The sequence below is a fragment of the Pseudonocardia sp. NPDC049154 genome (genome assembly GCF_040648315.1).
Classification (GTDB): domain Bacteria; phylum Actinomycetota; class Actinomycetes; order Mycobacteriales; family Pseudonocardiaceae; genus Pseudonocardia.
In genome coordinates this window covers 14,252-125,435 of record NZ_JBEZDN010000008.1, presented here as the reverse complement: position 1 = coordinate 125,435, position 111,184 = coordinate 14,252, and the positions used below count along the sequence as shown (strand labels likewise).

Sequence of the window (111,184 nt, the reverse complement as noted above, 5' to 3'; positions counted from 1 at the left end):
GACGGTGGTGATGTACTGCCCCAGCACGCTCGAGAGCCGCCAGGTGGTGGAGATGTGCCGGTCTAGCGAGTGCGACTTGTACTGGGTGAGCACGCAGATCTGGTGAATCCCGGCGTTGACCAGGTTCGACAGGACGAAGTCGATCAGCCGGTAGTTCCCGCCGAACGGCACCGCGGGCTTGGCCCGGTCCGCCGTCAGCGGCCAGAGCCGCTTGCCCTCACCCCCCGCCAGGACGATGCCCAGGACGTTGGCGGGCATCCCACCCGGACCCAGCATCCGCGAGGAGGTCGTCACCGCTGTCCCCCGTCCCTCGTCGCACCCCGGTCCCGTGTCGGGGACCGGGTCGACGGTCCTGCCGGCCACCCTGTCGGCGCCGGGGCGTCTCGAGCCTGAACCCTAGTGCGCCAGGGGTGTACCCGGCCACACGGGAAGGGACTCCTCCGCGCTGCTCCGTGCTGTGCCGGGACGGATCTACCGATAGCGTGTGCCCGCGTGCGGATCGGTCTGCTCACCCGGGAGTACCCCCCGGACGTCTACGGCGGGGCGGGGGTGCACGTCGCCCATCTCGTGCCGGCGCTCCGCGCGCTGGTCGACGTCGACGTCCACTGCTTCGGCTCCCCCGACGGGCCGCCGCGCGACGGCGTCCGGGCCTATCCGACGCCCGGTGGGCTCGCCGGGGCGAACGCCGCCCTGCAGACGCTGGGCACCGACCTGACGATGGTCGCGGGCGTCGAGGGCGCGGACATCGCGCACTCGCACACCTGGTACGCCAACATGGCCGGCCACCTCTCCAAGACCCTCTACGGCATCCCGCACGTGGTCACGGCGCACTCGCTGGAGCCGCGGCGGCCGTGGAAGGCCGAGCAGCTCGGCGGCGGGTACGCCCTGTCGTCCTGGGTGGAGAAGACCGCCTACGAGGCCGCGGACGCCGTGATCGCGGTCAGCGAGGGCATGCGCAGGGACGTCCTGGAGTGCTACCCCGCGCTCGACCCCACCCGGGTCCACGTGGTGCACAACGGGATCGACACCGACTTCTACCGGCCCGACCCCGGCCGGGACGCGCTCGTCGCGAACGGGGTGGACCCGGATCGGCCGAGCGTGGTGTTCGTCGGCCGGATCACCCGGCAGAAGGGGCTGGCGCACCTCATCGCGGCGGCGCACGACGTCGCGGAGGAGGCGCAGATCGTGCTCTGCGCGGGCGCGCCGGACACCCCGGAGATCGCCGAGGAGACCGAGAAGGCGGTCGGCGAGCTGGCCGCCTCCCGGCCCGGCGTGATCTGGGTGCGGCGGATGCTGGGCACCGCGGAGGTCCGGCAGCTGCTGTCGGCCGCGACGGTGTTCGTGTGCCCCTCGGTCTACGAGCCGCTGGGGATCGTGAACCTCGAGGCGATGGCCTGCGGCACGGCCGTCGTGGCCTCGGACGTCGGCGGCATCCCGGAGGTCGTGGCCGGCGGCGAGACCGGGCTGCTCGTGCGCTACGACGAGAACGCGGTCCCGGCCTTCCGCAGCGGCCTCGCCGCCGCGATCAACGAGCTGGTCCGTGACCCGGAGCGGGCCGCGGCGATGGGCCGGGCCGGGCGGGAGCGGGCGGTGCGGGAGTTCGCCTGGTCCACCGCCGCCGAGCGCACGGTCGCCATCTACCGGGCCCTGTGAGCGCTCAGCGCGCGGAGCGCTGACGTGCCCGGTGTGCGGCGACCGCGGACCGGTTGGCGCAGGACGGGGAGCAGTAGCGGCGGGCGGCGTTGCGCGAGGTGTCCGCGAAGACCCGCTCGCACCCGTCCGCGGCGCACCGGCCGTGCCGGTCGAGGCCGTACTCGGACAGCAGCATCGCGAGCGCGAACGCCGTGGTGGAGCGGACGCGGTCGAGCACGGCGGCGTCCGGCGGCGAGTAGTGCAGGTGCCAGCCCTGCCCGTCGTGCCGGGTCAGGTGCGGACCGATGCGCACGTCCGTGAGCAGCGCGTTCACCGCGGCGGCGGCGGTGTCGAGGTCCTCGGCGTCGAAGACGGTGCGGAGCCGCCCGGCCCACCCGCGCAGGTCGGACTCGACGGACGCGGGCGCCCGCCCGGCGATGTACCCGTGCTCCACCAGGACACGGCGCAGCTGGTCCGGCGGCGCGGCCTCCTCGACGGTGCCGCGCGGCGGCGCGGTCACGGTGTTGACGAGCGCGACGGCCGCACCGAGTGCGTCACTTCGGTAACCGATGAAATCCACTGGCCTCTTACACCTGCTACCCTCGACGAGTAAGCCGTCAACGACGGATGCATATTACCGAATCGAGGGAACCCTCATGCGCTGTGCGCAGTGCGGACGGACCGCAGGCGCCACGACGTTGTCCACGCACCACACCTCGGAGGGCTGGGTGCGCTACGTGCGGTGCGCCTGCGGAGCGGTGTCGATCGAGATGCTGACGATCCCGGCCGAGCCGGAGCGCGTCTTCCCGGGCGAGCGGGGGGCGGTCGCGGGCGCGTCGGGGCTGCGGATCCGCGACCTGCACGCGGTCCGGGCCTGACGAGACCCGGACCGCCGCGGTCGGCCCGTGCGGGGCAGCAGGTCTCAGCCCGTCGCGCCGCGGAGGGCCTCGCCGAGGTTCTCGGCCTCCTCGGGCGTCATCTCGACGACGAGGCGGCCGCCGCCCTCGAGCGGCACCCTCATCACGATGCCCCGGCCCTCCTTGGTCACTTCCAGGGGTCCGTCGCCGGTCCGGGGCTTCATCGCCGCCATGTCCTGCTCCCTCCGTCTGTCGTCTCGTGCAGGGCGCCGATGCGCTGGGGAGCGCGCACAGGCGGGATGGTGGCCCTCATTCTTCCCCATCGCGGATCTCGACACGCAACCGAGGCGATCAATCGGGTGGCGTTCACCCAGCGCAACCGGCCTGTCGCTGATCGCGCAGGGCTAGTCCGGGGTGGACGCGGGGCTCTCCGGAGCGGCCGGTCCGGCGGCCCGGAAGCAGTCCGCGACGTGGTCGTCGACCAGCCCCGCGGCCTGCATCAGCGCGTAGCACGTGGTGGGTCCGACGAACCGGAACCCGCGGCGCTTGAGCTCCTTCGCCATGGCCGTCGACTCCGGCGTGACGGCCGGGACGTCGGCGAGCGTGGCCGGGCGGACGTGCTCCGCGGGGGCGAACGACCAGAGCAGCTCGTCCAGCGGGGTGTCCAGCGCGAGCACCGCGCGGGCGTTGGCCAGAGTCGCGTCGATCTTGGCGCGGTTGCGCACGATCCCCGCGTCGCCCAGCAGGCGCGCGACGTCGCTCTCCCCGTACGCGGCGACGGCGGCGGGGTCGAAGTCGGCGAACGCCTTCCGGAAGTGCGGCCGCTTGCGCAGGATGACCAGCCAGGACAGGCCGGACTGGAACGCCTCGAGCGTGAGCCGCTCGAACATCGCCCGCTCGCCGTGCAGCGGGAAGCCCCACTCCTCGTCGTGGTAGGCGACGTAGTCGGGCGCGGAGGTCGCCCAGCCGCAGCGGGTCATCCCGTCGGTCACGGGCGCGGGAACGGTCACGGGCGGGACGCTACGCGGTGGGTCCGACGGTTTCGGCCAGCCGGGCGAGCCGGCGCAGCGACAGCCGGAACCCGGCGGCGGTCACCGGCCTGACGAGGGGCCAGCCGAGCGCCCCGAGCCGGCCGAAGGGCAGTTCCAGGCCCTCGGTCCAGGTGAAGCGGCAGCGGTCCGTGCCCTGCGCGGCCACGACGAACGAGCTGTCCCCGGTCACGACGAGCCCGGTGTGCCGGACGTCGACCCGGCCGCCGCCCTCCGGGGCGGGCTCGAAGGCCGTGACGGTCATGGTGTCGACGACCCCGACGTCCCCCACCCCGGTCACGGCCACGATGACGGATCCCGGGGACCGGCCGTCGCCGGACACCACCCGCACCCGGGTGGCGAGGATCCACTCCCGCTGCCGCTCCCAGTCGGTGACGAGGTCCCAGACGGTCGCGGCCGGGGCGGCGACGTCGACGGCGACGACCAGGTCGCGGCGGGTCCTCACCGATCCCCCTCCGCGCACGGCCGGGCGGCCTCGAGCTCGTGCACCCGCAGGGCGAGGGCGTCGCGTTCGTCGGTCACCCGGTCCCGCTCGTCGGTGACCCGGTCGAGCTCCTCGGCCAGCCGGTCGAGCACCCAGTCGACCTCACCCATCCGGTAGCCGCGCAGCGCCTGCTGGAAGCGCAGGTCGCGGACGTCGTCCCCGCGGACGGCGTCGGCGGGCAGGCGCGTCGGCGTGGCACCCGGGGCGAGCGGGGCCAGCTCCTCGCCGCGGCCGAACACCAGTCCGGCGAGCACGAAGACCACCGCCGCCACCACCGCGACGACGAGCAGGTAGATGAGCGCGGTCCCCACCCGGGCATCACATCACGGGCGGGGACGGCGCGCGAGCAGACCCGCGGTGGGGCCGGTCGCGCTCAGGCGACCTGGTCCGGGGCCGCGACGAGCGTGCGCATCGGCGGCCGCTCGGTGGGGTCGAGCTCCCGGCTGTTGGGCACCCACTCCCCGCCGACCTGCACGAACTGGGTGAGCGCGGCGCCCGTGTCCGGCAGCCCGGAGCGCCGCAGGGCCGTGGCCGTGATCTGCCGCGACATCACCCCGAGGTCCATGAGGTTGCGGTTGCGGTGCTTGCGCACACCCAGGTTGACCTGCGCGATCGCGTCGAGCCCGAAGGAGGAGACGGTGTCGAGCAGCAGCCCGATCTCCACCCCGTAGCTCGTGGCGAACGGGACCGACTCGAGCAGCTCGCGGGTGCCGGCGTACTCGCCGCCCAGCGGCTGCACGATCCCGGCGAGCTCGGGCCGCAGCGCCGACAGCAGCGGGCGCGCGACGAGCTCGGTGACCCTGCCGCCGCCGTGCTCCAGGGACTCCGCGTCGCTCACCTCCAGCCGCAGCGGGCGCCGGTAGAAGCCCTTGACCAGGTGGACGCCGCCGGCCAGCAGCAGCGGGCCGAGCAACGACGGCACGAAGCCCGGGTCGAAGTCGACCAGGTCCGAGTCGATGAAGCAGATGACGTCGCCGTCCGTGGCGGCCAGCGAGCGCCAGAGCACCTCGCCCTTGCCGGGGACCGGCTCGAGATGGGGGACGACGTCCGTGCGCAGCGCGACGCGCGCGCCGTTCTCGCGGGCGATCGCGATGGTGTCGTCGGTGGACCCGGAGTCCATGACCAGCAGGTCGTCGACCAGGGGCCGGTCGCCCTCGGTGAAGGGCCGGATGCCGGCGACGATCGCCCCGATCGTCGCCTCCTCGTTCAGCGCGGGGAGCACGACGGAGACCTTCCGGCCGCGCTTCGCGGCGATCAGGTCGTCGACGGTCCAGTCGGGCGTCTGCCAGGTGCGACGGGCGAACCAGTCCTCGGTGATGGGCATCATGGTTCTCCTCGGGTGCGTCTCGGGCGTGGTCTACGCGGGGGACGGACGGACAACTCGATGGAGCGGGGCCGGGCACGGCGGAGAGGTGGGCTCCGGCTGTTCCGATTAGTTCTGGCTCCGATTACTGCAGGGGTATCACCAGGTTACGGAGCAGTTAAGAGCATCGATTCGGTTCCGGGAACGGCGTAGGGTGGACGCTCAAACCATTCTTCCGGGTGATTCGGGTCCCTTTCTCCGCCTGTTCCTACGCCAGGGCCCGCACCGTGCGCGCCGGGGGCCGGGTACCCCGTATCGAGGCGACCATGTCGAGCACCCGCCGCGTCTCCGCGACCTCGTGCACCCGGAACACCCGGGCCCCCGCCGCCGCGGCCAGTGCGGTGGCCGCGAGCGTGCCCTCCAGCCGGCCGTCCACGTCCGCGCCGAGGGTCTCGCCCACGAAGTCCTTGTTCGACAGGGCCATCAGCACCGGCCAGCCGGTCGCGACCAGGGTGTCGCAGTGCCGCAGCAGCGCGAGGCCGTGCCAGGTGTTCTTGCCGAAGTCGTGCGTGGGGTCCACGAGGATCCCCTCGCGGGGCACGCCCAGCGCGACCAGCCGCTCGGCCTGGCGGGTCACCTCCGCGACCACGTCGGCGACGACGTCGGCGTAGCGGACCCGGTGCGGCCGGCGGCGGGGCACGGCTCCCCCGGTGTGCGAGCAGACGATCCCGACGCCCGTCTCCGCGGCCACCTCGGCCAGCGTGGGGTCGGCGCCCTGCCAGGTGTCGTTGAGCAGGTCCGCACCCTCCGCGACGGCCAGCCGCCCCACCTCGCCGCGCCAGGTGTCCACGCTGATCACGACGTCCGGGTGCCGGGCGCGCACCGCGGCCACGAACGGCACGACCCGCCGGACCTCCTCGTCGACGTCGACGACGGCACCGGGCCCCGCCTTGACCCCGCCGATGTCGACGATGTCCGCGCCCTCGGCGACGGCGGCGTCGACCCGGGCCAGCGCGGCGTCGTCGGCGAAGGTGGCGCCCCGGTCGTAGAAGGAGTCCGGCGTGCGGTTGACGATCGCCATGACCAGCGCCCGGTCGCCGGCCGGGGTGCGGGTGCCGAAGCGCAGCGGCGGGAGGACGGGCGTGCTCACGCCTGCGATCGTGACACGGATACGCCGTCGACGGCGGCGGCCGCGGGCCCGCAGGCCTCGAGCGCCTCGTCGACCGTGCGTGCCACGACGATCCGTTCCAGCGGCGCCCGGCTCGCGAACCCGCCCTCGACCAGGCCGGACACCCAGTCGAGCAGGCCGGACCAGTGCCCGTCGGGGTCGAGCACGACGACCGGCTTGCCGTGCAGCTGCAGGGACCCCGCGGACCACACCTCGAAGAGCTCCTCGCAGGTCCCGATCCCGCCGGGGAGGGCGAGGAAGGCGTCGGCGTGCGCCTCCATCAGGGCCTTGCGCTCGCGCATGGTCTCGGTGACCAGCAGCTCGTCGGAGTCGTGGTCGGCCCACTCCCGCTCCACCATCGACCGCGGGATGACGCCGACGGTGCGCGCGCCGCCCTCCCGCGCGGCCAGTGCGACGGCGCCCATCATCGAGCGCCGGCCGCCGCCGGACACGAGCGTCCAGCCGCGCGCGGCGATCGCGGCGCCGGTCTCGGCGGCGAGGTCCAGATAGCGCTGCGGCACCCCGTCCGAGGAGCCGCAGTAGACGCAGACCGAGTGCGGGTCGCGCCCGCCCCGCTGGATCGCCGTCCCGTCGACCGCCATCAGTGCGCCTCCTCCCAGGCCCGGTAGGCCTCGTGCACCACCTTCACGGCGTCGTCGACGTCGTCCGTGAGGTGCAGGAGGGACAGGTCCTTCTCGCCGATCTTCCCCGACTCGAGCAACGGCCCGGAGATCCAGTCGTAGAGGCCCTGCCAGTAGTACCGGCCGAGCAGCACCACGGGGAACTTGGTGACCTTCTTCGTCTGCACGAGGGTGAGCGCCTCGAACAGCTCGTCGAGGGTGCCGAAACCGCCGGGGAGGCAGACGAAGGCCTGGGAGTACTTGACGAACATCGTCTTGCGGACGAAGAAGTACCGGAAGTTGATGCCCAGGTCCACCCAGTCGTTGAGGCCCTGCTCGAACGGCAGCTCGATGCCGAGCCCGACCGACAGCCCGCCCGCCTCCTGGGCGCCCTTGTTGACCGCCTCCATCGCGCCCGGCCCGCCGCCGGTGATCACGGCGTAGCCGGCCTCGGCGAGCGCGGTGCCCAGCGCCCGGCCGACGGCGTACTCGTGGTGGTCGCGCGGGGTGCGGGCCGAACCGAAGACCGTGACGGCGCGGGGCAGCTCGGCGAGCATGCCGAAGCCCTCGACGAACTCGGCCTGGATCCGCATGACCCGCCACGGGTCGGTGTGCACCCAGTCGGTGGGGCCGCGCGAGTCGAGCAGGCGCTGGTCGGTCGTCGTGGGCTCGATCTTCTGCTCGCGGCGCAGCACGACCGGACCGCGCAGCCTCTCGTCCGGGCGGGACCCGGACCCGTTGGCGCTCATGAGCGCCAGCGTACGGAGCAGGTGTGAACGGGCGAGGTCAGGTCAGGAAGGTCCGCAGCACGTCCGTGCATCGGGCGATGGCCGTGACGTCGACGTGCTCGTCGCGGGTGTGCGCCAGGTTGGGGTCGCCGGGGCCGTAGTTGACGGCCGGGATCCCGAGCGCGGCGAAGCGCGCGACGTCCGTCCAGCCGAACTTGGCCCGCGCGGTCGCGCCCGTGGCGGCCAGGAACTCCTGCGCCGCAGGCTGCGCCAGGCCCGGCAACGCCCCGGGGGACGAGTCGGTGAGCGTGACGTCGAAGCCGGCGAGGACCTCGCGGACGTGCTGCTCGGCCTGCTCGACGGACCGGTCCGGCGCGAACCGGAAGTTGACGGTGACCACGCACTCGTCCGGCACGACGTTGCCCGCGACCCCGCCCGCGATCCGCACGGCCTGCAGGCCCTCGCGGTACTCGCACCCGTCGATGTCCACCTGCCGCGGGTCGTAGTCGGCGAGCCGCCGCAGGACCTCGCCGGCGTGGTGGATCGCGTTGTCCCCCAACCAGGACCGCGCGGAATGGGCCCGACGGCCGCTCGTCCGGACCTCGACGCGCAGGGTGCCCTGGCAGCCGGCCTCGACCTCGCCGTCCGTGGGCTCGCCGAGGACCGCGAGGTCGGCCGCGAGCCAGTCCCGGTGGTGCCGCTCGAGGCGGCCGAGGCCGTTGCGGACGGCCTCCACCTCCTCGCAGTCGTAGAACACGAGGGTGAGGTCGTGCCGCGGCTCGGCGACCGTGGCGGCGAGGTGGGCGAACACGGCGTCGCCCGCCTTCATGTCGCTCGTCCCGCAGCCGTAGAGGAGGTCGCCCTCCCGGCGGCTCGGCACGTTGTCGGCGATCGGCACGGTGTCGAGGTGCCCCGCGAGCAGTACCCGCCGCTCGCGGCCGAGGTGCGTGCGGGCGAGCACCGCGTCGCCGTCGCGGAGGACCTCGAGGTGCGGCGCCTGGGCGCGCAGGGCGGCCTCGACGGCGTCGGCCAGCGCCCGCTCCTCCCCGGACACGCTGGCCACGTCGACCAGCGCGGCGGTCAGCGCGGCGGGGTCCGCGGTCAGGTCCAGGGCGACGGTCGGAGCGCTCACGCGCCCTACTGTTCCACGGGGGTCAGAGTGCGGTGTCCGCCGTCTCCTCCACGAGCGCGGCGAGCCGCGGCAGCACCTCGTCCCGCCAGCCGGGACCCATGCGGTCGAACGCGAAGCGGCCCTGGCGGTCGTCGAGGTCGAAGCCGGAGTGCTCCAGGACCAGCCGGGTCCCGCGGCCCTCGGGCACCAGCGTCCAGGTGAGCGTCCAGGTGCCGTTGAACGTGAAGACGAACCGCTCCGGCTCGCGGACCTCCAGGACCTCGCACGCCACGTCGCCCCAGCCCGGCATCCGCAAGGTGAAGCGGTGCCCGACCTCGGCCGCGACGTCGCCCGGCGCCCACCACCGCGCCAGCAGCTCGGGCTCGGTCAGCGCCCGCCACACCTTCGCGGGCGGTCCGGCGACGAACTGGTCCACGGTCACGGCCGCGATCAGGCTGCCCTTCATCGGTCCTCACTCTCGTCCGGCATCTCGTTCTCCACGAACCCGGCGAGGTCCTTCAGCCGACCGCGCCAGTAGTGCTCGAAGGGCGCGAGCCACTCGCCGATCTCGGCCAGTGGCTGCGGCTCCAGGTGGTAGTGCCGCCGCCGCCCCTCCGGCTCGTCCCGCACCAGCCCCGCGCGCCGCAGCACGCCCAGGTGCTCGGCGACCGCCGGCCGGCTCAGCGCGAACTCCCCCGCGAGCGCTCCCGCCGTGCGCGGGCCGTCCGCCAGCAGCTCCAGCAGCCGCCGGCGCACCGGGTTCGCCAGCGCGAGGAAGACGTCGTCGGGCACCAGGACATGATGCGTCGGAGATCTCCGACATGTCAACTCTTTCCGACGCTTCCGATTTCCCGGTCCGAGCCGCACCCGGAGGAGGGCGGAGCGGGTCCGGGCGGTTACATTCGACGCCCGTGAGCACCGAGTTCCGCACCGATCCCGCCTCCGGCACCGGCCTGGCCACCGTCACGGCCGACGGGACCGTCCTCGACGTCTGGTACCCGGCCCCCGCACTGGGCACGGACGCCCCCGACACCTCGGCCGACCTGACGCCGCTCGCCGGCGAGGACGCCGACCGCGGGGTCACGCTGCAGGTGGTGCGCACCGAGATCGGCTCGCTCGCCGACAAGCCGGTCGACGCCGCGGACGTCTACCTGCGCCTGCACCTGCTGTCCGGGCGGCACGTCCGGCCGCACGAGGTCAGCCTCGAGGGCCAGTTCGGGCTGCTCGCCAACGTCGCCTGGACCAACTTCGGCGCCTGCGCCGTCCCGGGCTTCGAGCTCGTCCGGGCCAAGCTCCGCAGGCGTGGCCCGGTCACCGTCTACGGCGTCGACAAGTTCCCGCGCATGGTCGACTACGTGCTCCCGTCCGGCGTCCGGATCGCCGACGCCGACCGCGTCCGGCTCGGCGCCCACCTCGCCGAGGGCACCACCGTGATGCACGAGGGCTTCGTCAACTTCAACGCCGGCACGCTGGGCTCGTCGATGATCGAGGGCCGGGTCTCGGCCGGGGTCGTCGTCGGCAACGGCTCGGACGTCGGCGGCGGCGCCTCGATCATGGGCACGCTCTCCGGCGGCGGGACCGCCGTCATCTCCATCGGCGAGCGCTGCCTGCTCGGCGCCAACGCCGGCATCGGCATCTCCCTGGGCGACGACTGCGTGGTCGAGGCCGGGTTGTACGTCACCGCCGGCACGAAGGTCGCCCTGCCCGACGGGACCTCGGTCGCCGCCCGCAGCCTCTCCGGCCAGGACGGGCTGCTGCTGCGCCGCAACAGCGTCTCCGGCGCCGTGGAGGCCCTCCCCCGGACCGGCCGGGGCATCGCCCTCAACGAGGACCTGCACAAGAACTGACGGCCGGCGGGCACCGGGGCCGGCGCGTTCATCTCCGTCGGCTACGGTGCCCGCTCGTGTCCGCTCCCAGCACGGCCCCGGTCGCCCTCACCAACGCCGACCTGCCGGCCCCGCTGACGGCCGCGCCGGCGGACTCGCCGGTGCACCACGTCCGCGCCGCCCTCGACCTGCGGCTGCGGGCCCTGCTCGCGCACGACCCGGGCACCCGGGACGGCAGCGACATCGAGGACCTGCACCAGATGCGGGTCGCGGTGCGGCGGATGCGCGCGGCGCTCAAGGCGGCCCGCCCGCTGCTCGACCGCACCTGGGCGGACGGGCTTCGGGCCGAGCTGGGCTGGCTCGGCCGCGCCCTCGGGCCGGTCCGCGACCTGGACGTCCTGCTGCTGCGCCTGCGCGGCGAGATCGCGACCCTGCCCGAGCGGGAGCGGGCGGCCGGCGCGCAGCTCGTCGCCTCCCTCGACGCGGAGCGCGAGGCCGCCCGTGCGGCGATGCTGGCCGCACTGGAGTCCGGACGCTACCGGGCCCTGCTCGAGCGGCTGGCCGACGCGATCCGGTTGCCGCTGCCCACGCCGTCGGCCACCCAGGTACAGCCCGAGCTGATCGACCTGGTGCGCACGGAGGTGCGGCGGCTGCGCAAGGCCGTGCGCCGCGCCGGCGACGACCCGCCGGACCAGACCCTGCACGACCTGCGGATCCTCGGGAAGCGCGTGCGCTACACCGGCGAGCTGGTCGAGCCGATGCTCGGCGCGCGGGTGAAGCGGCTGCTCAAGGCCACCGCGGGGCTCCAGGAGGTGCTCGGCGACCACCAGGACGCCTGCGTGGCCGAGGAGCGGATCCGCGGCCTGCTCGACGGCCTCGGCGAGTACCCCGACGCGCACGTCGTGTTCGTGGCGGGCCGGCTCGTGGAGCGCGAGCGGGCCCGGGCGACCGAGAAGCGCGGCGAGTGGTGGGCGGCGTGGGAGCACGTCGCGGCCCGCGCCGCCGAGATCTGAGCCGCCGGCCCCGCCGAGATCCGGGACGAGCGGGGCGGCGGGAGGGCGCTCAGCCCTCCAGCCGCCGCACCGCCTCGTCGATCCGCTCGTCCGTGGCCGTGAGGGCGATCCGGACGTGCCGGGCACCCGCGGGCCCGTAGAACTCGCCGGGCGCCACGAGGATCCCCCGCTCGGCGAGCGAGCGGACGGTGTCCCGGCAGGGCCGGTCCTCGGTCGTCCACAGGTAGAGCCCGGCCTCGGAGTGGTCGATCCGGTAGCCGGCGCGCTCCAGGGCACCCCGCAGCCGGGTCCGCCGCTTCTCGTAGACCTTGACCTGCTCGGCGACGTGCACGTCGTCCGCCGCGGCCGCCGCGAGCGCGGCCTGGACCGGGAACGGCACGATCATGCCGGCGTGCTTGCGGATCTCCAGCAGCGTCTTCACCAGCGCCGCGTCGCCCGCGACGAACGCCGCGCGGTACCCCGCCAGGTTCGACGTCTTGGACATCGAGTGCACGGCCAGCAGGCCCTCGTGCCGGCCCTCGCTCACCTCCGGCGAGAGCACCGAGGCGACCGGCGCGCCGAAGGACAGCCCGAGGTAGCACTCGTCCGACGCCACGACCGCGCCGACGGCCCGCGCGGCCTCGACGGCGGCGCGCAGGGCGGCCGCGTCGAGCACCCGGCCCGTGGGGTTCGACGGCGAGTTCAGCCAGACCAGCTTCGTGCCTGCGGGCGGGGCCTCGCCCACGGCCAGCCGGACCACGGAGGCGCCGGCGAGCAGCGCGCCCACCTCGTAGGTCGGGTAGGCCAGCTCCGGCACCGCAACGACGTCGCCCGTGCCCAGGCCGAGCAGCGTCGGCAGCCAGGCGACCAGCTCCTTGGAACCGATCGTGGGCAGCACCGCGGCCGGGTCGGCACCCGCGACGCCGAAGCGGCGGATCAGCGAGTCCGCGATCGCCTCGCGCAGCGAGTCGGGCCCGTACGTGGTCGGGTAGCCGGGCTCGTCCGCGGCCGGGCCGGTCAGCGCGGCACGGACGACGGCCGGGACCGGGTCGACCGGCGTGCCGACCGAGAGGTCGACGATGCCGCCGGGGTGGCCGGAGGCGAGCGCCTTGACCTCGGCGAGGGAGTCCCAGGGGAAGTCGGGGAGCGCGATGCCCCGCCGATGGTTCGCTCGCTGCCGCTCGCTCACTCGTCGTGCTCGACCGGCGCCATGCTCTTGATCGGCTCCGGGTCGGCCTCGGTCAGCCCGACCTTCGAGGCGCCGCCGGGCGAGCCCAGCTCCTCGAAGAAGTCCGCGTTGGCCTTGGTGTACTGCCCCCACTGGTCCGGGACGTCGTCCTCGTAGTAGATGGCCTCGACCGGGCAGACCGGCTCGCAGGCACCGCAGTCGACGCACTCGTCGGGGTGGATGTAGAGCATGCGGGCGCCCTCGTAGATGCAGTCCACGGGACATTCCTCGATGCACGCCTTGTCCTTGAGGTCCACACAGGGCTCGGCGATCACGTACGTCACGGAAGGTCCTCCACAAGCGGGCGCTGTTCTGGCGCGGGCGTTCTCCATGGCAGGTTAACCCGCGGGTACCCACTCACACACGGGAAGGCAAGCCTCACTCGATGGCTCCTCACGACCATACCGGGACGCCTCCGGACGCCCGGCCCGCCGCGCTGATCGACGCGAAGATCGACGCCGCCCTGGGCGAACGGGTCGCGCTCCGGCACCGGATCGGCGAACGCGAGGGCCGCCCGCTCCACACCGACGCCGTCGGCCGGTTGTCCGACGGCGGCGCCGGCACGGTCGTCGTCGACACCCGGAAGGGGCCGGTGCGGGTGGAGCGCGCGGCCGTCGTCGCGGTGCGGGTCGTCCCGCCTGCGCCGGGGCGCCGGGCCTCGTGGAGCGCGGTGTCCCGCCTGGAGAACCTGTGTGCCGACGCGTGGCCGGCCGTGGTCGACGAGCCGCTCGGCGGCTGGCGGCTGCGCGCGGCGGGCGGGTTCACCGGCCGGGCGAACTCGGCGCTCGCCGTCGCGGACCCGGGTCTGCCGATCGCCGCGGCGCTCGACCGGGTCCGGGCGTTCGCGGCCCGGCACGGCATCCCCACGAGGCTGCAGACCCCGATGGGCTCCCCCTGGTCCGAGGCCGCGAAGCGGGAGGGCTGGGTGCTCGACGGCGGGCACCAGGCCGGCCCGGAGGTCGCGGTCCTGGTGGCGGATCTCACGGACCTGGCGGCCCTGCCCTCGACCGCGGCGGTCGAGCTCACCCCGGCGGCGACGGACGCCTGGTGGGCGATCACCGGGGCCCCGGAGAGCGAGGCGGAGCGGCACGTCCTCACGGCGGCGGCCCGCCCGGGCTTCGCCGTGGCGCGCGGAGCGGACGGGACCCCGACGGGGGCGCTGCGGGCCGCCGTCGTGGAGGACCACCTGCACTTGTCCCGCCTGGCCACCCGCTCGGAGGTGCGCCGGCAGGGGCTCGGCACCGCGCTCACGGCGGCCGCGGCCGCGTGGGGCCTCGAGCAGGGCGCCCGCTGGGCGGTGCTGCAGGTCAACCTGCAGAACGAGGGCGCCCGCGCCCTCTACGCGCGGCTGGGCTGCACCGAGCACCACCGCTACCACTACCTGGGCCCGGGCTAGGCTGGACCCGCGCCAGCCCCCGGCCGGCGAGCCAGCGCTGGGCCTCGCGGGCCGCGCGCTTGAGCCCGGACCACTCGCCGAGGTACTTCCCCAGCACCCCGACGACCGGCAGCATGCCGAGCGCCTCGTGGTAGAAGCGGCCGTGCGGACGCTTGTCCAGCTCGTCCTCGACCGAGTACAGCGCCCGGCCGAGCCGCCACACCGCGGACCCGATCTTCGCCGCGGTGGGCCGGCTGCCCGTGGCCAGGTCCAGGTCGCCCTCGATCTCGGCGGCACGGGCGTCGGCGGCGGCGTCCTCGGCGGCCGTCGGCCCGCTCCCCAGCTCGGGCCGGCGCCGGAACAGCACCCAGGCCAGCAGCGAGACCAGGTGGTCCTCGTCCATGACGCCGTGCTCGCCGGCCACCGCGACCAGCAGCATCCCCTGCGCCGCGGCGCCGACGGCCGCGCCCATCGGCAGCCTGCGGGCGAGCGCGCCGCCCAGGCCGGGGATCGCGGCGACGGCGGTGGAGAACCGCCCGACCCGGTAGACCCACCAGCGCTGCCGCGCGGCCACGTCCATCCGCGCCCAGGCCGCGGTGCCGGGCACCGGGGCCGCGGCGAGCGCGTCGAGCAGCTTGTCGCGGGTGGAGCGCTCGCCGGCCGCACCGCCCGCCCGGCCGCGCAGGCCGAAGGGATCGGACTCGCGCAGCGCCGAGAGGATCGGCCGGGTGGCCCGGACGAACGGCCGCAGCAGCCCGACGACCGCCGCGTCGGGGATGGGTCCGTCGCTCACGACCGGATCATCCCCCGCGGGTCGACACCGCGCTCGGCAGCGCGGCGGGCGTCGGCGGAGTCGACGACCCGGCGCAGCGGGAGCAGCCCGGCGAGCAGGCCCGCGACCAGCAGCAGGAAGGACTGCCAGGTCGCCGGCAGCACGACGTCCCCGCCGGGCCCGGCGAACCCCAGCACCCCGATGACCACGACCCAGACCGCGAGCGGCGAGGCCGCCACGGCGGTGGCGGTCGAGACCTCCGCGGCGGCGTGGATCAGCCAGGGCATGGTGAGCAGCACCAGCACCGTGCCGACCGGGACCGGCACCGGCCCGATGTACATCGGCTGGAGCAGCAGCTCGAGCGCCGTGAGCAGGGCCGCGGCGAGCAGCACCGCCGCGAGCGTGAGCCAGCGCATCAGTCGAGGCCCGCGAACAGGTCGTCGGCGGGGGCCGGCCCCGCCCCCGAGGCCAGCGCGTACTCCTCGACGTCGATCAGCGGCTGGGCGACGTCGTTGCTCATCGCGAACGCGACCGCGCCCTCCGGCCCGTCGCTCTCCCACACCGCGATCTGCGTGGCGTGCGCGCGCATCGCCGCGACGAGCGCCGCGCGGTGGCCGGACACGTCCAGCCGGGTCGTGACGACGGCGTCGGGCGCGCTGGGCAGCTCGTCCGGCTCGGGGAACCGGAAGGGCATGCCGGGCAGGCCCTTGATCGACGCCAGCCCGGCGTCGAGCTCGGATCGGGACCGGACGGCATGGAAGACCCGTGCGACGGTCTCCGGGCGGGCCTCCGCGACCGCGGTCGTGAGGGTGTGGGCGCGGACGTGGTCCGGGTGGCCGTAGCCGCCGTCGTCGGCGTAGGAGACCACGACCTGCGGCCGCAGCTCGTCGACGACGGCGAGCAGCTGCGCGAGCTGCTCCTCGAACGTCCCGGGCGCGGCGAGGGCCCGCGGGTGCAGCACGGCGGGGGTGACCGCGCGGGTGCCCTCGCCGTGCTCCATGCCGCTGTCCCGCCAGCGCCCGAGCCCGCCCAGGAACCGGTGCTCCGGGCCGCCGAGCGCGGCGAGCGCGCCGGCCAGCTCGTGCACCCGGTACCCGCCGAGCTGGTCGCCCCGGTCCGGCGCGAGCTCGCGCAGCTCCGGCGGGATGACCTCGCCCTCCTCGCCGAGCGAGCACGTCACGACCACGCAGGCCGTGTCCGGGTCGGCGGCGTACCGGGCGATGGCGCCGCCGGTGGTGAGGGTCTCGTCGTCGGGGTGCGCGTGGACGAACAGGACCCGGCGGGCGGGGAGCGCGGGGGACGCGGGGAACGCGGGCGACACTGCGGGAGCCTACGTCCTCACAGCAGCGCCCTGCGCTCGGCGTAGTGGCAGGACACCGGGTGCCCCTGCCCCCGCTCGACCAGGGCCGGCGGCTCCTCCACGCAGCGCGTCCGCTCGGCGTCGGACAGCTCGTTCGCGAACTTCGGGCACCGGGTGCGGAACCGGCAGCCGGACGGCGGGTTGGCCGGGCTCGGCAGGTCCCCGACGACCGTGATCCGCTCCCGGGCCCGCTCCTTGCGCGGGTCGGGCAGCGGGATCGCCGAGATCAGCGCCTGCGTGTACGGGTGCGCCGGGCCCGCGAACAGCTCCTCGGCCGTCCCGGTCTCGACGATCGAGCCCAGGTACATGACCGCGATCCGGTCCGCGATGTGCCGCACCACCGACAGGTCGTGGCTCACGAACAGGTACGACAGGCCCAGCTCGGTCTGCAGCTCGTCGAGCAGGTTGAGCACGCCCGCCTGGATGGAGACGTCGAGGGCCGAGACCGGCTCGTCGAGCACCAGGAGCTTCGGGCGCAGGGCGAGCGCGCGGGCGATGCCGATGCGCTGCCGCTGCCCGCCGGAGAACTCGTGGGCGTACCGGTTGCCGTGCTCCGGCTTGAGCCCGACGGTCTGCATCAGCCGCCGGACCTGCTCGCGGCCGTCCTCCCGGTAGAGCCCGTGGATCCGCAGCGGCTCGGCGATGATCTCGTTCACCGGCAGCCGCGGGTCCAGCGAGGCGTACGGGTCCTGGAACACGATCTGGAGCTCGCGACGCAGCGCGCGCATGTCCCCGCGGCCGATCTTCGTGAGGTCCCGACCCTTGTAGAGCACCTCGCCGGAGGTCGCGGGCAGCAGGTTGAGCACCACCCGCGCGGTCGTGGACTTGCCGCAGCCGGACTCGCCGACCAGCCCGAGGGTCTCCCCCTCGGCCAGGTCGAACGAGACGTCCGAGACGGCCTGCACCGCGCCGATCTGCCGGCGGACCAGGCCCTTGGAGCGGATCGGGAAGTGCTTGACGATGTTGCGGACGCTGAGCAGCGTCCGCGTGCCCTGCTCGACCGTGGTCATGCCCGGGCCTCCCCGTCCGTGCCGGCACCCTCGGCCGCGGCGGCGAGCCCGGCCAGCGCCTCGTGGTCGGCGACCTCGCTGTCGAACACGTCGGCCGCCTCCTGGCCCTCGAGCGTCTCGGCGTAGTGGCAGGCGGCGAGGTGGCCGGCGCCGGTGGTGGCGCGCAGCTCCGGCTCGCTCTCGTCGCACCGCTCGGTGTGCTTGGGGCAGCGCGGCCCGAACGGGCAGCCGGGCGGCATGTTGACGACCGACGGCGGCGACCCCGGGATCGGGGTGAGCCGCTCGCTGGGCCGGTCGAGCCGGGGCAGGCTGCCGAGCAGGCCGAGCGTGTAGGGCATGCGCGGGGTGTAGAAGACCTCCTCCGCGGTGCCGACCTCGACGGGCTTGCCGGCGTACATGACCATCACCCGGTCCGCCTGGCCGGCGATGACGCCCAGGTCGTGGGTGATGAGCACCATCGCCGCGCCGGTCACGTCCTGCGCGGCGGCCAGGGCCTCGAGGATCTGGGCCTGCACGGTGACGTCGAGCGCGGTCGTCGGCTCGTCGGCGATGATCACGTCCGGGTCGTTGGCCATGGCGATCGCGATGACCACGCGCTGGCGCATGCCGCCCGAGAGCTCGTGCGGGTAGGAGTTCGCGCGGTCCTTCGCGTTGGGGATCCGCACCCGGTCGAGCAGCTCGACCGCCCGGTCCGTGGCCGCCTGCTTCGAGACGTCGTGGTGCGCCCGGACGGCCTCGGCGATCTGCGCCCCGACCGTGTAGACGGGGTTGAGCGAGGTCATCGGGTCCTGGAAGATCATCGCGATCCGGGAGCCCCGGATCCGGGTCATCTCCGCCTCGGACAGCGTGAGCAGGTCCTTGCCGGCGAACCGGACCGAGCCCTTGACCTGGGCGGTGTTCGGCAGCAGCCGCATCACCGCCATCGAGGTCACGGACTTGCCGGAGCCGGACTCGCCGACGATCCCGAGCACCTCGCCGCGGTGCAGCCGGTAGTCCACGCCACGGACCGCCCGCACGGGCCCGTCCGCGCTGGGGAAGGTCACGTCGAGGCCGGACACCTCGAGCACGACGTCCCCCTTGGCACCCCGCGCACCCGGCGCGGGCGACAGGTCGATCTCCTCGGTCACGGCGCCGGAGGTCTCACTCGCACGCTCGCTCACTGGCGCACCTTCGTCTGCTGCGGGTCGAACGCGTCACGCAGGCCGTCGCCGATGAAGTTGATCGTGAGCGCGATGATGATGATGAACAGGCCCGGGAAGTAGAACAGCCACGGGCGGGTGGTGAGCGCGGTCTGCGCCTCGCTGACGAGCAGGCCGAGCGAGGTGTCCGGCGGCGTCACGCCGAAGCCCAGGTAGGACAGCGACGTCTCGAGCAGGATCGCCAGCGCCACCAGGATCGTCAGGTTGACGAGGATGGAGCCCAGGGCGTTGGGCACGAGGTGGCGCAGGATGATCCGCGTGTCGCTGGCGCCGAGGGCCTTCGCGGCCTCGACGAACTCCTTCTCCCGCAGCGACAGCACGACACCGCGCGCGACGCGGGAGACGTAGGCCCAGTACAGCGCGGCGATGACCAGCGCGATCAGGTACCAGGTGCCGCCGAAGTTGTGCGCGAGCATCGCCGCGACGGCGATCAGCGGCAGCGTGAGCACCAGGTCGGAGATGCGCATCATGATCGTGTCGGTCTTGCCGCCGAAGTACCCGGCCACCGAGCCCCACAGGGTGCCGACCAGCGTGGCCAGGATCGCCACGCTGACCGAGACCTGCAGCGAGATGCGCGTGCCGCGCAGCACCTGGGCGAACTGGTCGCGGCCCGCGGAGTCGGTGCCGAACGGGTGGTCGAGCGAGGGCGGGACGGAGTTGTCCGGGGTGTACTGGCCGGCGTCGTACTTCCAGAGCCAGCCGCCGACGTAGGCCAGCAGGATCAGCGCGACGAACACGCAGAGGCTGACGACGGCCGCGCGGTGCTGTAGGAAGCGCCGGAACACCAGCTGCGCCTGGCTGCGCTCCTCGACCGTGAACTCGCGTTCCGCGGTGGGCGCGGGGGCGGGGCCGGTCGTCGTGGTGGTGTCAGGCATAGCGGATCCTGGGGTCGAGGACGCCGTAGAGCAGGTCGGCGATCAGGTTGAAGGCGATGACCACCGTCGCGGCGACCAGCAGCCAGGACGCCGTCGCGTAGACGTCGTTGCTGCGGATCGAGGTGACCAGGTAGTCGCCCATGCCCTTCCACTGGAAGACGGTCTCGGTCACCACGGCACCGCCGATGATCGAGGCGATGTCCAGGGCGGTGACCGTGGTCAGCGGGATGAGCGCGGTGCGCAGTGCGTGCTTGACCATGACGGTGCGCCGGCTGAGCCCCTTCGCGCGGGCGAGCCGCACGTAGTCGGAGTTCATCACCTCGAGCATCGAGGCGCGGGTGAACCGGCTCCACGCGGCGTACGAGATGAGGGCCAGCGAGATGGTGGGCAGGACCATGTGGCCGAGGATGTCGAGCACGTACGGGCCGAAACCCTGTGGCGGCGGGACCGACGCCTGGCCGATCGTGGAGATCGCCTGGCCGCCCACGGCCAGGTTGAAGCTGACCCCGGCCTGCTTGAGCAGGATCGCCAGCCAGAAGGCCGGCATGGCCAGGAACAGGAAGCCCAGGAAGGTGGCCGTGTAGTCGAACTTCGAGTACTGCTTTACGGCGGTCAGGACGCCGATCACCACAGCCAGGATCAGCGCGATCACCATGGCCAGCGCGATCAGCCGGATGGTGACCAGGAAGCGGTCGCCCAGGTCGTGGCCGATGTTGGCCGTGGACACGACGGACGGGCCGAAGTCTCCTCGGAACAGGCCCCCGAGCCACGAGAAGTAGCGCGCGATCAGCGGCTGGTCGAGGTGCAGCCGGAGCCGCTCGGCCTCGATGACGTTGGGGGGCGCCGGGGGGTTCTTCTCCCGCAGCGGCGCGAGCGGGTCGGCCGCCGCCGAGCCCAGCGCGAAGATGATGAACGACGCGACGATCAGGACCGGTATCGAGTACAGGATCCTGCGCACGGCGAAGGCGAGCATGCGGATGTGCTTCTTCCGACTCGTGGTGGGAGCACGGTCCGCTCCGCTCGTGGCGGGGCGGGCCGCCTTCTGAGCAGGGTAACGCCGGGGACGGGCCCGGGCCGGGCGGCCGACACGTGGTCGGCGCGCACCCCGGGCCCGCCCCCGGTTCTCACGTCACGAGCCGGAGCGGATGCCCCACTCGGAGGTGTTGTACGTGATCCCGTCGAGCGACGCGTTGTTGCGCACGTTGCCCAGTGTGTTCTGCACCGCGGCCAGGGTCGGCTTCTGGTACAGCGGCAGCACGTAGGCGTCCTCGGCCATGATCCGGTCGGCCTCGTTCAGCTTGGCCCGGGCGTCGTTGATGTCCGTCGACGCCGCGGCCTCGTTGATCAGCGCGTCCGTGGTCGGGTTGACGTACTTGCCGTAGTTCGACCCGGAGTTCGACAGCCACAGCTGCTGCGCGCCGCCGAACGGCGCCGGCGACATGATCCAGCCGAACACGATGACGTCGTAGTCACCCGAGCTGGTGGTCGTGCCCAGGCTGTCCGTCGTCGAGATCTCGACGTTCACGCCGAGCTGCTTCGCGTACTGCTGGAACAGCTCGCACTCGGTCTGCCGGACCGCGTTGCCCACGGTGTAGCGCATCCGCAGGGTCGGCACGGCCTGCCCGTTGGGCGCGACCAGCGCGGAGCCCACGCCGGTGTAGCCGGCGTCGGTGAGGACCTTCTTGGCCCGCTCGATGTCGCCGGAGCCCTGCCCGGTGGCCGTCAGGTTGTCCTGGTAGCCGTCCTGCTGCGGCACGAACATCTTGTTCTGCAGCGGCTTGATGTCCGGGTTGAACTGGCCGACCGTCTTCGCGATGACGTCCTGCGTGTTCACGGCGATGTAGAGCGCCTGGCGCAGGGCCTTGTCGGCGAGGAACGGGTTCTGCAGGTTGAAGTCGAAGTGCTCCCACGACAGCCCGGCCGCCTGCGCGTTCGAGACGTTCGGGATGTTGTTGAGCTGGTTGACGATGTCGACCTGCGGCTGCGGGAACAGCGCCTGGACCTCGTTGTTCTGCAGGGCCAGCGGCTCCTGGGTGGCGTCGGTGATCACGCGGATCACCAGCCGGTCCAGCTTCGGCTTGGTCGCGCCGTACCACTGCGGGTTCGGGACCAGCGTCAGCGCGACGTTGTCCTGCCAGTTCTCGACCTGGAACGGGCCGGCCGAGTAGTTCGGCGGGGTCTTGCCGAAGTAGTCGAACGCCGCGGCGAGGCCGTCCGGCGAGTTCAGGTCACCCTGCTGCGCGCCGATGTGGGCCGGGTACAGCGGGGCCGCCGAGTTGAAGAGGCTCTGCCAGTCCGTGTACGGCTTCGACAGCGCGACCGTGACGGTCTTGCCGTTGTCCGAGCCGGTGACCGCGGTGATCTGGTCGTAGCCGCCGTTGCCTGCGGTCTCGCACGCCGGGCAGTCCCGGGCGTTCTGCCACTTCCAGCTCATGGCGAAGTCGTCGGCGGTGACGGGCGTGCCGTCGTTCCACACGGCGGCCGGCTTGATCTTGTAGACGATCGTCGTCGGGTTCGTGAGGTCGGCCGAGTCCAGCAGGTCCGTGTTCAGCGTCGGCTTGAGATCGGGCGACGTGTAGAACGCGTACGTCAGCAGGGGCTTGGTCGACATGCCGGTCCAGTCGACGTTGCCCTCGGACGAGATGACGTTCCAGTTGTCGATGTTCTTCTCGGACGCCAGCGTGACCGTCCCGCCCTGCTGCAGCTGGTCCGCCGGGACGCTGTTGCAGGTGTTGGGGTTGGTGCTGCAGTCCCCGTAGACCCCGCCCGAGCTGCCGCCGGCGCCACCACCGCCGCCGCAGGCCGCCAGGACAAGGGTCGCCGCCGTGGCGACCGCTGCGGCCGCGGCCGCCCTCGTTCTCTTCATGGACTTCCTCGATCTCTCGCCTGTCCCGGCCCGGTCGGGCCACCCGGATCGGGGCACTTCGACCCTTGCCGCGTGGCCGTCCATGTGCCGGGCGGCCCGCCCGATCCCTCGGGCAACTTAGGAACCTCACAGGTCCGCCCGCCAACGAAGTCGCCGATCGTGACCAAAGGGTGACGTGAAGTGGACAGGGCGACACATCGTGATTACTCTGGAGTAACTTTCGCCCGGCTGAGGGAACCCTCAGCTGACCGGGGCGCTCCATCGTTGCGCCCCCGTGAGCGGTCCCGTCCCGAGCGGGCCGGCGCCGAACCCGGTCGCGGCGGCACCGGGCGTCGTGCTCACGAGGAGCGACACCTGCTGGAAGAGCGGCAGGGCCGGGAGCTGCGCCCAGAGCACCCGCTCGGCCGTCGCGAGCTGGCCCGGGTCGGGTACCGCGGCGGCCGCGAGGGACTCCAGGACCGGCTGCAGCGCGGCCGAGCAGAAGCCGTTGGGCAGGGCGGGCGGCGCGGGCAGCGACGGCGTCGGGTCCGGGCAGCCGTAGTCCGAGGCCAGCTGCGGCCCGATCGGCCCGCCCACCGCCCGCGGCTCCACCAGGATGTCCGCGCGCACGGTGGCGTTGGGGGCGGCGGTGCCGCTCGGCGGGGCCGACGTCGTCGCCGGGGCGGTGGCGGACGCGCTCGGGCCCGTGGTCGGGGCCGCACCCGGCGTCGGGGTGGCCGTCCCGCTCACCGACGACGGCGAGGTCGGCGGCGTGGTCGTGGTGGGCGGGGTGGCGAGCACCGCCCGCTGGGTGAACAGGTCCGCCGCGGGCGGCGCGACGACCTGGACCTCGATCCCGGCCGCGCGCAGCTGGTCGGCCACCGCCTCGGCCACGTCGACGTCCGTGCCGCGCTCGGCGCCGGCGGCCACGACGATGCTCAGCGGGGTGTTGCCGAGGGTCCAGGCCCCGTCGGAACCCCGGGTGTAGCCCGCCTCGGTGAGCAGCCGCTCGGCGGCGGCGGGGTCCGGGCGGGCCGGGGCACCCGCGGGGGCGGTCGCGGCGTAGCCGGGCTGCGACGGGGCGAGCCCGAACGCGTCGGCGGGCACCGCGTCCGGCGCGACGGCGGCCCGGATCCGCTCGCGGTCCAGCAGGGCCCCGACGGCCTGGCGCACCCTGACGTCGGACAGCGGCCCGTAGTCCGACCGCAGCGCGAGGTCGGTGACGGTCGCCCGGGGTGCGGGCGCCGTGGTGATCGCGCTGCCGAGCGACGCGAGGGCCTCGGTGACCTCCGGGCCCGAGGTGGGCATCGCGACGTCGACGTCGCCGACCCGCAGGCCCTCGGCGAGGGTCTGCGGACCGAGCCGGCGGAGCACGACCTGGTCGAGCGTCGCCGGGGTGGCCCAGTACAGGTCGTTGCGGACGAGCGTGACCTCGCCGCGCGCCCGGTCCACCGCCGCGACCCGGAACGGCCCGCCCGACGCCGGCAGCCCGCCCTGCAGCGCGCCGGTCCAGGAGCCGGGGGCGTCCTTGAGGATCTGCGCGGGCAGCAGCCCGCTGAACAGGTACTGCCACTGCGGGTACGGCTCGTCGAACACGACGTCGACGGCCTTGCCGCCGGCCCGCGACCGGACGTCCGTGACGTGCCGGTACCCCTCGGCGTCGACCGTGCCGGGCTGGGTGCGCATCTGCTGCCAGAGGTAGACGAAGTCCTCGGCGGCGATCGGCGAGTTCGACGACCAGGAGGCCTGCACGTTGAGCTCGTAGCTCACCGTGAACGGGCTCGTCGAGGTGACCTCGGCGCTGGTCGCGACCGTGCGGTCGAGCTGCAGGGCGCCCTCGGCGTCGGCCCGGAACACCGACGGCAGCACCAGGGTGGCCAGCGCCTGCGTGACCGGCGAGCGGTCGGCCAGCAGGTGCGGGTTGAAGCCGGCGCCGAGGTCGTCCACGCCGACGACGACCTCGGTCGCCCGGGCGGTCGTGGGCGGCGGCGCAGGCTGCGGCGGCACGGGCTGCTCCACCGGGGCGTTCGTGCACGCCGCCAGCAGGGTGAGCAGGCAGGCGCCGACGACGAGCAGCGTCCTGCGCGCCCAGCCGGTCACGTGCCCTCCCCCGCCCGGCGGGCCGGGCGGCCCGCCTGCCCGCCATCGTCGCACCGGCGACGTGGCGGCCGGGTGTGGGGCCCGGACCGGCCGGGGCGCGGGGTCAGCGCGAGACGCCGGCCGCGGCGGCCTTCGCCCGGGCGCGCTGCCGGCCGCGCAGGTGCGAGTCCAGCTCGACCTTGCGGATCCGGACGTTCTCCGGCGTGACCTCGACGCACTCGTCGTTGGCGCAGAACTCCAGGCTCTGCTCCAGCGTGAGGATCGTCGGCGGCGTGAGCTTCACCAGCTCGTCGCCGGTCGACTTGCGCATGTTGGTGAGCTTCTTCTCCCGCACGATGTTGACCTCGAGGTCCTCGTTGCGGGTGTACTCGCCGATGACCATGCCGTCGTAGACCTGGGTGCCCGGGCCGACGAACAGCACGCCGCGGTCGGACAGCGCGTCGACCGCGTACCCGGTGACGGGGCCCGAGCGGTCGGCGATCAGCGAGCCGCGCAGCCGGCTGGAGATCTCGCCGACCCAGGGGCCGTAGCCGTCGAACACGTGGCTGGCGATGCCCGCGCCGCGGGTGATGGTGAGGAACTCGGTGCGGAAGCCGATCAGGCCGCGCGACGGCACCCGGAAGTCCAGCCGGACCCGGTTCTCGCCGTGCACCATCTGCTGCATCTCGCCCTTGCGGGCGGCGAGCAGCTGGGTGACGGCACCGAGCGAGTCGCTCGGGACGTCGATGGAGAGGCGCTCGAACGGCTCGTGCAGCGTGCCGTCGATCGTCCTGGTGACGACCTCCGGCTTGCCCACCGTCAGCTCGAAGCCCTCGCGGCGCATCGTCTCCACCAGGATCGCCAGCGCGAGCTCGCCACGGCCCTGGACCTCCCAGGTGTCCGGGCGCTCGGTGGGCAGCACGCGCAGCGACACGTTGCCGACCAGCTCGGAGTCCAGCCGGCTCTTGACCTGGCGGGCGGTGAGCTTCTGGCCCGGCTTCGGGTCACGGCCGACCAGCGGGGACGTGTTGATGCCGATGGTCATCGAGATCGCCGGCTCGTCGACGTGGATGCGCTCGAGCGGCACCGGGTTCTCCGGGTCCGCGAGCGTGTCGCCGATCATGACGTCCGGGATGCCCGCGACCGCGACGATGTCGCCGGCGACCGCCTCGTCCGCCTGCACGCGGGTGAGGCCCTCGGTGCGCAGCAGCTCGGTGATCTTCACGCGGGTGACGCTGCCGTCCGCCTGACACCAGCCGACCTGCTGCCCGCGGCGGATCACGCCCGCGCGGACCCGGCAGAGCGCGATGCGGCCCAGGAAGGAGGTCGCGTCGAGGTTGGTGACGTGGGCCTGCAGCGGGGCGCTCGGGTCGTCCGTCGGCGCGGGGACCACGTCGAACAGCACGTCGAACAGCGGCTGGAGGTCCTCGGAGTCCGGCAGCTCGCCGTCGGCCGGGCGGTTGCGGGAGGCGCGGCCCGCGCGGCCGGAGGCGTAGACGACCGGGAGGTCCAGCAGGTGGGCGGTCTGGTCCTCGTCGAGGCCCAGCTCGTCCGCCAGCTCGAGCAGCAGCTCCAGCGACTCGTCGACGACCTCCTCGATGCGGGCGTCCGCACGGTCGGTCTTGTTGACCACGAGCATGACCGGCAGGCCGGCCGAGAGGGTCTTGCGCAGCACGAAGCGGGTCTGCGGGAGCGGGCCCTCGGAGGCGTCGACGAGGAGGACGACGCCGTCGACCATCGACAGCCCGCGCTCGACCTCGCCGCCGAAGTCCGCGTGGCCCGGGGTGTCGATCACGTTGATCGTGACGCCCTGCCAGGTCACGGTGGTGTTCTTGGCGAGAATGGTGATGCCCTTCTCGCGCTCCAGGTCCCCGGAGTCCATGACCCGGTCCACCGGCTCGGCCCGCTCGCCGAAGGCGCCCGAGGCGCGCAGCATCGCGTCGACCAGGGTGGTCTTGCCGTGGTCGACGTGCGCGACGATCGCGACGTTGCGCAGCGCACGCATGCCGTCGGGCAGGCCGCGATCGGCGGTCTGCGGGGCGTCGGCGAGCGCGGAAACGACTGAGGTCACGCTTCACGGTAACGCGGGCGAGGTCTGGACCTTCCCGAGCGGTGAGCCTAGGCTTCCCTCACGATGGCCAAGGTGAAGAAGAAGTGCTGCCGGTCGAAGCCGAAGCGGTGCAAGAGCTGCCCGGTGGTCCACCTGCGGCTGAAGAAGATCGACGCCCAGGGACTGAGCGGCAAGGAGTACACGCGCGCGGTCAAGGCGGCACGCATCTACTGAGGTCGCGGGCCTGCGCGGGCCCGCGCTCGTCCTCCGTGGACGGTGCCCGCGGTCCGCGTGGATCGTTCTGAATCGTTCCCTTCTCGGCCGCCACCGGCCGGTTCGTTCGCTGCACCGTCGCACCCGGACGCGATGACCAAGGTCACAGAGTGATCCGGACCGCCGCGGGCCGCCTCGCGGCAGGTCATCCGGCCCTCCGGCCGGGCGTCACGGCGCGGCCGATCTCGCCCAGCACGGTCTCCGGCCGCGTCGCGAGCTCGTGCCACCGGCACGTCACCACCGTCCAGCCCGCGCGCGCCAGCACCCCGCGCCGCCAGAGCGTGCGCCGCCGTGCCTCCGCCCCGAGCGGGCGCGCCCAGCCCTCCACCTCCACCGCCACCCGTGCCTGCGGGAAGGCGATCGGGAGCACCACCCCGGCCGCGGGGTGCTCCGTACGCCAGCCGATCATCCGCGCCTCGCGCAGCCGGCAGACCAGCAGCCGGACGGCCGCGGGTCCCGCCCGCTCCGCCGTCGCGGCCAGCGCGGCGCGGGCGGCGGTCGCTCCGGCCGCACCGGGATTCCGCGTGTGCGCCCGCGCGACCTCGGCGAACCCCACGTGCGACTGCAGCGCGCGGTCGAGGAACGGGCCCCCCGCCGCGCCCAGCTCGACCGCCGCCTCCAGCACGGTGAGCGGCAGGGCGGTGACCGGGACGCCGAACCGGCTGGTCCGGTCGTCGTCGGCGAGGTCACGGCGGCGCACGGTGACGCCCGGCCGGTTCCGGGGCGAGCGGCGCCTCGGCACGGTCACGGTGACGTCGCCGGCGAGGGCCGGGGACACGCCGTGCCACCAGGCCGCGGCCAGCCCGCTGAGCACCGCGTCGTCGCCGGCCCAGAGGACGGCCGCCCGGACCCGCACCTCGTCGGTCGGCCGGTGGGTGCGGTCGAGGTAGACGCGCGGGTGCAGCGGTACCCAGAGCCGGCCGGCGAGCCTGCGGTCGATCGCGTCGGAGGACAGGCCGGCGGCCCGCGCCTGCGCCCGCCCGATCACCCCCGCCTGGCGGCGGAGGAGGGCGGCGAGGGCGGGCGGGCCGGCGGTGGGAGCGGCGCCGTGAGCGGCGGGCTGGGCTGCGGGACTGGGGTGCGTGATCGGCTCCATGCCCGATTTCGACGGACCCACCGCCGCCCCGGTTCCCTCGCGGACGAACGACCTTGCCGTCGATGGAGTGATACTCTAGAGTGCTGCTCCATGAAGCGGGACGGTCGGTCCGTGATCGTCGACGCGGCGTTGGCCAGCGTGGAGGAGCGCGGCTGGGAGGCGACGTCGATGCAGGTGGTGCGCGAGCGCGCGGGGGTCAGCAACGGGTCGTTGTTCCACCACTTCCCGACCCGTGCCGCTCTCGCGGCGGCGGTCGTGGCGGCCGGGCTCGCCGATCACCAGGCGGTCCTGTTGCAGGCGCTGCGCGCGGCGGGAGACGCGGAGGACGCGGAGGACGCGGTGCGCCGGGTCGTGGTGCGGCACCTGCGGTGGATCGAGGACAACCCGCAGCTGGCCCGGCTGTTCCTCCACTCGCCGCCGGACGTGCTGCAGACGATGCTCGACGACGCGGCACTGAACGCCGAGCGGAGCTTCGCCGAGGAGATCGACGACTGGTTGCGCGGCCACGGGTGGTCCGGCGCGCCGGAGCTGACCGTGGTCGTCGCGCTGTGGATCGGGCCGGTGCACGAGTACGCCCGCGGATGGCTCGCCTCCACCGGGTCCTCGCTGGTGCCCGTCTCGGACGCCCTGGCCGAGGGGGCATGGCGGGCAGTGGGGCCGCACCTGCGGTCCCCGGGCCGGTCCGCCGGGGACCGGCCGTGAGCGCGGCGCACGACGTTCCACGCCGGCCGGCCGAGGTCGCCGCACTGCTCGCCCGGCACCTGCCGGGGCTGCGGGCGGATGCGGTGACCCCGCTCGGCTCGGGCCTCGACCACGACGCCTACGACGTCGACGGCACCCTCGTCGTCCGATATCGCCGGGAGCCCGATCGGGAGGCGACGGCGGCCGCGGTGCTGCGGGAGGCCGAGCTGTTGCGACGGGTCGCGGCGGTCTGCCCCGTGCCCGTTCCGCGGGTGCGGCTCGTCCTGCCGGAGGAGGGGTGCCTGGTCCTCGGCAGGCTGGCCGGTGCCCCGTTGCTCGGCCGCTCCGGGGCGGAACGCGGCGCGGTGGCGCCCGGAGTCGGGGCGACGCTCGGCGCCGTGCTTGCCGCCCTCCACGCCGTGCCGCTCGACCGGCTGGGCGTGGAGGTGGACGTCGACGATGTCGCGCCCGAGGAATGGCAGGACGAGGCGGCCGAGACCTACCGGACCGTCCGCAGCGAGGTTCCCCGTGATTTCCAGGAGGGCGTGGAGCGGTTCCTGTCCGGGCCTCCTGCGCCCGTCCCTCCTCGCCGGTTCTTCACCCACAACGACCTGGGCGTGGAGCACGTGCTCGTCGGCGACGGCCGGGTCACCGGGATCATCGACTGGAGCGACGCTGCGATCGCCGATCCGGCGGTCGACCTCGGCCGAATCCTGCGCGACCTCGGGCCCGCCGCGCTCGACAGCGCGCTCACCGCGTACGGCGCGGATGGCGGGGACGGAGGGGACGCGCTGCGCGCACGGGCGCTCTTCTACGCCCGCTGCACCCTGCTCGAGGATCTCGCCCACGGCCTGCACCCGGGCCACGAGCGCTACGCGACGAAGAGCCTGGAGGCGTTGCCGTGGCTGTTCTGACCCGCCCCGAGCCGCGTTCGGAGGGAGCCGAACCGTGACCGTGAGGCGATGGCTGTACCGCGGCGGACGTCCGAACCGCCTGGCGCGCGGCGCCGACCGGCTCACGGCCGCGTTGTTCGCGCGGGGCGCAGGGCCCGACCACCTCGTCGCGCTGGAGGTGCGGGGCCGCAGGTCCGGCCGCACCGTCGGCCTGCCGCTGGTCGTGGCCGAGGTGCACGGCGAGCGCTACCTGGTGTCCATGCTCGGCGATCGCGTGAACTGGGTGCGCAACGTGCGGGCGGCGGAGGGCGAGGCCGTCCTCCGCCACGGACGACGGGAGGAGGTGCACCTCGACGAGGTCGCTCCGGAGCAGCGCGCGCCCGTCCTGAAGGCCTATGTCGGGCGCGCACCGAACGCGAGGACGCACATCCCGGTCGACAAGGACGCGCCGCTTCGGGAGTTCGCGCGGGTGGCACCACGGTTCCCGGTCTTTCGCGTCGTCCCGAGGGATGCCGGCTGACGGGCCGACGCCGCACGCTTCAGGGGCGGAGGAGTGCCTCCAGGTCTCCGACGACCGCGCGGTCCGCGTCGACCCAGGCGACGGTCGGCAGCTCCCGTTCCGTCAGCCAGCGCACCGCGAGGTGCTCGAGCGCCTTGGGTTCCGGGGAGTCCGGGCGCAGCGCCGCGGCGTACATCCGCAGCACCAGGGCCCCACCCGGCGTCGTGACGGGCAGGTCCGTGCCCACCCGCTCCCCCACGTCGACCTGCGCGGCGAGCTCCTCGGCGCACTCGCGGGCCAGTGCCGCCGGCTCCGACTCGCCCGGCTCGGCGCGCCCGCCGGGCAGCTCCCACCGGCCCCGGAGGTCGGTGGGCCGCGACCGCTGAGCCGCGAGCACCGCCCCGTCGCGCACGATCGCCGCCCCGACGACGGCGGGTGCCCCGGTCAGCTCCTCGGCGCGCCGCCGGTACACCGCCGACCGGCAGCCCAGCATGTCCCGCATCAGCCGCCGGACCAGGATCGCGTCGCCGACCCGGCCGATCGCGCCGAACGGCGACCGCCAGCGGATCTCGTCCCGCATGACCGTCCCGCCGGGCGCGTCGGCCAGGGTCGTGGTGTGCACCAGGCCCTTCGCCAGGCCACCGGCCAGCTCGGACACCATCCCGTCGACGCCCACGGACCGGACCCGCGAGCGGTACGGCAGCCGGAGGCCGGGGGCGAGCCGGGCGTCGAGCAGCACCTCGTCGCCGGGGACCAGCAGCCGGACGGCGGCGGAGTACCGGTGCCCGGCCTCGCGCAGCGACTCGTCGGCCGCCTCGCCGTCCCGCACCACGCCGGCCACCAGCCGGCGGGGTGCCGCGATCAGGGTCGAGCAGCTCTGCACGGGCACGCCCGCGATCGTCGCAGACCGCTGATCAGGGCGCGGGCCAGCGCACCTCCAGCCGCGCCCCGCCCCACGCGGACCCGCCGGCGGACACCTCCCCGCCCCGCCCGCGCACCAGGGCCGCGACCAGCGCCAACCCCAGCCCCGCGTGCCCGCCGCCGGCCTCCGGGGACAGCCGGGTGAACCGGTCGAACACCCGCACCCGGTCCGCCTCGGGGATGCCCGGGCCGTCGTCGGAGACCACGAGCCGGGTCACCCGCCCGGCCGGCAGCACCTCGATCCGGACGCGGGTCGCGGCGTAGCGGGAGGCGTTGCCGAGCAGGTTGTCGAGCACCAGCGCGACCTCCGCCTGCCCGGCCGCGGCCAGCGCGACGCCCGGTGCGAGCAGCTCCGGCGCCGGGCCGGTGGTGACCCGGTCGATCGCTGCGCGAGCCGCCTCGACGAGGTCGACGGGTTCGGGGTCGGGCCGCTGGCCGGCGTCGGCGCGGGCGAGGGCCATCAGGTCGGCCAGCAGGCCGGACAGTCGTTGGGCCTCGACGGCGACCTCGCGCAGCGTCTCCTCGGACAGCGCCGGATCCGGGTGCGCCACCGCCACCTCGGCCTGCGCGCGGATCGCGGCGACCGGGGACCGCAGCTCGTGGGCGGCGTCGCCGGTGAACCGCTCGAGGCGGGTGACGGCGTCGTCGCGGCGGGCGAGCAGGGAGTTCAGCTCCTCGGCGAGGGCGCGCAGCTCGTCGTGCGCCGCGGGGACCGGGAGCCGCCGCCCGGGTGGGAGCGCGGCCGCCGCCGCCCGCATCCGGTCGACGGGCCGCAGCGCGGCCCGCGTCGCCACCCAGGCCGCCAGCGCCACGACCGCCGCGGCCAACAGCCCCGCCACCACGAACCCGACGGCGGCCCGCGCGAGCAGCGTCGCCCCGCCGACGAGGTCTCCCGAGGCGAACACCAGCCGGGTGCTCCCGTCGGGGAGGATCGCCGGGTCGGCGACCCAGCGGGTGGCGGTGCCGTCGAGGAACACGTTCTCGGCCCGCCCGGCCGCGAGGTCGCGGACGTCGCGTGCGGTCATCGGGAGCGGCCCGCGGCCGTCGACGGGCGTGCCTGCGGTGTCGGTGATGCGGATCGACGGCGGCGTGGCCCGGTCGTCGGCGGCCCCGCCCTCCTCCAGCCGTGAGACGACCACCCCGGCCTGCGTGTGGAGCTCGTTGTCCGCCGCCGCGATCAACGTGGTGTACAGCAGGTTCACGCCGAGCCGGCTCAACGCCAGCAGCGCGACGAGCGCCACCGCGCCGACCACGGTGGTGATCCGGAAGCGCAGCGTGCGGCGCCGCCACCAGCCCCGGACCCGCAGGACCCGCGAGCGCGCCAGGCCGCGGGCGAACCGGCGCCGCAACACGCCTCAGCCCGATCCGACGAGGTACCCGTGCCCGCGGACGGTGCGCAGCAGGTGCCCGGCGCCGACGGCGTCGAGCTTGCGGCGCAGGTACCCCACGTAGACCTCGACGACGTTGCGGCTGGCGGCCTGCTCGTCGCCCCAGACCAGGCGGAGCAGCTCGTCCTTGGCCACGGCGGTGTCCGGGCGGCGGGCCAGCGCGTGCAGCAGCTCGAACTCCCGCGGCGAGAGCTCGACCGGAGCGTCCTCCCAGGTCACCGACCGCGACGCCGGGTCGACGACGAGCCCGCCCAGCCGCACCCGCTGCCCGGAGCGGCCGAGCGCGGCGTCGCGCCGGCGCAGCATCGCCTTGAGCTGCGCCACGAGCACGACGAACGAGAACGGCTTGACGAGGTAGCCGTCCGCCCCGAGGTCCAGCCCGTCCGCCTGGTCGATCTCGCCGTCCTTGGCGGACACCATCAGGACGGGGGTGTCGACGCCGGCCGCGCGCATCCGCTCCAGCACCCGGTACCCGGAGAGCCCGGGCAGGATGATGTCGAGCACGACGGCGTCGAACCCGCCGGTCAGTGCGGCGCGCAGCGCGGAGTTGCCGTCGCCGACCGCGACGACCTCCATCCCCTCGGCGGTGAGCCCACGGGCGAGCGCCGTCCGCACCCCGGGCTCGTCGTCCACCACCAGCACCCTGGCCATCGTCGACAACGTACCGCCGGACCGGTTCCCCACCTCAGAATTCGATGCTCGCTCCGCACGCTCCGCTCAGTCGTTTCTCAGCGGTGGGGCGTCCGTTTGAGACGTTTCTCAGCCCCGATGCGTCAGGCTTACCGGCATGGCAGTGGGAACGGCAGGACGGCTGTGGGCCCGGATCGGGACGGGCGTGGCGATCGCGGGCGCGGTCGGGCTGGGACTCGTGGCGGTGCCCGCCGGCGCGGGCGCGGCGCCCGAGCTGCCGCCGGTCTCGCCGGAGGACCTGGTGACCTCGGTCGCGCAGGCGAACCCGGGCCCGCTCGACGGCACGGTCGAGCTCGACAACGCGCTCGGGCTGCCCGCGATCCCCGGTGCACCGGAGCTCGCGAACGGCACCAAGGAGGCCCGCGTCTGGTCGGACGGGGCCGGCAAGGGCCGCGTCGCGCTGCCGTCGGACCAGGGTGAGAAGACGCTGGTCTCCGACGGGACCACCGCCTGGTCGTACGACTCCGCGGACCGCACCGCCACGAAGAAGGCCGTGACGCCGGGCGAGCACCGGCCCGACGCCGGCGCCGCGGACCCGACCCGCTCGGCCGCCGACGCGATCGAGCGGCTGCGCACCACCAGCACCGTGAGCGTCGACGGCACCGCGGAGGTGGCGGGCCGCCCGGCGTACGAGCTGGTCCTGGCGCCCAAGCCCACCGAGCGGACGCTGCTGCGCGAGGTCCGGATCGCCGTCGACTCGGAGAAGCGGATCCCGTTGCGGCTCACCGTCCTGGCCACCGGCTCGGCCGACCCGGCCTTCGAGGTCGGGTTCACCGACATCACGTTCGGCCCGCAGGACCCGGCCCTGTTCACCTTCACCCCGCCGCCCGGCACCACGGTGCAGGACGCCCCGCAGGGCGGCGCGGACCGCGGCGGGAAGCCGGCCGGCGCCGAGCCGACCGTCGTGGGCGACGGGTGGGACACGGTCGTGATCGGGAAGCGGCCCGCGCAGGACCAGACCCCGCAGGGCGGCCCGGACCTCTCGCAGCTCGGCACCCCGGTCAGCGGGTCGTGGGGCAGCGGGCGGCTGGTCACCACCGCCGTGGCGAGCGCGATCCTGACCGACGACGGCCGCGTCGCCGCGGGCGCGGTGCCCGAGCAGGTGCTCACCGAGGCCCTGTCGAAGTGACGACCTCCCCCGTGCGGGAGGCTGCGCGGGTGACCGCCGCTCCCGCCGCCCGGGCCGCCGGCCTGCGGAAGGTGTACGGCCGCACGGTCGCGGTGGCGGGGCTCGATCTCGAGGTCCCCACCGGCGCCGTGCTCGGCATGCTCGGGCCCAACGGCTCGGGCAAGACCACGCTGATCCGGCTGCTGCTGGGGCTGACCCGCCCCACCGCCGGCACCGCCGAGCTCCTCGGTCATCCGTTGCCCGAGGTCGCCGCCGCACTCCCGCACGTCGGGGCGCTGGTCGAGGGGCCCGGCTTCCACCCCTTCCTGTCCGGGCGGGAGAACCTGCGCCGGTTGGCCGCCGCCGAACCGCTGCTCGACGCCGCCGCGATCCCGGGGGCCGTCGGCGCCGCGCTGGAACGGGTGGAGCTCACCCACGCCGCCGACCGCCGGTTCCGCGGTTACTCGCTCGGCATGAAGCAGCGGCTCGGGCTGGCCGGGGCGCTGCTCGTCCCCCGCCGGCTCGTGGTGCTCGACGAGCCGACCAACGGCCTCGACCCCGCCGGTACCCGGGAGGTCCGGGCGATCATCGGCGAACTGCACGCCGCCGGGTCGACGGTGATCGTCTCCTCGCACCTGCTGGCCGAGGTGGAGGCGACCTGCACGCACGTCGCGGTCCTGCAGTCGGGGTCGCTTGTCGCGGCCGGGGAGCTGCGGGGGCTGCTCGACTCGCGGACCGGCGGCCTCGTGATCGTGACGCCCGACGTCGAGCCCGCCCTGCGCACGCTGGCCGAGGTCGGTGCGGTCGCGACCCGCGACACCGGCGGCGAGCCCGGCGTGGTCGTGACGGACGGCCCGGAGCCGCCCGAGATCGTCGCGCTGCTGGTGCGCGCGGGCGTCGCGGTGCACGAGGCGCGCCGGCGTCGCCCGCGGCTGGAGGAGCTGTTCGCGCAGCTCACGGAGGGGTCATGACGATCATCGCGGAGACCGGGCCGGACACCCGCGCCGCCGCTCCCCTGGGCCGGCTGCTCGCCGCCGAGGTCCGCTGGGTGTTCCGCCGCCCGCGCACGCTGGTCACGCTCGGGCTGTTCGCGCTGATCCCGGTCCTCATCGCGATCGGGGTGGTGGTCGCCGACCGCGACGGCGGGGGCGGGCTGATCGGGGCGGTCGCCGGCAACGGGCTGGTGCTCCCGATCGCGGCCCTCACCGTCGCCCTGGCGCTCCTGCTGCCGCTCGCCGTGGCGATGGCGGCGGCCGACGCGATCGCGGGCGAGGCCGCCAACGGCACCCTGCGCGGGCTGCTCCTCGCGCCCGTCAGCAGGGTGCGGCTGGTCGGGGTGAAGGCCTTCGGCGTGCTGGTCGTGGCGGCCGCCGCGGCGCTCACGATCGCCGTCGTCGGGGTGCTCGCGGGCATGGTCGTGGTCGGCAGCGCGGACGGCGGGATGGTCACCCTCTCCGGCACCACGCTCGGCCTCGGCGCCGGGCTGGCCCGCGTCGCGCTGGTCACCGTGTGGGTGGTCGGGCAGTTGGCCGCGGTGGGTGCCGTGGCGCTGGCGGTGTCGTCGCTGACCGAGCACCCGCTCGTCGTGCTGGCCGGCGTGCTGGGCGCGCTGATCGCGTTCGGCGTGCTGTCCGCGATCCCGGCGCTCGACTGGCTGCGACCGTGGCTGCTCACCTCGGGCTGGTCGGCGGGGGCGGACGCGCTGCGGTACCCGATCACGCTCGACGCCATGGGCTCGTCGACGTTGCGGGCGCTCTGCTACGCCGCGATCGGCGTCGGCTTCACCCTCTGGCGCATGCAACGCAGGGATGCCTGAGCGGGCCGGCTGCTCCATGATGGCCGGCATGGCCGAACTGCTGGACGACGACGCCGTCACCGCCGCGCTGGCCGACCTGCCCGGCTGGGAGCGCGACGGCAACGCGATCGTGCGCACCGCCGAGCTGCCGAGCTTCCCCGACGCGATCACCGTCGTCGACCGGGTGGCCGAGGACGCCGAGGAGCGCAACCACCATCCGGACATCGACATCCGCTGGCGGAAGGTCACCTTCCGGCTCTCGACGCACTCCGCCGGCGGGCTGACCGCCAAGGACACCGAGCTCGCGGCGCAGATCTCCGCGCGGATCGACGCCGCCGCCCGGTAGCTACCGGGCGACGCGCAGGTCTGCGAGGAAGGACTCGACGAGGCTCGCCGCCTGGCCCACGGCGTACCGCTTGTGCGCGGCCTCGGGACCCTCGAGCAGGTACCCGGTCGACGGGGCCGCGGCGGGCCGGGCCGGCAGCGACCGCGCGATCTCCGCGCCGTACACCGCCGCCGCGACCTCTGCGGCGTGTGCGACGGCGGCCCGGTCCGGCCGGTCCACGAGCTCGCCCGGTGCGAGGATTCCCAGGCCCGGACCGGGATCGAAGCCGACGACCTCGCTGAGCGCGGCGAGCAGGTCGTCCTCCGCGTCGGCGCGCAACGGGCGCCGCAGGCCGAGGCGGTGCACCGGCACCGAGCGCAGCCCGCAGCGGGCGAGCAGACGCGTGTCCGCGTCCACCGCCACGACGATCTCGACCTCGGCTCCCCCTGTGACGAGGTGCTGGAGGAGGCCGCCGGCCTCGGCCAGCAGTTCGGCGCCGTCGACCGCCGCCGCCACCACGCGCGACGCCCGTTCCAGCGGCGTCTCGGGGAGGCGGTGGCGTCCGGTCCGCAGCGTCGCGGTCCCGGGCTCGCACAGTTCGCTGATCATCACCTGTCCAAATGGGGAGGACTCCACTTGGAGAATCGAGGGGCGCCGTCACGGCGTTATGCGCGCCGCCGGCAGCGTGCGGCGAGCGGTAGATCCGTCGGCGAGCGGTTCGCCGCGCGGAAACTCTCTCGATGGTCGAGACTGTCCGGTATGACCGTTCACGCGCCCCGTCTCCGTCCGTCTGCCTTGCTCGCACTGCTCGGGTTCGTCGCCGCCGTGGTGGTCGTCGCCGTGGTCGGCGGGCTCGCCTCCGCCTCTGCTGCCGAGCAGTACGCCTCGTTCACCCGGCCCTCCTGGGCGCCGCCGTCGTGGCTGTTCGGTCCGGTCTGGACGGTGCTGTACGCGACGATCGCGGTGTCCGGCTGGCTCGTCTGGCGCCGGGCGGGGCTGACCGCGCCCGCACACGTCGTCTACGCCGTCCAGCTCGTGCTGAACATGGCCTGGACCCCGCTGTTCTTCGCCGCCGGACTCCCGGGCGTCGCGTTCGCCGAGATCGTGCTGCTGTGGCTGTCGATCGTCGCGACGATCGCGCTGTTCGCCCGGCACAGCCGCGCCGCGGCCTGGCTGCTCGTGCCCTACCTGGGCTGGGTCACCTTCGCCGCCGCCCTCAACTACGCCATCTGGACGCTCGGCTGAGCGCGGCTGCTACGGTGGTCGCCATGGCGCGCCGATACTGGTTTAGCGGGCCGGCCCGGGATGGGTCGGCACGCAGCCTGCTGCGCTGACCCATCCCACGAGAGCCGGTAACCACCTGGGCCGGCTCGGCGGATGTGTGACCGGGGCCGGTCCGCGAAAGGACCCACCCCGATGTCCCCCCTCGATACCGCCGTCCCGGCCGCGCTCGACCAGCACCGCACGGCCCGGATCAGCCCGCTGCTCTCCCCCGCGCTGCTGCGCGACGAGCTGCCGGCCGACGACCGGGTCGCCGACGTGGTCACCCGTGGCCGGGCGGACGTCGTCGACGTCCTCGACGGCCGCGACGACCGGCTGCTGGTCGTCGTCGGCCCCTGCTCGATCCACGACCCCGACGCGGCGCTCGACTACGCGCACCGGCTCGCGGCGCAGGCGGAGCGGCTCTCCGGGGACCTGCTCGTCGTGATGCGGGCGTACTTCGAGAAGCCCCGCTCGACCGTCGGCTGGAAGGGCCTGATCAACGACCCGGGCCTCGACGGCAGCTTCGACGTCAACCGCGGCCTGCGCACCGCCCGCCGGCTGCTGCTCGACATCACCGCCCTGGGCCTGCCCGTCGGGTGCGAGTTCCTCGACCCGATCACCCCGCAGTTCATCGCCGACACCGTGACATGGGGTTCCATCGGAGCGCGGACCGCGGCGTCCCAGGTGCACCGGCAGCTGGTCAGCGGGCTGTCGATGCCGGTCGGCATCAAGAACGGGACGGACGGCGACGTCCAGGTCGCCGTCGACGGCATCGGCGCGGCCGCGGCCCCGCACGTGTTCATGGGCATCAACCCGGACGGCCTCGCGGCACTGGTGCGGACCACCGGCAACCCCGACGCGCACGTGATCCTGCGCGGCGGTGCGGCCGGCCCGAACTTCTCCGCCGCCGACGTGGCCGACGCACGGGAGCGGCTCGCGAAGGCCGGCCTGCCCGAGCGCGTGGTCGTCGACGCCAGCCACGGCAACTCGCGCAAGGACCACGTCCGGCAGGCCGAGGTGGTGCGGGAGATCGCGGAGCGGATCGCCGGCGGCGACACCGGCGTGACCGGGCTGATGATGGAGAGCTTCCTCGTCGAGGGGAACCAGTCCCTCGGCGGCGACCTCGTCTACGGGCGGTCGGTCACGGACAAGTGCATGTCCTGGGACACCACCTCCGCCCTGCTCGACGAGCTCGCGGCCGCGGTGCGCGCCCGGCGCTGACCGAGGGTGGGCCGGCCGTCCGGTGGGTATCCGCCCGGCATGGGTGACTACGAACACTCCACCACCGTGGCGGCCGAGCCCGACACGCTGTTCCGCTACCTGTCCGACGTCCACAACCTCCCGGACTACTTCGACTCCATGCGCGAGGCGGAGCCCACCGGCAGCGCCGCCACCGGCGACGTGCCCGGCGGGGCCGAGGAGGTGCACGTCGTCGCGGAGGTCGACGGCGAGCGCAAGGAGGGCGAGGCCTGGTTCGACAGCGACCCGGCCCTGCGCTCCCTGCGCTGGGGCTCCGAGGGGCCGAACGGCTACCACGGCGAGCTGTCCGTGAACGCCGCGGCCGAGGGCTCGGAGGTCATCGTCACCCTGCACACCGAGCACGTCGACGGCGACCGCATCCGCGCCGGCCTCGAACACACCCTCGCCGAGATCAAGCAGAAGGTGGAGAGCCCGACCAACCCCTCCTGAGAACCCGTCGGCCCCGACGCCGAGGCCCCTTCGAACGAGGGGGCGACGTCGATCCCCCCACGGCAGATCAGACGATCCTGCGGTGGTCCAGCCCGCCCGGGCCGGGCCGCCAGGAGACGATCTTCGTCACCGTCACGACGACCGGCTGGGAGAAGGTGCGGAGCCACTCGGCGAAGCTCTGCCCGCCCAGCAGGACGTGGTACTTCTCCTCGAAGGGCGCCAGGTCGTCGACGACGTCGTCGGCGCCGGCGAGGGTGGCGTCGCCCTCGCCGAGCACGATGTCCGTACCGCCCGCTGCGCTGTCGAGTGAAAAGCCCACCGCGGGGTTGCGCCGCATCCGCCCGACCTTCGCCGTGTCGGGGCGGCTGAACACCACGATCCGCGGGTCCGCGAACAGGAACCAGACCGGCGCCGTGTGCGGTCGCGCGGTGCGGTCCACCGTGCTCAGCCACAGGATCGGCTCGCGCGCGAGCCGGGCCGCGGTGGCGGCGTCCTGCGGGCCGAGCAGCGGGTCGGTCACGTGGTCACTCCAGCAGCAGCTGCCCCCGTGCGGCAAGCGGCACGGCCGCACGCTGCACCACTTGGCGGAGTGGGCGGGCGGCGACGAGATCAACGGCCCCCGCGTGCCGGGGAGACGGCCGCACGCCCGACCGTCCCGTCGGCCGTGCTGATGCCCGTCGCGGGTCGGCTCTACGACAGGATCGGCCCGCGGTGGCCGGCGTTCGTCGGGCTGCTCATGTACGCGGGCGGGACCTCCCTGCTCCGCGGGCTCACGCCCGTCACCTCGCACACCGAGATCGCGCTGCTGCACCGCCGGGTGAGGACCCCCCACACCCGCCGAAGTCGTCCGTCAGGGGTGATCCGCCCCGCGTCCGCGCTGCCTACCGTCCTGCGCGGCCGGGCCATTCCGGGCGGACGGGAGAGTGGTGCAGCGATGCCGGATCAGATGACCGTGGGGCCGATCGACTTCGTGCTCCTGGAGTTCCCCGACGACGCCGACACGAAGGCCTGCGGCGACGCGCTCATGGACCTCGTCCGGCGCGACATCGTCCGCCTCTACGACCTCACGGTGATCCGCAAGGCCGCCGACGGGTCGTACTCGGGCATCGACCTCACCGACGTGACGTCCGCCGGGATCGGCGGCTTCACCGCGTTCGAGGGCGCGCAGTCGGGGCTCATCCACGACGACGACGTGCGGGCGGTCGCCGAGCTCATGCGGCCGGGCTCGATGGCGGCGCTCATCCTCTTCGAGAACTCTTGGGCCGCATCGTTCGTGGGCGCCGTGCTCGACGCCGGCGGGGAGCTCGTCGCGAGCCAGCGGATCCCGGCGCCGGACGTGCTCGAGGCCGTGGAGCGGCTCGAGTCCGCCGTCCGGCCGAGCTGAGGGAGGACACCATGCCAGGTCTGTTGCGCGGGCTCGCCCGCACCGCGATCATCGCCGGCACCGCCAGCTCGGTGGCCGGCCGGGTGCAGCGCCACCAGGCCCGCAAGTTCGCCGACCGGGACGCGGAGACCGCCGCCGAACGCGAGCGGGCCTACGAAGCGCAGATGGAGCCGCAGGGCGGCTACGCGCCCGCTCCCCCGCCCGCCCCCGCTCCCGCGGCCGCCGGCGGGTCCGACGTGATCACGCAGCTCAAGCAGCTCGCCGAGCTCCGGGACCAGGGCGTGCTCACCGACGACGAGTTCGCCGCCCAGAAGGCACGGATCCTGGGCTGACGCAGGCGCCGCGACGAGAGCCCCCGGGCCGCCCCGGGGGCTCCGTTCTGCCTGACCGGAACTCGGTGCTCCGGGGATGCTCCGGGGATGCTCCGGGGATGCTCCGGGGATGCTCCGGGGATGCTCCGGCGACAGAATTGCGCAGGAATCTGCGGGGAAGCTATTCTGACGAGTGCGATCAGGGACGGAATTCGCAGCTCTGCAACTTCAGGGTAGCACGAACGGGGAGTGCGTGGAAAGTATTTCTGTCGAGCAGGAGGTCGACGCGGAGACCGGGCGGATCCGGCGGCTGCATGCACTGCTCGCCACCGAGCTCGCGGCGGCCGCGGCCCGGGCGCGGGGGGTGCTGGCCGCGCCGACGGGTGAGGAGCTCAGCGCCCGCTACGAGCGGGACGTCTCGGTCCACCGCTGGTCGGAGCGGGTGAGCGCGTTGTCGGCGGCTCGGTCGGGGCTGTGCTTCGGGCGGCTCGACCACACCGACGGGTCGACGAGCTACATCGGCCGCATCGGGCTCACCGACCCCGCGGACGGCGAGAACGCCCTCACGGACTGGCGGGCGCCGGCCGCACGACCGTTCTACTGCGCGACCCTGGCCACGCCACTCGGCGTGGCCCGGCGGCGGCATTTCCAGCTCGCCGGAACGGCGCCGGACGAGCGGGTCACCACATTTCACGACGACGTGCTGGACGGCGATGCGGATTCCGGGTCCGCGTCCGATCCGGCATTGCTCGCCGCACTCAAGGCGCCGCGCGGGTCGACGATGCGCGACATCGTCACGACCATCCAGGCCGAGCAGGACGCGATCATCAGGCTGCCCCTCTCCGGCGCCGTCGTGATCGAGGGCGGCCCGGGGACCGGCAAGACCGCGGTCGCGTTGCACCGCGCCGCCTACCTGCTCTACGCCCACCGGGAGCGGCTGGCCCGCAGCGGCGTGCTGGTCGTCGGGCCGAGCGCGGGGTTCGTCCGCTACGTCGGGGGCGTGCTCCCCGCGCTGGGCGAGTCGGCGGTGGTGTTCACGACGCCGGGCCGGCTGGCGCAGGGCGTCGTCGCGACGGCCGTCGACGAGGACGACGTGGCCCGTACGAAGGGCGACCTGGCGATGCTGGACGTCCTGCGCCGAGCCGTCGCCGACCGGCAGGCATTGCCCGCCGTGCCGATCGCTCTCGAGCTGGAGGACGTGACCGTCGTGATCGACCGGTCGACGGCGGCGGAGGCGCGGCGGCGCGCCCGCGCCACCGGCCTGCCGCACAACGCGGCCCGGACGACGTTCCGCGACTCGCTCGGCAGCCTGCTCGTCGAGCAGGGTCTGGAGAAGCTCGACCAGGGCCTGGAGGACCCGCCCGAGCTCGCCGAGCTCCTCCGCGGCCTCGACATCCCCGAGATCGAGCCCGCGGGCGCGGCGGAGGTGTCGGCGCAGCTGCGCGCCGAGCTGCGGGACGACCTGCGGTCGAACCTCGACTTCCACGCCGCCGTCGAGGAGCTCTGGCCGGTGCTGACCCCCGGGCAGGCCCTCAGCGAGCTGTTCGCGGACCCGGACCGGCTGGCGTCGGCCGGCGAGGGGCTCGCGGGGCTGCACCGCCCCGAGGGGTCGGCGTGGACCGTGGCGGACGCCCCGCTGCTCGACGAGCTGGCCGAGCTGCTCGGTCCCGCGCCCGCCGGGCACGCCGAGCCGGCCGAGCCCGACGGCGTGTACGCCGCGGAGGTGCTGAGCATCCTGGAGTCGGCCGACCGCCAGCTCGCCGGGGAGGATCCGGACGAGCTGCGCCCGACCGACTTCGTGACCGCGGACGTGCTCGCCGCGCGGCAGGTGCCCGGGCACCTCGCGAGCGTCGCCGAGCGGGCGGCGGGCGACCGGGACTGGCGGTACGGGCACCTCGTCGTCGACGAGGCGCAGGAACTGTCCGCCATGGACTGGCACGTCCTGCTGCGGCGCTGCCCCTCGCACTCGATCACCGCGGTGGGCGACCTCGCGCAGCGCAGCGCCCCGGCGGGCGCGCAGGCGTGGGCGGACGTGCTGGGCCCCCACCTCCGCGACCGGTGGACCTACCGGACGCTCACGGTGAACTACCGGACGCCCACCGAGATCATGGCCCTCGCCGCGGAGGTGCTGGCGGAGTTCGCGCCCGACCGGCGGCCGCCGGAGTCGGTGCGGGACGCGGGCGAGGACCCGTGGCAGGGCAGCGTCCCCGCGTCCGCGCTGGTCGCCGAGGTCCGCCAGGTCGTCGAGGCCGAGGCGGCGCAGCTGGAGCGCGGCACGCTGGCGGTCGTCGCCACGGACGTCGAGGGCCTCGCCGACCTCCCGGCCGAGGTGCACACCCCGGTGTCGGCGAAGGGCCTGGAGTTCGACGCCGTCGTGATCGTCGACCCCGAGCGGATCCGGGCGCACAACCCGGCCGACCTCTACGTCTCGATCACCCGTGCGACCCGGCGGCTCGGGCTGCTGCACGTGGAGCGGTGAGGCGGCGGCGTGGGGTCCTCGCGCACCGCGAGGACCCTCACGTCGGCGACGCCGAGCGGGGCCGTGAGCGCGACGTCAGCGCGGCGGTGGCCGGTCGCCGGCGGCCAGCCAGTCCTTGGCCGCCGACAGCTCGGCGACCGGGAACGCGCGCAGCTGCCCCGGGACCAGTACGGAGAGCACGCGGAGCGCGGGCCTGAGCCACTCCTCGTCGCTCACGACGGCGACGCGCTCGTAGGACGTGGGATGGCGCGCCGCGAACTTGACCTCCTCGGCGAGCGTGTCCCCCTCGTACTCCCGCAGGTCGGGACCGAGCAGGTAGAGCAGCCGGATCGATCGGCCGGCCGCGATCTCACCCCGCAGCACGGGTTCGACGGTGTCGGAGAAGTCGTCGTCGTCGACCTTCCCGACCGCCTCGAAGCCGACCGTCCCCGAGGGCATGTCCCGAATCCGCGTCAGCATCCCGCCTCCTCCGCACCCGTCCGGTCGCGATCCTCACCGGTGATCCCCATGGTCCTGCCTCATCTCGAGGTGCTTCAGACCCTCAGGCATGTGAGGTGCTGGCTGCCGTGGCTGCGTGCCGAACGCGTGTCCGAGGGCCGGCAGGCGGATGGTACCGCCTGCATGCCCCGCCCCGGCTCGGCTACGCGGCGGCGTCCACACGCGAGGTGAACACCTCAAGCTCGTCGAGCAGCCCCAGCACTCTGAGCGGAAGACGGACCGGCTCGGACCCGATCACCAACCGCACCGTCGCACCCCGGTCTGCGGCCACGCAGTCGGCCTGCAGCAGGCTCCGCACCCCGCGCACCGCCAGGAAGCCCACCGCGGTCAGATCCACCACCAAGCGCCCGCCCACCCTCAGCGCACCCGCTGCAGCGCACAGACACGAGTCGAACTCACCAACGCTGGCGAGATCGATGTCCCCGCTGGCCTCGACCACCACCAGCTTCGGAGGCACCGACACGCTGGACAACGTCAGGCGACGGCAGTACACAATCGGATCGCTCGATCCACCGAAAAGATCATCCACACCGGCCATACCGCATCCGCCACCCAGAAAGGCCACATTCGCAGGGACCGGGCCGGAGATGGAATGTCGGGAGCGATGTCCTCGCCCCTACAGGTCACCGCCATCGCACTTCAGGCCTGCGTAACCCACGCCGGAAACCTTCCCACCTCGGGCTGCACGACGCAACGTCGAGCCGGCGGCCACGCGACGAGCTCGTCCCGCGGCCGCCATCTCCCGCACCGGTGGGCCCGGCACGGCACCGGGTCGCTAGGCCGTGGCTTCCGGGGTCGGGAGCCGTCGCGCGCCGCACCGTTCGAGCCACCGCACGAGCTGCCGGTGCACGGCCTCGGCCCCGTACAGCAGCGCCTCGCCCTCGACCGTGCGATCGAGGAGGTCGGCCTCCAGCGGCCAGTCCGCCGGGTGGACGAGCACGGCGTCGTTCTGCCAGCCGCCGAGGCCCCCGTGGCAGCCGACGAGCTCCTCGAAGGCGTGCACCTCGGCGGTGCGCGGGTCGACCGTGGAGTGGACGTAGAGATCGGGGCAGGAGTCCATCACGGCGACGCGCGCCAGGTCGGCCGCGGCCCGGGGGCCGAACGCGGCCAGCGGGTCCCGGCCCTCGACGACGTCGTCGAGCAGCACCCGCACGCCGTCCGGGCCGACCGCCAGCGGGCCGCGCGCGCTGTCCACCACGACGAACGCGATCCCGGGCTCGGCCAGCAGGCCGGGGATCAGCGCCGGGAAGCGGCGCCTCAGCTCCTCGATCGGCACGCGGCCCGGCAGCCCGGGGAACCAGGCCAGCCCGAGATTGCCCGAACCCACGACGACCAGCTCCGGCCGCCCGTCGTCGGACGGCCCGGCGGTCGCCGCGCCCCGCCTCCCCCGGTCCGGTCCGACGACGACGCCCGTGCCCCGCCGCCCGTCCGACCGCCGGGCCGCGGGCCGGACGGCCGACAGCACCTCGGCGAGCATCGCGTTGAGCGGCCCCCACACCTCGACGTCGCCGGTGTCGGCCAGGGTCGCCGTCCTCGACGCATCCGTGTGCTCCCGGACCGCCGCCTCGAGGCCGCGGCCGGTCAGCTGGCGGAACGTCGGCCCCTGGCTCTGCCCGTGATCGGACAGCACCACGAAGCGGTAGTCCCGCGGGGCGGCGGCCGCCACCCTCTCGAGGGTGCCGAGGACCTCGTCCACACCCGCCAGCGCGGCGAGCGACTCCGGCCGGGCGACCCCGGCGTGGTGGGCGATCTCGTCGTAGTCCACGAGGTCGACGAAGACCACCGGCGCCCCGGCGATCATGTGCTCGGCGACCAGCGCGACGTTGAGGTCACGCAACAGGACGTTCGTCAGGCCGCGCAGGGCCACGTAGGCGCCGCGCCGGCGGACCCGCGGCTCGATCCCCCGCAGGCGCTGGCGTCTGCTCTGATGGAGCTCCTTGGCCATCTCGCCGAGCGTCCGCACCAGGGCCCGGGGGAACACGAACGGGCTGGCGAAGAACCGCACGTAACCGCGGCCCGGGCCGAGGCCGCCGCGGCCGGTGATGCGGCTCATCGTCATGAAGGCGGTCGGCGCGTCCCCGCTGAAGATGTTCGAGACGCTCACGCCGCCGTCGGCCAGCAGCCCGCGCCCGTCCGACAGCCGCACCTCGAGGTCGGCCGCGTCGGCGGGACGGTTGGCGACCATCAACCGCCCGGTGTCCTTCTCGTACCAGCGGAAGGCCGGGATGCCGTCGTTGGTGCCGTGCAGCAGGGCCGCCTGGCTCGCCGGGGTGGTCGACGGGACCCGCGCCCACCAGCGGACGGCGTCGTGGCTGCCGGAGCGCACCCAGCGGGCCAGGGTCGGCAGGACCCCGGAGACGACGCCGTGCTGCAGCAACGGGAACGGCAGGCCGTCCACCTGCACCACGACGACCCCGACCGGGGAGGACCCGGGGGCCGGACCGGCCGCCGGCGTGCGACGACGTCGCCGCTCACCGCGGCGGATCAGGTCGGCGACGATGTAGGAGCTGTCGGTGATCCCGAGCAGCCAGCGCGTCACCGTCGAGACCACGGCGACGATCACCAACGTGGCCACCGCGTCGCCGAGGGAGGCGACCGAGGCGGACGGCACCGCGAGGAGCGCGAGCTCGACCACGGCGACCTGGACGAGCACACCGAGCACGAGCGCGGTCACGGCGCCCGCCCGACCGGCCAGGGCCCGCAGCACCGGGCGCACCAGCGCATCCACCAGGCCCATCGCGGCGGCGACCACGAACGCCGTCCACCAGTGCGCGAAGGACAGCCCGTCCAGGACCCACGCCGCGACGAGCAGGGCCACGCCGGTGGCGACGAGCCCGATCAGGCCGTCCCGGACGTCTCGCCCGCTCGCGCGCAGGCTCGGGCCCGCCTGCGTGTCCACTCCGGCATCGTGCCCGGTCCCGTCCCTCGCGTCGACGAGCAGAGCGGTGCCACCCTCGGACCGGGGTGCCGGCGGCGGCCCGCGCGGGGGGTGGGCACGGCGCCGCGCCCGGGCACGTCACCCCGCCGGGGTGAGCGGAGCGGGCGACGCGTTCGCGACCGTGGATCGCCGCACCGGAGACCGTCGTGGGAGGCCGCGTGACCGACCAGCCGAGCCTGCTGTCCGGCTTCGACCGGCTCCGCCGGCGCCATTCGTGGCTCGACCACGTGGTGCGCGCGGGCGTGCGGTACACCGAGCGGCACGGGAACCACTACGCGGCCGGGATCACCTACTTCAGCCTGCTGGCGCTGGTCCCGCTCGTCATGGTGGCGTTCGCGGTGGTGACGCTGGTGCTGACGGCCGATCCGGAGCCCCTCGCGCGGGTGCGGGCCCACGTCGACGAGGCCCTCCCGCCCGGGCTGGACGAGACGGTGAACGGGATCATCGACCAGGCCGTGGCGTCCGCCTCGACGGTCGGAGCGATCGGCCTGCTCATCGCGTGCTACACGGGCCTGGGCTGGATGAGCAACCTGCGGGCCGCGCTGTCCGAGCAGTGGGGGCAGCCGCCGCAGCCGCCGCCGTTCCTGCGCCGCCTGCGCGTCGACCTGGTCGCGCTGCTCGGGCTGGGCCTGGCGCTGGCGGTGTCCTTCGGGATCACCACCGCGGCCGGCGCCTTCGCAGGGCGGATCCTGGAGCTCTTCGGGCTGGCCGACCTCTGGTGGGCGCGCGTGCTCCTCACCGCGCTCGGCATCGTCCTGAGCCTGCTCGCCGACTGGCTCCTGTTCTCCTGGGTCTACGCGCGCCTGCCCCGCGAGGGGCTGAGCTGGCGCAGCGCGGGACGGGCGGCCGTCGCCGCCGCGGTCGGCCTCGAGCTGATCAAGCAGGGCATGGTGGTGTATCTGGCGTTCGTGACCCGGACCCCGACCGGGACCGCGTTCGGCCCGATCCTCGGCCTGATGGTCTTCATCTACACGGTGTCCCGCTTCCTGATCTTCATCGCCGCCTGGGCTGCCACCGCGCGCGAGAACCAGGTCGAGCGGCCGCCACCCCCGCCGCAACCCGCGGTGATCCGGCCGGAGGTCCAGGTCCGCCAGGGCCTCGGGACGGCCGCGGGCGCCGGCCTGGTCGGCGCCGCGGCGGTGGCCGGCCTGATCGGTGGCCGCCTGCTGACCCGGCGCGGGCAGGAGGAGCGGTGACCGGCGATCCGCGGGCCGGCCACCCCGCAGCGCTCGAAGGCCTCACGACATCAGGGCCGCCAGCTCGGTCATCTCGGCCTCGGGGTCCACGACGGGCTGGATCACGATCTCGGTGATGCCGGCCTTCTCCATCGCGGCGATGCGGTCGAGCAGTTCGGCCCGGGTGCCGACCAGGCCCAGCTTGTCCACCAGCGACGGCACGACCAGGTCGCGGTCCTCGGGCTCGATCCGGCCGAGGTAGTTGCGGTACAGCGTCGCGTGCCGGTTCGGGTCGGTCGCCGTGGTGCCGCGGCGCTCCAGCAGCCGCCGCACGGCGTCGGCCTCGTCGGGCTCCAACGTCTCGGCGAACCCCGGGTTGTCCGCGGCGAAGGTCAGCAGGGCCATCGCCACGTGGCCCATGCTGTCCCTGGCCAGGTCGCCGTGGCGGTCCTCGCCGTCGGCCAGCACGTGCAGCGAGGTCATGACGTAGGAGTCGGCGTCCTCCGGCTGCCCGGCCCCGCGCGCCGCCTCCCGCCGCGTCGCGTCGAACGCCGTCCACGCCTCCGGCGCGAGCAGCCCGAAGGAGATGACCCCGGCCCCCAGCCGTCCCGCGATCGCGGCGGCCTTCAGCCCGAACGCCGCCACGACGAACTCCACCGGGTCGGCTGTGTTCACGTAGGGCCCGACGTGCAGGAACCGGATGGTGCGCTCCCGGTCGCCCTCGCGGTACCCGGTCTGGCGTCCCGCCGTGAGGTCCTGCAGCGCGGCGGTGAACGACTCGAGCTCCGCCATCTTCGTCGGCAGCATCCCGAGCGTGCGCCGGGCGGTGTTGCCGGTGCCGACCCCGCAGATCACCCGGCCCGGAGCGATGGCGTTGAGGCTCGACACCGCGGCCGCGGCGGCCGGCGTCGAGCGCAGGGCCGGCGAGGTGACGCCGATCCCCAGCTTGATCCGGCTCGTCGCCTTCGCGCACAACGCCAGGGACACGAACGGGTCGCCGTTGACCATCGGGGTGTCGTAGACCCAGAAGCTGCTGAACCCCAGCTCCTCAGCCCGGACGGCCAGATCCTCGACCCCCGGCCGGGCGGTCATCACGATGCCGGTACGCATGAGCTCTCCTCGCCGTTGAAGAAAGGGACCGTCGTCAACGTAGCCGGGTCACGCCGTCGGGAGAGCCGAGCAGCGCTGGCTCCGGGTGCCGGACGGCGATGAGTCCCGCCGCGATCGCCGGTCTGTCACCCCGAACCGAGCACCGGCATCCGAGGAGTGATCATGACCGCCACGTACACCTTCGACGTCTTCTCCAGCCTCGACGGCTTCGGCGCCGCCACGGGCAACTGGACCGGCTACTGGGGCAAGCAGGGCCCCGAGCTGCTCGACCACCGCCTCTCCTTGTACGACGGCGAGCAGCGGATGGTCTTCGGGGCCACGACCTACCGCGCGTTCGCCGAGATGCTGGCGTCGAGCACCGAGGACTCCGAGGTGCGGGACCCGTGGGTCACGCGGATGAGGAGCCTGCCGGCGACGGTGGTGTCGACCACCTTGGACGGACCTCTCGACTGGCCGGACGCGACCGTCGCGCGCGGCGACGCCGTCGACGTCGTCGCCCGGCTCAAGGAGGAGTCCGAGGTGCCGCTGCGCTCGCACGGCAGCCTGTCGATGAACCGGGCGCTGATGGCCGCCGGTCTGGTCGACCGCGTCCAGGTGACGCTCTTCCCGGTGATCACCGGCCGGACCGGGCTGGACCCGATCTTCCGGGGTGCGGCCGACTTCGACCTCGAGCTGCTCGAGAGCCGGACGCTCGACGGCCACATCCAGGAGCTGATCTACACCCCGACCCTGCATGTGTAGAGGCGCCCGATCGGCCGATGTAACGCCGGGATCACTCGACGCGCTGTCCCAGTGACCGTGAGTGTGACCGGAGGGCTCCCCTTGGCAGTGAGAATCGGCGGCACAGGTGGCGGAGGCGGCAGAGGCAGTGGCGGCAGTGGCGGCAGTGGCGGACGCACGTCCCTCGCCATCGCCCTCGGGATCGCCCTCCTGGCCGGCACCGGCGCGGCGACGGCGATCGGGAACGCCGTGAATCCCGACGGTGCGTCCGTCCCGGCCGGCGAGGGTCCGGGGGCGCCGAGCGGGTCGCACGTCGGCAGCAGCAACTCGGCCGCGGCGCAGACGCGCATCGTCGGGCAGGGCGTCCGCGTGAGCGCCACGGTCACGGACGACTCCGCGGATTGCGTGGCCAACTCCTACGGTCAGATCCAGGACTTCTTCCGCGCCACGCCCTGCGCGGCCCTCCACCGCGCGCACTTCGATCTGCGCGACCAGGACGGTGATGCCGCCGTCGTCGCGGTGTCCTGGGTCGAGATGCCCGACGAGGCGAGCGCCCGCGCGCTCGAGCAGCTCCTGGACACCAGCGGCACGGGCAACGTGACCGAACTGTCCCGGGAGCGCGGCCGGTACGGCACGGTCCGCTACACCGGCGACGCCTACGCCTCCCGCCGTGACGGCGCCGTCGTCGTCAACGCCCAGGCCGAACCCGTCGCCCGCGGCTGGTCGGGGCCCGGCCTGAACACGATCGCCGCGAGCGCCGCGCACTAGCGACAGGAACAGGTGAATCGCCTGGTGATCGGTACCCTCGTCGGGTGGCGGACCCGATCTGGCTAGGGACGATCTCGGCCCTCTCGGGCACGGTGCTCGGTGGTGTGATCGCGGCCGCGGCGCAGTCGGTGCGCGACCGGCGCACGAGGCGCTACCAGTCCGAGGCACGGTGGGAGAAGGCGTTCATCGACGGCGTCGCCGGATTCCTGTCCGCCTCGGACGCAGAGTTCCGCGCTCTGCGCCGACTGCACCAGGCCGTTCCCGGGGACGACCGCTGGCACGCTCTGCGGAACGACGCCGACGACGCCGTCGAGGAGGCGGAACGGAGGTCGAACGTGGTCTCGCTCCTGTCCGGCGAGCGCACGCATCCCGTCCGCGTCGCCTCGCGGAGGATGCGGGAGTCCCTGCGCGAGATGCAGGCGGCGGCCCACGACGGCACGGTGCTGAGCAAGGCCGAGGTCGAGGACGTGCGGCGGCGCTGGACCGCTGCGCGCGAGGACCTGCTCCGGCTCGTGCAGGGCATCTACGTGAGCCACGGCCGTCACCCTCGGGTCCGAGCACTGCACGAGCGCCTGAGCGGCGCCCGGGCAGCCCGACCATCCGGGTCCGCCAGCCGGGGGTGATCCCCGGCGCGAAGCGCTCGTACGTAGTTCTACGTATCGACGAAATCGAAGTTCGGCGGGGCGCAGTACCCTTTACGGCCCCAAGCGCCACGCGGAGGCCTGCTTGGTCGCGGTGACTTGGGATCCGTTTGTCACGCCATAGCGGTGCGACTCGCGTCGCATCCTCCGACACCCGGTCGCGGTGCGAGTCGCCCACCACCAGGACGGAGGTCCCTGATGCGCATGTTGCTCGTCGCCCAGCCCAACGTCGACAAGGGAAGCGAAGCCATCGCCAGCGGCAACATGGCCAAGACCATCCAGGCGACGATGGAGCTGATCAAGCCCGAGGCAGCCTACTTCGCGCCCGTGCGGGGTCAGCGGACCATGATCGCGGTCTTCGACCTGGACGACCCGGGCCAGCTTCCGAAGATCACCGAGCCGCTGTTCCAGATGGGCGCAGTGGTCGAGATCGTGCCCGCGATGAACCTGGAGGATCTCCAGCGCGGACTCGCCGCGATCGGCGGCTGACCTGATCGAACGCGCAGTGCGAAAGCCTGCCGTCGAAGACGACGGCAGGCTTTCTGCTGCCGGAAAGGCGTTCACGAACCCGGATCGCGGCGGTCGCGACGCGCCCGAGGCCGTTGCGGATCATCCGCGCCATTCGCCGGGTGCCGATGAACCCGCCCGCCATGAGCACCGGCGAAGGTGCCGACGGCAAGGCAGGCGTCGCCGACGCACTGTCGGTGCGGCGGCTCCCGGACCCCGCCCCGTCGGGCGCCGCGGAGACGACACTCGGGTGAGCGAGTTCCGGTCACTGGCGTCGGACCGGCGCTCGGACGAGGTCGGCGGGCCTGCTCATGCCCCGCCTCTCGCGTCGGATCGCGGAGGGCGCGCGTGGGGGGGCAGGTCGGCGTCGTCCTCGTTGTGATCGGTCCTCACGAGTCCGGGCGCTCCTTCGTCCGAGGATGCGCCGGCCGGGCGGGCGGAGGACCCCTGGTCACGGTCGGGCTCCTCCGGTGGGTCGAGCCGGCCGACGGACAGCAACGCCGACATCCAGCGGGTCCGCGGGTCGACGTCGAGCAGCAGCGCCTTCGCGAGCAGCGTCAGCGGGATGGCGAGCACCGCGCCGAGCGGGCCGATCACGAACGTCCAGAACACCAGCGACAGGAAGGTGAAGGTCAGCGAGAGGTTCACCGCGTCGCTGACGAACTTGGGCTGGATCAGGGACTGGATGACGAAGTTGATCAGGGAGTAGGCGAGGATCACGATGAGCATCAGCCGGGGCCCGCCCTCGAGGAGCCCGAGCAGCGCGGGCGGTACCAGTCCGATGATGAAGCCGATGTTGGGGATGTAGTTCGTGACGAAGGCGAGCAGGCCCCACAGCAGGGCCAGTGGCACCCCGACGATCCAGAGGAACACGGCGTCGACGACCGCGACGATCAGCCCGAAGACCGTGGCGACGAGCAGGTAGCTGCGGCTGCCGCGGACGAATCCTCTCAGGGCCGCCACGACTGCGGTCCGCGTGCCCCCGACCTGCTCGAGGCGGTGGGAGAACGCCAGCGCGTCGATGCCCATGAACAGGACCACGAGGACCAGGAACAGCAGGTTCGTGAAGGTGCCGGCCAGCCCGCCCAGCAGGTCGGTCATCACACCTGCGACGCGGCCGAACGAGATCTGTCCGAGGGCCTGCTGGAGCTGCTCGGGCCCCACCCCGATCGACGCGAGCCAGGCGCGCACATTGGCCACGAGCGCGGTGAAGCGGTCCTGGTACAGCGGGAGGAGGGAGCCGAGCCTGGCCACCGCCAGGGCCAGGGAGGCCGCGAGGCTCAGGATGATCGCCTGCAGCACGACGAGGGTTACCGTCGCGGCGAGCCAGCGGGGAACGCCTCGCCTGCTCAGGATGCCCGTCAGCGGGTGGACCCCGACCACCAGGACCAGCGCCAGCAGCACTGGCGCCAGGATCGATCGGAACTGTTGCAGGGCCAGCGTGCTGACGAGAAGCCCTGTCGCGGCCAGCACGACCACCAGGCCTCGCGGGATCCCGCCCGGCTGCGCCGCGGCCGTCGTGTCCGGAGCCGGTGGCGTCATCGACTTCTCCTCACGGGCGGGACGGGGCCGGTCCGGGACCGCCCGGGATCTGTCCTCGTCCTGCGTGCTCCGCCGAGGTGAGGCACGCGAGCGGCGGCGGCCTCATTCCGCGCCCGGATAAGGCAGGACCGAGATCAAGGTGAGCCCGAGTGCGTCGAGTTGGGCGATCAGACCGTGCAGGTGCGAGTCGTCCAGTACCTCGCCGTCGATCACGGTGTCCGGTGAGAGCACGGTGATCCTCATACCGCTGAGGGCCGCACGCGCCTCGTCGGACAGAATCCCCTCGACACGGAACTCGTAGTGCATGGGTCCTCGACTCCGGTTCTCCTCGTCGTCTCGTCCACCGCTCATCAGGCTTCCTCCGGGCGGGTGCGGAAGCCTCGTACCCGAGGCATCAACCGGCGCCGTGCTGCAGCGGCCGCCGGAGGAGGGTGCGGATCGCCGGACGCAGCAGGTCGAACCGCAGCCTCGGTCAGGTCGGTGGCGGGGTCGCGACGGGAGGCACACCCGGGCACCCCGTCCGGAGGCTGTCGACGATCGGCTTCGCCGCGGCCTCCACCTGCGCGACGGACCCCGCGAGCGCGCCCAGCTTCGCCGACAGCGTCGCCTCGTCCTGGATGCTCGCGATCGTGGTCTGCAGCGAGGCGAGCGCCTGCTTCAGCGCGTCGACCTGGGGACCGAACTGGGAAGCGGCCGCGTCGGCCAGACGCTGCCCGGCATCCGCCAGGTCCTGCAGCGCGGCCTTGACGCCCTCGGTGCCGACCTTCGTCGCGTCGAGCTGGAGGATCGCGTTGGCTGCCGTCTGGAACTCCGTCGCAGCGGTGCACAGCGCGGGTGAGTAGACCGCGGACGCGGGCGCCGACGTCGTGACCGGCGGTGCGGGCGGGGCGGAAGGCGGAGCCGCCGGGGGCGAGGAACATCCCGCGAGCACCGCGAGTCCGAGCACGCCCGTGGCGGCTGCGCGCAGCACGGAGGCCGCTCGGGTCCTCCTCCGCGTCGAGCTGTCGTCGGTGTCCACCTGAGCCTCCAGCGTCCGGGGGCGGCGGACGAACCGCCGCCCGGGTGTGTGGTGGGCCGGGTTCCAGCCGGCAGTCAGCGCTCGCCCGCCTGGTCCACGACGATCGCCAGGCGGGCGAGCACCCCCTGTGCCTCTCCTCGCGTGATGACGCCACGGTCGACGGTGGCCTCGACCTCGGCCTGCAGCACGACGGGCCGCAGGAACCAGGGGCCGGGCTCGCGGACGGGCTGTGCCATTCAGCGCCTCCTCGACGCGCGGTACGGCGATGCGCCCCGCACCCTCACCATGCTCGAGTGTCGGACCACGAGGATCGTCGGAGTTCATCCCGGACGGGTGGTCGCGGCCCCTCGGGCTGCTCGGCAGGAGGACCTGCCGGTCAGCGCCGCGGTGCCCGCGGCGGCGTGCCGGGCGGCCGGGCTGTGTGCGCTGCGCCGGTACAGGTCGGTTCCGGATTCGGAACGTTCGTCACCCGCCACCTCCCACGTCCGGCGCCTCGTGCAGGAGACGGTCACAGACGGGTCGACGGTGGCCCGTTCCGAGATGAGCCGGCGTCCTTCTCGGAGAAGGATCACCTGTGGCCACCCCTGCACCGGTGCCGTCGGTACCTCGGCGTTCACCCTGCGGGGATGACACACGGCCCGGCCACTGCACGCACGCTGTCCGACGTCGGACGGCACAGTGGTGTGGCGCTCTCCGTCCGGGCAGAGGAGGTCAGCGTGCTCAGGCGGATGTCCCAGATGCCGGCGGGGACTATCGGGTTCGAGGCAGCCGGGAAGGTCGACGACGACGACTTCGAGGACGTCGTGGCGCCGGTCCTGCGCCAGGAGATCGCACGGGGGGCGAAGCTGCGGCTCCTCTACCTCTTCGGACCAAGGCTTCACGACTACGAGGCCGACGAGTTCCAGGAGGAGGTCGCGTTCGCCGTGCGCCACCCCACCGCCTACGAACGGGTGGCGGTCGTCAGCGACGAGACCTGGTTGCGGCCCGCGCTGCGCGTGCTCTCGCTTCTCGTTCCCGGCCGGCTGCGCGGCTTCCCGGTCGCCGAGCTCGAGGCGGCGAAGCGATGGGTCTCGGCCGAGGAGCACGAGCGCACCGCAGCCGACTCGACCGAGCCCCCGGTCATCTCCGCCACCTCAGGCCACGCCGCCGATCGCGGACCGGCTGCTCCCGAAGGAGGACCGACATGATCGGAGGGCCGTGACGGTGCGACTGGTTGCCGCGCTGCTGCTCAATCCGAGCTGTCGAGGCGCTCGCCTGCAGCTCTGGGCCGGCATCGTCCGGACCGTGGTGCGCCACGGCGGAACCGTGACGAGATGACCCTACGGGCCATTGTCTCCGATCTGATGCCACGGACGCTCACGGAGCTGGCCGAGCTCGTGGCGATCCCGTCGGTCGCCGATCCGCGCCAGTTCCCGCCGGAGGAGTGCACCCGGGCGGCGACCTGGGTGGCCGACGCCTTCCGGGATGTGGGCTTCGACGACGTACGACTCGCCGAGACACCGGACGGCAGCTCCGCGGTCGTCGGCTCGCGGCCGTGCGGTGTGCCGGGCGCACCGACGGTGCTGCTGTACGCGCACTACGACGTGCAGCCCCCGCTGGACGAAGGATCGTGGCGCACCCCGCCGTTCCGGCTCACGAACGTCGACGGCCGCCTGTACGGGAGGGGCGCAGCCGACTGCAAGGGGAACATCCTCATGCACCTCACCGCGCTGCGAGCCCTCGGCGACGAGGTTCCCGTCGACCTGAAGCTGGTCGTCGAGGGCTCCGAGGAGCAGGGCACCGGCGGGCTCGAGGCGTTCGTCCCCGAGCACGCGGACCTGCTGAGCGCCGACGCGATCATCGTCGCCGACACCGGGAACGCGGCGGTCGGCTCGCCCGCGGTCACGGTGAGCCTGCGGGGTGTGGTCGATCTCGTCGTGACCGTGGACGCACTGGAATCGGAGCTGCACTCCGGCGTGTTCGGTGGGGCGGTCCCCGACGCCCTCACCGCCCTCGTCGCCATGCTGGCGACCCTGCACGACCAGCACGGGAACACGACCGTGCGGGGCCTGCCCAACACCCAGGTCTGGCCGGGGGCGTCCTACCCGGAGACCCAGTTCCGCGTCGACGGCGGCCTCCGCAGACGGACGCCGGTGCTCGGCGACGGCACCATCGCCGACATGCTCTGGGCCCGCCCCTCGCTCTCGCTGCTCGGGATCGACTGCCCCCCGGTCGTCGGCTCCGCCGCCGCGCTCGTGCCGCGGGCCAGGGCCCGCCTGAGCCTGCGCGTCCCACCGGGCGTGACCCCCGAGGAGGCCGGCCAGGCCATCGTCTCGCACCTGCTCGAGGTGGCCCCGTGGCAGATCGAGGTCACGGTCGAGATCGACGCGACCGGCCATCCGTTCCGCGCGGCCACGGACGGGCCCGCCCACCGTGCCATGACCGAGGCCATGCGCACCGTCTACGGCGCGCCCGTCTCGCAGCTGGGCCAAGGCGGCTCGATCCCGCTCTGCACCGTCCTGGCGACGACCTACCCCGAAGCGGAGATCCTGCTCATCGGGGTCGAGGAACCGTCCTGCCGGATCCACGCTCCCAACGAGAGCGTCGCCCCTGAGGAAATCGCCGACATGGCACTCACGGAGGCGTCGTTCCTGCTCGGCTACCCGCCTGCGAGACAACGACGATGACCTACTCGATCCTCGGCCTCGACCCCGCCAACGGCGACCTGGGCGTCGCCGTGCAGTCGAAGTTCCCCGGCGTCGGAGGCCTCGTCCCGTACGGTGAAGCAGACGTCGGCGTGGTCGCGACCCAGGCTTTCGGGAATCCCCGGCACGGCACCGTGGGGCTGACCCTCCTCCGATGCGGTGCCACTCCCGCTCAGGCCCTCGACGTCCTGCTCGGCGGCGATCCTGAACGACGCCGGAGGCAGTTCGCGCTGATCGACCGGCACGGCGGCGTCGCCTGCCACACCGGCGCCGAGCTGCACTCCTGGGACGGATGGGCAGGCAGCGCCCGCGGTCGGGACTGCCTCGCCCTCGGCAACGGACTCGCCGGCGGCGACGTCGTCGACCGGATGGTCGCGACGTTCGACGCCTCTCACGGCTGCCTGGCCGAACGGCTCATCGCGGCCCTCGAGTCGGGCGAGCGGGCGGGCGGCGACATACGCGGGCAACAGTCCGCCGCGCTGCTGGTCGTCAGGCGGGACGGCGGCTATGGATCACTGGACGACCGGCACGTCGTGATCTCGATCTACGACCACGCCCGGCCGATCGAGGAGCTGGTCAGGTGCTACGCCCTGCACAGGCTCTCGTACTTCCCGAGCGACCCGGACGAGCTCGTCCCGATCGGTCCCGAGCTCGCGGTCGAGCTGAAGACACTGATGGCCGGACGCGGCTTCTACGCCGGTGTACTCGACGACAGCTGGGATTCCGCTGATCGGCGACGGTTCGAACTCTTCCTCGGGAGCGAGAACTACGACAACCGCATCAACGGCGGTGAGCTGCTCGATCTCGAGGTCCTCGCTGACCTCCGCCGGCGCTACGGCCACCCGGAATCGCCCTCCTCGGATGACACCGCGGCCCCTCCAGGGCAGTTCGGTGGTCCGTGTCGTTCCGCAGAAAGGACGTGACCAGATGTGCCGTTGGATGGCGTATCTCGGCGACCCGATCCTCGCCGACGACCTGCTGTTCCGGCCGGAGCACTCGATCATCGACCAGAGCCTGCACGCCCGGCTCGGCGGAGGGATCACGACCAACGGCGACGGTTTCGGCATCGGATGGTACTCCCCCGGCGACACCTCCCCGGCGGTGTTCAAGAGTACCCATCCGGCCTGGAACGACGAGAACCTGCGCGAGGTCGCTCCCCGGATCCGCACTCCGCTACTGTTCGCGCACGTCCGCGCATCGAGTGGGACCCCGGTCCAGCGCAGCAACTGCCATCCCTTCCGGTTCGGCCGGTGGTTGTGGATGCACAACGGCTCGCTCGCCGAGTTCCCGCAGGTCAGGCACGCCCTACAGATGGCGGTGGACCCGTCGCTGTACCCGCTGATCGAGGGCAACACCGACACCGAGACCCTCTTCTTCCTGGCACTCTCCTTCGGTCTGACGGAGGACCCGCCCGCAGCGGTCGCCCGAGCGGTCGGCTTCGTCGAGCAGGTCGGGTCGCGCCACGACATCGAACACCCGGTGCACATGACCGCAGCCGCCACGGACGGCGAGTCGATCTGGGTCTTCCGCTACTCGAGCGAGAAGGCGACGAGCTCGCTCTACTTCTCCAACGACGTGGTGCAGGTCCGCCGCCTCTACCCGGACCTCCGGTCCCTCGAGCGGCTGGGCACCGACACCCGGTTCGTCGTCTCGGAACCACTGCGCGACCTGCCAGGAGCATGGACCGACGTCCCAGAGGCCTCCTGGGCGCTCATCCGGCGCGGTGAGCAGGAGGTCCACTCGTTCCAACCGACCGTCCCCGCCTGACTGCCGCGGTTCGTCGGACGCTGCGCGACCCTGTGGTCGGGGCGTGCAGATCCGGGTCGAGGCCCGGGTGGGCGCGCAGGCGCCGGGACTCGGCGAGCGACGCCGGCGAGGGCGGGCGGCGGCTCTTGTGGGTGGTCAGCCCGCAAGGGCGGGTGGCGTTCCGCGGAACTCCTACTCGGTGACCGCGGCTCCTCGGTGGACGTCTTCTGCGGACGCTGCGCCCTCCCTGGCCTAGGCCGCCGAGGTGTCTGGCTCGCGGGCTCTCCGGCCGACGACGAGCAGGCCGATGCCGAAAGCGAGGACGACGAGCTGGAGGGCGATACCGACGATGTCCTGGAAGCCGCTCTCCAGGCCCTCGTAGCCGATGGAGACTCCGATGGCGAGAGAGAGCATGCCGCCGACCGCGAGCAGCACGCCGAGCCAGTTCGGGAGGAGGCGGCTCACTACGGCCGCAGCGCCCACCAGCACGAAGGCCACGCCGAGCAGGACCCGGAAGTAGCTCTGGACGCCCCACTCGATCCAGCGGGTGGTTTCGGCATCGGCAAAGCGGGTCGGCTTCTCGATCTCCGCCGCAGCGGCCCACGCGTCGACGTTCTGCTTGAGCGTGACGCCATCCACCGCTTGAAGAACGGCCCAGGCCCCGGCGCTCGCGATGATCGCCCCAGCCGCCAGCAGCGCGAGATAGGGCGTCTCGTTGCAGGGCGTGGCAGAGCACGAGCAACCCGGAGAGGGCCACGAGCACAAGGACGAATTCCGCGAGATGGGTAGCGACCCAGGCGCCGCTCGCCGCGTACCCGGCGAAGATCGCCTCGTGATTGTCTTCCTCTCCGGTCGGATGCAAGAGCATTCGCTGAACAGCGTTCACGACGAAGCCGCCGAGCAGTAGCGCGCCGCTGACGGTCAGCACACTGCGGTCTGACGAACTTGCTGCTCGCACACTCATCGCCGCGATCCTTTCGCTGCGACCCAAATGGCCCCGCCTCTGACCGCCGACGTACCGGTTCACGCTGTCCCAGAAAGCGCAGCGAACCGCAGAGGAAAAATGGCCCGCGCAGTGAGGCGGAAGTCCCGCCCGGCTGATTCCCTTCGGTCCGCGGCCGGCTCGTCGTGGAACGAGCCGGCCGCACTGACCATCTAAAAGTCGGCGAGAGCTCGCTGGGGTGTTAGCGCGCCGTTGGGCGGAACCTCCGCAGCCGCAGGCTGTTGCCGACGACGAACACCGAGCTGAACGCCATCGCCGCGCCGGCGAGCATCGGGTTGAGCAGCCCGAGGGCGGCCAGCGGCAGCGCGGCGACGTTGTAGGCGAACGCCCAGAACAGGTTGCCCTTGATCGTCCGGAGAGTGCGCCGGGACAGCCGGATTGCGTCGGCCGCGGCGCGTAGGTCGCCGCGGACCAGAGTGATGTCGGCGGCCTCGATAGCGACGTCGGTGCCGGTGCCCATGGCCAGCCCCAGGTCGGCCTGGGCGAGGGCGGCGGCGTCGTTGACGCCGTCGCCGACCATCGCGACGACCTTCCCGCGGGCCTGCAGGTCCTCGACGACCTTCAGTTTCTCGGTGGGCAGCACCTCGGCGACCACCGTGTCCGGGCCGGGGTCGATGCCGACCTCCCGAGCGACGGCCTCGGCCGCTGCGCGGTTATCCCCGGTGAGCAGGATCGGGGTGAGCCCCAGTCCCTTCAGCTGGGCGATCGCCTCGGCCGAGGTGTCCTTGACGGTGTCGGCCACCACCAGGACCGCGCGGGCCCGGCCGTCCCAGGCGACCGCGACGGCGGTACGCCCCTTCGCGGCCTCCGCCTGCACGGCCCGGACCAGGTCCTCGGGCAACGGCTGGCTCCACTGCTCCAGCAGCGTCGGTCGTCCGACGAGCACGGCGTGCCCGTCGACCAGGCCCTGCACGCCCAGGCCCTCGTGGTTGACGAACTCCGCCACGGCGGGCAGCTCGCCGAGCCGGTCGCGGGCCGCGCGCGCGACCGCGGCGGCGACCGGGTGCTCGGAGGCGTTCTCCAGCGCCCCGGCCAGCCGCAGCACCTCGTCCTCGGTGGCGCCGGCAGCGGTGTGGACCGCGGTCAGCGACATCCGGCCGCTGGTGACCGTGCCGGTCTTGTCGAGCACGACGGTGTCCACCCGGCGCGTGGATTCCAGGACCTCCGGGCCCTTGATCAGGATGCCGAGCTGGGCGCCGCGGCCGGTGCCGACCAGCAGCGCCGTCGGGGTGGCCAGCCCGAGCGCGCACGGGCAGGCGATGATCAGGACCGCCACCGTGGCGGTGAACGCGGCTGCCGCGCCGGCCCCGCTACCCAGCCAGAACCCGAGGGTGACCGCGGCGAGCGCGATGACGATCGGCACGAACACCCCGGAGATCCGGTCGGCCAGGCGCTGGACCTGTGCTTTGCCGGTCTGCGCGTCTTCGACCAGCTTGGCCATCTGCGCGAGCTGGGTGTCCGACCCGACCCTGCGGGCCTGCACCACGAGCCGGCCGCCGGCGTTGATCGTGGCCCCGACGACCTCGTCGCCGACGCCGATCTCGACCGGCACGGACTCGCCGGTGAGCATCGACGCGTCGACCGCGGAGCTGCCTTCGACCACGGTCCCGTCGGTGGCGATCTTCTCCCCGGGCCGGACCACGAAGCGGTCGCCGACGGCCAGCTCGCCGACCGGGATCCGCACCTCGCGACCCCCGCGCAGCACCGCCACGTCCTTGGCGCCGAGCTCGAGCAGGGCGCGCAGGGCCGCGCCGGCGCGGCGCTTGGAGCGGGCCTCGAAGTAGCGTCCGGCCAGGATGAACGTGGTGACTCCGGCGGCGACCTCGAGGTAGATGTTGCCCGCCCCGTCCGACGGGCTGATCGTGAGCTCGAACGGGTGCGTCATGCCCGATGTGCCGGCGGTGCCGAACAGCAGCGCGTAGAGCGACCAGGCGAAGGCCGCGAGGGTGCCCAGCGAGATCAGCGTGTCCATGGTCGCGGCGCCGTGGCGCAGGTTCGCCCAGGCCGCGCGGTGGAACGGCCAGGCCGCCCACACGATCACCGGTGCGGCCAGGGTCAGCGAGATCCACTGCCAGTAGGTGAACTGCAGCGCCGGGACCATCGCCAGGACGACGACCGGCACGGACAGCACGATCGAGACCAGCAGCCGTTGGCGGGCGCCGCGCAGCTCGTCTTGCTCCCGAACGGTGTCGTCGCCGCGTCCGTTCGGGCCCGACGGGGTGCCGGGTCCCGGCGCGGGCGGCTCGGGCAGGCGTGCGTGGTAGCCGGCGGCCTCGACGGTCGCGACGAGCTCGTCGGTGCCGATCCCGTCGGGGGCGCTGACCTTCGCCTTCTCGGTCGCGTAGTTGACCGAGGCGCTCACCCCGTCGAGCTTGTTGAGCTTGCGCTCGATCCGGTTGGCACACGATGCACAGGTCATACCGGTGATCGCGAGTTCGACCTCGGTCACGGTGGCGGAGTCAGTCGGGTCGCCCGCGGGTGCGGAGGTGTGGCTGGTGGTGGACATCAGTGCCCCCCTCCTGCGCCCGCGGAGTGGGCGTCGTCGTGCGGAGTGGTACCCGTTGCGCCGGCGGGTTGTGCCGCCGGCGGGGCCGGTTCGGGTGTCGGATCGGCTGCCGTGCCGGGGGGCCCGGTGGGCAGGGTGAACTCGGCGGTGCGGACGGTGCCGGCATGCTGGAAGTCCAGGAACAGCCGGTAGGTTCCGTCGGAGGGCACCTCGGCGAAGAACCGGATCTGCGGGCCGGACGTTGTGCGGCCGTCGCCGGGGCTGCCGTCGGGGTGCACGTGCAGGTACGCGAGATCGGACTCGCGCAGCGCCACGAGGTGCCCGTAGGCGCCCAGGTATGGCTGGAGATCGCTCACCGGCGCGCCCTCGCGGGTGACCGTGAGCGTCAGCGGGGAGGACCGCCCGGCGGTCAGCTCGCCGTCGAGGCGGACCTGGTAGCCGTCGACCTCGGCGACCCGGCTGGTCCCGTGGCTGATCGGGTCGTAGCCGCCGGCCGCGGACAGGTCGACGCCCAGGGTGGTCGCCGCCCCGCCGGTGGGGGTGAAGTCGGCGAAAGCGCGGTAGACCCCGCCCGCGGGCAGGTCGAGCCGCGTCCGCCAGGTGCCGTCGGGGTCCATGGTCGGGTGCAGGTGCTGGAAACCGGTGGTGTCGCGGCGCACGACGATCAGGTGCAGCCGCTTCGTGTGCTCCTCGTCGAACGCGGTGACCGGGGCCCCGTTCGGGCCGGTGATGCGGAACGCGAAGTCGTTGGTGGTTCCCGTGCTCAGCGTCGAGGCGGTGGGCGTGAGGGTGTAGCCGCCCCTGCTCGACGCCAGCCCGGCGGGCTGGTCTGCGGTCTCCGGGACGGCGCCGCTGTGGGTGTCCCCGTGCCCGGCGTTCTCGGTGCCGGGCTGGCCCGCGTGCCCGGCCGTCTGCGCGGCGGGGGCGGGGGTGGTGAGGGGACCGACAGCGGATCCGGTCGCGTACGCCCCGACGGTGAGCAGGGCGAGCGCCGCGCCGTAGGCGGAGAGCTTCGCAAGAGTGTTCATGGGTCCGATCCCTTGCTAGGGGCCCCGTCGAACGGCGCGCGCCGCGACGGGCCGGAGGGTCACGCGGTGGTGAGCTGGTAGCCGGCCTCTTCGACAGCCGCGCGGACGTCGGGGTCGTCGACCGGGGTGTCGCTGGTGACGGTGACCGCGCCGGTCGGCAGGTCGACGGCGACATCGCGGACGCCGCGGAGCTCGCCGACCTCCTCGCGCACCGAGGCGACGCAGTGCCCGCAGGTCATCCCGGTGACGGTGTAGGGGCTGGTGGCCATGACGTGTGCCCTTCTTCTCCTGCCGGTCCGCACCGGAGCGGGCGGACACGACGAACTGAGCAGCCGGCGGCGCCGGTGCTGGGGTGACGGGGATCGGCCAGGCGGTGGAGGTGCCGCGCATGCGGCGCCTCCACCCTGGTCAGGACTTGACCAGGCGGGCGATCGCGGCGCTGGCCTCGGCGACCTTCTGGTCGGCGACCTGGCCGCCCTCGGCGACCGCGTCGGTGACGCAGTGCTTGAGGTGCTCGTCGAGCAGGTTCAGCGCCACGGCCTCCAGGGCCTTGTTCACCGCGGCGACCTGGGTGAGCACGTCGATGCAGTACTTGTCCGACTCGATCATCTTCGTGATGCCCCGGACCTGGCCCTCGATCCGGCGCATCCGCTTGAGGTGGCTGTCCTTGTTGTCCGCGTACCCGTTCACGGCGACTCCTCCTGGTCCAACTGATGCTCACCATACCCTAGGGGGGTACCGTAGGTGAGAGGTTGTCGTGGCTCAGGCGCTCCTCGAGAGGATCGACCTCACCGGCCCCGAGCCGGACCTCGCGGGCTCCCGCCCGGCGGAGAGCACGGGCGGCGACCATGGGCGTCGGACGCCTCGCGGTCGTCGCGCCCGTGTAGTCCCTTCACCCCCTCGGGGTGAGGCCCGCGCGCCGGAGGGGTTGCGACGGTCCGTCCGTGACGGGCTGGTGACGTGGAGGGGGCAGGGTGGCTGCTGATCTGACAGACCGAACCGACTTCGAGAACGCGAACCGCGGCCTGATCGCACGCCTGGAGCCCGGTGTGATCAAGGCCGCGGACGGCAAGGTCGTCTACGACGCCGACGTCTACACCCGGACGATGGCCGGCGACTGCCCCGACACCGTCCATCCGAGCCTCTGGCGACAGAGCCAGCTCACGGCGATCCAGGGGCTGTTCGAGGTCACCGAGGGCATCTACCAGCTCCGCGGCATCGAGCTGTCGAACATGACCCTGGTCGAGGGCGACACCGGCGTGATCGTGATCGACCCCGCGGTGTCGGCCGAGGTCGCGGCGGCCGGACTGGCGCTCTACCGCACCCACCGCGGGGACCGGCCGGTGACGGCGGTGATCTACACCCACTCTCACATCGACCACTTCGGCGGCGTGCTCGGCGTGGTCGACGCCGACACCGACGTCCCGATCGTCGCGCCCGCCGGGTTCCTGGAACACGCGGTCTCGGAGAACGTCTACGCCGGCGTCGCGATGCTCCGGCGCGGCATGTACCACACCGGGATGGGGCTGCCGGTGACCGCGACCGGCACCATCGGGGTCGGCCTCGGGCCCGGCACGTCCACGGGGACGGTCGGGCTGATCGCACCCACACACGACATCACCCACACCGGCCAGCAGGAGACGCTCGACGGGGTCCGGATCGACTTCCAGATCACCCCCGGCACCGAGGCGCCGTCGGAGATGAACTTCCACTTCCCCGACAAGCGCGCGCTGTGCCTGGCCGAGAACGTCACCCACAACCTGCACAACCTGTTGACCCTGCGCGGGGCCGAGGTCCGCGACGCGCGCAGCTGGTCGCGCTACATCAACGAGGCGATCGACCTGTTCGCCGACGGGACCGACGTCGCGTTCGCCTCGCACCACTGGCCGACCTGGGGCTCGGACGAGGTCGTGAAGCTGATGACCGAGCAGCGCGACCTCTACGCCTTCCTGCACGACCAGACCCTGCGCCTGATGAACCAGGGCCTCGTCGGCAGCGAGATCGCGGAGCAGATCGAGATGCCTCCCGCCCTCGAGGCCGCGTGGCACACCCACGGCTACTACGGCTCGGTCAGCCACAACGTCAAGGCGATCTACCAGCGCTACCTCGGCTGGTACGACGGCAACCCGGCACACCTCTGGCAGCACCCGCCGGAGGCTGCCGCCAGCCGCTACGTCCAGGTCATCGGCGGTGTCGACGCCACCGTCGCCCGGGCGCAGGAGTTCGCGGACGACGGCGACCTCCGCTTCGCGGCCGAGCTGGCGAGCCATGCTGTGTTCGCCGATCCCTCGCACGACGCGGCCAAGAACCTGCTCGCGGACGTGTTCACCCGCCTCGGCCACGGATCCGAGTGCGGCACCTGGCGGAACAACTACCTGACCGGCGCGCAGGAGCTGGGCGGCGAGGTCGTCACGGCGATGGTCAGCGCGGCCGGCATGGCGTCGGCGCTCACCATCACCCAGCTGTTCGACAGCCTCGCCATCCGTATCGACGGGAAGCGGGCCTGGGACACCACCACGTCGATCCGCTGGCACTTCACCGACACCGGCGAGACCTATCGGATGGAGCTGTCCAACGGCGTGCTCACCCACCATCCGACGACACGGACGCCACCCGCCGACCTCGTCGTCACCCTGACCAAGGCCCAGCTCCTGGGGATGCTCGCCGGCGCGAGCCCGGACGGCGTGGCGTTCGACGGCGACCCGAAGACGTTCGCCATGATCGCCGGCCTCACGGACGATCCCGACCCGAGCTTCGCGATCGTCACACCCTGACGGGGCCGGAACCGGACACCGCCGCCGCCACGGGCCCGACCGCGGCGGCGGTCGCGACGGCAATGCCCGCGAACCCCTGCGCGGCGGTCGAGACCAGCAGCACGCGCCGCTGAACGTTCGGTGCGGTCTCGTGCAACGTGTCGCCCGCCGATCCGTACGCAGGCGCGTACGGGTTGGTGGCTCGGGGCGAAGGTGTCGGGCTCATCTCAACATCTCCACCTCGTGGGTCTACCGGATCACGCGCAACGCCGTCATCGACGAGTACCGCCGCGCCGACCGCGACCGTACGCGCCGCGGCGTCCTGCTCGACGACGCGCCCGAGACCGACCGCCGTCAATCCCGAGGACGAGACGCCGTCCGCGCTCGACGAGCTCGCCGTCTGCATGCGTCCGCTGCTCGAGCGCCTGCCTCCCGAGCAGCGCCGGGCCCTGGAGCTGTCCGACCTCGACGGGCTGAGCCAGAGCGACGCGGCCCGGCGCGAGGGCGTGTCGGTGTCCGGGATGAAGTCGCGGGTGCAGCGCGGCCGGCGCCGGCTCGCCGAGCTGCTCGACCGGTGCTGCCGGCTCACCCTCGACGCGCGCGGCGTGCCGATGGACTACGACCAGCCGGCGGACTGTCGCTGCGCCTAATACGACCCGGGCGTCGCTCGTCGACCACCCGTCGCCCCTATCCCACGTCGAGGACGGCCGACACTCGGCTCTCCACACGTTCCTGCCTCGCCACGCGACGCAGACTCTTCTCGATCACGCTCGTGGTGCACAGCGAGGCCGGCAAGGAATCGGTCTTCTCCACGAGAAGCGGCGCCAACCCGGGGTAGCAACTCGCCGGTCCACTCACTCTGGTCGCGCTGCGTGTCGCCTCTGCACGTCGAACATCAGAAGTGCGGCGCGAGCCAGATGTCTCGCGCCGCACCACCAGGGGCCAGCCGCCGGCGGCCCCCCACCGCGAGGCAACGCCCGCCCACCGCTCGTCGTGGTTACTGGCAGCCGCAGCCACCACCAGCGGTGGCCTCATTGCCGCAGCACGCGGACTTCCGGCTGCTGTCGCAACACGTGGTCTGCTTCTGCACGCTGCAACAGCCCACTGCCTCGGTCGTCGCGACGGTGGCACTCGAGCTCTGCGAACCCGCGGAACGAAACTCCTCGTTGCACATCTGAACTCCTTGCTCGGCGACTCGGACACCACGACAGACGCCGAAGGCAGCGGAAGGACGCACTTCCACGCGCGGCGTCGCCGAACAACCCGGAAAGCGATCGCCGATCTACGGACCGCCCCCGGGGCCGTCGTCGCCCCCGACGCTGTCGAGTTCGGACTGCGATCCGGCATCAACCAACTCGGCCTCGACTTCGTCCCGCTCACCTGGAGGCACACGACGTAGCCCTGGGCGCGTCCGACCTCGGCTCAGCCCAGCCGTGTGAGCTGAAGGGGCAGGACGGAGGCGACCACCAGGAGAAGATTCGGTCTTTCGAGTCGTGCCGTCGACAGGTCGACGAGCCCAGGGCGGCCGTGCCAACCCGACGACCTCCCGGAGGGCCACCACGCGCCCACCCGTGGGCGGAGCTGGCGTAGCTCGAGAACATCTACGGCCATCTGTGGCCGACCGCCGAGCACTGCACGCGGGCCGCGACTGATCGGCTGTAGACGGAGGCTGTGGGCGATCCTGCGGACTCCCTGCGGACCAAAGGCGGACTGGAGGTGCGATGACGAGCGCAGACAGCCCGGCTACACGTTGAAGCGGAACTCCACCACGTCCCCGTCCTGCATGACGTAGTCCTTGCCCTCCATGCGGACCTTGCCCGCGGACTTGGCGGCGTTCATCGAGCCGGCGGCGACGAGGTCGTCGTAGGAGACGATCTCGGCCTTGATGAAGCCCTTCTCGAAGTCCGAGTGGATCACGCCGGCGGCCTGGGGGGCCGTGTCGCCCTGGTGGATCGTCCAGGCGCGGGCCTCCTTGGGCCCGGCGGTGAGGTAGGTCTGCAGGCCCAGGGTGCGGAAGCCCGCACGGGCGAGCGAGTAGAGGCCGGGTTCGGGCTGGCCGATCGACTCGAGCAGCTCGCGGGCCGACTCCTCGTCGAGCTCCAGCAGCTCGGACTCGACCTTGGCGTCGAGGAACACGGCCTCGGCGGGGGCGACGAGGTCGGTGAGCTCCTTCTTGCGGGTCTCGTCCGTGAGGACGCCCTCGTCGGCGTTGAACACGTAGAGGAACGGCTTGGTGGTCAGCAGGGTCAGCTCGCGCAGCGGGGCGGGGTCGACTCCGGCCTGGAACAGCGTGCGGCCCGAGTTGAGGACCTCCGCGGCGGCCTCGGCCGCGGCCAGGACCTCCCGGCGGTCCTTCTGCATCCGGGCTTCCTTGGTCAGCCGCGGGATCGCCTTGTCCAGCGTCTGCAGGTCGGCCAGGATCAGCTCCGTCTCGATGACCGAGATGTCGGAGCCGGGGTCGACCTTGCCGTCGACGTGGACCACGTCGTCGTCGGCGAACACCCGCACGACCTGGCAGATCGCGTCGGACTCGCGGATGTTGGCGAGGAACTTGTTGCCCAGCCCGGCGCCCTCGGAGGCGCCCTTCACGATCCCGGCGATGTCGACGAACGAGACCGTGGCCGGCACGACCTTGGCCGACGCGAACATCTCGGCCAGCTTGTCGAGGCGGGAGTCCGGCAGCGGCACCACCCCGACGTTGGGCTCGATCGTGGCGAACGGGTAGTTCGCCGCGAGCACGTCGTTGCGCGTCAGGGCGTTGAACAGGGTCGACTTGCCGACGTTGGGCAGCCCGACGATGCCGAGGGTGAGGGACACGAGCGTCCAGGGTAGTCGTCCCGCCCCGCCGGCTCCGGACCCCTCGTACCGGACCCGGCGGGGCGAGTCACACGGCGGCGAGCTCCAGGGCCTGCCGCGGGATGGTGGGCGTGCCCTGCCGCTCGGCCAGGTAGCGGCGCAGGGTGGTCAGGGCGCGGTGCTGGGTGACGCGGACGGAGCCGGGCGTCGAGCCCAGCACGGCCGCGGTCTCGGCCGCCGACAGGCCCTCGATGAGCCGCAGGCGCAGCACGTCGCGGTGCCGCTCGGGCAGGCGACCGAGCAGCCGCTGCACCATCCGTGCCTGCTCGGCACGCAGGCTCAGCTCGTCCGGGGCGTCGGCCGTCGAGACGCTGTCCGGCACCTCGTCGGTGAGGTCGATGCGGGAGATGCCGCGCCGCCGCACCGTGTCGACGATCTTGTTGCGGGCGATCGTGAACGCCAGCGCCAGGAAGGGACCCGAGTCGAGGTCCGCCTTCGGCAGCGCCTTGAACAGGGCGATCATCGTGTCCTGCGCCATGTCCTCGGCCGAGGTCGCGTCGCCGGCGCCCTGGGCGAGCCGCACGCGGCAGTAGCGCAGCACCGGCGGGTGCACCGCGGCCATCAGGTCCTCGCAGGCGCGGCGGTCGCCGGTCGCGGCTGCGCGGGCGAGCCGGTCGATCCGGGCGGAGGGCTCCTCGGTCGCGGGTGCCTGGTCGGCGGGGCGCATGACGTCCTTCCCGACGACCGGGGCGTCCGGCCGTCACAGGAGAGACTTCTCCGACCCGCCGCGCGGATACATCCGGCGAGCCTGCCGAGCGGGAGCGGTGCTGCCCGCGGGTCGAGGTGGTGCTGGCACCACCACCCGATCGGGTTCCGCTGCTCCGTCCGGGCTAACGCGAGCCCGCGGCCGTCGATAGCCCGGGTACCGGACGACGGAAGGGGCGGGACGTGACGGCGGGTGCGGTGGGACGGACGGCGATCGCGGGGACGGTGCTGGCGGCGCTGTCCGGCAGCACGATGACGGCGGTCTCGCTGTCCGCGACGAGCGCGCCCGTGCCGCTCCCGACCTTCGCCGCGGCCGCGGTCTCCGAGATCCCGGAGGCCCCCGAGGTCCCGGCCGCCCCCGTCGCGGCTCCCGAACCTGCGGGGGCCGGTGTCGTCGACGGCGGCACGCTCGCCGCGATCGCGCTCACTCCCGCGATCGCGGCCGCGGCGCAGCCCGTCGCGGCGCCGGTCCCCGCCGTCGCCGAGCCGGTGGCCGTGGCCCGGCGGCAGAGCGCCGCGGCGGACCGCCGCCCGGGTGAGGGCCGGCGCGAGCGGGAGCGGCAGGCCGTCGCCGAACGCCTGTCCCCGGACACCCGCGCGAACATCCGCCGCGCCTGCGCGATGGGGATGCTCGACGGGAACCTCTGCCGCCTGGGCTGACGTAGCACGGCGATCACCCCTGGTGGTGGCGCACGGGAACCGGAGCAGAGCCCCACGCACGTGTCCGATTCCCGCCAGAGCGGGGTGGCGCGGGGTGGCAGAGTCGTTCCCGTGCTGGACATCGAACGCTGCTACCGGGCCGTCGCCGCGCGCGACCCGCGGTTCGACGGCGTCTTCATCACGGCGGTGCGCACGACCGGCATCTACTGCCGGCCCTCGTGCCCCGCGACCACACCCAAGCGCCGCAACGTCGAGTTCTTCCCGACCGCGGCCGCCGCGCAGCAGCAGGGCTACCGGGCCTGCCGGCGCTGCCTGCCCGACGCCGTCCCGGGCTCACCGGACTGGAACAGCCGGTCCGACCTCGCCGCCCGGGCGATGCGGCTCATCGCCGACGGCCTCGTCGAACGCTCCGGGGTCGCCGGCCTGGCCACCGCGCTGGGCTACTCGGAGCGCCACCTGACCCGGATCGTCACCGCCGAGCTCGGGGCGGGGCCCTTGGCGCTGGCCCGGGCGCACCGCGCCCACACCGCCCGCCTGCTCATCGAGACGACGCCGATGTCGATGGCGGACATCGCGTTCGCCGCCGGCTTCGCGAGCGTCCGCCAGTTCAACGACACCGTGCGCGAGGTCTACGCGGTCACGCCGAGCGTGCTGCGGCGGGAGTCCTCCGGACGCGGCCCGACGCCCGTCGCCGGGACGCTGAGCCTGCGGCTCCCGCACCGCGAGCCGTTCGACGCCGATGGGCTCCTCGCCCACTTCGCCGGCCGCGCGCTGGCCGGGTCGGAGTCCGTGGCGGACGGGGTCTACCGGCGGACGCTGCGGCTGCCGCACGGCCCGGCCGTCGTCGCCCTGCGGCTCGGCGACCACACGCCGGGCCACGTGCGGGCGGAGCTGCGGCTCACCGAACCCCGCGACCTCGGCCCGGCGGTGGCGCGACTGCGCCGGCTGCTGGACCTCGACGCGGACCCCGTCGCCGTCGACGAGCTACTGGCCGCGGACCCGGCGCTGGCGTCCTCCGTGGCGTCGACGCCCGGGATCCGGCTGCCGGGGGCGGCGGACGGGCTCGAGATCGCCGTCAAGGCCCTGCTGGGCCAACAGGTCTCGGTGTCCGCGGCGCGCACGACGGGGGCCCGGCTCGTCGCCGCACTCGGCGACCCGCTGCCCGCGGAGCTCGCCGGGGACGGCCCGGACCGGCTCTTCCCGCCGGCCGACCGGCTCGCCGAGCAGGTGGCCGCGACGGTGGGCGGCCCCGCCCGCCGGGGCGCCGCCCTCGCGGCGCTCGCGTCGGCCGTCGCCGACGGCTCGCTCGTGCTCGACGCCGGACGCGATCCCGCCGGCCTGCGGGCGGACCTGCAGGCCCTGCCCGGCGTAGGCCCCTGGACCGCCGGCTACGTCGCGATGCGGCTGCTCGGCGACCCCGACGAACCCCTGGTGTCCGATCTCGCCGTCCGCCGCGGTGCCGCGGCGCTGGGCCTGCCGTCCGACGTGGACGGTCTGACCCGGCACGCCGCCCGCTGGCGGCCCTGGCGGTCGTACGCCGCGACCCACCTCTGGCGCGCCGCCGCCCGGCCGGCCGCCGACCCGACCGTCTGGAGGACGGCATGAGCACCTGCACGACCCTCGACACCCCCGACGGCCCGTTCACCGTGGTCGTCGCCGACGACGGGGCGGTCCTCGCCTCGGGCTGGACCGCCGACCTCGACGACCTGGTCCCGCTGGTGCACACCGCGATCCGGCCGTCCACCGTGGAGCCCGGTGCGGGCGGCGCGGCCGCCGACGCCGTGCGCGCCTACTACGCCGGCGAGCTGTCCGCCGTGGACGGCGTGCCGGTGCGGCAGCGGTCCGGCGCGTTCCTGGAGCACGCCTGGGACGTGCTGCGGCAGGTCCCGGCCGGTGGCCCGGTGACCTACACCGAGTTCGCCGCGAAGGCCGGCCGCCCGGCCGCGGTGCGCGCCGCCGCCTCGGCCTGCGCCCGCAACGCCGCCGCGCTCTTCGTGCCCTGCCACCGAGTCTTGCGCACCGACGGGTCGCTCGGCGGTTTCCGCTGGGGCCTGCCGGTCAAGCGGTCCCTGCTCGACCGCGAATCCCGCTGAGCGAACGGCGCTCTCGCTCACACCTACCGAGCCAGAGCGCCGCTCGTCCCCGCGACCGTGGTGAGCTAGCGGCGCCGTCGCTCACCTACTGAGCGAGAGCGCCGCTCGCTCCTGATCGGACGACGCCAGTGCGCGCCGGTGCGCGGTTTTGTCGGGGGTCGGGTGCACCCTGCTGATCGTGGATCTCTCGAACGCGTTGCCGCTCCTGCTCGCCGGGCTCCTCCTGGGCCTGGCGGTCGGGGGCGGGCTGGCGTGGCTGCTGGCCGGGGCGCGGCACCGGGTCGCCACCGCGGAGGCCGCCCGCGCCACCGCCACCGCGTCGGCGGGCGCCCGGGCCGAGGCCGCGGCCTTCCGGGCCGAGCGGACCGGGCTGATGGAGCGCATCGAGGAGCTGCACGAGGAGGTGCGCACCGCCACGGAGCGGCTGCGGCGCGCGGAGTCGGACGTGTCGGCCACCCGGGCCGCGCTGAGCAGCGAGCGCGAGGCAGCACTCGAGCGCGAGCGGCTGCTCACCGCGCGGGACGCGGAGCTGCGCGAGACCTTCCAGGCGCTCTCGGCGGAGGCGTTGTCCCGCAACAACGAGCAGTTCGTGAGCCTCGCCGAGGGCCGCATCCGGGAGGCCGCCGCCGCGCTGCACGCCAAGGCGGAGCAGGACGAGGCGGCCCGCTCCACCGCGATCGGCAAGCTGCTCGACCCGATGGCGGCGGCACTGCAGCGCGTCGAGGGCCAGCTGCGCACCGTCGAACGCGAGCGGGAGGCGGCGTACGCGGGGCTCGTCGAGCAGGTCAAGGCGATGGCGCAGAACTCGGAGAAGCTGCGCGGCGAGACCCGGCAGCTGGTCACGGCGCTGCGCGCGCCGCAGGTCCGCGGGCGCTGGGGCGAGCTGCAGCTGGAGCGGATCGTGCAGCTCGCGGGCATGGTCGAGCACTGCGACTTCGCCACCCAGGTGACCGGCGAGGGGGTGGCCGAGGGCCAGGGCGGGGTGCGGCCGGACATGCTCGTGCACCTGGCCGGCGGCAAGCAGATCGTGGTCGACGCCAAGGTGCCGTTCGCGGCGTACCTGGAGGCCGTGGAGACCGAGGACCCGACGGTGCACCGCGAGAAGCTCCAGTCGCACGCGCGGCAGTTGCGGGCGCACGTGGACCAGCTGTCGGCGAAGGCCTACTGGGCGGCGTTCGAGCCGACGCCCGAGTTCGTGGTGCTGTTCGTGCCGGGCGACCCGTTCCTGGAGGCGGCGCTGCGGGCCGACCCCGCACTGCTGGAGCACGCCTTCGGGCGCAACGTCGTGATCGCGACCCCCACCACGTTGATCGCGCTGCTGCGCACCGTCGCGTACGGATGGCGGCAGGAGGCGTTGGCGCGCAACGCCGCGCAGGTGCACCAGCTGGGGCGGGAGCTGCACGGCCGGCTCGCCACCATGGGCACGCACGTCGCCAAGCTCGGGCGCAGCCTCGACGGCGCGGTCGAGAGCTACAACCGCACCGTCTCCTCGCTCGAGGCGCGCGTGCTCGTCACCGCCCGGAGGCTCACCGAGCTCAAGGTGTCCGAGGGCGACCTCGAGGCACCGGCGCCGGTCGAGCGGGTCCCGCGGGCGGTGTCGGCGCCGGAGCTGGTCGCCTCCGCGGGCGAGTCGTTGATCGCGCTGCACGAGCTGGTGCCCGACCCGGGTGCGCGGGACGCGGGCCGGGAGACCACCCGGGAGGGTGACGGCGGCGGATGGCAGACGCGCGAGCAAGGCCCGGAGGGGCCACGGGCTACCGTGAACGGGTGACGTCGCGCGACCCCTCCCCGCGGTCCTCCGGCGGTTGGCCGGTCCCCGAACGGTCCGCGTTGGCCACGGTCCTCGGCATCCCGCCCCTGGCGGCGATCGCGCTCGCCGTGGTGCTCACCGCGCTCGGCGTGTTCGTCGACGTGCTGCGGATCGGCACCCTCGGCGTGGTGTTCGGGATCGCCTACGTGGTGGGCTGCGTGCTCGCCGTGGGCTGGGTGCGCCGCCGCAACCTCTTCGGCCCGATGGTGCAGCCGCCGCTGCTGGTGGCGGTGCTGGTGCCGGTGATCGTGCTGCTGGTCGGCCAGACCGGCCCCGGGCTCACCGAGACCGTGCTCATGGTCGGGGCGCCGCTGGTCAACGGATTCCCGATCATGGCGGTGGCCACCGGCCTCACGCTGCTCATCGGTCTGCTGCGGCTGATCGTGCAGCGCACCGGCCCGGACGACGCCGTCAGCCGGCTCGGCCGCCTCGGGGTGCGCGGCCGGGACCGGGACCTCCCGGACGACGAGGAGGAGGAGGACGAGCCGCGGGTCAGCGGGCGGCGCGGCTCGGCCGGAGCTCGCGGGGCAGGGCGAACGTCAGGGTCTCCTCGGCGGTCGTGACCTCCTCGACCGACTCCCAGCCGCGCTCGGCGAGGTAGTCGAGGACCCCGCGCACCAGCACCTCGGGCACCGACGCACCGCTCGTCACGCCGACGGTCCGCACGCCCTCGAGCCAGGACTCGTCGATCTCGCGGGCGTAGTCGATGAGGTACGAGGCGCCGGCCCCGGCCTGCAGGGCGACCTCGACCAGCCGCACCGAGTTCGACGAGTTCGGCGAGCCGACGACCAGGACGAGGTCGCACTGCGGGGCCATGGCCTTCACCGCGACCTGGCGGTTCTGGGTGGCGTAGCAGATGTCGTCGCTCGGCGGGTTCTGCAGCGTGGGGAAACGCTCGCGCAGGGCGGAGACGGTGTCCATGGTCTCGTCGACCGACAGCGTGGTCTGCGAGAGCCAGACCACCTTCTCCGGGTCCCGCACGGTGACCTTGTCCGCGTCGGCGGCGCTCTCCACCAGCTGGATGTGGGTGGGGGCCTCGCCGGAGGTGCCCTCGACCTCCTCGTGCCCCGCGTGCCCGACCAGCAGGATGTCGTAGTCCTCGCGGGCGTACCGCTTGGCCTCCTGGTGCACCTTGGTGACCAGCGGGCACGTCGCATCGATGGTCTTCAGCGAGCGGGCCCTGGCCTGGTCCTTCACCGCGGGGGACACCCCGTGCGCCGAGAAGACGACGATCGCGCCCTCGGGCACCTCGTCGGTCTCGTCGACGAACACGGCGCCGCGCTCGCTCAACGTCTCCACGACGTGCTTGTTGTGCACGATCTGCTTGCGCACGTACACGGGCGCGCCGTGCTGGTCCAGCGCCTGCTCGACCGCCTCCACCGCGCGGTCGACACCCGCGCAGTACCCGCGGGGCTTCGCGACGAGGACGCGCTTGCCGTCCGATCCGGCGGTACCACTCATGTCGACCAGGGTACGGGCGCCCGATCCCGGGCGCCGTGGGATGTGGGTGAGGTGACCCGCCCCGTGCTGCGGGGGGCGCCGATCACGGGGGACAATGCGTCCATGAGCCCGCTCCCGATGCCGGTGCGGATCGCCGCCGGCCTGGCCGCCACCGCCGTCGAGCAGGTCCGCGAGCTGCCGCGGCTGGTCGTCGAGTTCCCCGTGACCGCGGTCAGCCAGGCCCTCCAGGCGTCCATGCGCGTGCAGCAGAAGGTCACCGAGCTGGCGATCAAGGGCGACAAGGCCCTCGGCGCGTTCGGCCAGGCCCCGGAGGCCCCGGCCTGGGCGACCTTCGACGACGAGGTGGACGACTCCGCGACCAACGGCCACACCCCCGCCTCCCCGATCACCCCCAGCACCGACCTCGTGCCCGCGCCCGGCGCGGACGTCGAGCCCGCGGCCCCCGCCGACGAGCCGGCCGCACCGCAGGTCGAGGACCGGGTCGAGGGCGACCACCTCGCCCAGCCCGGCGACACCGTGGCCGGCGCGGCGATCGAGAGCATCGCCGAACAGACGCTGGGCGACGAGGCCGACACCCCGCCCGCGGTGCTGCCCGAGTACCCCGGCATGAACCTGCACCAGCTCCGCGGCAAGCTCCGCAAGCTCGACCTGCCCGGCCTGCAGGCGCTGCTGATCTGGGAGACCTCGCACGAGAACCGGCCGCCCTTCGTCACCATGCTGTCGAACCGGATCACCGCGGTCCGGGAGGGATGAGCGCCGGCCCGTCGACCGAGGAGTCGCCCTGGCCGGTCCGGACGGTCGCGCGGAAGATCTCCGAGTGGATCGACCGGCTGGGCGCGGTCTGGGTCGAGGGCCAGCTCGCACAGGTCACCGCCCGCGCCGGTACGGGGACCGCGTTCCTGACCCTGCGCGACCCGGTGGCGAACGTGTCGTTGCAGCTCACGGCCCCGATGGTGCTCGTCGCCGAGCAGCGCGAGGTGGTCGCCGAGGGCAACCGGGTGATCGTCCACGGCAAGCCCTCCTTCTTCCCGGGCCGCGGCACGCTGAGCCTGCGCGTGGACCGGATCCGGGCGGTCGGGCTCGGTGAGCTGCTGGCCCGCATCGAGCGGCTGCGCCGGCTGCTGGCCGCGGAGGGGCTGTTCGATCCCGCCCGCAAGCGCCGGCTGCCCTTCCTGCCGCAGCGGATCGGGCTGATCACCGGCCGGGCGTCGGCGGCGGAGCACGACGTCGTCAGCAACGCCCAGGCCCGCTGGCCGGCGGTGGAGTTCCGGATCGAGAACACCGCCACCCAGGGCGGGCTGGCCGTCGGGCAGATCGTCGAGGCGCTCGAGATCCTCGACCGCGACCCGGCGGTCGACGTCATCGTGCTCGCCCGCGGCGGGGGCAGCGTGGAGGACCTGCTGCCCTTCTCCGACGAGACGCTGTGCCGCGCCGTCGCCGCCTGCCGCACGCCGGTGGTGTCGGCGATCGGGCACGAGCCGGACACCCCGCTCGTCGACCACGTCGCCGACCTGCGGTGCTCCACCCCCACCGAGGCGGGCCGCCGGCTGGTGCCGGACCTCGCCGAGGAGATCGCGCGGATCACCGGGCTGCGCGACCGCGGCCGCCGCGCGCTGCACGGCTGGGTCGACCGCGAACAGCGGGTGCTCGACGCGCTGCGGGCCCGGCCCGTGCTCGCCGACCCGTTGCGGGACATGTCCCGTCGGCACGAGGAGCTGGAGCGGCTGCGGGCCGCGACCCGCGCCGCCGTCGAGCGGCGGGTGGAGCGCAACGGCGCCGAGATCGCGCACCTGCGGGCGCGGCTCACCGCGCTGGGCCCGGGCGCGACGCTCGCCCGCGGCTACGCGATCGTCCAGCGGGTGACCGGCGACGAGATCCTGCCGGTGCTGCGCTCGACCGCCGAGGTCGCGCCCGGCGACCGGCTGCGGATCAGGGTCGGCGACGGGACCGTCGGGGCGGCCGTGGAGGATGGTCGCGATGAGTGAGCGTCCCCCGGTGGGCGGGCTCGGCTACGAGCAGGCCCGCGACGAGCTGGTCGAGGTCGTGCGTGCCCTGGAGACGGGCGGGCTGGGCCTCGACGAGACCGTCGCGCTCTGGGAGCGCGGCGAGGCGTTGGCCACGCGGTGCGAGGAGTGCCTGGCCGGGGCGCGGGAGCGGGTGGAGAAGGCCCTCGCCGACGCCGAGGCCGAGGACTGACCCCTGCGGCTCAGTTCTGCTCGGCGCCCGCGGGAAGGGCCTGCCCGGCCACGGTCGCCCGGGCCAGCGCGGCGAAGTCCGCGTCCGTGCCGCTGCCGGTGACGAGCCAGCGGACCTGCGGGTCGTCCGGCGCGGTCGTGACGCGGAAGGGCTCGCCGCCCTCCTTCTGATAGGTCACCCAGCGCAGCCCGGCGGCGTCGGTCACCCCGGTGCCGGCCACCGGCCCGCCGGCCTCGGTCGCGACGAGGGCCTCCTCGCCGCCGTCGCTCTGCACGAGCCGGAGGTACTTGCCCTCCGGCGTGAGGTACCCGACCCGGACCGCGGTGCCGCCGCCGTCGACCGGGCTGCGGTCGGTGGAGTTGCTCCGCCAGCCCTGCGGCACGGCGGGGACGCGCAGCGGGAACTCGGAGGCCCGGGCGAACTCCGCGAGCCGGGCCGCCGCGTCGACCGTGGGCGCGCTGTTCGGGTCGACGGTCGGGCCGCCGGGCGCGAACGAGCAGGACCGCACCCCGCCGCCGACCGCGACGATCACCAGCAGGACCGCGAGGCACATCAGCATGTCCCGGGCGCGCAGCGATCCGCGCGACGGCTTGCCCGGGGGCGGCGGGCCCTGCGGGGCGGGGGACGGGTCGGCGCTCACCCCTCCATGGTCCCCCACCGCGCACGGCGATGTGCATGGCGTCCGTCGCTCTGCACCCCGTGCGGCGTCCGGTTCTGCGAGGATCGGACACGGATCCCCCGCCGCCGCCGAGCCCGCCGCGCGTGGCGGGGCCGGGGGTCGGCCGCGTTCGCCGACCCCTGCGATGCGACCGGTACACCCGAGCCAAGGAGGCCCGATGACTGGACCCAAGCCCGAGCGACGCCGCGAGGCCCCGGACCGCAACCTGGCCATGGAGCTGGTGCGCGTCACCGAGGCCGCCGCGATGGCGGCGGGCCGTTGGGTCGGCCGCGGCGACAAGAACGGCGGCGACGGGGCGGCCGTCGACGCCATGCGCCACCTGATCGGGACCGTGTCGATGCGCGGGATCGTGGTGATCGGCGAGGGCGAGAAGGACGAGGCGCCCATGCTCTACAACGGCGAGCAGGTCGGCAACGGCGAGGGCCCCTGGTGCGACGTCGCCGTCGACCCCATCGACGGCACCACGCTGATGGCCAAGGGCATGCCCAACGCCCTGGCCGTGCTCGCGGTCGCCGAGCGGGACGCGATGTTCGACCCGTCGGCCGTGTTCTACATGGAGAAGCTCGCGGTCGGCCCGGACGCGGCCGGCCACATCGACATCAGCAAGCCGGTGGGCGACAACATCCGCGCGGTGGCGAAGGCCAAGGAGATCGACGTCCGGGACGTCACGGTCACCATCCTCGACCGCCCGCGGCACGAGCAGCTCGTCAAGGACGTGCGCGACACCGGCGCCCGGATCCGGTTCATCTCCGACGGCGACGTGGCCGGCGCGATCGCCGCGGCCCGCCCGAGCACCGGTGTGGACATGCTGGTCGGCATCGGCGGCACCCCGGAGGGGATCATCGCCGCGGCCGCGCTCAAGTGCATGGGCGGGGAGATCCAGGGCCGGCTCTGGCCCAAGGACGACGAGGAGCGCTCCAAGGCGATGGCCGCGGGCCACGACCTCGACCGGGTGCTCACCACGAACGAGCTCGTGACCGGCGAGAACGTGTTCTTCTGCGCCACCGGCGTCACGGACGGGGACCTGCTGCGCGGCGTGCACTACCGCGCCGGCGGCTGCACGACCCAGTCCATCGTCATGCGGTCCAAGTCCGGCACGGTCCGGCTGATCGACGGCTACCACCGGCTCACGAAGCTGCGCGAGTACGCGTCGATCGACTTCGACAGCCCCACCCACGAGGACGTCGAGGCCCCGCCGCTGCCCTGACGGCGCGGCCCCGGACGGCGCTCGGAGGGCGGGCGTCACGGGGTGCCCGGTGCGGGGCCGTGCCCTGCCCCGCACCGGATCGGACACCCGCTGGGTGCCACCCCTGGGCCACCGCCCCTCCGGCGGCTCGACCTCATCGTGCTCCTTGCCCCCGACGGAGGCATCGACAACTTTGCGTATCCGCCCGTTCGGCCGAACGAGGGAGGCTGATCGCCTCTCAGGGGCATGTTCGAGCGGGTCCGCTCGGCTCAGGCGGCGACCAGACCCAGCCGTTGTGCGGCGAGTACAGCGGTGAGCCGGTCCGCCACGCCGAGCTTGGAGTAGCAGCGCTCGAGGTGCTTGTGCACGGTGCGCTCGGCGATGTCGAGCCGCCGCGCGATGGCCCCGGCGGTCAGCCCCTCGGCCAGCAGCCCGAGCACCGACCGCTCACGCGGGGTGAGGCGGATGGCGCTGGCGACGTCGCGGCCCGACGGCGAGGCGTTGCGCAGCGCGGCCGAGTAGGCGCGGGCCTGGCGGTCGAGCCCGACGACGAGGCGCCAGATGCGGTCCGCGAGCCGCAGCTCGGACGGGGCGAAGACCTCGGGCCTGCCGACGACCAGCAGGCGCGGGTGGTCGGGTCCGCCGGTGGGCAGGCACAGCTGCTCCGCCACGCCGCAGGCCTGCGCCAGCGCCGCTCCCTCGCCGTAGACCCGCCGGTCCGTGAAGTGCCCCGGGACGTCGGCGAGCTGGACCGGGCGGACGTCCGCGGTCGCGAGGAAGTACCGGGCGATCGGGTTCTCCACGGCGTGCGAGGCGCTCCACGTGAGCATGTCCTCGCGGTGGCCCTCGAGGGCGGCGTCGAGCGGGTAGATCTCCCCGTCCGCCGTGCCGTCCGGGCCGAGCTCGGCGGTCCCCACGGCCGGCGCCCCGAACGTCTCCTGCAGCATTCTCGTGACGCGATCCAGCGGCAGCTCCGTCAGCGGCTCCCGCAACAGCTCGGCGGTGAACTCCAACCAGTCCCCGTCGTCCCGACCTGTCATGGCGTCCTCGACCCCCTCCGTCGACACCGCCTGTGTAATGGCTCCGATACGGAGAGCTGATCGTTACCGCTGTACATACCCCCGCCGACCGATTCCGCCCGCCCGGTCCAAACCCCTGCGCCGGGCGCGCGAACGGGATACCACGGAGGATGTAATCCCGGTCATCGGACCGAGCGGTAAGGGCACCCTCAGGCGGAGGATGAGGTCATGAGCGACGACGCGGCCGGCGGCACCGGCGACTTCCGCATCGAGCACGACACCATGGGCGAGGTCCGGGTCCCCGCGACCGCCCTCTACCGTGCGCAGACCCAGCGTGCCGTCGAGAACTTCCCGATCTCCGGGCGCGGCCTCGAGCGCGCGCAGATCCGCGCGCTCGGCCTGGTCAAGGGCGCGGCGGCGCGGGTGAACGGGCGGATCGGGGTGCTCGACGAGAAGCTGGCCGGCGCGATCGCCGAGGCCGCCGACGAGGTCGCCGCGGGCGAGCACGACGGGCACTTCCCGGTCGACGTCTTCCAGACCGGCTCCGGCACCTCGTCGAACATGAACGCCAACGAGGTGATCGCGACGCTGGCCACCCGGGCGTCCGGGCAGGACGTGCACCCGAACGACCACGTCAACGCCTCGCAGTCGTCGAACGACGTCTTCCCGACCACGATCCACCTGGCCGCCACCGAGGCGCTGGCCACGGACGTCGTGCCGGCACTGAAGCACCTGGCCGCGACCCTGCGCACCCGCGCCGAGGACTGGGCCGAGGTCGTGAAGGCCGGCCGCACGCACCTGATGGACGCCGTGCCGATCACGCTCGGCCAGGAGGCCGGCGGCTGGGCCACCCAGGCCGAGTACGGCGCCGCCCGGGTCCGGGACGTCCTGCCCCGGCTCGGCCAGCTGCCGATCGGCGGCACCGCGGTCGGCACCGGGCTGAACGCGCCGGAGGGCTTCGGCGCCGGCGTCGTCGAGGAGCTGCGGTCCGCGACCGGGCTCGACGCGCTGTCCGAGGCGCCCGACCACATCGAGGCCCAGGGCTCGCGCGACGGGCTGGTCGAGGCCTCCGGCGCGCTGCGCACCGTCGCCGTGTCGCTCTACAAGATCGCCAACGACCTGCGGTGGCTCTCCTCGGGCCCGCGCACCGGGCTCGCCGAGGTGCACCTGCCCGACCTGCAGCCCGGTTCGTCGATCATGCCCGGCAAGGTCAACCCGGTGATCTGCGAGGCGACGATGATGGTCGCCGCCCAGGTCATCGGCAACGACGCGACCGTCGCCTTCTCCGGCAGCCAGGGCAACCTCGAGCTCAACGTGATGATGCCGGTCATGGCGCGCAACGTCCTCGAGTCCGCGCGGCTGCTGTCGAACGTCGCGCGGCTGCTCGCCGACAAGGTCGTCGCCGGCGCCGAGGCCGACCTCGACCGCACCCGCGAGTACGCCGAGTCCTCGCCGTCGATCGTCACGCCGCTGAACAAGTACATCGGCTACGAGGAGGCGGCGTCGATCGCCAAGCAGTCGCTCAAGGAGCGCCGCACCATCCGCGAGGTGGTGCTGGAGCGCGGGCACGTGGAGAGCGGCAAGCTCACCGAGGAGCAGCTCGACAGCGCGCTCGACGTGCTGCGGATGGCCCGCGGAGGGCGGTAGCCCGACCCTCGGCACGGAGGGCGGTAGCCCGACCCTCGGCACGGAGGGCGGTAGAACCGGCCGCTACACCAGGTGCAGCGCCTGGGCGCGTAGCACGGCGGAGAGGCGGTCGGTCACGCCGAGCTTCACGTAGCAGCGCTCCAGGTGCTTCTGGACGGTGCGCGGTGAGATGTCGAGCCGCCGCGCGATCGTGCCCGCGGTGAGGCCCTGCGCGAGCAGCCCGAGGACGGCCCGCTCGCGCGGGGTCAGCGGGATCTCCGCCGTGCCCAGCCCCTTGCCGGCGGTCACCACGGCCAACGCCGTGATCTGCCGTTCCAGCCCGGTGAGCAGCCGCCACAGCCGCTCGACGAAGGCCTCCTCGGCCGGGGACCAGGGCTCGGTCCGCCCGAGCACGAACGACCGCGCGAGCCGCGGCGTCGCGCGCAGCGGCAGCGAGAGCTGGTTCGGCGCGGCGCACGACTCGGCCAGGTCGCGGCCGCCGTCGCGGTCCCACCGGTCCGTGAACTCAGCCGGGACGGCCCGGGTCTGGCGGGGCACCCAGAGCCCGGAGGAGAGGTGGAAGCGCAGCAGCGGGTGCTCGGCGGGCGCCCGGTACGCGCTCCACTCGGCCAGCTCGGCGAAGTGCTCGCCGAGCCCGCCGTCGAGCCAGACGTGGCGCACCGGCTCGTCGGGCACGACCTCGCTGTAGGTGACCCCGGCGGTCTCGAAGGTGCGGGCGAGCGCCTCGGCCAGCCGGTTCACCGGCATCTCGACCAGCGGCTCCGTCATCAGGGCGGCGACGAGCTCCATCCACTCCCGCTCGGCCCGCGTGCCCATCACCCCTCCTGCCCCGCCCCGAGGGAAGAGCGCGCGGCCCCGTCCCGTGATGCGCCGCCCGGGACTGTTCGGCCGCCGGGCCCGCGGGGTTAACCCCGGGCCGTGTCGACCTTCCCGTCACACCTCGGTAACGGCCCTCCCGGGAAGACGCCCGGAGTATAGGAGTCTTCTGCGCGGAAGATCGGCTGTCCCCCGGCCGGACGACGGCGCGCCACCCGATCGACGGCCGCCGGTCACCCCGCGGCCGCCCGGACGGGTGAGGCTTCGCCGGGCGGCGCGCGGCCGCCGGGAGTGTTCGGTGAGGAGAGCGATGAACGTGCGGAAGAGGTGGGGCCGGGCCGGCGCGCTGGCGGCGTGCGTGGCGGCGGTGGCCCTGGCGGCCACGGCGTGTGTGAGCTCGGGCGGCGGGGGCGGCGGCTCCTCCGAGTCCGGCGGCTGGGCCACGGCCACCTCGGCACAGGCGGGCGGCGGCATGGACGCGCTCGTGCAGGCGGCGAAGCAGGAGGGCCAGCTCAACGTCATCGCGCTGCCGCCGGACTGGGCGAACTACGGCGCCATCATCAAGGCGTTCGGCGACAAGTACGGGATCACCGTGAACTCGGCGAACCCGGAGGGCTCGAGCCAGGACGAGATCAACGCCGTCAACCAGCTCGGCACCCAGGACCGGGCGCCCGACGTGCTGGACCTCGGCCAGGCGTTCGCCACCGGCAACACCCAGCTCTTCGCCCCCTACCAGGTCGCGACCTGGAACGACATCCCCGCGGCCAACAAGGACGCGAACGGCGCCTGGGTCAACGACTACGGCGGCTACATCTCGATCGGCTGCAACGCGGAGCTGGTCGCGAACTGCCCCACCACGATCGCCGACCTCGCGAAGCCCGAGTACAAGGGCCAGGTCGCGATCAACGGCGACCCGACGCAGGCCGCGGCCGGATTCGCCTCCGTGTGGGCCGGCGCGCTGGCCAACGGCGGCTCGCTCGATGACATCACGCCCGGCGTGAACTTCTTCGGCCAGCTCGCCAAGAGCGGCAACCTGCTGAAGGTCGACCCGAACGCGGCGACCATCGAGAGCGGGCAGACGCCGATCGTCCTGGACTGGGACTACACCAACGTCGCGCAGGCCGAGAAGGTCAAGGCCGGCTTCGAGTGGAAGGTCACCGTGCCGTCCGACGGGCTGTTCGCCGAGTTCTACTCGCAGGCGGTCAACAAGAACGCGCCGCACCCGGCCGCGGCCCGGCTCTGGCAGGAGTTCCTGTACTCCGACGAGGGCCAGAACCTGTGGCTGGCCGGCAAGGCCCGTCCGGTCCGGCTGCCGCAGATGCAGCAGGCCGGCACCGCCACGCCGGAGCTGGTCGCCGCGCTGCCGCCGGTCCAGGGCACCGCGCAGTACCCCACGCAGGCGCAGACCGACCAGGCCAAGCAGGTGGTCGCCCAACAGTGGGCCACCGCCACGGCCTGAGCCCGGCCGTCCCGCTGTGTCATCCCTCCTCGACACGCCCGCCGCCGCTCCGGACGCGCCCGCCGCACGCCCGGAGCGGCGGTGGCGCGCCGCGCTGGGGCTGCTGCCCTTCGCGCTCTACTTCCTGGTCTTCCTCGGCGGCCCGCTGTACTTCGTGATCAGCGGCGCCTTCACCGACGCCGACGGCCGCCCCACGTTGGGCAACCTCGTCGCGTCCCTGACCTCCCCGCAGTACCTGCTCGCCTTCCGGCAGAGCCTGCTGCTGTCCGCGGTCACGGCGGTGATCGGCGCGGTGTTCGGCACCTTCCTGGCCCAGGCGGTGCTCACGGCCCGGCCGCGCTCGCCGTTGCGCCGCACCGTCTCCACCGCCTCGGGTGTACTCGCCTACTTCGGCGGCGTGCCGCTGGCGTTCGCGTTCATCGCCGCGCTGGGGCAGACCGGCCTGGCGACGGCCTGGCTGCGGTCGGCGGGGATCGACCTGTACGCGTCGGGCTTCCGGATCGACTCGCTGACCGGCCTCGCCCTGACCTACGTCTACTTCCAGATCCCGCTCATGGTCATCCTGATCACGCCCGCCCTGGAGGGTCTGCTGCCGCAGTGGCGGGAGGCGGCGGAGAACCTGGGCGCGTCGGCCTGGTCGTACTGGCGGCTGGTGGCGCTGCCGGTGCTGGCGCCCGCCTTCGCCGGCGCCACGCTGGTCCTGTTCGGCAACGCCTTCGCCGCCTACGCCACCGCCCTGGCCCTGACCAGCGGTTCCATCCCGCTCGTGCCGACGGCGATCGCGTCGGCGCTGTCCGGCAACGTGCTCGTCGGGCAGGCCAACGTCGGCCTGGCGCTCGGTCTCGACATGGTGGTGGTGATCGCGATCGTGATGGTCGCGTACCTGTGGCTGCAGCGGCGCGCCGCGCGCTGGAGCCGGCGGTGACGCGGGGGCGGCGCTGGCGGGTCGTCGTGCTCGCCCTGGCCGCGCTCTACTTCCTGGTTCCGCTGATCGCGTCCGCGGAGTTCAGCCTCCGCGCGCCCGGCGGCGGCTACGGCGTCGCGAACTACACCCGCATCGCCGAGGACCCGGTCCTGCTCTCCGCGTTGTTCACCTCGCTGCGGATCGCCGTGCTGACCGCGGTGATCGTGCTGCTCCTGGTGGTCCCGACGGCGGTGTGGGTCCGGCTGCGGTTCCCGTCGCTGGCCGCCGTGCTGGAGAGCGCGACGATCCTCCCGATCGTCATCCCGCCCGTGGTGATGGCGGCCGGCATCGCGTTCGTGCAGGCCAACCTGGGCGGGCCGGTGTTCCGGGCGCTGTTCGACTCGTCGACCAGCGCGCTCACGCCCTTCTACGTGATCCTCGCGCTGCCGTTCGCCTACCGCGCCGTGGACAACGGGCTCGCCGCGATCCCGCTGCGGACCCTCGTCGAGGCCGCCCGCAACCTCGGCGCCGGGATGACGACGGCTCTGGTCCGCGTGGTCCTGCCCGCGATCCGCAGCGCGGTGCTCGGCGCCGCCTTCCTCACCCTGGCGCTGGTGCTGGGCGAGATCGTGATCGCGCGGATCCTGCTCTACACCGACACCTTCCCGATCGCCGTCGTGGAGACCGGCCGCAGCGCCGCGGGGGTGTCGGTGGCCCTGTCCCTGGCCAGCCTGCTGCTCACCTGGGTGTTGCTCCTGGCTGTGTCGTTCGTCGGCTCCCGCCGGAGGCGGAACCCGTGAAGCCGACCATCGCTGCGGAGGAGATCGTGACCGCTGTGCAGAAGTCCCCCGCGGAGACGGCGACGGACGCCGCCGTCGAGTTCCGGGGTGTGAGCCGGCTGTTCGGCGAGACCCGCGCGCTCGACGGGCTCGACCTGGCCCTGCGCCGCGGCGAGCTGCTGGCCCTGCTCGGCCCCTCCGGCTGCGGCAAGACGACGGCGCTGCGCCTGCTCGCCGGGTTCGACCGGCCGACGAGCGGGGAGATCCGCATCGACGGGCGGGACGTCACCGGAGTCCCGGCGAGCAGGCGCGACACCGGGATGGTGTTCCAGGCCTACAGCCTGTTCCCGACGATGACGGCGGCGGAGAACGTCGCCTTCGGCCTGCGGATGCGCAAGGTCGGCGGGGCCGAGCGGGGGCGGCGGGCGGCCGAGCTGCTGGAGCTGGTCGGGCTCGGCGACCGCGGCGGCTCCTACCCGCACGAGCTCTCCGGCGGCCAGCAGCAGCGGGTGGCGCTGGCGCGGGCGCTCGCCGTGCGGCCGAGCGTGCTGCTGCTCGACGAGCCGCTCTCCGCGCTCGACGCCCGGGTGCGCGTGCAGCTGCGCGACGAGATCCGCCGGCTGCAGCTCGCGGAGGGGATCACCACGCTGTTCGTCACGCACGACCAGTCGGAGGCGCTCGCCGTCGCCGACCGGGTCGCGGTGCTCAACGCGGGGCGGATGGAGCAGGTCGACGTGCCGCAGGAGGTCTACGCGCGGCCCGCGACCCCGTTCGTCGCCGAGTTCGTGGGCGTCATGAACATCGTCCCGGTCTCGGACGGCCGGATCACCCCGGGCGCGGCGGAGACCACCCAGGTCCGCCCGGAGGCGCTGCTCGTCGGCGCGCCGGACGGCCTCCCGGGCACCGTGCTGACCAGCACCTTCCTCGGCCCGGTGACCCGGCTGGTGATCCGCACCGAGGTCGGTGAGCTGACGGCCGACGCCGTCACCCGCCCCGGCCTCCCCGCGATCGGCGCGGACACCACGGTCCAGATCAGCGGCTGACGCCGCCTGTGCGCGGTAAGTGGTGCTGGAGCACCACTTACCACGCACGGGTGCCGGAGGCGCGGAGGAAGCGTTCCCCCCACTCCCACAGCTTCGCGGTCAGTTCCGGGGGCGAGCGGACCTCGAACTCCGCGCCGCAGCTGCCGAGGGCGAGCAGCGGCCAGTCGAGGTCGTCGGTCGCCATCCGGAGCAGGCAGCGGTCGGCACCGAGCGGCTCGACCGTGGCCCAGCGGGCCAGGTGCGCCAGCGTCTCGGCCGGGGCCTCGACCAGCGCCTCGACGGTGTAGGTGGCGGGGCGGTTGCGGATGCCGGCCTGGACGAAGTCGGCGGCGTCGGCGGTCGGCAGCTCGCGCGGGCGGAACCGGGCGCCGGTGCGGCGGGGTTCGACGAGCCGGTCGAGCCGGAAGCTGCGCCAGTCGTGCCGGTCCAGGTCGTAGGCGACCAGGTACCAGCGCCGGCCGAGCGGCACGAGCCGATGGGGTTCGACCTGCCGGGTCGTCCGGTCGGCGCCGCGCGCGGTGTAGCCGAACGCGATCCGCTCGGAGTCCCGGCAGGCCTGGGCCACCACGATCAACGCCTCGGGATCGAGGGCGTCGGTCCGCGGCGCGCCGCCCCAGGTGCTCGGCACGGTGACCCCGCGCAGCGCGTCGACCCGGCGCCGCAGCCGCGGCGGCATGACCTGCACGACCTTCGTGAGCGCGCGCAGCGCAGGCTCCTCGATCCCGGCCACGGCGCCCTGCGTCGCCGCCTGCATGCCGACGGCCAGCGCCACCGCCTCCTCGTCGTCGACGACGAGCGGCGGCAGCGCGGCGCCCGCGGCGAGCTGGTAGCCGCCGTCGACGCCCCGGGTCGCCATGACCGGGTACCCGAGCTCGCGGAGCCGGTCGACGTCCCGGCGCAGGGTCCGCACGGACACCTCCAGCCGGGACGCCAGCTCCGGCCCCGGCCAGTACCGGTGGGTCTGCAGGAGCGAGAGCAGCCGCAGCGTCCGCGAGCTCGGTGAGGTCACGCGATCAGTATCCGACCCATTGCGGCCGGATACCGGCCTCAATTCACGGCTCGACGACCGCCTTGCCCAGCACACCCCGCTCGCCCAGCAGGGCGACGGCCTCGCCCGCCTTCTCCAGCGGGTAGGTCCCGGCGATCGGCGGGTCGACGACGCCGGACTCCAGGTACGGGATCAGCTTGTCCCACTCCGCGCGGGTGTAGCCCTCGCGCGGCATGGCGTACGCACCCCAGCCGACGCCGCGGACGTCGATGTTGTTGAGCAGCAGCCGGTTCACCTTCACCGTGGGGATCTCGCCCGCGGTGAACCCGATGACCAGCAGCCGGCCGAGCGGCGCCAGGGAGCGCAACGAGTCGGTGAAGCGGTCGCCACCGACCGGGTCGACGACCATGTCGACGCCGACGCCGTCGGTCAGCTCCTTGACGGCGTCCTTGAACCCGTCCGTCAGCACCGCCTCGTCGGACCCGATCGACTTCACGAACTCCGCCTTCTCCTGCGTGGAGACGACGGAGATCACCCGGGCGCCCAGCGCCTTCGACAGCTGGATGGTCGACGTGCCGATGCCGCCGGCGGCGCCGTGCACCAGCACGGTCTCGCCCTTCTGCAGCTGACCGCGGGTGATCAGCGCGAAGGTCATCGTCAGGTAGTTCATCGGCAGGCAGGCGCCGGCGGCGAAGCCGACGTTGTCCGGCAGCGGGAAGGTGCTGAGCACCGGCGCCGTCGCCAGCTCCGCGAAGGCGCCGATCGACGTGCTCGCCGCGACCCGGTCGCCCGGCGAGAACTCCGAGCCCTCCGGCGCCTCGCGCACCACACCCGCCAGCTCACCGCCCAGGGTGAAGGGCAGCTCCGGCTTGTACTGGTACTTGTCCTGCGTGAGCAGCAGGTCCGGGAAGTTGACCCCGGCCGCCTTGACCTCGATCAGCACCTCGCCCGGCCCGGCCACCGGGTCCGGCACCTCGCCGATCTCCAGCGCCTGCGGCCCGTCCGTGCGGGTCACCCGTGCTGCGCGCATGCATGTCTCCTGTCGTCTCGTTCGTCGTCGAACATGTCAGGTCCGGTGCGGGGGCGCCAGGTACCGCGGGTTGGCCACCGCGACCTGCGCGGTGACCGAGGCGCGGACCGCCGCGACGACGTCGGGGCCGTCGGCGGGCAGGGCGCCGTCGCGGATCCGGGCGGCCAGCTCGCCGTCGTCGGCGCAGCCCAGGGCGTGCAGCCGGGCGCGGTGCTCCACCCGCTGCGCCGGTCCGAGCCGCAGCTCGCGGCGGGCGATCGTGAGGGCGTTGGCGGCCACCTTGGCCAGGTAGGCGGTGCGCGGGTCGGGCGGGACCAGCTCCTCGCGCAGGAACCCGGTGACGGCCTCGAGCAGCTCGTCGACGGACGGCCGGTCGTGCACCACGGGTTCCTCGACCGGGACAGGACCGCGCACCGGGTCGGCGACGACGGCGGGCTCGGTGAGGCCGAGGGCGAGCAGCGCGTCGTGCTCGGCCTCGGCGATCCGCCTGCCCAGCACCGCCATCTCCACCGACCGCTCGCTCCCGCCGAGGTGCCGTTCGGCCTGGATCCGGCAGATCACCGCCCACCGGGCGCAGGCGAACACCTCCCACCAGCGCACCACCTCCGGATCGGGGCGTACGCCGGTCGCGGCCTCGTACCCCGCGAACAGCTCCTCGCGGGAGCCGTAGCCGCCGACCTCGGGGGCCGCGCCGAACCGCCAGGCCCGGGCGCACACCCAGCCGAGGTCCTCGCGCGGGTCGCCGACGTGCGCGAGCTCCCAGTCGAGCACCGCGCGCACGCCGGAGTCGTCGACGAGCAGGTTGCCGTTGCGGAAGTCGCCGTGCACCAGGGCGGGCGGCACCGGGTCGGGCCGGGTCTCGGCCAGCCGGCGGAACACCAGCTCCATCGCGGGCCGGGGCTCGCCGAAGGCGGCGTGGCTCTCGCGCAGCAGGGTGAGCGCGTCGGTGTGGTGCTCCAGCCGCGGCACCTCCGCGGGGTCGATCGCGTGAATGCGGCCGAGGATCTCGCCGAACTGCCGCGCGAGCCGCGGCCGGACCGCCGCCCACCGCTCGGAGCGCAGCAGCCGGGGCGGCAGGGTCTCCCCCGCCAGCCGCTCCATCAGCAGGTACGGGCTGCCGACGCCGTCCGATCCGTCGCCCGCGGCCAGCAGCTCCGGGATCGGGACGCCCGCCCGCGCGGCGGCGCGGAAGCACTCGGCCTCGCGCGCCATCCCCTCCGGCTCCGGGACCTCAGGGGGGTCGCGGCGCAGGACCAGGCCGCGCCCCCCGGCGTCGAACGACCAGGTCTCGCGGCTCGCCCCGGCCGACAACCGGTGCAGGTCCGTGACCGGGGCACCGACCACGCGGGCGAGCGCGTCGGACAGGGAGTCGGGGACGACGGCCGTCATCGCCCGTGCCTCACGGCGTCGAGCGCGATCTCCTCGTAGCGCGCCACGATCTCCTCGGGCCCGAGCCGCCCACCCGGCCGGTACCAGGCGGCCACGGCGGTGCAGGCCGTGCTCACGAACCTCGCCGCGTCCTCGGGCTGGTCCGCGCCGAACACCCCCCGCCGCACGCCGTCGCGCACCACCCGGTCGAAGATTCGCTGCTGGACGTCGCGCTTCGCCACCACCAGCGCCCGCGCCCCCGGCTCGAGGGACCGCAGCTCGCTGTTGCCGAGCAGGCTCTCCCGCTGCGACTCCAGGTGCACCCGCACGTGCGCGCCGACGACGGCCCGCAGCCGGTCGGCCGGGTCCTCGCCGGCGAGGTCGAGCGCCTCCTCGGTGGCGGCGATCAGCACGTCCAGCCCGCGGTCGAGCATCGTCGCCAGCAGGCCCTGCTTCGAGGTGAAATGGTGGTAGAGGATCGCCGGGCTCGTCCCCGCGGCCGCGGCGATGTCGCGCACCGAGGTCCCGTGGTAGCCGTGGACGGCCATGACCTGGACCGCCGCGGCGATGAGCGCGGCGGCCGTGGGTTCGTCGCCCGGCAGCACGAGCGTGGTGGGCGGCAGCCCCTCCCCGGGGCTCCCGCGGCGCGCCCCGGAAGGCGCGGCCGGCTTCTCGGCGCTGACCATGCCCCCACCCTAACCGCTCTGAACGAGCGTTCAAAGCACTGTTGACGTAGCAGGTGACTCGTCCTACCGTGCGCTGAACGAGCGTTCGGCGACAGGCCGGACCCGGGCACCGACGGAGGTGCGATCCCCATGGCCGGTCCCTACGCGGGGTTGAAGGTCTTCGACCTCAGCCACGTGATCGCCGGGCCGTTCTGCACGCGGATGCTCGCGGACATGGGCGCCGACGTGATCCGCGTCGAGCAGCCCACCGGCGACCTGATGCGGGCGTTGCCGGTGGCCGTCGGCGACCCCGAGGACCACGTCTCCAGCGCGTACGTCCAGTACAACACCGGCAAGCGGTCGATCGGGCTGGACCTCAAGGACCCGCGCGGCCTCGACCTGGCGCTGCGGCTCGCGGACTGGGCCGACGTCGTGGTCGAGAACTTCGCGCCGGGGGTGCTGGTCCGGCTCGGCCTCGGCTGGGAGGTGCTACACGCCCGCGACCCGCGCACGATCCTCTGCTCGCTGTCGACCTTCGGCGCCGAGGGCCCCTACTCGCACCTGTCCGGCTTCGGGCTGGTCGCCGAGGCCTGGTCCGGGCTGATGTCGCTGACCGGCGAGGAGGGCGGGCCGCCGATGCACTTCGGCACGGCGCTCGCCGACGTCAACTCCGCGGTGCACGCGCTCGCCGGCATCGGTGCCGCGCTGCACCAGCGGCAGCGCACCGGCGAGGGCACGCACGTCGACATCTCCGCGTTCGACGCCCTGTTCGCCATGATCGACCAGCAGCCGGCCGCGGGCGCCTTCACGGACGGCGAGGCGGTGCGCGGCAAGTACGGCAACCGGCACACCACGAGCGTGCCGTCGGGCGTCGCCACCTGTGCCGACGGCACGCACCTCGCCTACGGCATGAGCGGCGACGTCTTCTTCGCGCGGCTGGTGAAGGCGATGGACGCGCCGGAGCTGCAGGAGGACTACGGCACCGTCGCCCAGCGCGTCGGGAACCCGGGACCACTCTACGACCGCATCGAGGCCTGGGCGGCCACCTGGCCGACGGCCGACGCGCTCGTCGAGCACCTCGTCGCGCACGGGCTCTCCGCGGCTCGGGTGCGGAGCGTGCGGGAGAACCTCGCCGACCCGCACCTCGTCGCCCGCGGCACGCTCAGCCCCGTCCGGCAGCCGGGGCACGGCGAGGTCCTCCTGCAGACCGCGCCGTACCGCTTCTCCGGGTCCGAGGTCCGTCCGGGGCGACCCGCCGGGCCGATCGCCGCCGACACCGCCGAGGTCCTCGCCGACGTGCTCGGCCTCGACGACGCGGCGGTCACGGCCCTCTTCGACGACGGGGCCGTCCACGGCCCCCACGACACAGGGAAAGGAGCCCGATGAACGTCACGCTCGACCGGAACGCCGACGGCACGATCGCGACCCTCAGGTTCGCGAGCGACCACCCGATGAACGTCTTCACCGTCGACACGCTGGAGGCGCTGCGGGAGAAGGTGGCCGAGGTCGCGGCGGACCGCGCCGTCCGCGTCCTGGTGCTCACCGGCAAGGACACCGTCTTCTCCGGCGGCGCCGACCTGGGCTACCTCGGGTCGCTCGACGACGACGCCTACAAGCACTACATCGCCACCGAGTACACGCTGTTCGCCGAGGTGGAGGACCTGCCGCTGATCACCGTCGCGGCGCTCGCGGGGCCGTGCGTCGGGAACGCGACCGAGCTCGCGCTGGCCTGCGACTTCCGGATCTGCACGCCGGACGTCCGGATCGGGCTGCCGGAGATGAAGGTCGGCTTCGTCTCCCCGGCCCAGCGGCTCACCGCCTACGTCGGCATCGGCAAGGCCAAGGAGCTGATCTACGGCGGCCGGCTGGTGCCCGCCGCGGAGGCGCTCGAGCTGGGCCTGGTCACCACGGTGGCGGACGACCTCGCCGCCGAGGTCGAGAAGGCGACGCAGCGGTACGCCGCGTACTCCGCCTACGCCCTGCCGCTCACCAAGCTGGGCATCCACCGCTGCTACGGCCTGGCCGGCGACGGACCCAGCCGCGCCTACGACGCCGAGGAGCAGGCCGCGGCGTTCGCCACCTTCCGCGGGCCGGACTACGCCGAGGGCGCGGCGGCGGCGCTCGAGGGCCGCCGGCCCCGGTTCACCGCGCAGCGTCCCGCGTCGACCGACGAGATCCTGAAGGGCGAGTAGATGATCGTCGACTTCCTGGCGGGCGCCGTGCCCGACGAGGACGCGTTCACCCTCTCCGAGGCCGTCACGCACGGCCGGCTGCGGGGCTACGCGGAGCACTTCGGCGGCACCCTCAAGCCCGCCCGCACGCACGCCGAGGTCACCGAGCGCTGGCAGGCGGCCCGGGAGGCCGCCCGGGAGCGGGTGCCCTCCGAGGAGGACTTCCTCCGGATGCTCGCCGACGGCGGCATCGCGCTCGCCGGCGTCTACACCGAGTCCTTCGGCTCCCGGCTGGGCGTGCCCACCGCCGACAACGGCGTGGTCGCGGACTTCGTCAAGCGGCACTCCGACAAGGTGGTCGGGTTCGGCGGCGTGGACCCGTGGGAGATCGACGCGGCCCGCACCGTCGACGAAGCCGTCGAGCTGGGGCTCTCCGGCGTCGTGCTGTCCCCGTTCAAGCAGCAGCTGCTGCCGGACGACCCGCGGATGGCCCGGGTCTACGGCCGCTGCGAGGCCCTCGGCGTGCCGGTCCTGCTGCACACCGGGATCAACTGGTCGCTCGACGCCGCCTACGACGTGGGCCATCCGCGGTACATCGACGCCGTCGCGACGGCCTTCCCCGACCTCAAGCTCGTCGCGCTGCACGCGGCGTGGCCGTGGGTCGAGGACATGATGATGGTGACCTGGCGGCACGAGAACGTGTACGTCGACCTGTCGGCGCACCGTCCGCGGACCTTCACGCGGCCGAACTCGGGCTGGGAGTCGTTGTTGCAGTTCGGGAACCGGCAGCTCGCCGACAAGGTCCTCTTCGCCTCCACCTGGACGCTGCTCGGCGTCCCGCCCGCCGACCTCGTCGCCGAGGTCCGCGCGCTCCCCCTGAAGGACGACGTCATGGACAAGTGGCTGGGCGGCAACGCCCTGCGCCTCCTCGGGAGGGTGTAGTCGTGCTGGTCTCGGACATCATCCGGAACAACGCGCGGGCCCGCGGCGGCTCCGTGGCGCTCGTCGTCGACGGGCGCGAGATCACCTACGCCGCCCTCCAGGAGCTCGTCGAGGAGACCGCCGGGGCGCTCACGGCCCGCGGGATCGGCTACGGCGACCGGGTGGCGGTGCTGGCGAAGAACAGCCTCGAGTACGTCCAGCTCTACTTCGCGACCGCCTCGCTCGGTGCGATCCTCGTGCCGCTCAACTTCTGGCACCGCGGCGCCGAGCACGCGTACACGATCGGCGACTCGGAGCCCGCGCTCTGGTTCGTCGAGGCGCAGTACGACGAGGTGTCGCAGGAGGCCCGCACCGCGCACCCGCAGCTGCCGGTGCTGCGGATCCCGGGCCCGGAGGGCGACCGCGCCGACTGGGAGGCATTCAGCGCCGCCGCGGTCGACGTGCCGCCCGTGACGGTCGACGAGCGCGACCCGCACATGATCCTCTACACCTCGGGGACCACCGGGAAACCCAAGGGGGCCATGCTCTCCCACCGCCGGACCGTCGACGACGGGCTGGCGATGGCGGCGACGCTGCGGGCCAACGACCGCGACGTCTTCATGAACTACTTCCCGCCCTTCCACGTGGGCAACTGGGACCACATGAAGCCGTTCCTGCTCGTGGGCGCGACGGTGATCCTGCTGCGGGAGTTCGATCCCGACGTGGTGCTGGACCTGCTCCCGCGGCACCGGGTCTCGGTGATCCTGGGCGTGCCGACGATGCTGCACGCGCTGATCACCCACCCGCGCTTCCCGGACACCGACACCTCGTCGGTGCGGCTGCTCTACTACGGCGCCTACGACCCCAGCGGGATCATGGACCGCACCGCCGACGCGTTCGGCGCCCGCGAGGGCAAGGTGCAGTTCGCGCACACCTACGGGCTCACGGAGGGCGGGCCGTTCGTCACCTGGTGCCCGCCGGAGGACGTCTTCGACCGCTGGGGTTCGATCGGCCGCGCCATGCCCGGCGTCGACGTCGCCCTCCTCGACGACGACGGCAACGAGGTCCCGCCCGGCGAGCCCGGCGAGATCTGCGTCCGGGGCCCCCGGATGAGCGGGTACTGGCGCAACGAGGAGGCCTCGAAGATCGCGCTGGCCGGCGACCGGCTGCACACCGGCGACATCGCCGTCGCCGACGCCGACGGGTTCCTCACCATCGTCGACCGCAAGAAGGACATGATCCGCTCCGGCGGCCAGAACGTGTGGTCGAAGGAGGTCGAGGACTGCCTGGCCAAGCACCCCGGCGTCGCCGACGCGGCGGTGATCGGCCTGCCGGACCCGGTCTACGAGGAGCAGGTGGTCGCGGTCGTCGTGCCGGCGGGCGATCCCTCGGAGGCGCTGGCCGCCGAGCTCACCGCGTTCGTGAAGGCGCGCCTCGCGGGCTACAACACCCCCAAGCAGGTCCACTTCGTCGACGAGTTCCCCCGCACCGCGGTCGGCAAGATCCAGAAGCACGTGCTCCGGGAGCGGTTCGGGAACTGACCCACCCGCGAGCCGGGACGTCCGCCGCGATCACCTGCCCGGTCCCGGGCAGGTCCGCACCGTGCCCTCCCCACCGGTCGCCGGTGTGGTGCAGCGGCACCGCTCGACGTTCGGCACGACCGTCCCGCACGACCCCTACGACGAACCAGGAGAGGCACCCATGACCGACCCCGCCGAGCCGGCACCCCCGGCTCCCGACGCGCCGGGCACCGCGTTGCCCCGCGCCGCCGCCGTCGCCGCGACGCCGGCCTTCGCCCGGCTCGTCCGCAGCCGGAACCGCTTCGCCGTCCCCGCGGCCGCCCTCAGCTTCGGCGCCTACCTGCTCGTCATCGTGCTCTCCGGGTTCACCCCGGTGCTCAACGGCAAGGCCGTGGGTCAGCTGAGCTGGACCTTCGTCCTCACGGCCCTGATCTTCCCGCTCGTCTGGCTGCTCTGCGGGCTCTACACCCGCCGGGCCGTGCGGTGGGACGAGCTGGCCGACCGGGCGATCGCCGAGTCCGGCGTCGAGACCCGTACCACCGCCCCCACCGCCGAGAAGGGCCTGCACCGGTGAGCGCCGACCCGATCACGATCGCGATCTTCGTCGCGGTCATCCTGCTGACGCTGGCCATCACGGCATGGGCCGGCCGCCGCAACCGCGACGCGGGCTCGCACTACGTCGCGGGCGGGCAGATCACCGGCTGGCAGAACGGCCTCGCGATCTGCGGCGACCTGCTCTCCGCCTCGACCTTCCTCGGTGTGGCCGGCATCCTCGCGCTGCAGGGCGTCTACGGCTTCTACCTGGTCGCGGGCGGTCTCGTCGCCTTCCTGCTGGTCCTGCTGCTCGTGGCCGAACCGCTGCGCAACCTGGGCCGCTACACGATCGCCGACGTCCTCTCGAGCCGCTTCCGGTCGAAGGGCGTGCGCGCGGTGATGGCGGTGAACACGCTGGTGGTCACGGTCTTCTACATGATCGCGCAGCTGGTCGGCGCCGGCGTGCTCATCAGCCTGCTGATCGACGTGCCGTACTGGGTGGCGGTGATCGTCGTCGGCGTGCTGATGGCCGTCTACATCACCGTCGGCGGCATGCTCGCCACGACGTGGATCCAGATCGTCAAGGCCGTCATGCTGCTCACCGCGCTCGCCGTGCTGGTGGTGCTGGTGCTCGCGCGGTTCGGCTGGAACCCGATGGCGCTGTTCCAGGCGGTCTCGGAGGCCTCGCCGACCGACCTGTTCGCCCGCGCGAGCGGGTTCGTCCCCGGGCTGGACCTGCTGTCCGTCGCGATCGCCCAGGTGCTCGGCACCGCGGCCCTGCCGCACATCCTGATCCGGTTCTTCACCGTGCCCGACGCGAAGGTGGCCCGGAAGTCGATGAGCGTCGCCCTGTGGATCCTCGGGCTGGCGTTCCTCGCCATGCCGTTCATCGGCTACGGCGCGGCGGCGATCGTCGGGCAGGCGCAGGTGGCCGCGGCGAACAAGGCCGGGAACCTGGCCGCCCCGCAGCTGGCCGAGACGCTCGGCGGGCCGGTGCTGTTCGCGCTGATCTCCGCCGTGGCGTTCGCGACGATCCTCGCGGTCGTCGCCGGCCTGGTCATCGCGGGCTCGGGCGCGGTGGCGCACGACATCTACAGCTCGCTGATCCGCAAGGGCAAGGCGTCCGACGCCGAGCAGGTCAAGGCGGGCCGCATCGCCGCCGTCGCCATCGCCGCGGTGTCGATCGTGCTCGCGCTCGGCGCGCAGAACACCAACATCGCGCTGCTGGCACTGATGGCGGTGGTGGTCGCGGCCAGCGCCAACGTCCCGGTGCTCGTGCTGTTGCTGTTCTGGCGGCGGCTGAACACCACCGGCGTGATCGTCGGAGTCGTGGCCGGCCTGGTCAGCTCGGTCGTCCTGGTCCTCGTCGGGCCGGGCGTGATGGGGACCGCGGCGCTCTACCCGCTGTCCTACCCCACGCTCGTGTCCGTGCCGATCGGCTTCCTCGGCTGTGTGCTCGGCACCGTGCTGAGCAGGCCGCGCCGGGACGTCGAGGCGCCCTACGACGAGATGCACGTCCAGGCGATGACCGGTCGCGCAGTCGTCTGAGCTGCGGTTCCGGGTCCGGCCGAGAAACGTCGACCGGGCCCGGAATTGAGGACAGGATCTGACCGGAGTGCTCCGTAGTGTCGTTCTCGTCAGCAGGAACCGACGAGAGGCGGACGCCATGACCACCACCGAGATCCCCACCCTGACCGGCGAGAAGGCGGACCTGCTCGCGACGCTCGCCCAGCACCGGTTCCTGTTCCGCCACACCGTCCAGGGCCTCACCGACGAGCAGGCGGCGCTGACGCCCACCGCGAGCGAGCTGTGCCTCGGCGGGCTGATCAAGCACGTCGCGTACGGCGAGCGGAACTGGATCACCTTCGTGCTGGAGGGGACCTCCGCGATGGAGTTCACCGAGGAGGCGTTCGCCGAGCACGCGAACAGCTTCCGGATGCTCCCCGGCGAGACCCTGGAGGGCCTGCTCGCCGAGTACGAGCGGATCGCGGAGCGGACCGAGGCCGTGGTCGCCGCGCTGCCCTCGCTCGACCTCTCCCACCCGCTGCCCGAGGCGCCCTGGTTCACCGAGGAGGCGTGGTCGGCGCGTCGCGTCCTCACCCACGTCATCGCCGAGACGGCCCAGCACGCCGGGCACGCGGACATCCTGCGCGAGACGATCGACGGCCAGAAGACGATGGGTTGACGATCGGCGCGCGACTGTCGGTGGGCACTGCTTCAATGCGGACCGTGCTGCTCCACCACGTCGTCCGGACCTCGGCCGCGGTCGGCGCCACCCGCTCCCGCAAGGAGAAGTCGGCGGCGCTGGCCGCGCTGCTGAACCTGGCCGCGCCGGAGGAGGTCGCGCCGGCCACGGCCTGGCTCGCGGGCGAACCCCGGCAGGGGCGGATCGGCACCGGCTGGCGCACCCTCTCGGGCCTGGCCGGTGCCCCCGCCGCGGAACCCACGCTCGCCGTCGCCCAGGTCGACGAGCTCCTCACCGAGCTGGCCGGCACCTCCGGGGCGGGGTCCGCGCGGCGCCGTCGCGAGCTGCTGGAGTCGCTGTTCGGCGCGGCGACCGAGGAGGAACAGGCCTTCCTCGTCCGGCTGCTCACCGGGGAGCTGCGGCAGGGGGCGCTGGAGGGCGTGATGCTCGACGCGATCGCCGCGGCCGCCGAGGTCCCCGCGGCGGTGGTGCGGCGCGCGTTCATGCTCTCCGGCCGGCTCCCGGAGACCGCCGCGCTCGCCCTGTCCGAGGGCGCCGCCGGGCTCGAGGCGGTGCGCCTGGAGGTCGGGCGGCCGATCCGGCCCATGCTGGCCGGCCCCGGGTCGTCGCTCGACGCGGCGCTCGAGTCGCTGGGCGAGGAGGTCACCGTCGAGTACAAGCTCGACGGCGCGCGCATCCAGGTGCACCGCTCCGGCGACGAGGTGCGGGTGTGGACGCGGACGCTGCGCGAGGTCACCGACGGCGTGCCCGAGCTGGTCGCGCGCGTCCGGGAGCTGCCGTGCACCACCGCGGTGCTCGACGGCGAGACCCTCGCCCTCGACGACGACGGCCGGCCCCGCAAGTTCCAGGACACCATGTCCCGCTTCGGTTCGGACGGCGCCGGCGACGAGGGGGCGGAGGTGCTGCTCAGCCCCTTCTTCTTCGACCTCCTGCACCTCGACGGCCGGGACCTGCTCGACGAGCCGCTCGCCACCCGGCTCGACGCGCTCGCCGGCCTCCTCACCGGCCCGGCCCAGGCGCCGCTGCGCATGCCCGGCATCCGCCGCCCCACCCCGGACCAGGCCGCGGACGTCCTCGACGGGGCGCTGTCGGCCGGGCACGAGGGCGTCGTCGTCAAGGCGCTGGATGCCCCGTACGCGGCCGGACGGCGCGGGAAGAGCTGGCAGAAGGTCAAGCCGGTACACACGCTCGACCTCGTGGTGCTCGGTGCCGAGTGGGGCTACGGCCGCCGCACCGGCACGCTGTCCAACATCCACCTCGGCGCCCGGGACCCGGACGGCGGACCGCCGATCATGGTCGGCAAGACCTTCAAGGGCATGACGGACGAGCTGCTCGCCTGGCAGACCACGGAGTTCCCCGGCCACGCGGTGCACGACGACGGGCACGTGGTCGAGATGCGCCCCGAGCTCGTCGTCGAGATCGCCCTCGACGGCGCCCAGCGCAGCGTCCGCTACCCCGGCGGCGTCGCCCTCCGCTTCGCCCGGGTCCTTCGCTACCGCCCCGACAAGACCCCCGCCGAGGCCGACACGATCGATGCGATCCGCGCCCTGCTGTAACCCGCCCGGACACGGCTCCCCAGAGGAGCACGCCCCTCCGCGGCCGGGCCGATCGGCCGCTTCGTGCGGGCACCGGCGTCGGTAGCCTGACCGGTCCACGGCCGTACCTGCCCATGCCCCGATCGTGTCCGCGATCGGCACGTCACACGACCGCCCATCGAGGGCGGCCGGGTTGAGAGGTGCGCCATGACCGTCACGTTGACCCGGGCCGACGGTTCCCGCGAGCAACTGTCCGACGACGTCCTCGACGAACTGGACGCGGCCCTGCGCGGGCCCCTGGTGCCCGGTGGCGACGCCGGTACGCCCGAGCCGTGCCAGGAATGGAACGCGATGTACCCCGACCGGGCGGGACTGACGGCGCGGTGCACCGGGACCGCCGACGTGGTCGAAGCGGTGCGCTTCGCCCGCTCGCGCGGCCTCCTGGTCGGGGTCCGCGGCGGCGGCCACTCCGTCGCCGGTCTCTCGAGCATCCCCGACGGCCTGCTGATCGATCTGTCGGCCATGCGTGGGGTGCTGGTCGACCCGGAGCGCAGGCTCGCCCGGGTACAGGGCGGGGCCGTGCTGGGCGACGTGGACCGCGAGACCCAGGCGTTCGGCCTGGCGACCCCGCTGGGGCGCGTGTCGGAGACCGGGGTGGCCGGGCTGACGCTGGGCGGCGGCTACGGGCACCTCAACGCGAAGTACGGGCTGTCGTGCGACAACCTGGTCGAGGCGCAGGTCGTGTGCGCCGACGGCAGCGTGCGGACCGCCTCGGAGACCGACGACCCGGACCTGTTCTGGGCGATCCGCGGCGGGGGCGGCAACTTCGGCGTCGTCACCTCCTTCACGTTCCGGCTGCACCCGGTCGGCCCGATCGTCGCGTTCGCCGGCGTGATGTACCCGCTGGAGGACCTCGGTGCGATCGAGCGCGGCTGGCGGGAGTACGCCACCGCGGCGCCGGACGAGGTCACGACCTTCATCGTGACGATGACGTTCCCGGCTGCGCCCGGCATGCCCGAGGTCATCCACGACCGGCCCGTCGCGATCGTCGCCGCGGTGCACTGCGGGCCCGACCCGGAGCAGGGAATGCAGGTGCTGCAGCCGCTGCGCGAGCTCGGCACTCCCCTGTTCGACCTGTCCCAGCCCATGCCGTACACCGCCGTCCAGTCCTCGTTCGACCCCTTCTTCCCGCGCGGCGGACTCCGGGCCTACTGGAAGTCCCAGTACCTCGACGAGCTCACGGACGACGCGATCGACGCCCTGGCCCGCCGGGCGCAGGACCGGCCCGCTCCGCTCACGCTCGTGAACACCTTCCACCTCGGGGGCGCCGTGCACGCCGTCGATCCGGAGGCGACCGCGTTCGCGGAGCGGACCTCGCCCTTCATGGTCTCGTTCGACACCATGTGGACCGACCCGGGCCAGGACGACGCCGCGATCGCCTGGGGCCGGTCGGCCTGGGACGAGATGACGAAGTACGGCAACGGCCGGGTGTTCCTGAACTTCACCGGCCGGCAGGACGAGTCCCTCCAGGCCGGCACCGACACCGCCTTCGGCCGCAACCTGCGCCGCCTTGGCCGGATCAAGGCCGCTGTCGACCCGGACAACTTCTTCCAGCTCAACAACAACATCGCCCCCACCCCGGGCTGACTCGGCACCGGCAACCCGCGAGTCGGGACTCCCGACTCGCGGGACCGGTCTGCGATCTGCCGCACACATCTCTCCCGCTCCGGCGGCGCACGGCCGATCTCCCCGCTACCCTTGGCTCTCCGTGCGCTTCATCGACGGGCACCGGCCCACCTCGGACCTCACCTACGACGACGTCTTCCTCGTCCCCGGGCGGTCCTCCGTCGCCTCCCGCTTCGACGTCGACCTGACCACCGCGGACGGCACGGGTGCGACGGTCCCGGTCGTCGCGGCGAACATGACCGCGGTCGCGGGCCGCCGGATGGCCGAGACGCTGGCCCGCCGCGGGGCGCTGACCGTCCTGCCGCAGGACGTCGCACCCGAGGCGGTCGCCGAGATCGTCGCGTGGATCAAGTCGCGGCACCCCGTGTGGGACACCCCGCTCGTGCTGCGCACCGGCGACGCGGTGGCCGACACGCTCAACCTGCTGCCGAAGCGCGCGCACGGCACCGTAGTCGTGGTCGACGACGGCGGCCGGCCGGTCGGCACGGTCGACGAGGCCGCGTGTTCGGGCGTCGACCGCTTCACCCGGCTCGCCGACGTCCTCGACGGGTCGCCGGTCATGCTCCCGCTCGGCACCGCGCCCCGGGAGATCTTCGAGACGCTCGGCGGGCGCGGCGTCGCCCTCGGCCTCGACGACGACGGCCGCCTCGCCGGCCTGCTCACCGCGCTCGGCGCGATCCGGGCCGGCATCTACACGCCGACCCTCGACAGCCACGGCCGGCTGCGCACGGCGGCGGCGATCGGCATCAACGGCGACGTCCCGACCAAGGCCAAGGCGCTGCTCGACGCCGGGGTGGACGTCCTCGTCGTCGACACCGCGCACGGCCACCAGGACAAGATGATCGAGGCCCTGAAGGCGGTCCGGGCCGTGGTCCGCGACTCCGGGCTGTCGGTCCCGATCGCGGCGGGCAACGTCGTCACGGCCGAGGGCGTGCGCGACCTCGCCGAGGCCGGCGCCGACGTGATCAAGGTCGGGGTCGGGCCGGGCGCCATGTGCACCACGCGGATGATGACCGGCGTCGGGCGCCCGCAGTTCTCGTCGGTGCTGGAGTGCGCCGCGGCCGGCCGCGAGCACGGCGTGGCGATCTGGGCCGACGGCGGCGTGCGCTTCCCGCGGGACGTCGCCCTCGCCCTCGCCGCCGGCGCCGCCTCGGTGATGATCGGCTCCTGGCTCGCCGGCACGTACGAGTCCCCCGGCGACCTGCTGCGCGACGAGTCCGGCCGCGCGTACAAGGAGTCGTTCGGCATGGCGTCGAAGCGTGCGGTGAGCGCGCGGACCCGCGCCGACGGCGACTTCGACCGGGCGCGCAAGGGCCTGTTCGAGGAGGGCATCTCCAGCTCGAAGCAGCTCCTCGACCCCGGCCGCCCCGGCGTCGAGGACGTGCTCGACGGCATCTGCTCCGGCGTCCGCTCCGCCTGCACCTACGCCGGCGCCCGCTCCCTCGCCGAGCTGCACGAACGCGCGGTGGTGGGCATCCAGACCGCCGCAGGCTTCACCGAAGGCACCCCCCACGGCCTGTGAGTGGCGATAGTCGCTATAGCGACTACGGCCACTCACGACGAGTTGTCCACAGAGGTGGATGACTGTCCACAGACGGAGCGCTCGTCGGTTCGCGAGCACCGGAGCGGCGCATCGTTGGCCCATGACGCCGTCGCGGAAGACCGTGGACCGGGTGGTGGAACCGTCGAGGCTGGCCGAGTGGCACCGGCTGCTCAGTCAGCAGCACGGGGTGGCAGGCCTCGACCAGCTCCGCGAGTTCGGGGTGACGTGGAGCGCCGTCGTCGCCCATCTCGATGCCGGCCGCTGGCAACGGGTGCTTCCGCGGGTCTATGCGCTCTTCACCGGTTCGCTGTCCCCGCAGGCGCGGACGAGCGCCGCTCTCCTGTACGGCGGTCCCGCGGCGGTCCTCAGCCATCGCACCGCCGCCGAGCTCTGGGGACTCGTGCGGTCGGAGGACCGGCCGGTCCACATCACCGTCCCGTACACGAGTTCAGCGGTGTCACAGCCACCGTTGGTCACGGTCCACCGTTCGCGGGCGCACCGGCACATCCTCGTGGCGACGGATCCACCGCGGACGAGCCGGGCGGACACCGCGATCGACGTCGCCGTGGCCGAGCCGGACCCGGACGCCGCCCGTCGCGCCCTCGTCGCGATGCTGACGACCGGCCGCGTCACCCCTGCCGCCGTCGAGCGGCGGATGAGCGAACGGCTGCCGCGACGGCACCGCAGGGCACTCCGGGAGGCGATCCGGATGGTGCGGGAGGGCGTCCAGTCGGCACTCGAGGAGTTGTACGTCTCCGACGTCGAGCGCGCTCACGGTCTTCCGTCGGGCCGCCGGCAGAGCCCGGTCCAGGTGGACGGCACGGAGTTGTACGAGGACGTCGTGTACGACGCGGTCGGCGCAGCACTCACCGTGCGGCTCGACGGCCGCACGCACCTGATCGACGGTGTGGCGTTCCGGGACCGGCGCCGGGACAACGCCGCCGAACTCGCCGGACGGGCCCGATTGGTCTACGGCTGGCGCGACCTCTCCGCCGATCCTTGCGCGGCCGCGCGGGAGGTCGCCGCGGTGCTCCGCCGACTGGGTTGGCGAGGCGCCGCGACGACCTGTCCGACCTGCTCGTGAGTGGCGATAGTCGCTATAGCGACCATCGCCACTCACGGGTCAGTTGCCGGGGCCCTCCAGCATCTCCGTCACGAGGGCGGCGATGGGGCTGCGCTCGGAGCGGGTGAGGGTGACGTGGGCAAAGAGGGGGTGGCCCTTCAGCTTCTCGATCACCGCGGCGATGCCGTCGTGGCGGCCGACCCGGAGGTTGTCGCGCTGCGCGACGTCGTGGGTGAGGACCACGCGGGAGGCGGTGCCGAGCCGGGAGAGCACGGTCAGGAGCACGTTGCGCTCCAGCGACTGCGCCTCGTCGACGATCACGAAGGTGTCGTGCAGCGACCGGCCGCGGATGTGGGTGAGCGGCAGGACCTCCAGCATCCCGCGGGCGATCACCTCGTCGAGCACGTTCTGGCTGACCAACGCGCCGAGGGTGTCGAACACCGCCTGGGCCCAGGGGCCCATCTTCTCCGCCTCGCTGCCGGGCAGGTACCCGAGCTCCTGCCCGCCGACGGCGTAGAGCGGCCGGAACACCACGATCTTGCGGTGCTGCTGGCGCTCCATGACGGCCTCGAGGCCGGCGAGCAGCGCGAGCGCCGACTTGCCCGTGCCGGCCCGGCCGCCGAGGGAGACGATGCCGACCTCCGGGTCGAGCAGGAGGTCGAGCGCGACCCGCTGCTCCGCGGAGCGCCCGTGCAGCCCGAAGGCCTCGCGGTCGCCGCGGACGAGCTTGATCTGCTTGTCGGCCGTGACCCGGCCCAGCGCCGACGACGTGCCGCCGAGCAGCCGGATGCCGGTGTGGCAGGGCAGCTCGCCCGCCTCGGCGTGGTCCAGCACGCCGTCCCGGAACAGCGTGTCGATCTCCTCCGGGGCGACCTCGACGTCCGCCATCCCGGTCCAGCCGGAGGGGACGACGTCCTGACCGTGGTACTCGTCGGCGGGGAGCCCGACGGCTGCGGCCTTGACGCGCAACGGCATGTCCTTGGTGACCAGCACGACCTGCCGCCCGGGCCCGTACTCCGCCTGCAGGTTGAGCGCGCAGGCGAGGATCCGGCTGTCGTTGCTGTCCGTGCGGAAGCCGCTCGGCAGCACCGACTGGTCGCTGTGGTTCAGCTCGACGTGGAGCGTGCCGCCGGCGTCCCCGATCGGGACGGGCGCGTCGAGCCGGCCGTGCTTGATCCGCATGTCGTCGAGCTGCCGCAAGGCCGCCCGCGCGAACCACCCGAGTTCCGGGTGGTGCCGCTTGCCCTCGAGTTCGGAGATGACCACGAGCGGGAGGACGACCTGGTGCTCGTCGAACCGGGTCAGCGACCACGGGTCGGAGAGGAGAACCGAGGTGTCGAGCACGTAGCAGCGGGGCGTGACGTCCGCGGGGACGTCGGAGCCGCTCTCCTGAACCGGGGCCGTACGACGTTCGGTCACGGGTGCTCCCTCGCGGGCGCGGCACCACGCCCACAGTTCCGGTGGGCCGGCCGACCCCGGTGCGGTTGCACGAACCACGTCTGCGACGCCGCCCGCACGCCCGCAAGGGCCGGGTGCCGGCCCTCTCGGGTGCTTCGCAACACCACGTCCAGGGCCTCCCCGGACGGTGCGATCGGTACGCACCGCCACCGCTGACGCTACTAGCGGTCACCCTCATGCGGTCAAGGGTGAGATCGTGTCGCGTCCGTGACCGATCCCGAGAATTAACAGAACGGCCGACCACTCATCGCATGATCGACACCGTCCGTCGCGTGTACGCCCCGGTCGGCCGCCGACCGTCCGGACCAGTCCTGCGCACCCGGTGAGGCCAGCACCCCGGGCGTGACGGGCCGGTCGAGCGCCCGGCGGAACCGCGCGGGTTCACCCGCCCACCAGGCACGCACCAAGGGGTATCCGACCACGTAGGTAACCGTGTAGGCCCGCCACCGGGGGTCGGTGAGGAACCGGAGCGCGCGGTCCGCACGGGCGTCGTCGAGCAGGAGCCACCGGCGCAGGTGGTCACGGGCCGCCGTCGCCCCCACCCGGTCGACCAGGAGCGCCGCGTCGAGCCGGACGTGCTGCAGCGGCAGCATCGCCTCCTCCAGCGCCTCGGCCAGCTCACCGTCCGTGACCACCCCCACGTCGGCCAGCACGTCGGCCGCCCACGGCCCCCACCCCGGTCCGACGACGGCGTCGAGCCCGAGGTCCGCCACCCCCTCGACGACGAGGGCGCGCGGGCTGCGGGTGAGGCTCAGCGCCCGCTCGGGTTCGGAGCGCGCCGCGGCGACCCGCTGCAGGTGCTCGACGTGGTGCCCCGGGTAGGTCTCGTGCGCGACGAGCCTGACGAGCTGCCCCGCCCGCTGCGGGGCATCGGCACTGAACCGGGCGAGCGAGCGGCCGCCGCCGAGGTAGCGGGTGAAGCCGCTCCACGGCCTGCCCTCGACGAGCTCGATCTCGACGTCCTCACCCCTCGGCAGGTCGAGGACCGCGGCGGCCCGCTCGCGCACCGCCGCAACCAGGGCACGGATCGCCGCGCCCCGACGCTCGCGCGGGAGCTCGTCCCGCACGCGGTGCGCGGCCAGCCGGTCGGCGAGCGGCCCCGGCCCGGGCAGCAGCGCGTCGACGGCCCGGTGCGCCGCCCGGTACCCCTCCGGGTCGCCGGGGGCGACGTCGACGCCGTAGGTCTCCCGGATCTCGGTGCGCAGCGGCACATGCTCGCCTGCGAGGGTCCGTGCGGTGCGCTCGAGGGCGCCCAGCTCGCCGTCGAGGAACGACTCCCGCACCGCCGGGAGGCCGACGTACGGGACCGCACGCCGCAGGCGGGCGGCCTCGCGGACGAGATCCGACGGCGCGGGAGCGGGCTCGGAGCGGACGTGCCGGCGCAGCGCGGGGTCGCCGTCGAAGGCCTCCACGGTGCCCGGCGCGAGGCGGTCCAGCCGCAGCGCCAGCAACGCGACCTGGCGCGCGACCGCGTCCGCTCTCACGGCACTCTCCGCATCACCCGGACGCTACCCGGCGGACGCCCGTCCGGCGCCCCGTACACGATCGGGAAGACAACGTTCCCGAACGAGTGGGTCGGCTACCCACTGTCCGCGGAAACGGCCGGAAAGTCGATTCGGGGCGGCGTCGAATTCCACCTATCCGGGGAGTAACCAAACGCACCGTTCGTAGCTCACACGATGGTGGTACGAGATTTGTTGTATACGCGCGACTGCGGATAGCTTTCGGAGCAGTCAGCGCGGGCTCCCCGGTCGGACGCTGACCTGAAAGGTGCCGGCTCGCCGGTTCCGCAGACCTACAGGAGAGAAACTGTGCTGAAGAAGGCTGGAATCGTCGCGACCGGCGTCGCTGCCTCTCTCGTCGCGGTCAGCCCGCTCGCCTTCGCCGGTGACAAGGGCCACGACCACGACAAGGGCGACAAGGGCCACCACGGCTCGTCGGTCACCGGCATCGACAAGTCGGGCAAGGGCCTGCTGAACGTGTCGGGCAACAACGTGAACGTCCCGATCCAGGTCTGCAACAACGACGTCCCGGTGAACGTCGGCGCGCTCGCCCTGCAGGGCAACGCCAAGGACATCACCGGCGCGCTGACCGGCGCCCTCGGCCTGTTCGGCAAGGCCGACGCCGACAGCAAGGTCAAGACCGACAACGACGATGTGTGCGGCCTGACCTCCGCCTCGGGCGACTCGGTCAGCTGACGTCCCGTCAGCGCAGCACCGCCGACGCCGGTCCGGTTTCCCCGGGCCGGCGTCGCGCTTTTCCGGACACCGCGCACAGGTGCTCCACAACTCATCCGATCGAGCGAGGTAACTTTCTGCGGAAACACCTTCCGACACGATAGTGGTAGGCGTTTCGCAATTGGTGAATCTCTCGGATAGCGTCCTCGGTAGTCGGTGCGGGCTCCCCGTTCGAGCATCGACTCGTCAGTCCGGGCCTTCCCCGGGCCCGAACCCATACAGGAGAAGAAGAATGCTGAAGAAGGTCGCCCTGGTCGCCGCCGCCTCGGCCGCGTCCGTCGTCGCCGTCAGCCCGCTCGCGTTCGCCAGCGACTCGCACGAGACCGGCATCGACAAGTCGGGCAAGGGCCTGATCAACGTCTCCGGCAACAACGCCAACGTGCCGGTCCAGGCCTGCAACAACGACGTCCCGGTGAACGTCGGCCTGCTGGCCGGTGTCCAGGGCAACGCCAAGGACATCGTCGGCACCGCCACCGGCGCTCTCGGCCTGTTCGGCAAGGCCGACGCCGACAGCAAGGTCAAGACCGACAACGACCGCGTGTGCGGGCTCGACGCCGCCGCCGGCGACTCGGTGAGCTGACGCTTTCCACAGCGCTTCATCCGGAAGCCCGGCCCGTTCACGGGCCGGGCTTCCGCCATTTCGGACAACGGCGCCCGGAGAAGATCATCCGATCGAGGGAATAACCGCCTGAAGAAACGCGATCAGACACGATCGTGGTATGGGTTTCACAATTCCCGGCCTTCTCGGATAGCGTCCTCGGTAGTCGGTGCGGGCTCCCCGGTCGGACACCGACTCGTCAGTCCGGGCCTTCCCCGGGCCCGTACACACACAGGAGAAGAACAATGCTGAAGAAGGTCGCCCTGGTCGCCGCCGCCTCGGCCGCGTCCGTCGTCGCCATCAGCCCGCTCGCGTTCGCCCACGAGTCGCACGAGACCGGCATCGACAAGTCGGGCAAGGGCCTGATCAACGTCTCCGGCAACAACGCCAACGTGCCGATCCAGGCCTGCAACAACGACGTTCCGGTGAACGTCGGCCTGATCGCCGGCCAGGCCAACCTCAAGGACATCACCGGCACCGCGACCGGCGCCCTGGGCATCCTGGGCAAGGCCGACGCCGACAGCAAGGTGAAGACCGACAACGACCGCGTCTGCGGCCTCGAGTCGAGCGCGGGCGACTCGGTCGACTGAGACCTGCCTACGCCGAACGGCGTCGATTCTTCGGGATCGGCGCCGTTTCGCGTTCTCGGGCCCTTTTCCGTGGCCCGCCCGCGCTGCCGGGCGGAGTCCGCTCGTCAGCCGCCGAACCGGCGGTGCCGGGCCGCGTACTCACGCAACGCCCGGAGGAAATCGACACGACGGAACTCGGGCCAGTAGGCCTCGCAGAAATGAAATTCCGAATGCGCGCTCTGCCACAGCAGGAAACCGGAGAGCCGCTGCTCCCCCGACGTGCGGATCACGAGGTCGGGATCGGGCTGGCCGGACGTGTAGAGGTGCGCGGCGATGTGGTCGACGTCGAGCACCTCGGCCAGCTCCTCGATCGACGAGCCGGCCTCGGCGTGCTGCAGCAGCAGCTTGCGCACGGCGTCGGCGATCTCCTGCCGCCCCCCGTACCCGACTGCCACGTTGAGCTCCAGGCCCGGCCGGTCGGTGGTGCGCGCGGCGGCCGCCGTCAGCCGCTGCGCGATCCACTGCGGGAGCAGCTCCAGCGCGCCGACGACCCGGAGCCGCCACGGGGCGCTCGGGCCGCTCAGCTCGTCGACGACGTCGGCGATGATCTCCAGCAGCGGCTCGAGCTCGTCGGCCGGGCGGGAGAGGTTGTCCGTGGACAGCAGGAACAGCGTGACGACCTCGACGCCGGCGTCGCCGCACCAGCCGAGCAGGTCGGAGATCTTCGCCGCGCCGACCCGATGGCCGTCGTTGACGTCCTCGAGCCCGGCGTCGCGCGCCCACCGCCGGTTGCCGTCGAGGATCAGCGCCACGTGCCGGGGGCGCTCCGCACCGACCAGCCGCCGGGCGAGCCTCGCCTCGTAGGTCGAATAGAGGAGGTCACGGACACCCACGGGGCGGAGCCTACGCCGCGGTCCGGGACCACCTGCGCCCGAAGGCCGTCGCCCGGCGCGCGCTTCACCGACGCGCCACCGGCCGGCAACCCGGGCGCGCGTGGAGATCCCGTACCCTCGGGCAGGTGACCGCCGGGACCCTCCAGCCGCCGTCGGACCTCCCCTTCGTCAAGCCGCGGATGCGCGGCTGGCTGCACTTCTGGTCGTTCGTCACGTCGGTCGCGGCGTGCGCCACGCTGATCGCCGTCGCCGCGTCGCTCGTGGGCGGGGCCGCCGCGCTGGCGACCTCGGTCTACAGCATGACGATCCTCGGCCTGTTCGGCGTGAGCGCGCTCTACCACCGCCGCACGTGGTCGACGCCGCGCAGCCGGCTGATCATGCGTCGGCTCGACCACTCGATGATCTTCGTGTTCATCGCGGGCACGTACACGCCGGTCGCGATGCTGGCGATGGCCCCGGCGACCGGGCGGATCGTGCTGGGCGTGGTGTGGGGCGGCGCCCTGGCGGGCGTGGTCCTCAAGATGTGCTGGCCGCACGCGCCGAAGTGGCTCGCGGTGCCCATCTACCTCGCGCTCGGCTGGGTCGCGGTGTTCGTGCTGCCCGACCTGCTGCACAACGCCGGCGTGACCGCCCTGGTCCTGCTGCTGGTCGGCGGCGCGCTCTACACCGCCGGCGCGGTGTTCTACGCCGTGCACTGGCCCAACCCGTGGCCGAGGACCTTCGGCTACCACGAGTTCTTCCACGCGGCCACGGTGCTGGCCGCGATCTGCCACCAGATCGCGATCTGGTTCGCGCTCTTCCCCTCGTGAGTGGGGGTTGTTTGGAACTGAGGTAGAGACAGCAAAAGAAAGCTTATAAGAGATTTATAAGAAAAACAAAAAAAAAAAAGAA

At 73.5% G+C, this 111,184-nt stretch carries 118 protein-coding genes (1 of these 118 only partly in view); 60 read left to right on the top strand and 58 right to left on the bottom strand.

The features are described from left to right. On the bottom strand, positions 1-258 hold the beginning of the coding sequence (gene glgC / locus AB0B41_RS07260) for a glucose-1-phosphate adenylyltransferase (protein ID WP_358200010.1). 954 nt of this gene lie to the left of the window's left edge; only the first 258 of its 1,212 coding nucleotides appear in the window; its start codon is at positions 256-258; the stop codon falls past the left edge of the window. Positions 259-492: 234 nt separating this feature from the next. Between glgC and glgA the strand changes: the two genes are divergently transcribed. Beyond that, positions 493-1,653, top strand: a complete 1,161-nt coding sequence (gene glgA, locus AB0B41_RS07255) for a glycogen synthase (protein WP_358199983.1) — start codon at positions 493-495, stop codon at positions 1,651-1,653. A 4-nt stretch (positions 1,654-1,657) separates the two neighbouring features. Here glgA and AB0B41_RS07250 read toward each other — a convergent pair whose 3' ends face one another. Further along, positions 1,658-2,212 (bottom strand): CGNR zinc finger domain-containing protein, encoded by a 555-nt coding sequence (locus AB0B41_RS07250; protein WP_358199981.1) that lies wholly within the window; start codon positions 2,210-2,212, stop codon positions 1,658-1,660. Positions 2,213-2,288: 76 nt separating this feature from the next. Between AB0B41_RS07250 and AB0B41_RS07245 the strand changes: the two genes are divergently transcribed. Beyond that, positions 2,289-2,510, top strand: coding sequence for a hypothetical protein (locus tag AB0B41_RS07245; protein ID WP_358199978.1), 222 nt, complete (start codon positions 2,289-2,291; stop codon positions 2,508-2,510). Between the two features lie 44 nt (positions 2,511-2,554). Here the strand turns inward: AB0B41_RS07245 and AB0B41_RS07240 are convergent, their stop codons facing one another. The 11 genes from AB0B41_RS07240 to AB0B41_RS07190 all read right to left on the bottom strand — a co-directional run bounded on the left by AB0B41_RS07240 (position 2,555) and on the right by AB0B41_RS07190 (position 9,744). Continuing rightward, positions 2,555-2,722, bottom strand: a complete 168-nt coding sequence (locus AB0B41_RS07240; RefSeq protein WP_081923922.1) for a DUF3117 domain-containing protein — start codon at positions 2,720-2,722, stop codon at positions 2,555-2,557. Between the two features lie 171 nt (positions 2,723-2,893). Then, positions 2,894-3,469 carry a DNA-3-methyladenine glycosylase I gene (locus AB0B41_RS07235; protein ID WP_358200008.1) on the bottom strand — a complete coding sequence of 192 codons (576 nt, stop codon included), beginning with the start codon at positions 3,467-3,469 and terminating at the stop codon, positions 2,894-2,896. Between the two features lie 40 nt (positions 3,470-3,509). Continuing rightward, entirely contained in the window at positions 3,510-3,983 is a 474-nt protein-coding gene (locus AB0B41_RS07230) for an SRPBCC family protein (RefSeq protein ID WP_358199975.1), read from the bottom strand. Then, positions 3,980-4,333 (bottom strand): DivIVA domain-containing protein, encoded by a 354-nt coding sequence (locus tag AB0B41_RS07225; protein WP_358199973.1) that lies wholly within the window; start codon positions 4,331-4,333, stop codon positions 3,980-3,982. The genes AB0B41_RS07230 and AB0B41_RS07225 overlap by 4 nt, the downstream gene beginning before the upstream one ends. A 62-nt stretch (positions 4,334-4,395) precedes the next feature. Next, complete coding sequence (locus AB0B41_RS07220) at positions 4,396-5,349, bottom strand: glucosyl-3-phosphoglycerate synthase (RefSeq protein ID WP_358199970.1); 954 nt, start codon at positions 5,347-5,349, stop codon at positions 4,396-4,398. Positions 5,350-5,593: 244 nt separating this feature from the next. Next, entirely contained in the window at positions 5,594-6,406 is an 813-nt protein-coding gene (folP, locus tag AB0B41_RS07215; protein WP_358200006.1) for a dihydropteroate synthase, read from the bottom strand. A 65-nt stretch (positions 6,407-6,471) separates the two neighbouring features. Next, positions 6,472-7,095: a TIGR00730 family Rossman fold protein gene (locus AB0B41_RS07210; RefSeq protein ID WP_358199968.1), complete on the bottom strand. Its 624-nt coding sequence runs from the start codon at positions 7,093-7,095 to the stop codon at positions 6,472-6,474. Then, positions 7,095-7,862 carry a TIGR00730 family Rossman fold protein gene (locus tag AB0B41_RS07205; protein WP_358199966.1) on the bottom strand — a complete coding sequence of 256 codons (768 nt, stop codon included), beginning with the start codon at positions 7,860-7,862 and terminating at the stop codon, positions 7,095-7,097. Before AB0B41_RS07205 ends, AB0B41_RS07210 begins: the two co-directional genes overlap by 1 nt. 37 nt (positions 7,863-7,899) lie before the next feature. After that, on the bottom strand, positions 7,900-8,973 hold the full coding sequence (gene dapE, locus AB0B41_RS07200) for a succinyl-diaminopimelate desuccinylase (protein WP_358199964.1): 1,074 nt from the start codon (positions 8,971-8,973) through the stop codon (positions 7,900-7,902). A 22-nt stretch (positions 8,974-8,995) separates the two neighbouring features. Next, positions 8,996-9,418: an SRPBCC domain-containing protein gene (locus AB0B41_RS07195; protein WP_358199962.1), complete on the bottom strand. Its 423-nt coding sequence runs from the start codon at positions 9,416-9,418 to the stop codon at positions 8,996-8,998. Further along, entirely contained in the window at positions 9,415-9,744 is a 330-nt protein-coding gene (locus AB0B41_RS07190; RefSeq protein ID WP_358199959.1) for a metalloregulator ArsR/SmtB family transcription factor, read from the bottom strand. Before AB0B41_RS07190 ends, AB0B41_RS07195 begins: the two co-directional genes overlap by 4 nt. A gap of 119 nt (positions 9,745-9,863) precedes the next feature. Between AB0B41_RS07190 and dapD the strand changes: the two genes are divergently transcribed. Both dapD and AB0B41_RS07180 read left to right on the top strand, forming a co-directional pair. After that, positions 9,864-10,799, top strand: coding sequence for a 2,3,4,5-tetrahydropyridine-2,6-dicarboxylate N-succinyltransferase (gene dapD, locus AB0B41_RS07185; RefSeq protein ID WP_358199957.1), 936 nt, complete (start codon positions 9,864-9,866; stop codon positions 10,797-10,799). Positions 10,800-10,855: 56 nt separating this feature from the next. Further along, complete coding sequence (locus AB0B41_RS07180) at positions 10,856-11,791, top strand: CHAD domain-containing protein (RefSeq protein ID WP_358199955.1); 936 nt, start codon at positions 10,856-10,858, stop codon at positions 11,789-11,791. A 49-nt stretch (positions 11,792-11,840) separates the two neighbouring features. On the opposite strand, the gene dapC is transcribed toward AB0B41_RS07180, so the two are convergent. Both dapC and fdxA read right to left on the bottom strand, forming a co-directional pair. After that, on the bottom strand, positions 11,841-12,959 hold the full coding sequence (dapC, locus tag AB0B41_RS07175) for a succinyldiaminopimelate transaminase (protein WP_358199953.1): 1,119 nt from the start codon (positions 12,957-12,959) through the stop codon (positions 11,841-11,843). Next, positions 12,956-13,282 (bottom strand): ferredoxin, encoded by a 327-nt coding sequence (gene fdxA / locus AB0B41_RS07170; protein ID WP_345380965.1) that lies wholly within the window; start codon positions 13,280-13,282, stop codon positions 12,956-12,958. The genes dapC and fdxA overlap by 4 nt, the downstream gene beginning before the upstream one ends. A 101-nt stretch (positions 13,283-13,383) precedes the next feature. Here fdxA and AB0B41_RS07165 point away from each other — a divergent pair, with 101 nt between their 5' ends. Further along, complete coding sequence (locus tag AB0B41_RS07165) at positions 13,384-14,394, top strand: GNAT family N-acetyltransferase (protein ID WP_358199951.1); 1,011 nt, start codon at positions 13,384-13,386, stop codon at positions 14,392-14,394. Here AB0B41_RS07165 and AB0B41_RS07160 read toward each other — a convergent pair. The 10 genes from AB0B41_RS07160 to typA form a co-directional block, all read right to left on the bottom strand. Further along, positions 14,306-15,166, bottom strand: a complete 861-nt coding sequence (locus tag AB0B41_RS07160) for a hypothetical protein (protein ID WP_358199949.1) — start codon at positions 15,164-15,166, stop codon at positions 14,306-14,308. The genes AB0B41_RS07165 and AB0B41_RS07160 overlap by 89 nt on opposite strands. Beyond that, entirely contained in the window at positions 15,163-15,561 is a 399-nt protein-coding gene (locus AB0B41_RS07155) for a hypothetical protein (protein WP_358199946.1), read from the bottom strand. Before AB0B41_RS07155 ends, AB0B41_RS07160 begins: the two co-directional genes overlap by 4 nt. After that, positions 15,561-16,466 (bottom strand): N-acetyl-1-D-myo-inositol-2-amino-2-deoxy-alpha-D-glucopyranoside deacetylase, encoded by a 906-nt coding sequence (gene mshB / locus AB0B41_RS07150; protein WP_358199944.1) that lies wholly within the window; start codon positions 16,464-16,466, stop codon positions 15,561-15,563. Before mshB ends, AB0B41_RS07155 begins: the two co-directional genes overlap by 1 nt. A 17-nt stretch (positions 16,467-16,483) precedes the next feature. After that, positions 16,484-17,515: an oligopeptide/dipeptide ABC transporter ATP-binding protein gene (locus AB0B41_RS07145; protein ID WP_358199942.1), complete on the bottom strand. Its 1,032-nt coding sequence runs from the start codon at positions 17,513-17,515 to the stop codon at positions 16,484-16,486. Beyond that, a complete protein-coding gene (locus AB0B41_RS07140) occupies positions 17,512-18,624 on the bottom strand; it encodes an ABC transporter ATP-binding protein (protein ID WP_358200004.1) in 1,113 nt (370 codons plus the stop codon). The genes AB0B41_RS07145 and AB0B41_RS07140 overlap by 4 nt, the downstream gene beginning before the upstream one ends. Before the next feature lie 47 nt (positions 18,625-18,671). Next, a complete protein-coding gene (locus tag AB0B41_RS07135) occupies positions 18,672-19,589 on the bottom strand; it encodes an ABC transporter permease (RefSeq protein WP_358199940.1) in 918 nt (305 codons plus the stop codon). Next, positions 19,582-20,562 carry an ABC transporter permease gene (locus tag AB0B41_RS07130; RefSeq protein ID WP_358199938.1) on the bottom strand — a complete coding sequence of 327 codons (981 nt, stop codon included), beginning with the start codon at positions 20,560-20,562 and terminating at the stop codon, positions 19,582-19,584. The genes AB0B41_RS07135 and AB0B41_RS07130 overlap by 8 nt, the downstream gene beginning before the upstream one ends. 156 nt (positions 20,563-20,718) lie before the next feature. Then, positions 20,719-22,455, bottom strand: coding sequence for an ABC transporter family substrate-binding protein (locus tag AB0B41_RS07125; protein WP_358199936.1), 1,737 nt, complete (start codon positions 22,453-22,455; stop codon positions 20,719-20,721). A gap of 240 nt (positions 22,456-22,695) precedes the next feature. Beyond that, positions 22,696-24,534 (bottom strand): ABC transporter substrate-binding protein, encoded by a 1,839-nt coding sequence (locus AB0B41_RS07120; RefSeq protein ID WP_358199934.1) that lies wholly within the window; start codon positions 24,532-24,534, stop codon positions 22,696-22,698. A 103-nt stretch (positions 24,535-24,637) separates the two neighbouring features. Next, positions 24,638-26,518 carry a translational GTPase TypA gene (typA, locus tag AB0B41_RS07115; RefSeq protein WP_358200001.1) on the bottom strand — a complete coding sequence of 627 codons (1,881 nt, stop codon included), beginning with the start codon at positions 26,516-26,518 and terminating at the stop codon, positions 24,638-24,640. Positions 26,519-26,647: 129 nt separating this feature from the next. On the opposite strand from typA, the gene AB0B41_RS07110 reads away from it, so the two are divergent. Next, positions 26,648-26,797 carry a hypothetical protein gene (locus AB0B41_RS07110; RefSeq protein ID WP_358199931.1) on the top strand — a complete coding sequence of 50 codons (150 nt, stop codon included), beginning with the start codon at positions 26,648-26,650 and terminating at the stop codon, positions 26,795-26,797. A gap of 184 nt (positions 26,798-26,981) precedes the next feature. On the opposite strand, the gene AB0B41_RS07105 is transcribed toward AB0B41_RS07110, so the two are convergent. Then, on the bottom strand, positions 26,982-27,932 hold the full coding sequence (locus AB0B41_RS07105; protein ID WP_358199929.1) for a hypothetical protein: 951 nt from the start codon (positions 27,930-27,932) through the stop codon (positions 26,982-26,984). Between the two features lie 90 nt (positions 27,933-28,022). Between AB0B41_RS07105 and AB0B41_RS07100 the strand changes: the two genes are divergently transcribed. Genes AB0B41_RS07100 through AB0B41_RS07090 form a run of 3 tightly spaced genes read left to right on the top strand, consistent with a single transcriptional unit; the run spans position 28,023 to position 30,026 of the window. Beyond that, the gene (locus tag AB0B41_RS07100) at positions 28,023-28,634 is read left to right on the top strand and encodes a TetR/AcrR family transcriptional regulator (RefSeq protein WP_358199927.1); all 612 of its coding nucleotides are present in this window, start codon (positions 28,023-28,025) and stop codon (positions 28,632-28,634) included. Continuing rightward, positions 28,631-29,527 (top strand): phosphotransferase, encoded by an 897-nt coding sequence (locus AB0B41_RS07095; protein ID WP_358199925.1) that lies wholly within the window; start codon positions 28,631-28,633, stop codon positions 29,525-29,527. The genes AB0B41_RS07100 and AB0B41_RS07095 overlap by 4 nt, the downstream gene beginning before the upstream one ends. 34 nt (positions 29,528-29,561) lie before the next feature. Continuing rightward, a complete protein-coding gene (locus tag AB0B41_RS07090; protein WP_358199922.1) occupies positions 29,562-30,026 on the top strand; it encodes a nitroreductase/quinone reductase family protein in 465 nt (154 codons plus the stop codon). A 19-nt stretch (positions 30,027-30,045) separates the two neighbouring features. Here AB0B41_RS07090 and AB0B41_RS07085 read toward each other — a convergent pair whose 3' ends face one another. Genes AB0B41_RS07085 through AB0B41_RS07075 form a run of 3 tightly spaced genes read right to left on the bottom strand, consistent with a single transcriptional unit; the run spans position 30,046 to position 32,965 of the window. After that, a complete protein-coding gene (locus tag AB0B41_RS07085) occupies positions 30,046-30,894 on the bottom strand; it encodes an NUDIX domain-containing protein (protein WP_358199920.1) in 849 nt (282 codons plus the stop codon). A gap of 25 nt (positions 30,895-30,919) precedes the next feature. Continuing rightward, on the bottom strand, positions 30,920-32,278 hold the full coding sequence (locus AB0B41_RS07080) for a HAMP domain-containing sensor histidine kinase (protein WP_358199918.1): 1,359 nt from the start codon (positions 32,276-32,278) through the stop codon (positions 30,920-30,922). Positions 32,279-32,281: 3 nt separating this feature from the next. Further along, on the bottom strand, positions 32,282-32,965 hold the full coding sequence (locus AB0B41_RS07075; protein ID WP_358199916.1) for a response regulator transcription factor: 684 nt from the start codon (positions 32,963-32,965) through the stop codon (positions 32,282-32,284). Between the two features lie 136 nt (positions 32,966-33,101). Here AB0B41_RS07075 and AB0B41_RS07070 point away from each other — a divergent pair, with 136 nt between their 5' ends. From AB0B41_RS07070 to AB0B41_RS07055, 4 genes are read left to right on the top strand one after another with little or no spacing between them, the layout of a single operon-like run. Next, positions 33,102-34,133 carry an outer membrane lipoprotein carrier protein LolA gene (locus AB0B41_RS07070; RefSeq protein ID WP_358199913.1) on the top strand — a complete coding sequence of 344 codons (1,032 nt, stop codon included), beginning with the start codon at positions 33,102-33,104 and terminating at the stop codon, positions 34,131-34,133. 29 nt (positions 34,134-34,162) lie between these two features. After that, entirely contained in the window at positions 34,163-35,083 is a 921-nt protein-coding gene (locus AB0B41_RS07065) for an ABC transporter ATP-binding protein (protein ID WP_358199911.1), read from the top strand. Continuing rightward, a complete protein-coding gene (locus AB0B41_RS07060) occupies positions 35,080-35,928 on the top strand; it encodes an ABC transporter permease (protein ID WP_358199909.1) in 849 nt (282 codons plus the stop codon). The genes AB0B41_RS07065 and AB0B41_RS07060 overlap by 4 nt, the downstream gene beginning before the upstream one ends. 28 nt (positions 35,929-35,956) lie before the next feature. Further along, positions 35,957-36,253, top strand: a complete 297-nt coding sequence (locus AB0B41_RS07055) for a 4a-hydroxytetrahydrobiopterin dehydratase (RefSeq protein WP_358199907.1) — start codon at positions 35,957-35,959, stop codon at positions 36,251-36,253. Here AB0B41_RS07055 and AB0B41_RS07050 read toward each other — a convergent pair whose 3' ends face one another. Further along, the gene (locus tag AB0B41_RS07050) at positions 36,254-36,841 is read right to left on the bottom strand and encodes a hypothetical protein (protein ID WP_358199905.1); all 588 of its coding nucleotides are present in this window, start codon (positions 36,839-36,841) and stop codon (positions 36,254-36,256) included. 186 nt (positions 36,842-37,027) lie between these two features. Here AB0B41_RS07050 and AB0B41_RS07045 point away from each other — a divergent pair, with 186 nt between their 5' ends. From AB0B41_RS07045 to AB0B41_RS07035, 3 genes are all read left to right on the top strand, one after another. Further along, complete coding sequence (locus AB0B41_RS07045) at positions 37,028-37,477, top strand: TspO/MBR family protein (RefSeq protein WP_358199902.1); 450 nt, start codon at positions 37,028-37,030, stop codon at positions 37,475-37,477. Positions 37,478-37,648: 171 nt separating this feature from the next. Next, positions 37,649-38,716: a 3-deoxy-7-phosphoheptulonate synthase gene (locus AB0B41_RS07040; RefSeq protein ID WP_358199900.1), complete on the top strand. Its 1,068-nt coding sequence runs from the start codon at positions 37,649-37,651 to the stop codon at positions 38,714-38,716. 39 nt (positions 38,717-38,755) lie between these two features. Next, complete coding sequence (locus tag AB0B41_RS07035; RefSeq protein WP_358199898.1) at positions 38,756-39,184, top strand: SRPBCC family protein; 429 nt, start codon at positions 38,756-38,758, stop codon at positions 39,182-39,184. Between the two features lie 67 nt (positions 39,185-39,251). Here the strand turns inward: AB0B41_RS07035 and AB0B41_RS07030 are convergent, their stop codons facing one another. After that, entirely contained in the window at positions 39,252-39,704 is a 453-nt protein-coding gene (locus AB0B41_RS07030; RefSeq protein WP_358199896.1) for a pyridoxamine 5'-phosphate oxidase family protein, read from the bottom strand. A 150-nt stretch (positions 39,705-39,854) separates the two neighbouring features. Here AB0B41_RS07030 and AB0B41_RS07025 point away from each other — a divergent pair, with 150 nt between their 5' ends. The 3 genes from AB0B41_RS07025 (at position 39,855) to AB0B41_RS07015 (ending at position 43,358) form a co-directional block, all read left to right on the top strand. Then, complete coding sequence (locus AB0B41_RS07025; protein ID WP_358199999.1) at positions 39,855-40,568, top strand: DUF6325 family protein; 714 nt, start codon at positions 39,855-39,857, stop codon at positions 40,566-40,568. A gap of 11 nt (positions 40,569-40,579) precedes the next feature. After that, a complete protein-coding gene (locus tag AB0B41_RS07020; RefSeq protein WP_358199894.1) occupies positions 40,580-40,900 on the top strand; it encodes an SHOCT domain-containing protein in 321 nt (106 codons plus the stop codon). Between the two features lie 232 nt (positions 40,901-41,132). Then, positions 41,133-43,358, top strand: a complete 2,226-nt coding sequence (locus AB0B41_RS07015; RefSeq protein ID WP_358199892.1) for a helicase — start codon at positions 41,133-41,135, stop codon at positions 43,356-43,358. Positions 43,359-43,433: 75 nt separating this feature from the next. Here the strand turns inward: AB0B41_RS07015 and AB0B41_RS07010 are convergent, their stop codons facing one another. From AB0B41_RS07010 to AB0B41_RS07000, 3 genes are all read right to left on the bottom strand, one after another. Next, complete coding sequence (locus tag AB0B41_RS07010; protein WP_358199889.1) at positions 43,434-43,817, bottom strand: STAS/SEC14 domain-containing protein; 384 nt, start codon at positions 43,815-43,817, stop codon at positions 43,434-43,436. A 181-nt stretch (positions 43,818-43,998) separates the two neighbouring features. Next, positions 43,999-44,394, bottom strand: a complete 396-nt coding sequence (locus AB0B41_RS07005; protein ID WP_358199887.1) for an STAS domain-containing protein — start codon at positions 44,392-44,394, stop codon at positions 43,999-44,001. Positions 44,395-44,631: 237 nt separating this feature from the next. Further along, positions 44,632-46,755: an alkaline phosphatase family protein gene (locus tag AB0B41_RS07000; protein ID WP_358199885.1), complete on the bottom strand. Its 2,124-nt coding sequence runs from the start codon at positions 46,753-46,755 to the stop codon at positions 44,632-44,634. Positions 46,756-46,952: 197 nt separating this feature from the next. On the opposite strand from AB0B41_RS07000, the gene yhjD reads away from it, so the two are divergent. Next, positions 46,953-47,990 (top strand): inner membrane protein YhjD, encoded by a 1,038-nt coding sequence (gene yhjD / locus AB0B41_RS06995; RefSeq protein WP_358199883.1) that lies wholly within the window; start codon positions 46,953-46,955, stop codon positions 47,988-47,990. A 42-nt stretch (positions 47,991-48,032) separates the two neighbouring features. On the opposite strand, the gene AB0B41_RS06990 is transcribed toward yhjD, so the two are convergent. Then, positions 48,033-49,079 (bottom strand): LLM class flavin-dependent oxidoreductase, encoded by a 1,047-nt coding sequence (locus AB0B41_RS06990; protein WP_358199881.1) that lies wholly within the window; start codon positions 49,077-49,079, stop codon positions 48,033-48,035. Between the two features lie 162 nt (positions 49,080-49,241). On the opposite strand from AB0B41_RS06990, the gene AB0B41_RS06985 reads away from it, so the two are divergent. The 4 genes from AB0B41_RS06985 to AB0B41_RS06970 all read left to right on the top strand — a co-directional run bounded on the left by AB0B41_RS06985 (position 49,242) and on the right by AB0B41_RS06970 (position 51,697). Further along, entirely contained in the window at positions 49,242-49,820 is a 579-nt protein-coding gene (locus AB0B41_RS06985; protein WP_358199878.1) for a dihydrofolate reductase family protein, read from the top strand. A 228-nt stretch (positions 49,821-50,048) separates the two neighbouring features. After that, positions 50,049-50,567 (top strand): hypothetical protein, encoded by a 519-nt coding sequence (locus tag AB0B41_RS06980; RefSeq protein ID WP_358199876.1) that lies wholly within the window; start codon positions 50,049-50,051, stop codon positions 50,565-50,567. 44 nt (positions 50,568-50,611) lie between these two features. Beyond that, positions 50,612-51,190: a hypothetical protein gene (locus AB0B41_RS06975; protein WP_358199874.1), complete on the top strand. Its 579-nt coding sequence runs from the start codon at positions 50,612-50,614 to the stop codon at positions 51,188-51,190. A 216-nt stretch (positions 51,191-51,406) separates the two neighbouring features. Then, positions 51,407-51,697, top strand: a complete 291-nt coding sequence (locus AB0B41_RS06970) for a hypothetical protein (RefSeq protein ID WP_358199872.1) — start codon at positions 51,407-51,409, stop codon at positions 51,695-51,697. Positions 51,698-52,024: 327 nt separating this feature from the next. Here the strand turns inward: AB0B41_RS06970 and AB0B41_RS06965 are convergent, their stop codons facing one another. The 4 genes from AB0B41_RS06965 to AB0B41_RS06950 all read right to left on the bottom strand — a co-directional run bounded on the left by AB0B41_RS06965 (position 52,025) and on the right by AB0B41_RS06950 (position 54,511). Continuing rightward, the gene (locus AB0B41_RS06965) at positions 52,025-53,257 is read right to left on the bottom strand and encodes an AI-2E family transporter (protein ID WP_358199870.1); all 1,233 of its coding nucleotides are present in this window, start codon (positions 53,255-53,257) and stop codon (positions 52,025-52,027) included. A gap of 102 nt (positions 53,258-53,359) precedes the next feature. After that, positions 53,360-53,563: a hypothetical protein gene (locus AB0B41_RS06960; RefSeq protein WP_358199868.1), complete on the bottom strand. Its 204-nt coding sequence runs from the start codon at positions 53,561-53,563 to the stop codon at positions 53,360-53,362. 166 nt (positions 53,564-53,729) lie between these two features. Continuing rightward, complete coding sequence (locus AB0B41_RS06955) at positions 53,730-54,227, bottom strand: hypothetical protein (protein ID WP_358199866.1); 498 nt, start codon at positions 54,225-54,227, stop codon at positions 53,730-53,732. A gap of 122 nt (positions 54,228-54,349) precedes the next feature. After that, positions 54,350-54,511 (bottom strand): hypothetical protein, encoded by a 162-nt coding sequence (locus tag AB0B41_RS06950; protein WP_358199864.1) that lies wholly within the window; start codon positions 54,509-54,511, stop codon positions 54,350-54,352. Between the two features lie 390 nt (positions 54,512-54,901). On the opposite strand from AB0B41_RS06950, the gene AB0B41_RS06945 reads away from it, so the two are divergent. The 4 genes from AB0B41_RS06945 to AB0B41_RS06930 all read left to right on the top strand — a co-directional run bounded on the left by AB0B41_RS06945 (position 54,902) and on the right by AB0B41_RS06930 (position 58,726). After that, positions 54,902-55,462 carry an STAS/SEC14 domain-containing protein gene (locus AB0B41_RS06945; RefSeq protein ID WP_358199862.1) on the top strand — a complete coding sequence of 187 codons (561 nt, stop codon included), beginning with the start codon at positions 54,902-54,904 and terminating at the stop codon, positions 55,460-55,462. A gap of 126 nt (positions 55,463-55,588) precedes the next feature. Beyond that, entirely contained in the window at positions 55,589-56,941 is a 1,353-nt protein-coding gene (locus AB0B41_RS06940; protein ID WP_358199860.1) for a dipeptidase, read from the top strand. Then, positions 56,938-57,882 (top strand): DUF1028 domain-containing protein, encoded by a 945-nt coding sequence (locus AB0B41_RS06935; protein WP_358199857.1) that lies wholly within the window; start codon positions 56,938-56,940, stop codon positions 57,880-57,882. The genes AB0B41_RS06940 and AB0B41_RS06935 overlap by 4 nt, the downstream gene beginning before the upstream one ends. A 16-nt stretch (positions 57,883-57,898) precedes the next feature. Further along, positions 57,899-58,726, top strand: a complete 828-nt coding sequence (locus AB0B41_RS06930; RefSeq protein ID WP_358199855.1) for a class II glutamine amidotransferase — start codon at positions 57,899-57,901, stop codon at positions 58,724-58,726. A gap of 231 nt (positions 58,727-58,957) precedes the next feature. Here the strand turns inward: AB0B41_RS06930 and AB0B41_RS06925 are convergent, their stop codons facing one another. After that, positions 58,958-59,344: a hypothetical protein gene (locus AB0B41_RS06925; protein ID WP_358199853.1), complete on the bottom strand. Its 387-nt coding sequence runs from the start codon at positions 59,342-59,344 to the stop codon at positions 58,958-58,960. 85 nt (positions 59,345-59,429) lie between these two features. Between AB0B41_RS06925 and AB0B41_RS06920 the strand changes: the two genes are divergently transcribed. Continuing rightward, positions 59,430-59,612 carry a hypothetical protein gene (locus tag AB0B41_RS06920; RefSeq protein WP_358199851.1) on the top strand — a complete coding sequence of 61 codons (183 nt, stop codon included), beginning with the start codon at positions 59,430-59,432 and terminating at the stop codon, positions 59,610-59,612. A gap of 277 nt (positions 59,613-59,889) precedes the next feature. Here AB0B41_RS06920 and AB0B41_RS06915 read toward each other — a convergent pair whose 3' ends face one another. The 4 genes from AB0B41_RS06915 to AB0B41_RS06900 form a co-directional block, all read right to left on the bottom strand. After that, positions 59,890-62,214 carry a heavy metal translocating P-type ATPase gene (locus AB0B41_RS06915; RefSeq protein WP_358199849.1) on the bottom strand — a complete coding sequence of 775 codons (2,325 nt, stop codon included), beginning with the start codon at positions 62,212-62,214 and terminating at the stop codon, positions 59,890-59,892. Then, the gene (locus AB0B41_RS06910; RefSeq protein ID WP_358199847.1) at positions 62,214-63,242 is read right to left on the bottom strand and encodes a hypothetical protein; all 1,029 of its coding nucleotides are present in this window, start codon (positions 63,240-63,242) and stop codon (positions 62,214-62,216) included. The genes AB0B41_RS06915 and AB0B41_RS06910 overlap by 1 nt, the downstream gene beginning before the upstream one ends. A gap of 59 nt (positions 63,243-63,301) precedes the next feature. Next, positions 63,302-63,511, bottom strand: a complete 210-nt coding sequence (locus tag AB0B41_RS06905) for a heavy-metal-associated domain-containing protein (RefSeq protein WP_358199844.1) — start codon at positions 63,509-63,511, stop codon at positions 63,302-63,304. Positions 63,512-63,650: 139 nt separating this feature from the next. Beyond that, positions 63,651-63,932 (bottom strand): metal-sensitive transcriptional regulator, encoded by a 282-nt coding sequence (locus AB0B41_RS06900; RefSeq protein WP_358199842.1) that lies wholly within the window; start codon positions 63,930-63,932, stop codon positions 63,651-63,653. A gap of 284 nt (positions 63,933-64,216) precedes the next feature. Here AB0B41_RS06900 and AB0B41_RS06895 point away from each other — a divergent pair, with 284 nt between their 5' ends. Then, positions 64,217-66,016 carry an alkyl sulfatase dimerization domain-containing protein gene (locus AB0B41_RS06895; RefSeq protein ID WP_358199840.1) on the top strand — a complete coding sequence of 600 codons (1,800 nt, stop codon included), beginning with the start codon at positions 64,217-64,219 and terminating at the stop codon, positions 66,014-66,016. Here the strand turns inward: AB0B41_RS06895 and AB0B41_RS06890 are convergent. Further along, entirely contained in the window at positions 66,006-66,401 is a 396-nt protein-coding gene (locus AB0B41_RS06890) for a hypothetical protein (protein ID WP_358199837.1), read from the bottom strand. The genes AB0B41_RS06895 and AB0B41_RS06890 overlap by 11 nt on opposite strands. Between AB0B41_RS06890 and AB0B41_RS06885 the strand changes: the two genes are divergently transcribed. Continuing rightward, positions 66,400-66,645: a sigma factor-like helix-turn-helix DNA-binding protein gene (locus AB0B41_RS06885; protein WP_358199835.1), complete on the top strand. Its 246-nt coding sequence runs from the start codon at positions 66,400-66,402 to the stop codon at positions 66,643-66,645. The genes AB0B41_RS06890 and AB0B41_RS06885 overlap by 2 nt on opposite strands. Positions 66,646-67,738: 1,093 nt before the next feature. Here the strand turns inward: AB0B41_RS06885 and ychF are convergent. Further along, a complete protein-coding gene (ychF, locus tag AB0B41_RS06880; RefSeq protein WP_358199833.1) occupies positions 67,739-68,812 on the bottom strand; it encodes a redox-regulated ATPase YchF in 1,074 nt (357 codons plus the stop codon). A 67-nt stretch (positions 68,813-68,879) separates the two neighbouring features. Beyond that, entirely contained in the window at positions 68,880-69,518 is a 639-nt protein-coding gene (locus tag AB0B41_RS06875) for a sigma-70 family RNA polymerase sigma factor (protein ID WP_358199831.1), read from the bottom strand. A 221-nt stretch (positions 69,519-69,739) separates the two neighbouring features. Between AB0B41_RS06875 and AB0B41_RS06870 the strand changes: the two genes are divergently transcribed. The 5 genes from AB0B41_RS06870 to AB0B41_RS06850 all read left to right on the top strand — a co-directional run bounded on the left by AB0B41_RS06870 (position 69,740) and on the right by AB0B41_RS06850 (position 74,682). Further along, on the top strand, positions 69,740-70,216 hold the full coding sequence (locus AB0B41_RS06870; protein WP_358199829.1) for a hypothetical protein: 477 nt from the start codon (positions 69,740-69,742) through the stop codon (positions 70,214-70,216). Between the two features lie 111 nt (positions 70,217-70,327). Further along, positions 70,328-71,821: an AlkA N-terminal domain-containing protein gene (locus tag AB0B41_RS06865; RefSeq protein WP_358199827.1), complete on the top strand. Its 1,494-nt coding sequence runs from the start codon at positions 70,328-70,330 to the stop codon at positions 71,819-71,821. Then, complete coding sequence (locus AB0B41_RS06860; RefSeq protein ID WP_358199825.1) at positions 71,818-72,309, top strand: methylated-DNA--[protein]-cysteine S-methyltransferase; 492 nt, start codon at positions 71,818-71,820, stop codon at positions 72,307-72,309. The genes AB0B41_RS06865 and AB0B41_RS06860 overlap by 4 nt, the downstream gene beginning before the upstream one ends. Before the next feature lie 178 nt (positions 72,310-72,487). Further along, the gene (rmuC, locus tag AB0B41_RS06855) at positions 72,488-74,080 is read left to right on the top strand and encodes a DNA recombination protein RmuC (protein ID WP_358199823.1); all 1,593 of its coding nucleotides are present in this window, start codon (positions 72,488-72,490) and stop codon (positions 74,078-74,080) included. Beyond that, entirely contained in the window at positions 74,077-74,682 is a 606-nt protein-coding gene (locus tag AB0B41_RS06850; RefSeq protein WP_358199821.1) for a DUF6542 domain-containing protein, read from the top strand. The genes rmuC and AB0B41_RS06850 overlap by 4 nt, the downstream gene beginning before the upstream one ends. Here AB0B41_RS06850 and AB0B41_RS06845 read toward each other — a convergent pair. Beyond that, positions 74,612-75,580 (bottom strand): 4-hydroxy-3-methylbut-2-enyl diphosphate reductase, encoded by a 969-nt coding sequence (locus AB0B41_RS06845; RefSeq protein WP_358199819.1) that lies wholly within the window; start codon positions 75,578-75,580, stop codon positions 74,612-74,614. The two genes, AB0B41_RS06850 and AB0B41_RS06845, sit on opposite strands and share 71 nt — an antisense overlap. Before the next feature lie 102 nt (positions 75,581-75,682). On the opposite strand from AB0B41_RS06845, the gene AB0B41_RS06840 reads away from it, so the two are divergent. The 3 genes from AB0B41_RS06840 to AB0B41_RS06830 are packed head-to-tail and all read left to right on the top strand — an operon-like array spanning position 75,683 to position 77,776. Continuing rightward, the gene (locus tag AB0B41_RS06840) at positions 75,683-76,333 is read left to right on the top strand and encodes a lipid droplet-associated protein (protein WP_358199816.1); all 651 of its coding nucleotides are present in this window, start codon (positions 75,683-75,685) and stop codon (positions 76,331-76,333) included. After that, entirely contained in the window at positions 76,330-77,565 is a 1,236-nt protein-coding gene (gene xseA, locus AB0B41_RS06835) for an exodeoxyribonuclease VII large subunit (RefSeq protein WP_358199814.1), read from the top strand. The genes AB0B41_RS06840 and xseA overlap by 4 nt, the downstream gene beginning before the upstream one ends. Then, complete coding sequence (locus AB0B41_RS06830) at positions 77,558-77,776, top strand: exodeoxyribonuclease VII small subunit (RefSeq protein WP_358199812.1); 219 nt, start codon at positions 77,558-77,560, stop codon at positions 77,774-77,776. Before xseA ends, AB0B41_RS06830 begins: the two co-directional genes overlap by 8 nt. 10 nt (positions 77,777-77,786) lie before the next feature. Here AB0B41_RS06830 and AB0B41_RS06825 read toward each other — a convergent pair whose 3' ends face one another. Next, positions 77,787-78,416 (bottom strand): DUF4245 domain-containing protein, encoded by a 630-nt coding sequence (locus AB0B41_RS06825; RefSeq protein WP_358199810.1) that lies wholly within the window; start codon positions 78,414-78,416, stop codon positions 77,787-77,789. Between the two features lie 196 nt (positions 78,417-78,612). Between AB0B41_RS06825 and glpX the strand changes: the two genes are divergently transcribed. Beyond that, positions 78,613-79,662: a class II fructose-bisphosphatase gene (gene glpX, locus AB0B41_RS06820; RefSeq protein ID WP_358199807.1), complete on the top strand. Its 1,050-nt coding sequence runs from the start codon at positions 78,613-78,615 to the stop codon at positions 79,660-79,662. Positions 79,663-79,910: 248 nt separating this feature from the next. On the opposite strand, the gene AB0B41_RS06815 is transcribed toward glpX, so the two are convergent. After that, positions 79,911-80,681, bottom strand: coding sequence for a helix-turn-helix domain-containing protein (locus tag AB0B41_RS06815; RefSeq protein ID WP_358199805.1), 771 nt, complete (start codon positions 80,679-80,681; stop codon positions 79,911-79,913). Positions 80,682-80,888: 207 nt separating this feature from the next. Between AB0B41_RS06815 and AB0B41_RS06810 the strand changes: the two genes are divergently transcribed. Further along, entirely contained in the window at positions 80,889-82,307 is a 1,419-nt protein-coding gene (locus AB0B41_RS06810; RefSeq protein ID WP_358199803.1) for a class II fumarate hydratase, read from the top strand. A 63-nt stretch (positions 82,308-82,370) separates the two neighbouring features. Here the strand turns inward: AB0B41_RS06810 and AB0B41_RS06805 are convergent, their stop codons facing one another. After that, entirely contained in the window at positions 82,371-83,123 is a 753-nt protein-coding gene (locus tag AB0B41_RS06805; RefSeq protein WP_358199801.1) for a LuxR C-terminal-related transcriptional regulator, read from the bottom strand. A gap of 310 nt (positions 83,124-83,433) precedes the next feature. Here AB0B41_RS06805 and AB0B41_RS06800 point away from each other — a divergent pair, with 310 nt between their 5' ends. From AB0B41_RS06800 to AB0B41_RS06785, 4 genes are read left to right on the top strand one after another with little or no spacing between them, the layout of a single operon-like run. Continuing rightward, positions 83,434-84,582 (top strand): ABC transporter substrate-binding protein, encoded by a 1,149-nt coding sequence (locus tag AB0B41_RS06800; protein WP_358199799.1) that lies wholly within the window; start codon positions 83,434-83,436, stop codon positions 84,580-84,582. Positions 84,583-84,598: 16 nt separating this feature from the next. After that, a complete protein-coding gene (locus AB0B41_RS06795) occupies positions 84,599-85,507 on the top strand; it encodes an ABC transporter permease (protein ID WP_358199797.1) in 909 nt (302 codons plus the stop codon). Next, positions 85,504-86,286, top strand: a complete 783-nt coding sequence (locus tag AB0B41_RS06790) for an ABC transporter permease subunit (RefSeq protein WP_358199795.1) — start codon at positions 85,504-85,506, stop codon at positions 86,284-86,286. Before AB0B41_RS06795 ends, AB0B41_RS06790 begins: the two co-directional genes overlap by 4 nt. Continuing rightward, complete coding sequence (locus tag AB0B41_RS06785) at positions 86,283-87,308, top strand: ABC transporter ATP-binding protein (protein ID WP_358199793.1); 1,026 nt, start codon at positions 86,283-86,285, stop codon at positions 87,306-87,308. The genes AB0B41_RS06790 and AB0B41_RS06785 overlap by 4 nt, the downstream gene beginning before the upstream one ends. A gap of 37 nt (positions 87,309-87,345) precedes the next feature. Here AB0B41_RS06785 and AB0B41_RS06780 read toward each other — a convergent pair whose 3' ends face one another. From AB0B41_RS06780 to AB0B41_RS06765, 4 genes are read right to left on the bottom strand one after another with little or no spacing between them, the layout of a single operon-like run. Beyond that, a complete protein-coding gene (locus tag AB0B41_RS06780) occupies positions 87,346-88,317 on the bottom strand; it encodes a YafY family protein (protein ID WP_358199790.1) in 972 nt (323 codons plus the stop codon). A gap of 43 nt (positions 88,318-88,360) precedes the next feature. After that, a complete protein-coding gene (locus AB0B41_RS06775) occupies positions 88,361-89,326 on the bottom strand; it encodes an NADPH:quinone oxidoreductase family protein (RefSeq protein WP_358199788.1) in 966 nt (321 codons plus the stop codon). A 36-nt stretch (positions 89,327-89,362) separates the two neighbouring features. Continuing rightward, on the bottom strand, positions 89,363-90,715 hold the full coding sequence (locus AB0B41_RS06770; RefSeq protein ID WP_358199786.1) for a phosphotransferase family protein: 1,353 nt from the start codon (positions 90,713-90,715) through the stop codon (positions 89,363-89,365). After that, positions 90,712-91,380 (bottom strand): TetR family transcriptional regulator, encoded by a 669-nt coding sequence (locus AB0B41_RS06765; protein WP_358199784.1) that lies wholly within the window; start codon positions 91,378-91,380, stop codon positions 90,712-90,714. Before AB0B41_RS06765 ends, AB0B41_RS06770 begins: the two co-directional genes overlap by 4 nt. Positions 91,381-91,509: 129 nt before the next feature. On the opposite strand from AB0B41_RS06765, the gene AB0B41_RS06760 reads away from it, so the two are divergent. The 11 genes from AB0B41_RS06760 (at position 91,510) to AB0B41_RS06710 (ending at position 104,559) form a co-directional block, all read left to right on the top strand. Continuing rightward, the gene (locus tag AB0B41_RS06760) at positions 91,510-92,745 is read left to right on the top strand and encodes a CoA transferase (protein WP_358199782.1); all 1,236 of its coding nucleotides are present in this window, start codon (positions 91,510-91,512) and stop codon (positions 92,743-92,745) included. Beyond that, positions 92,742-93,551, top strand: a complete 810-nt coding sequence (locus AB0B41_RS06755) for an enoyl-CoA hydratase/isomerase family protein (RefSeq protein ID WP_358199780.1) — start codon at positions 92,742-92,744, stop codon at positions 93,549-93,551. The genes AB0B41_RS06760 and AB0B41_RS06755 overlap by 4 nt, the downstream gene beginning before the upstream one ends. After that, complete coding sequence (locus AB0B41_RS06750) at positions 93,552-94,472, top strand: amidohydrolase family protein (RefSeq protein WP_358199777.1); 921 nt, start codon at positions 93,552-93,554, stop codon at positions 94,470-94,472. Positions 94,473-94,474: 2 nt separating this feature from the next. Next, entirely contained in the window at positions 94,475-95,992 is a 1,518-nt protein-coding gene (locus AB0B41_RS06745; RefSeq protein WP_358199775.1) for an AMP-binding protein, read from the top strand. Positions 95,993-96,152: 160 nt separating this feature from the next. Continuing rightward, a complete protein-coding gene (locus AB0B41_RS06740) occupies positions 96,153-96,545 on the top strand; it encodes a DUF485 domain-containing protein (RefSeq protein WP_358199773.1) in 393 nt (130 codons plus the stop codon). After that, on the top strand, positions 96,542-98,053 hold the full coding sequence (locus AB0B41_RS06735; RefSeq protein WP_358199771.1) for a cation acetate symporter: 1,512 nt from the start codon (positions 96,542-96,544) through the stop codon (positions 98,051-98,053). Before AB0B41_RS06740 ends, AB0B41_RS06735 begins: the two co-directional genes overlap by 4 nt. A 118-nt stretch (positions 98,054-98,171) precedes the next feature. Beyond that, complete coding sequence (locus tag AB0B41_RS06730; RefSeq protein WP_358199769.1) at positions 98,172-98,690, top strand: DinB family protein; 519 nt, start codon at positions 98,172-98,174, stop codon at positions 98,688-98,690. Positions 98,691-98,725: 35 nt separating this feature from the next. Beyond that, positions 98,726-100,267: an ATP-dependent DNA ligase gene (locus AB0B41_RS06725; RefSeq protein ID WP_358199767.1), complete on the top strand. Its 1,542-nt coding sequence runs from the start codon at positions 98,726-98,728 to the stop codon at positions 100,265-100,267. Positions 100,268-100,453: 186 nt separating this feature from the next. Beyond that, on the top strand, positions 100,454-101,893 hold the full coding sequence (locus tag AB0B41_RS06720; RefSeq protein ID WP_358199765.1) for an FAD-binding oxidoreductase: 1,440 nt from the start codon (positions 100,454-100,456) through the stop codon (positions 101,891-101,893). 121 nt (positions 101,894-102,014) lie between these two features. Further along, positions 102,015-103,454 carry a GuaB1 family IMP dehydrogenase-related protein gene (locus AB0B41_RS06715; RefSeq protein WP_358199763.1) on the top strand — a complete coding sequence of 480 codons (1,440 nt, stop codon included), beginning with the start codon at positions 102,015-102,017 and terminating at the stop codon, positions 103,452-103,454. Between the two features lie 121 nt (positions 103,455-103,575). Next, positions 103,576-104,559 carry a hypothetical protein gene (locus AB0B41_RS06710; protein ID WP_358199761.1) on the top strand — a complete coding sequence of 328 codons (984 nt, stop codon included), beginning with the start codon at positions 103,576-103,578 and terminating at the stop codon, positions 104,557-104,559. A 39-nt stretch (positions 104,560-104,598) separates the two neighbouring features. Here the strand turns inward: AB0B41_RS06710 and AB0B41_RS06705 are convergent, their stop codons facing one another. Beyond that, a complete protein-coding gene (locus AB0B41_RS06705; protein ID WP_358199997.1) occupies positions 104,599-105,882 on the bottom strand; it encodes a PhoH family protein in 1,284 nt (427 codons plus the stop codon). A 338-nt stretch (positions 105,883-106,220) separates the two neighbouring features. Beyond that, entirely contained in the window at positions 106,221-107,480 is a 1,260-nt protein-coding gene (locus tag AB0B41_RS06700; protein ID WP_358199758.1) for a DUF885 domain-containing protein, read from the bottom strand. Between the two features lie 327 nt (positions 107,481-107,807). On the opposite strand from AB0B41_RS06700, the gene AB0B41_RS06695 reads away from it, so the two are divergent. From AB0B41_RS06695 to AB0B41_RS06685, 3 genes are all read left to right on the top strand, one after another. Continuing rightward, the gene (locus AB0B41_RS06695) at positions 107,808-108,194 is read left to right on the top strand and encodes a hypothetical protein (RefSeq protein WP_358199756.1); all 387 of its coding nucleotides are present in this window, start codon (positions 107,808-107,810) and stop codon (positions 108,192-108,194) included. Between the two features lie 271 nt (positions 108,195-108,465). Further along, positions 108,466-108,813 (top strand): hypothetical protein, encoded by a 348-nt coding sequence (locus AB0B41_RS06690; RefSeq protein ID WP_358199754.1) that lies wholly within the window; start codon positions 108,466-108,468, stop codon positions 108,811-108,813. 263 nt (positions 108,814-109,076) lie between these two features. Beyond that, on the top strand, positions 109,077-109,421 hold the full coding sequence (locus tag AB0B41_RS06685; RefSeq protein ID WP_358199752.1) for a hypothetical protein: 345 nt from the start codon (positions 109,077-109,079) through the stop codon (positions 109,419-109,421). A gap of 104 nt (positions 109,422-109,525) precedes the next feature. Here the strand turns inward: AB0B41_RS06685 and AB0B41_RS06680 are convergent, their stop codons facing one another. Further along, entirely contained in the window at positions 109,526-110,293 is a 768-nt protein-coding gene (locus AB0B41_RS06680; RefSeq protein WP_358199750.1) for an isoprenyl transferase, read from the bottom strand. A gap of 179 nt (positions 110,294-110,472) precedes the next feature. Between AB0B41_RS06680 and AB0B41_RS06675 the strand changes: the two genes are divergently transcribed. Further along, a complete protein-coding gene (locus AB0B41_RS06675) occupies positions 110,473-111,102 on the top strand; it encodes a hemolysin III family protein (protein WP_358199994.1) in 630 nt (209 codons plus the stop codon). Positions 111,103-111,184: the final 82 nt, after the last annotated feature.

Coding starts and splice junctions, on each gene's coding strand:
- AB0B41_RS07245 (WP_358199978.1), top strand. CDS start 2,289: ATGCGCTGTGCGCAGTGCGGACGGACCGCAGGCGCCACGACGTTGTCC.
- AB0B41_RS07240 (WP_081923922.1), bottom strand. CDS start 2,722: ATGGCGGCGATGAAGCCCCGGACCGGCGACGGACCCCTGGAAGTGACC.
- AB0B41_RS07235 (WP_358200008.1), bottom strand. CDS start 3,469: ATGACCCGCTGCGGCTGGGCGACCTCCGCGCCCGACTACGTCGCCTAC.
- AB0B41_RS07220 (WP_358199970.1), bottom strand. CDS start 5,349: ATGATGCCCATCACCGAGGACTGGTTCGCCCGTCGCACCTGGCAGACG.
- folP (WP_358200006.1), bottom strand. CDS start 6,406: ATGGCGATCGTCAACCGCACGCCGGACTCCTTCTACGACCGGGGCGCC.
- AB0B41_RS07210 (WP_358199968.1), bottom strand. CDS start 7,095: ATGGCGGTCGACGGGACGGCGATCCAGCGGGGCGGGCGCGACCCGCAC.
- AB0B41_RS07205 (WP_358199966.1), bottom strand. CDS start 7,862: ATGAGCGCCAACGGGTCCGGGTCCCGCCCGGACGAGAGGCTGCGCGGT.
- AB0B41_RS07195 (WP_358199962.1), bottom strand. CDS start 9,418: ATGAAGGGCAGCCTGATCGCGGCCGTGACCGTGGACCAGTTCGTCGCC.
- AB0B41_RS07165 (WP_358199951.1), top strand. CDS start 13,384: ATGGCTCCTCACGACCATACCGGGACGCCTCCGGACGCCCGGCCCGCC.
- AB0B41_RS07155 (WP_358199946.1), bottom strand. CDS start 15,561: ATGCGCTGGCTCACGCTCGCGGCGGTGCTGCTCGCCGCGGCCCTGCTC.
- AB0B41_RS07145 (WP_358199942.1), bottom strand. CDS start 17,515: ATGACCACGGTCGAGCAGGGCACGCGGACGCTGCTCAGCGTCCGCAAC.
- AB0B41_RS07135 (WP_358199940.1), bottom strand. CDS start 19,589: ATGCCTGACACCACCACGACGACCGGCCCCGCCCCCGCGCCCACCGCG.
- AB0B41_RS07130 (WP_358199938.1), bottom strand. CDS start 20,562: ATGCTCGCCTTCGCCGTGCGCAGGATCCTGTACTCGATACCGGTCCTG.
- AB0B41_RS07125 (WP_358199936.1), bottom strand. CDS start 22,455: ATGAAGAGAACGAGGGCGGCCGCGGCCGCAGCGGTCGCCACGGCGGCG.
- typA (WP_358200001.1), bottom strand. CDS start 26,518: ATGCGTGCGCTGCGCAACGTCGCGATCGTCGCGCACGTCGACCACGGC.
- AB0B41_RS07110 (WP_358199931.1), top strand. CDS start 26,648: ATGGCCAAGGTGAAGAAGAAGTGCTGCCGGTCGAAGCCGAAGCGGTGC.
- AB0B41_RS07105 (WP_358199929.1), bottom strand. CDS start 27,932: ATGGAGCCGATCACGCACCCCAGTCCCGCAGCCCAGCCCGCCGCTCAC.
- AB0B41_RS07100 (WP_358199927.1), top strand. CDS start 28,023: ATGAAGCGGGACGGTCGGTCCGTGATCGTCGACGCGGCGTTGGCCAGC.
- AB0B41_RS07075 (WP_358199916.1), bottom strand. CDS start 32,965: ATGGCCAGGGTGCTGGTGGTGGACGACGAGCCCGGGGTGCGGACGGCG.
- AB0B41_RS07070 (WP_358199913.1), top strand. CDS start 33,102: ATGGCAGTGGGAACGGCAGGACGGCTGTGGGCCCGGATCGGGACGGGC.
- AB0B41_RS07060 (WP_358199909.1), top strand. CDS start 35,080: ATGACGATCATCGCGGAGACCGGGCCGGACACCCGCGCCGCCGCTCCC.
- AB0B41_RS07055 (WP_358199907.1), top strand. CDS start 35,957: ATGGCCGAACTGCTGGACGACGACGCCGTCACCGCCGCGCTGGCCGAC.
- AB0B41_RS07050 (WP_358199905.1), bottom strand. CDS start 36,841: ATGATCAGCGAACTGTGCGAGCCCGGGACCGCGACGCTGCGGACCGGA.
- AB0B41_RS07040 (WP_358199900.1), top strand. CDS start 37,649: ATGTCCCCCCTCGATACCGCCGTCCCGGCCGCGCTCGACCAGCACCGC.
- AB0B41_RS07035 (WP_358199898.1), top strand. CDS start 38,756: ATGGGTGACTACGAACACTCCACCACCGTGGCGGCCGAGCCCGACACG.
- AB0B41_RS07025 (WP_358199999.1), top strand. CDS start 39,855: ATGCCCGTCGCGGGTCGGCTCTACGACAGGATCGGCCCGCGGTGGCCG.
- AB0B41_RS07020 (WP_358199894.1), top strand. CDS start 40,580: ATGCCAGGTCTGTTGCGCGGGCTCGCCCGCACCGCGATCATCGCCGGC.
- AB0B41_RS07010 (WP_358199889.1), bottom strand. CDS start 43,817: ATGCTGACGCGGATTCGGGACATGCCCTCGGGGACGGTCGGCTTCGAG.
- AB0B41_RS07005 (WP_358199887.1), bottom strand. CDS start 44,394: ATGGCCGGTGTGGATGATCTTTTCGGTGGATCGAGCGATCCGATTGTG.
- AB0B41_RS06990 (WP_358199881.1), bottom strand. CDS start 49,079: ATGCGTACCGGCATCGTGATGACCGCCCGGCCGGGGGTCGAGGATCTG.
- AB0B41_RS06985 (WP_358199878.1), top strand. CDS start 49,242: ATGACCGCCACGTACACCTTCGACGTCTTCTCCAGCCTCGACGGCTTC.
- AB0B41_RS06970 (WP_358199872.1), top strand. CDS start 51,407: ATGCGCATGTTGCTCGTCGCCCAGCCCAACGTCGACAAGGGAAGCGAA.
- AB0B41_RS06965 (WP_358199870.1), bottom strand. CDS start 53,257: ATGACGCCACCGGCTCCGGACACGACGGCCGCGGCGCAGCCGGGCGGG.
- AB0B41_RS06960 (WP_358199868.1), bottom strand. CDS start 53,563: ATGCACTACGAGTTCCGTGTCGAGGGGATTCTGTCCGACGAGGCGCGT.
- AB0B41_RS06950 (WP_358199864.1), bottom strand. CDS start 54,511: ATGGCACAGCCCGTCCGCGAGCCCGGCCCCTGGTTCCTGCGGCCCGTC.
- AB0B41_RS06945 (WP_358199862.1), top strand. CDS start 54,902: ATGACACACGGCCCGGCCACTGCACGCACGCTGTCCGACGTCGGACGG.
- AB0B41_RS06940 (WP_358199860.1), top strand. CDS start 55,589: ATGACCCTACGGGCCATTGTCTCCGATCTGATGCCACGGACGCTCACG.
- AB0B41_RS06935 (WP_358199857.1), top strand. CDS start 56,938: ATGACCTACTCGATCCTCGGCCTCGACCCCGCCAACGGCGACCTGGGC.
- AB0B41_RS06930 (WP_358199855.1), top strand. CDS start 57,899: ATGGCGTATCTCGGCGACCCGATCCTCGCCGACGACCTGCTGTTCCGG.
- AB0B41_RS06915 (WP_358199849.1), bottom strand. CDS start 62,214: ATGTCCACCACCAGCCACACCTCCGCACCCGCGGGCGACCCGACTGAC.
- AB0B41_RS06910 (WP_358199847.1), bottom strand. CDS start 63,242: ATGAACACTCTTGCGAAGCTCTCCGCCTACGGCGCGGCGCTCGCCCTG.
- AB0B41_RS06905 (WP_358199844.1), bottom strand. CDS start 63,511: ATGGCCACCAGCCCCTACACCGTCACCGGGATGACCTGCGGGCACTGC.
- AB0B41_RS06885 (WP_358199835.1), top strand. CDS start 66,400: ATGCGTCCGCTGCTCGAGCGCCTGCCTCCCGAGCAGCGCCGGGCCCTG.
- AB0B41_RS06890 (WP_358199837.1), bottom strand. CDS start 66,401: ATGCAGACGGCGAGCTCGTCGAGCGCGGACGGCGTCTCGTCCTCGGGA.
- AB0B41_RS06875 (WP_358199831.1), bottom strand. CDS start 69,518: ATGCGCCCCGCCGACCAGGCACCCGCGACCGAGGAGCCCTCCGCCCGG.
- AB0B41_RS06860 (WP_358199825.1), top strand. CDS start 71,818: ATGAGCACCTGCACGACCCTCGACACCCCCGACGGCCCGTTCACCGTG.
- AB0B41_RS06845 (WP_358199819.1), bottom strand. CDS start 75,580: ATGAGTGGTACCGCCGGATCGGACGGCAAGCGCGTCCTCGTCGCGAAG.
- AB0B41_RS06840 (WP_358199816.1), top strand. CDS start 75,683: ATGAGCCCGCTCCCGATGCCGGTGCGGATCGCCGCCGGCCTGGCCGCC.
- xseA (WP_358199814.1), top strand. CDS start 76,330: ATGAGCGCCGGCCCGTCGACCGAGGAGTCGCCCTGGCCGGTCCGGACG.
- AB0B41_RS06830 (WP_358199812.1), top strand. CDS start 77,558: ATGAGTGAGCGTCCCCCGGTGGGCGGGCTCGGCTACGAGCAGGCCCGC.
- glpX (WP_358199807.1), top strand. CDS start 78,613: ATGACTGGACCCAAGCCCGAGCGACGCCGCGAGGCCCCGGACCGCAAC.
- AB0B41_RS06815 (WP_358199805.1), bottom strand. CDS start 80,681: ATGACAGGTCGGGACGACGGGGACTGGTTGGAGTTCACCGCCGAGCTG.
- AB0B41_RS06810 (WP_358199803.1), top strand. CDS start 80,889: ATGAGCGACGACGCGGCCGGCGGCACCGGCGACTTCCGCATCGAGCAC.
- AB0B41_RS06805 (WP_358199801.1), bottom strand. CDS start 83,123: ATGGGCACGCGGGCCGAGCGGGAGTGGATGGAGCTCGTCGCCGCCCTG.
- AB0B41_RS06800 (WP_358199799.1), top strand. CDS start 83,434: ATGAACGTGCGGAAGAGGTGGGGCCGGGCCGGCGCGCTGGCGGCGTGC.
- AB0B41_RS06775 (WP_358199788.1), bottom strand. CDS start 89,326: ATGCGCGCAGCACGGGTGACCCGCACGGACGGGCCGCAGGCGCTGGAG.
- AB0B41_RS06770 (WP_358199786.1), bottom strand. CDS start 90,715: ATGACGGCCGTCGTCCCCGACTCCCTGTCCGACGCGCTCGCCCGCGTG.
- AB0B41_RS06765 (WP_358199784.1), bottom strand. CDS start 91,380: ATGGTCAGCGCCGAGAAGCCGGCCGCGCCTTCCGGGGCGCGCCGCGGG.
- AB0B41_RS06760 (WP_358199782.1), top strand. CDS start 91,510: ATGGCCGGTCCCTACGCGGGGTTGAAGGTCTTCGACCTCAGCCACGTG.
- AB0B41_RS06755 (WP_358199780.1), top strand. CDS start 92,742: ATGAACGTCACGCTCGACCGGAACGCCGACGGCACGATCGCGACCCTC.
- AB0B41_RS06750 (WP_358199777.1), top strand. CDS start 93,552: ATGATCGTCGACTTCCTGGCGGGCGCCGTGCCCGACGAGGACGCGTTC.
- AB0B41_RS06740 (WP_358199773.1), top strand. CDS start 96,153: ATGACCGACCCCGCCGAGCCGGCACCCCCGGCTCCCGACGCGCCGGGC.
- AB0B41_RS06730 (WP_358199769.1), top strand. CDS start 98,172: ATGACCACCACCGAGATCCCCACCCTGACCGGCGAGAAGGCGGACCTG.
- AB0B41_RS06725 (WP_358199767.1), top strand. CDS start 98,726: ATGCGGACCGTGCTGCTCCACCACGTCGTCCGGACCTCGGCCGCGGTC.
- AB0B41_RS06720 (WP_358199765.1), top strand. CDS start 100,454: ATGACCGTCACGTTGACCCGGGCCGACGGTTCCCGCGAGCAACTGTCC.
- AB0B41_RS06710 (WP_358199761.1), top strand. CDS start 103,576: ATGACGCCGTCGCGGAAGACCGTGGACCGGGTGGTGGAACCGTCGAGG.
- AB0B41_RS06690 (WP_358199754.1), top strand. CDS start 108,466: ATGCTGAAGAAGGTCGCCCTGGTCGCCGCCGCCTCGGCCGCGTCCGTC.
- AB0B41_RS06685 (WP_358199752.1), top strand. CDS start 109,077: ATGCTGAAGAAGGTCGCCCTGGTCGCCGCCGCCTCGGCCGCGTCCGTC.
- AB0B41_RS06675 (WP_358199994.1), top strand. CDS start 110,473: ATGCGCGGCTGGCTGCACTTCTGGTCGTTCGTCACGTCGGTCGCGGCG.